Genomic DNA, 96,896 nt, shown 5'->3' on the forward strand with positions numbered 1-96,896 from the left:
CTGCCGGTGCCGGTCATCCATCAGGTGGTGCAGAAGTTCGTCATGCAGTTGGAAGCGCAGCTTTCCGAGCGTGGCGTGACCTTCGACTTGTCGCAGGATGCAATCGCATGGCTGGCCGACAAGGGCTATGACGAGCGCATGGGCGCCCGGCCGCTTGGCCGCGTCATCCAGGAGCACATCAAGAAGCCGCTGGCCGACGAGGTGCTGTTCGGCAAGCTCAAAAAGGGCGGCACGGTGCGTGTCACCGTCGAGAAGAAGGAAACCGGCGAGACCGGCCTGAAGCTCGAATCGCTCGCCGACGAGGCGCCGGTGAAGCCGAAGAAGGAAGAGCCGGACGACGTGCCGAAGGCCAAGAAGGCGGTGGCGAAGAAGCCCGCTGCAAAAAAGGCGGTGGCGCAGAAGCCGGAGCCCAAAGGTAAGGACGGCGGCAAGCGCAGTCTCGTGCCGCAACTGCCGCGTAAGAACTGACGAACCAGCCAGTAAAAAAGCCCCGGAAACGGGGCTTTTTTTGTGACACCCTCCGGTTAAGCACCCGGCGCCCGCCGGAGCAGTTTGCGCCGGTTCAGCTTGCCAGCGCCATCCTTATCTTGCCGGCGTTCTGGGCCAGGACTTCAGGCTTTTCCATCTGTCCGCTGTGCGGTTTCAGGGGAATCCCCTCGAAGCGCGGAATGACATGGACGTGAAGGTGAAAGACAGTCTGCCCCGAAGCTGGTTCGTTGAACTGCATAACCGTGACGCCATCGGCATCGAAGGCCTTCTTTACGGCCCGCGCAACTTTCTGGACGTGAGCGAAGAGCGGGCCAAGCACCGCCGGATCCGCGTCAAGCAGGTTGCGCGACGGCGCTTTCGGCACCACCAGCGTGTGACCCTGTCCTTGCGGCATCACATCCATGAAGACAATGACCGCTTCATCCTCGTAGACGCGATGCGAAGGGATTTCTCCGCGCAGGATTTTGGCGAAGATGTTGCTGCTGTCGTAGGTTGCTTCGGCCATGGCGCGCGCTCCGGTTCTTGGCTCGCTGTCTCGTGTAGCGAAGCTGTTCCGGGCGGGCAAGATGATCGATCGACATCGGCCGTGCGGGCCCGCGCGGCTGGGCGATTGGGCTCGCTACCCTACTCCGCCATGTCCTTGCGGAACGGGGTGTGCTCTTCCAGATATTCGCTCATTCGCTCGACTTCGCGCCGCTCGCGCTGGAGGTAGTCGGCCACTGCATTGCGCAGACCTGGATGGGCGATATAGTGCGCCGAATGCATCGTCACGGGCCGGTAGCCGCGCGCCAGCTTGTGCTCGCCCTGAGCACCGGCTTCAACCACCTTCAGCTTGCGCGAGATGGCGAAATCGATTGCCTGATGGTAGCAGACTTCGAAATGCAGGAATGGGTGGTCCTCGATGCAGCCCCAGTTGCGGCCGTAGAGCGCGTCTGAGCCGATGAAGTTGATGGCGCCCGCTATGTAGCGTCCGTTGCGTTTGGCCATGACCAGCAGGGTGTCGTCGGCCATGCGCTCGCCGATTAGGGAGAAGAAATCGCGGTTGAGGTAGGGCCGGCCCCACTTCCTGCTGCCGGTATCCATGTAGAACGCGAAAAAGTCGTCCCAGGCCTTTTCGGTCAGATCCTTGCCGGTCAGCCAGTCGATCGAGATGCCGTTGGCGAGCGCCTCGCGCCGCTCTTTCTTAATTGCCTTGCGCTTGCGCGAGGCTAATGTCGCGAGAAAATCGTCATAGCTCGAAAAACCTTCGTTGAAGAAGTGAAACTGCTGGTCGGTGCGATGCAGGAAACCGGCCGCCGCGAATATCTGGACATCGTCCTCCGGCGCGAAGGTGACATGGGCGGAAGACACGCCGAGCTTATCCGTCACCGCCTTCAGGCCGGCCGCAAGACCGGCCTTGACGGTGGGACTGTGCTCGCCCTTGCCGACCAGCAGGCGAGGGCCGGTGACGGGCGTGAACGGCACCGCGCATTGCAGCTTCGGGTAGTAGCGCCCGCCGGCGCGTTCGAATGCGTCCGACCAGCCATGGTCGAATACATATTCGCCCTGGCTGTGCGACTTCAGATAGCAGGGGACCGCCCCGAGCAGCTTGCCTCGGGCGGTTTCCAGCCTCAGGTGATGGCCTTGCCAGCCGGTACGCCGAACAGCGCAGCCGGAATCTTCCAGCGCGCTCAAAAAAGCTAATGAAACAAGTGGGTTGTAGCCGTTTTCGGCATCGCCGCGTGTAGTGCCGCCGAGGTTGTCCCATTCAGCGCTGGTAAAGGCCCCGATGCCCGCCGCGATGCGGATCGACAGCTCCGCGTTCGCCGTTTGTCTTTCGCAGTCGTCCCCTTGATCCATGAGGCTTACTTAAGCTCGCTGCTGACCCATACAAGCCCGCTCAAGCAAGCCGTACCAGATCTGGCTCGAATCCTTCGAACGTCATCTGGTCGGCATATTTGAAGGTCAGGTCGACGGCAGGCCGGTCGTGCACGGTCCAGGTGATCACCGGCATGCCGAGTTTTTCTCGCACGAAGGAGACGAACCGGTTCGGCAGATCGCCGGCGGCGTAGGAGGTGAAGGCGATGTCATGCGCCAGCATGGCGAAATGCGCCTCGATCAGGTGGTTGTCGTTGCCGTAGGCGGTCAACCCGCCGGGTATGCCGGGAGCATATTTCGGGAACTCTCGGATCAGCCAATGGTCGAACGACATGATCGCAGTCTTGCCCTTGTATTGCTTGAGCATCTTACCGACGCTTTCGACCAGGCCGTCGTCGTGCCCGGCAGCTCCTTTCAGTTCGACAACCATCGGCACACGGCCGTCGACCAGATCAAGCGCCTGCTGCAGCGTCGGCAAATGGTCGGCGGTGCCGCCGACCTTCAGCGCGGTGATTTCGGCAGCCGTACGCTGCCAGACGAAGCCGTTTTCGCCGGTCAGCCGCCGCAGATCGCCATCGTGGATGATGACGGGGACGCCGTCGGAAGACAGGTGCACGTCGCATTCAATCGCGTAGCCACGCTCGGCCGCCGCGGCGAAGGCGGAAAGGGTGTTCTCCCAGCGCGTCTTGTTCATGTCGTGGAGGCCGCGATGGGCGACGGGCCGGGCGGTCAGCCAGGAAAGATCGGTCATGGTTGCAGTCCCGGTCATTCGACTTCGAAGATCGCTTCGATTTCCACTGCGGCATTAAGCGGCAGGGAGGCGGTGCCGACGGCGGAGCGAGCGTGCGTGCCGCGATCGCCGAGCACCGCGGCGAGAAAATCCGAGGCACCGTTGGCAACCAGATGCTGTTCGACAAAGTCCGGTGCCGAGGCGACGAAGACGGTGATCTTCACCAAGCGACGGATTTTCTCGAGATCGCCAAGTGCTGCCTGGGCTTGCGCCAATATGTTGATCGCACAGTATTTTGCGGCTTCCTTGCCGGTCGCGGTGTCGACATCGCTGCCAAGCAGTCCGCTCGCCTGGAGCTTGCCGTCCTTGAGCGGCAACTGCCCGGCGGTGAACAGCAGATTGCCGGTCCTGCAATAGGGCACGTAATTGGCGGCGGGCGCGGCGGCGGCCGGCAGCGTCACGCCGAGATCGCTTAGCCGCTTTTCGATTGTTTCGCTCATGCTATTTCCCTATTGCTTGAAGGTGCCGCGCAGGCCGGGCCGAAATTGCTATTTTTGCCTCGCTTCCGCCACGACTTTTTTTAAGCTGGACCATCTTTCCATGCGGCCTGCCATTAGCCGCGATGATCGGAGCACCCCATGCGCGCAACGCGCCTCGCATTCAACGCCGTTCTCTTGACAGCGGCTTCCTGGGCGGCTCCCGCTTTTGCGGTGCCGGCGCTGCAGGCGCATCGCGCGGTTTACGACATTTCACTCGACAAAGCCTCCGACCGCTCCGGCATCACCGGCATCACTGGCCGCATGGTCTACGAGTTCAACGGCTCCCCTTGCGAGGGCTATACGGTAAAGTTCCGTTTGGTGACCCAGATCGTAACCAGCGACAACACCAGGCTGACAGACCAGCAGATGACCACCTTTGAGGACGCCGAGGGCAAGACCTTCTCCTTCGTGAACAAATCCTTTGTTGACCAGAACCTCGACAAGGAGGTCAAGGGTACCGCAACGAAGGAGGCCAACGGTCTCAAGGTCGATATCGACAAGCCCGAGAAGAACAGCCTGGAACTCGCGCCGACCCAGTTCCCGACCCAGCAAATGGTCGAAATGATCGGCAAGGCGGAAAAGGGCGAGCGCTTCTACGAAACCAACCTGTTCGACGGCTCTGAGGATGCCAACAAGGTGGTGACCACCACCGTCGTCGTCGGCAAGCAAGCCGATGCCGACAACGCCGATCCGGAAGCGCCGGCGCTGGCCAAGCTCGCCACCGACAAATACTGGCCGGTCGACATCGCCTATTTCGATGATGCCGACAAAGGCGGCGAGGAGGTGCCGGAATACCGGATCAGCTTCAAGCTGCACAAGAACGGCATCACGCGCGATCTCGTCATGGACTATGGCGAGTTCTCGATGACCGGCAAACTGGTCAATCTGTCGCTGTTCGATCAGCCAAAGACCTGCCCGTCGAAATAGGCTCGAACCAACGACAAGCCGCCGGCCGCTATCCGGGATAGTAGCGCTTGATCTTGCGGGCGTGTCGTATCGACTTGAGCATGCCGCAATTGCCCATCATCGCCTAACGACGGTAAGCGCCGTGGGGGAGCAGGTTGAGCAGGATCGACGTTTTTGTGGCGCCGCGGCCCAATGCGACGCTGATCAAGGCCATGACGTTCGTCAACCGAATTGTCATGCTGCACGGCATTCCAGGCTTTCGCGACCTGTTGCCGTTCAACCGTCTGGCCGGTTTGCGCGGCGTCGCCAATGTCCGCCACATCTATTTTCCAGAGGATGACCGGCAAAGGCTGAAGGCTTGTTGCGGTGCGGGCAAGGCGACGTTCATCACGCCCAACCATCCCGAATTCTTTACCGACTGGATGATCGACAAGGAGGTCGTCTCGCGGGTAAGCCCGCTGACGGCATCCTGGGCCACGCACGGCGTCGTCAACGGGCTTGGCCGGCTAATGCAGAAATTCTGGTTGGCCAACAATCTGATCGCGCAAATCCCGGGCAACAGCGCGGCCGCCAAGGAACATTCGGTGGCCTGGGCGCTGAAGGGGCACGGCGTGCTCCTGCATCCCGAAGGCGGTGTCGGCTGGCATGCCAACATCGTTGCCCCGCTGCTGCCAGGTGCGGTCGAAATGCGGTTCGAGGCGCTGAAGCGCGGCCGCCTGACGGATCCGGATTTCAAGGTTTGGATCGCGCCCGTGATCTGGAAGCTTGCTTTCACGGGGAATGTCGAGGCACCGCTGGCAAAGGAATGTGCCTATGTCGAGCACAGCCTGAAGATCGAACGCCGTGCCGCCGATTCGCTGCCGGAGCGCATCCATCATATCTATGCGACGTTGCTGTCGCGCGATGAGGCTGCATATGGCCTGCGGTCCGATGAGCGGGTTTCGTATGACGCACGTCAAAAAGACCTGCTCGCGGAACTCGGCCGTCGCCTTGCTGAACTTGTCTCGGTCGACGCCGACACGCTCGACACTGCCGAGCTTTTGCGGCGCTCGCGGCGCTGGCTGCGGGAGAACATAGACGGCGCCGAAAACCAGGCGCAGGTCCGAACGCTGGCAGATACGATCCAGCGACTGCAGCGTGTCGGGCCGTGGGCCTCAGCCAATCCGCGCATCACGCAGGAGGAGATCGCCGAACATTTGAAGCGGATCCGCAACGACTATTGCAAAGGTACGCTGCGCGATACGATCAACCGTTTCGTGCCGCAGCCGGCAGGCCCACGCCGCGCCTATGTCCGGGTACCGGAGCCGCTTGGCTTGCACGCCTATCAAGGCTCCGTAGAGGAGGCACTCGCCGAACTGCACGACCGGATGCAGGAGACCGTCACCAGGACGATGACGCAACTCGAGGCCGGCGGCGCCTTCATTTTCTGTGCCAATCCCTTCTATCATCGTTAGCGGCGTGTTGGTCGGCGCAAGATGAAGGAGTGCGGCAAACCTCATGGCGGTCTATGTCGATGCGGCGATCTGGAAATGGGTCGGCCACCGCTGGTGTCATCTGCTGGCAGACGATACCGACGAGCTGCATCGCTTCGCCGCGCAGCTCGGCGTCAAGCGCTCGTCCTATCAAGGGCCACCCAAGACATCGGCGCCGCATTATGACATAACCGGGCTGGAGCGTGACCGCGCAGTGCGGTTAGGCGCCATCGAATGCACCCGCGAGGAGATCGTCGCTGTTTTCCGGCGTGTGCGGGTGCCGAAGGGGAAGATGCGACAATGACACCGGTGCGCTGATCGCCGCACGCTGAGCCGCAAGACGCCACACCGCTTGCGTTTGTCGCGCTTCCCCTCTATATGCGCGCTCATTCCACACACGGACTTTGGTGTCTGCCCGGGAGAAATCCGGCTGAAACCTCCGGTGGCGTTTGAGGACAAAGTCCAAAAATGCCTGTGTCCGTGGAGGCTAACCGGAAAGGAAATAAGAATGGCTCTGCCTGATTTCAGCATGCGCCAGCTATTGGAAGCTGGCATTCACTTCGGCCACCAGACCCACCGCTGGAATCCGAAAATGGCGCCCTATATCTACGGCGCCCGCAACAACATCCACATCATCGACCTCTCGCAGACGGTGCCCCTGCTGCACCAGGCGCTGAAGCAGGTTTCCGACACTGTTGCCAAGGGCGGCCGCGTGCTGTTCGTCGGCACCAAGCGCCAGGCCTCCGACATTGTCGCCGATGCCGCGCAGCGCTCGGCCCAGTACTATGTCAATTCGCGCTGGCTCGGCGGCATGCTGACCAACTGGAAGACGATCTCGAATTCCATCCAGCGCCTGCGCAAGCTCGACGAGATGCTGGCCGGCGAGGCTCAGGGCCTGACCAAGAAGGAGCGCCTCAACCTCGATCGCGAGCGTGAAAAGCTCGACAAGGCGCTGGGCGGCATCAAGGATATGGGTTCGACGCCCGATTTGATGTTCGTGATCGACACCAACAAGGAAGCGATCGCCATTCTCGAGGCCAAGCGTCTCGGCATCCCGGTCGTTGCCATCATCGATTCCAACTGCGACCCGGACAAGATCGACTTCCCGATCCCCGGCAATGACGACGCGGCCCGCGCCATCCAGCTGTATTGCGATCTGATCGCCAAGGCAGCTATCGACGGCATCGCCCGTCAGCAGGGCGCGCTCGGTGTCGATATCGGCGCATCGGTCGAGGCTCCGGTCGAGCCGGCGCTCGAGCAGACCCCGGCCGCCGAGAGCCCGGCAGCCCAGACCCCGGAAGCATAGTAGCGAAGGCCGGCTGCGGCCTTCATCTTTCCAATATGTTGGCGCGGTAAGCGCTACCGGCACCAGGCGCATCATCGAAAATCGATGGTGCGTCAGTGCATTTAGACAAAGAGGCGACAATGAGCATTTCGGCTGCACAGGTCAAAGAACTCCGCGACTTGACCGGCGCGGGCATGATGGACTGCAAGGCGGCGTTGAACGAGACCAACGGCAATATGGAAGAAGCCATCGACTGGCTGCGCAAGAAGGGCATTTCCAAGGCCGACAAGAAGGCTGGCCGTACCGCTGCCGAAGGCCTGATCGGCGTCGATTCGGGCGTCCGCGAGGCAGCGATCGTCGAGGTCAATTCCGAGACGGACTTCGTTGCCCGCAATGCTGCGTTCCAAGAGATCGTCGCCAATGTCGCGAAGGTCGCGCTTGCCTATGGCGGCAAGACCGAAGCCGTTGCCGCCGCTCCCTATCCGGGCTCGGGCAAGTCGGTCGCCGAGACCATCAAGGACGCCGTCGGCACCATCGGCGAGAATCTGGGCTTCCGCCGCTCGGCCAAGCTCACCGTCGAGCACGGCGCTGTCGCAACCTACGTTCACAATGCGGTCGCCGACGGCCTTGGCAAGCTCGGCGTGCTGGTGGCCATCGAGACGACAGGCAACGCGCATGCCGCGAACGCCTTCGCCCGTCAGGTTGCCATGCATGTCGCTGCCACCAATCCGATGGCCTTGACCACTGAAGAGCTCGATCCGGCCGCGGTGGAGCGCGAGAAGGCGATCTTCGCCGACCAGGCACGCCAGTCCGGCAAGCCAGAAGCGATTATCGAGAAGATGGTCGAGGGCCGTTTGCGCAAGTTCTACGAAGAGGTCGTGCTGCTCAAGCAGGCTTTCGTGCTCAATCCCGACATCACCGTCGAGAAGGCGCTGAAGGATGCCGAAAGCGAGATCGGCGCGCCAGCCAAAATCGCTGCCTACCTGCGCTTCGCGCTCGGTGAGGGCATCGAGAAGGAAGAGACCGATTTCGCGGCGGAAGTCGCGGCAGCGGTCAAGAAGTAAACTATTCGTTTAAAAGTCTTTTTCGGCCGGGTGTCCGCGAGGATGCCCGGCCGATTCTTGCGCGGCGTAGGATCAACTCAAGGACGACCTCGGCGCGCTCGATTTCGACATTGCGCAGGACCTTCGGGCACGGCTCGATGCGGTGAGCCGGTCTTTCACACCCTTTTTCGTATTCGTTCTTCGGCTCGGAAATACAGGATGGCCTTACCGGAGGTCAGACAGTCGGTGACAAGCCGGCTGGCAACATGCCGAACCCGTTCATGCAAGGTGCTTTTGCCGTGTAAGCTGAAGCTGGAAGAGAGTTTTCGGGCTCGGGCGCCGCGTGACATCGTGGCGCCCTTCGTGTATCGGAACGCCCAGTGTTTCGGGGCGCACCGAAACGCGTCACACGCACGATGACGAGGACCAGATGACGGTGAAGCCCCTCTACCGACGTGTCTTGCTGAAAGCATCGGGCGAAGCGTTAATGGGCGAGCAGCATTTCGGCATCGACGTATCGGTGGTCGACCGCATCGCCGCCGACATCGCCGAGGCCCGCGCATTGGGCATCGAAGTCGGTGTCGTCATAGGGGGCGGCAACATCTTCCGTGGCGTCGCAGTCGCGTCAAAAGGCGGAGACCGCGTCACCGGCGACCATATGGGCATGCTTGCCACCGTCATCAATTCGCTGGCGCTGCGCACCTCGCTCAACAAGATCGGCGTCGACGCCGTGGTGCTGTCGGCGATCGCCATGCCCGAGCTTTGCGAAAGTTTTTCGCAGCGTCAGGCGACCGCCTACATGAACCAGGGCAAGGTCGTTATCTTCGCCGGCGGCACCGGCAATCCGTTCTTCACCACCGATTCGGCTGCAGCCCTTCGCGCCGCCGAGATCGGAGCCGATGCTCTGTTCAAGGGCACCCAGGTCGATGGTGTCTATTCGGCTGATCCCAAGAAGGACCCGCACGCGACACGTTTCGAGCGGATCAGCCATGACGAAGTCATCAAACGCGGGCTTTCGATCATGGATACGGCGGCGATTGCACTTGCGCGCGAAAACAACATTCCGATAATCGTCTATTCGATCCACGAGAAGGGTGGTTTCGGCGATATCCTGAGGGGTGGCGGCCGTTGCACGGTCGTCGCAGACGATTGACCGGACCATGAACCCGAAAGGGATCGGTTGCGGATGAGGCTCGAACAGGGCTTACCCTAAGCAGTGAACCCGGGTTAACGGGTCGAGGAGACGATGATGAATGGCGAATACGACGATCTCAAACGGCGCATGGACGGGGCGATCGCCGCGTTCAAGCATGATCTGGCTTCGCTGCGCACCGGCCGCGCGTCGAGCAACCTGCTCGATGCCGTCCAGGTGCAGGCCTATGGCACCACCATGCCGATCAACCAGGTGGCAACAGTGTCGGTTCCGGAACCGCGCATGATTTCGGTTTCGGTCTGGGACAAGTCGATGGTCAGCGCGGTCGACCGTGCCATCCGTGAAGCCAATCTCGGGTTCAATCCTATCGTCGACGGTACCAATCTCAGGATTCCGCTGCCCGAGCTCAACGAACAGCGCCGCAAGGAGCTGGTGAAGATCTCGCACGGTTATGCCGAGAATGCCCGTGTCGCCGCACGACACGTTCGCCGGGACGGCATGGACTTTCTGAAAAAGGCGGAAAAGGACGGCGACATCAGTGAGGACGACCATCGCAAACGGGCCGACCAGGTTCAGAAACTGACCGACGAGACAATCAGCACCATCGACCACCTGCTTTCCGACAAGGAAGCGGAAATCATGCAGGTCTAGGGTCTGGCCACGGCTGGCCCGGAAGTGAGAACATGGCAACGCCCGCGCATGTCGCGATCATCATGGACGGAAACGGACGCTGGGCCAAGGCGCGCGGCTTGCCTCGGCTGGCTGGTCACCGCGCCGGCGTTGAGGCGCTGCGCAAGACAGTGCGCGCCGCCCCCGGCCTCGGCATCTCCTTCCTGACCGTCTACGCTTTTTCGTCGGAAAACTGGTCACGACCGAAATCTGAAGTCAGCGACCTCATGGGCCTGCTGAAGCTTTTCATCCGACGTGACCTCGCCGAGCTGCACCAGAGTGGGGTGCGGATCAGGGTCATCGGTGACAGGGCAGGGCTGCAGCCCGACATAAGGGGCCTGCTTGAGGAAGCCGAAACGCTCACTCTCCGCAACGAAGCGCTGACGCTGGTCATTGCCTTCAATTACGGCGGGCGCGACGAGATCGTGCGCACCGCGCGCAAGCTCGCAGCTGCGGTGGCGCGCGGTGAGATCGACAGCGAGGCGATCACGGCCGAGTCCTTTGCCAGCTCGCTCGATACAGAGGGCATTCCGGATCCGGAACTGGTCATCCGCACCAGCGGCGAGCTTCGGTTGTCGAATTTCCTGTTATGGCAGGCTGCCTATAGTGAACTCGTTTTTCTGCCTTGCTATTGGCCCGACTTCAGTCGCGAGCACCTGTCCGATGCACTGCGCGATTTCGCCGGCCGCGAGCGCCGCTTCGGCGGACTTGCCGCCCAAGATGTCGCCTCAGGCTGAGGAATGAGCAACCTCCAACTCCGGGTCATTTCGGCCGTCGTGCTTGCCATCGTGACGCTTGGCCTGACCTGGCTCGGCGGACTGCCCTTCCGGTTGCTTTGCGCTGCCATGGCGGCGGTGATCTTCTACGAGTGGACGCGGATGAGCCGCCCCGTTGCCCCGGCAGGTGCTAGTCCTATGGCAGGTCTCGGCTTTCTGCCCGAGGCGCTGATCGTGGTCTTTATTGGTGCCCTCGTCGCCGGCCTGCCTGCGTCTTTGCTGCTGCCGCTCGTGGCGGCTCTGGTTGCTGTCACTGCCATCGCGGCGTCGATGCGAAAGGCAGGACCGTGGGAAGCATCCGGCCTTGCCTATGCGGCCGTATCGGGCTTATCGCTGGCCTTCTTGCGTGATGGCGACCATTCAGGGCTGCTGGCCATTCTGTTCCTATTCGCCGTGGTTTGGGCGACCGATATTTTTGCTTATTTCGTCGGCCGCTCCGTCGGTGGCCCAAGGCTGGCGCCGTCGATCTCGCCGGGCAAGACGCGGAGCGGGGCGCTCGGTGGGGTGGTCGGCGGCGTAGTGGCCGGTCTGCTTCTGGCCGCAGTAGCCGGAACGGGCAACCTCGCCGTGCTTGGCGTGGTCGCACTGGTGCTTTCGATCGTCGCGCAGGCCGGCGACCTGTTCGAATCATGGGTCAAGCGACGCCACGGCCGTAAAGATTCCGGCACGCTGATACCCGGCCATGGCGGCATCATGGATCGGGTCGATGGGCTTGTCGCGGCGGCTTTCGCCCTATACGTCATCGGCTGGATTTCCGCGACCGCCGACCATCCGGCACAGGGGCTGTTTCCGGTTTGAACGGCATCGTCGGTGGGCCGGCGCGGGGCTGCGTCATGGATTCGCCTGGATTGATGTCACAGTCGCGGCGTGATCTGCGCCGTGGATGAATTTGAGGGCATGAATTGAACGAGATTCTTCACGCGGTTTTCAGCACGGACGGCCTTGTCCTCGGTACGCTGGTGCCTTTCCTGTTCGTGCTGACCGTGGTCGTGTTCGTCCACGAAATGGGCCATTACCTCGTCGGCCGCTGGTGCGGTATCGGCGCAAAAGCCTTTTCGATCGGTTTCGGCCCAGAGATCATCGGCTTCAACGACAGCCGCGGCACCCGCTGGAAGCTTTGCGCCATACCGCTCGGCGGCTACGTCAAGTTCGTCGGCGATATGAACGCGACGTCGAGCCAGCCCAGCTCGGAGGAGGTCGAGGCGCTGAGCGACGACGAACGCAAGGTTGCCTTCCACACGCAGCCGATCTGGAAGCGGGCGGCGACCGTCGTGGCGGGGCCGCTGTTCAACTTCCTGCTGACGATCGCCGTCTTTGCCGTGCTGTTTTCCATATATGGTCGGCCGGTATACGAGCCGATGGTGGCTGAAGTCACCGAAGGCAGTCCGGCAGCGGCGGCCGGCATCATGCCCGGTGACCGATTCGTCAGCGTCGACGGCAGCAAGGTCGAGACCTTTGCCGACGTCCAGCGTCTGGTTTCGGGCCGCGCCGGCGACAGCATCACCTTCGTTATGTTACGCGGCGGCAAGGAAATCACCGTCACGGCGACGCCGCGTTTGATGGAACAACAAGACGCATTGGGCAACAAAGCCCAGGTGGCCGTGATCGGCGTCATCAACAACAAGGAACTCGGCCAGCCGCGGCTGATCACCTACAGCCCGGCCGGGGCAGTCGGGGCGGCCATCCAGGAAACCGGCCACGTCATCCAGCGCACCGGCCAGTTCCTGCAGCGTTTCGTTGTTGGCCGCGAGGACAAGTGCCAGCTGGGCGGGCCCATCAAGATCGCCAAGATGTCGGGCCAGGCGGCAAAGCTCGGCTTCGAATTGCTCGTCCAGCTTGTTGCATATCTGTCAGTCGGGATAGGAATTCTCAATCTTCTGCCGATTCCCCCCCTCGACGGAGGGCATCTTCTGTTCTACGGCGTGGAAGCTGTCATCCGACGGCCGGTGTCCGAACGGATGATGGAAATGGCTTATCGGAGCGGCCTCATCCTGGTGCTCGGCTTCATGGGTTTTGTTTTCTGGAACGATCTGTTTGGGTGCTGAAATCATGAAGAAATTTGGCTTCAGCGCGACCAATGTTGAGACGCCGTTTACCATGCGTGGGGATATGCGTGACGCGAAAGCCACGCCACAGGGTTAAGTAAATACAAATTAACCAGAAGCCTTGCGTGTAGGGAAAATCCGGTTAATACGGTAGGGGAAATTACCGCACGTCCGGTTTTCTCGCCGTGGGGACTTCGAGAAAAGGTACAAAAGCCCGATGAAGGCAGCATCCAAGTTTCTGAGCGCCGCGTCCGCGGTGGCTATGTCCGCTGCTCTGGTTGTACCAGGCGCGCTCGCAGTGCAGTTCGTTGCCACATCGGCCGCCGAGGCGGCTGTCGTCTCCAGAGTCGAAGTCACCGGCAATCAGCGTGTCGACGCGGACACCATCCGCAATTACGTGACAATCAAGCCCGGCAAGGCGTTTTCCAGCTCCGACATCGACGATGCGGTCAAGGCGCTGTTTGGCACCGGGCTGTTTTCGGACGTGCAGATCAACCAGGTCGGATCGACGCTGGTCATCAAGGTTTCCGAATACCAGGTCGTCAACCAGGTGCTGTTCCAGGGCAACAAGAAGCTCAAGGACAACGCGCTTGCAGCCGCGGTGCAATTGAAGCCGCGCGGCACCTTCTCGCAACAACAGCTCGACGCCGATGTCGAGGCGGTCAAGGCCGCCTACCGGCGTATCGGCCGCGACGATGCCGCCGTGACCACCCAGATCATGGATCTCGGCGACAACCGGGTAAACGTGGTCTTCAACATCAACGAAGGCGGCCGCACCCAGATTGCGGCGATCAATTTCGTCGGCAACAGCGCCTATTCGAGCCGCCGTCTGTCGGACATCATCTCCACCAAGCGCTCGTCCTTCCTGTCGTTCGTGCTGCGCGACGATGTTTATGACGAGGACAAGCTGCGCGCCGACCAGGAGCTGCTGCGCCGCTTCTATTATAATCACGGCTATGCCGACTTCCAGGTCGTCTCGGCTGTCGGCGAACTCGACGACACAACCAACAAATACACCGTTACCATCACGGTGCAGGAGGGCGAGCGGTATACGTTCGGGGACGTCAGCGTCGAAAGCACGATCCCCGAGGTCGACAGCAAGTCGCTTGAATCGGTGGTCGAGACCCACAAGGGCGATGTCTATAACGCCAAGGATGTCGAGGACACGATCATCGCGCTGACCGAAAAGGTCGCCGGTTCTGGTTATGCCTTTGCCCAGGTGACGCCGCGCGGTGACCGCAACTTCGAAAACCACACCATCTCTGTCGTTTATACGATCGACCAGGGCACCAAGGCCTATATCGAGCGCATCGAGATCCGCGGCAACGATCGGACGCGCGACTACGTCATTCGCCGCGAGTTCGATGTCAGCGAAGGCGACGCTTTCAATCAGGTTCTCATCCAGCGCGCGAAGAGGCGGCTGGAAGCACTCGATTATTTTGAGAAAGTCGAGATTTCCACCGTTCCGGGCTCTGAGCCTGATCAAGTCGTGCTGGTGGTCGACGTGGTCGAGAAATCGACCGGTGAGTTCTCGGTCGGTGCCGGTTATTCGACTGGTGGCGAGACGGCTGGTCCGTCCGTAGAAGGTTCAATCAGTGAGCGGAACTTCCTCGGCCGCGGCCAATTCATCAAGGTGGCGGCTGGCGGCGGCAAGAACTCGCGCGATTACAGCTTCTCGTTTACCGAACCGTACTTCCTTGGTCGCCGTATCGCTGCCGGATTCGACATCTACAAGCAGACTCGAAACTATGACCATTACGATAGCGACACGACGGGCGCGACAGTGCGCTTCGGCCTGCCGATTACCGACAACATCTCGACGCAGCTCGCGTATAATATCGCTCAGGAGAAGTATGAGTTCGACGAGGACTGCGACCCTGCCACCTGCGATGTCTCCCAGGCGATTATAAACGGTGTCGAAGAGAGTCCGTGGCTCAAATCGTCGGTTAGTCTCGGCCTAGTTTACAATACCATTGACGACATGAAGAATCCCCATGAAGGCATTTTTGCCAACGTCGGCACGGAAGTGGCTGGCGTGGGCGGCGACGCCAAGTTCATCAAGGTGACAGCGCGCGGCAGCATTTATCAGACGTTGTCCGAACAATTGGATCTGGTAGGCCTCATTTCTGGCGGTGCCGGCCATGTCCAGGGATATGGCAGCGGCGACCTGCGTGTCTTCGACCATTTCCAGAGCAGCGATCGAATGATCCGCGGTTTCGAATATGGCGGCATCGGTCCGGTTGCCTCGGACAACAGCAATGACCATCTCGGCGGCACCACTTACTTCAATGCCTCGGCGGAAGCGCAGTTCCCGCTGCCGGTCATCCCGGAAAGCTTCGGTTTGCGCGGCGCGGTATTCGCCGATGCGGCAACGCTCTACGGCAGCAAGATTGCCTCCAACCTCGTCAATCAGTCGACGACCGGCATGGAATGGCGCGCTTCTGTCGGCGTCGGTCTGATGTGGGCATCGCCTTTCGGCCCCATCCGCATCGACTATGCGATCCCGGTCAAGAAGGAAAAGACCGACGACGTGCAGGAATTCAACTTCGGCATATCGACCCGCTTCTAATGTGCGGGTAACGATGCTTCCGGCTCGTTTGGATCCGGATGTCAGTGATCCGACACTACAGCGCAGTGCGTCCTATCGGACGCTCAAAGAACGTTGTAGCAATTTGATTTTGCGCATGATCCTTTCCGAGGATCGATTTCCGATTTCGGGGTCATGCGCTAGCTGGATATTGCTTCTGGAATGACCGATCCGGTGTTCTTCGCGCCCTCACGCCGGTATACGGCCGGCGAAGTCGCGAATCTGACCGGCTCGATGCTTGTCGATTCCGCTCTCTCCGATGTTTCGATCGACGTTCTGGCTCCCGCCAACGAAGGCGGCGAGAACGCCCTTGTCTTCGTCGATGGCAGGCGCAATTTCGCCCTGATGCAGTCACTGCGGGCGGCAGCGGTTCTCTGCCCTGCCGAATTTGCCGCCAAGGCGCCAGCGGGCATCGCGGTTCTGGTGCATCCGCGCCCGCAGCAGGCTTTCGCAATGGTCGGGCGCCTGCTTTTCCCGGCGGCTGCGACGCCTGGACCGATGACCGGCGAAACCGGTATCTCGCCGCACGCCCATATCGATGCGACCGCCCATGTCGAGCCCGGTGCGATCATCGAAGCGGGCGCGGTCATCGGACCGCGCGCTGCCATCGGCAGCGGAACCGTCATTGCCCCTCATGCGGTTATCGGTCCTTCCTCGCAGATTGGCCGCGACGGCTATGTCGGTCCAGGTGCCAGCGTGCAATATGCATTGATCGGCAATCGCGTTATCATTCATGGCGGCGCCAGGATCGGCCAGGATGGCTTCGGCTTTGTGGCCGGCGCAAAGGGTCCTGAGCGGGTTCCGCAGATCGGCCGCGTCATCATCCAGGACGACGTCGAGATCGGGTCGAATACGACCGTCGATCGCGGCGCCATGTCCGACACGATCATCGGCCAGGGCACCAAGATCGACAATCTGGTGCAGATCGCGCACAACGTTCGCATCGGCCGCAATTGCATAATAGCCGGGCTTTCGGGTATTTCCGGTTCAGTGACGATAGGCGACAACGTCACCATGGGTGGCGGCGTCGGCCTTGCGGATCATTTGACCATCGGGTCCGGCGCCAAGCTTGCGGCAAGAAGCGGGTTTATGAGCAATGTGCCTGCCGGTGAGATTTGGGGAGGATATCCGGCGCAGCCGATGGCGGAAGCCATGCGCGAGATAGCGGCCTTGCGCAGACTTGCACGGACGCGCAGACAGGGTGAGGGGGGAAATGGCTGACATCGCAGCGGCGACGCTCGAAGCGGTTGACATAATGCGGCTGATGAAGCTCCTGCCGCACCGCTATCCGTTCTTGATGATCGACCGTATCGTCGACATAGATGGCGACGAATCCGCAATCGGCATCAAGAACGTCACCATAAACGAGCCGCATTTCCAAGGTCATTTCCCTGACCAGCCGGTCATGCCCGGCGTGCTGATCATCGAGGCGATGGCGCAGACGGCCGGCGCCATCTGCATCCGCAGCCTTGGTACGGAAAAGCCGTCGCTGGTTTATTTCCTGACCATCGACAATGCCAAGTTCCGCAAGCCGGTCGTTCCAGGCGACCAGTTGAAAATTCATGTGAAGAAAATCAAGAAACGCGGCAATCTTCTCAAATTCGCTTGCGAGGCCCTCGTCGATGGCGCCAAGGCGGCGGAAGCCGAGATCTCGGCGATGATGGTCGCAAGCGGCTGACAAACGAATGCTAATGAAAATCCAGACAGTCATCCATCCATCGTCGGTCATCGAGGCAGGCGCCCAAATCGGCGAAGGCGCCCGCATCGGGCCCTTCTGTCACGTCGGCCCCGATGCCGTGATCGGCGACCGCGTCGAGCTGGTCAGCCATGTCTCGGTGATTGGCGCGACCACCATCGGTGCATCGACCAAGGTTTATCCGATGGCGATACTGGGCGGACCACCGCAGAACACCAAGCACAAGGGCGGCCGTACCACGCTGGTGATCGGCGAGAACTGCACGATCCGCGAAGGCGTCACCATGCATGTCGGCACCGATTCCAGCCGCGGCGAGACGACGATCGGCGACAACGGCAATTTCCTTGCCTATGCCCACATTGCCCATGACTGCGTGGTCGGCAAGAACGCCACCTTCGCCAATCAAGCGACGTTAGGCGGGCATTGCGAAGTCGGTGACAATGTCTACATCGGCGGCCTGACCGCGGTTCATCAGTTTGTCCGCATCGGCGATAACGCGTTTCTCGGCGGCTGCTCGGCGATCGTCGGCGACGTCATTCCCTACGCCATCGCCGTTGGCAACCGTGCCAGCCTTCGCGGCCTCAACATCATTGGGCTGAAGCGCGCCGGCCTGCCACGTTCGGAGATCCATTTGCTGCGCAAAGCCTATAAGACGATCTTCGATCGCTCCCGGACCGTCGGCGAAAACATCGAATTCGCCAAGGCGGAGTTCGCCTCGTCGCCGACTGCCATGAAGATTGTCGATTTCATCGCCGGTCGCGGCAAGCGGCACTATGCCGTGCCGTCGCTCAAGGGTGGCGACGGCGACGATACCGATGATGAAGACTGAGAGCAGATGACGAAGATTGAGGCTGCCGGAAAGGGCCTTGATCTCGCGCCAGATGCCAAGGTCGGCATCATCGCCGGCGGCGGCAGCCTCCCGGTCGAAATTGCCCGAGCGCTCGCCCGGCAAGGCAAATTGCCCTTCATCGTGATGGCGGCGGGCGAGGTCGATCGCATAGCCGATTTCGAGCCATATGAGCAGGTGGTCTTGAGGCTGGAAGACGTCGGCTCGCTGGTGCCGATCCTCAAGCGGCATCACGTTACGCATCTGGTGACCGCGGGTCATATCACGCGCCGCCCCAGGCTGAGCGCCATGCGCCTCAATTTGGGCCTGCTCGCCTGGCTGCCCAGCCTCTTCGTCGGTGTAACCCGGGGAGACGATACGGTGCTGAAATTGTTCGTGCGCAGGATCGAGCGCAGCGGCATCAAAGTCGTCGGCGCTCACGAGATCGTGCCGGAGCTGGTCGCAGCCGAAGGCCTGCTGACCAAGGCGGCGCCACGCAAAGCCGACTGGCGCGACATCGAGGCAGCGCACGCGGCGGCAAAAGCCATCGGCGCGCTGGATATCGGCCAAGCGGCTGTTGCGGTCGGCGGCCGCGCCATTGCGCTGGAAGGCGTCGAAGGGACTGACGGGCTGCTCGAGCGGACAAGGGAATTGCGCGGGCACGGCAGGCTGGCTGGCCGGACGCGCGGTGTCCTGGTCAAATGCGCCAAGCCCGGTCAGGAACTGCGTGCCGATCTGCCCTCCATTGGCCCGCTGACCGTCGAGGCGGCGCATGCCGCCGGACTGGCGGGCATTGCCGTAGAAGCCGGCCGCTCGCTGGTGCTCGAAGGTCCCGCCACCATCGGGCGTGCCAATGCGCTCGGCCTGTTCGTGATCGGGCTGCCTGCTGCGGAGCCGGCGCATGGCGAATGAGCGGCCGTTGAAGATAGCCGTCGTCGCCGGCGAGGAGTCCGGCGACCTGCTTGGTGCCGATCTTGTGCAGGCGTTAAAACGCATGACCGGGCGCGACGTTCGGCTTGTCGGCATCGGCGGCCGCCATTTGCAGGCACTCGGCCTGGCGCCATTGTTCGACGGCAGCGAGATCGCGCTGATGGGGCTTAGCGCTATCCTGCGCGACCTGCCGCGCCTGATGCGGCGGATCGGCCAGACGGCAAACGCGCTTGCCGGTGATAAGCCCGATTGACTTATCACCATCGACAGTCCGGATTTCTCGCTGCGCGTCGCCAAAAAGGTGCGTGCCGCCGATCCGACTATCCCGATCGTTCACTATGTCTGCCCGAGCGTGTGGGCTTGGCGGCCGGGCAGGGCGGCGGCGATGAAACCGTATGTCGATCACATTCTTTGCATCCTGCCGTTCGAGGTGAAGGAACTCGCTCGCCTGGGCGGGCCGCCCGGGACCTATGTCGGGCATCGCCTTGCACACGATCCGGGCATAGTCGGTGCCGCCAGGGCGCAGGCGCAGCCACGTGACCTGTCCGCAGATCACGTCAAAACGTTGCTTGTATTGCCCGGTTCGCGTCGCGGCGAGGTGCGACGCCTGGTCGGGCCGTTCGGCGAGACGGTGTCGATCCTGCGGGCGCGCGGGCACCGCTTGCGCCTGCTGTTGCCGACGGTCCCGCACGTCGCCGATCTGGTCAGGACCTCGGTTGCGAGCTGGGACGAGAAGCCGGAGATCATCCTTGATGCCGAACGCAAATGGCAGGCCTTCGGCAAGGCGGATGCGGCGCTGATCGCGTCGGGGACGGTATCGCTGGAACTTGCACTGGCAGGTGTGCCGATGATCTCCTGCTACCGGCTCGATCCGGTCATGCGCATGGCGCAGCCGCTGATCAAAGTATGGAGCGCAGCCTTGCCCAATCTCATTGCCGACCGGCCGATTGTGCCGGAACACTACAATCAATATGTGCGGCCGCATTATCTGGCGCGGCAACTGGAAGCGCTGTTCTCCGATACCGCCTACCGCACCTGGCAGAAGCACGGTTTTGCCGACATTGCCGGGCGTATGGCAACCGCCACGCCGTCAGGCGAGATTGCTGCGGGGGTGGTGACGGGGATGGTGAGGAAGTGGTGAATGGTGAATAGCGAGTAGGAAATGGTGCTGGCGGTAACGGCCAAGCTGCTTCAGCTACTACTCGCTACTCGCTACTCGCTACCTTCACCGCTTCGCGATCGGCACGTAATCCCGTTCCGGCGCGCCGGTATAGAGCTGGCGCGGGCGACCGATCTTCTGGTGCGGATCCTCGATCATCTCCTTCCACTGCGCGATCCAGCCGACGGTGCGGGCGACCGCGAACAGTACGGTGAACATGGTGGTGGGGAAGCCCAGCGCCTTAAGGGTGATGCCGGAATAAAAATCGACGTTGGGGTAGAGCTTCTTCTCGATGAAATAGGAATCGGTCAGTGCGATCTTTTCCAGCTCCATGGCGATGTCGAGCAGCGGATCGTCCTTGATGCCGAGCTCGCCCAGGACTTCGTGCGCGGTTTTCTGCATAATCTTGGCGCGCGGATCGTAGTTCTTGTAAACGCGGTGGCCAAAGCCCATCAATCGGAACGGATCGTTCTTATCCTTGGCGCGCGCAATGAATTCCGGGATGTGATCGACATGGCCGATCTCGCCCAGCATGTTCAGGGCTGCCTCGTTGGCGCCGCCATGTGCAGGACCCCACAGGCAGGCGATGCCGGCAGCGATACAGGCAAAGGGATTGGCGCCCGACGAGCCGGCCAGGCGGACGGTCGAAGTCGAGGCGTTCTGTTCGTGATCGGCGTGCAGGATGAAGATGCGCTCCATCGCACGCGCCAGCACCGGATTGATCTTGTATTCCTCGCAAGGCACGGCGAAGCACATATGCAGGAAGTTGGCTGCGAAATTCAGCTCGTTCTTCGGATAGATGAACGGCTGGCCGATGTGGTATTTGTACGCCATCGCCGCGATTGTCGGCATCTTGGCGATCAGCCGCATTGAGGCGACCATGCGTTGATAAGGATCCGAGATGTCGGTGGAATCGTGATAGAAGGCCGACAGTGCGCCGACCACGCCGCACATCACCGCCATCGGATGCGCATCACGGCGGAAGCCGGTGAAAAAGCGCGACATCTGCTCATGCACCATGGTGTGGCGCGTCACCCGGTAGTCGAAATCGTCCTTCTGCGCCTTGGTCGGCAGTTCACCATAGAGCAAGAGATAGCAGACTTCGAGGAAGTCGCCGTGCTCGGCCAGTTGGTCGATCGGGTAGCCGCGGTGCAAAAGAATGCCGGCATCGCCATCGATGAAGGTGATTTCCGATTCGCAGCTCGCCGTCGACGTAAAGCCGGGATCGTAGGTAAAGATGCCGGCGGTGTTGTAGAGCGAACCGATGTCGATGACGTCAGGTCCTACCGAACCACTTCGTATCTTGAATTCATGGGTTTTGCCGCCGAGTTCCAGCTTGGCCGTCGATGCCTGGGTTTTGCCGCCAAATTCCATTTTTGTCGCAGGTTCGGTCATAGCAAACTCCTTTTTGTTTCCTCAGGCCGGCAAAGGCAAAATATCTGAACCCAACACGTCAAAAGCATCGGAATACGCACATTTGCGCCCGCAATTGAATCTGCGCGGCAGATTAGGCCAAGACCCAATGTTGCACTGCGAAACACACCTTTCAATGCCAATCTTCTTAGGCCAGTTTGCTAATCGATTTGATCAGCGATCCGCGCCAGGCTTTCCTCGCGGCCAAGCACGGCAAGCACATCAAAGACACCTGGCGAGGTACTTTTGCCGGTGACCGCGGCGCGCAAAGGTTGGGCCACGGCGCCGAGTTTATGGCCGGCGGCCTGCGCATAGTCGCGGATCGCGGCTTCGGCTGAGGCGGCAGACCACTCCGAAACCGTGGCTAGTGCCGCATGAGCGCCCCGCAGGATCGCGCGCGCCTCACCGCTGAGCAGCGCCGCCGCCTTCTCGTCGACCGGCAGCGGCCGCTCGACGAAAAGGAATGCAGCCCCTTCAACAAGTTCGACCAGCGTCTTGGCGCGCTCCTTCAGGCCCGGCAAAGCGGCAAGCAGTTGCGCCCTGCGTCTGTCGTCGAGGCGCGCGGCGATTGCCGGGCCGCCTTCAAGATAGGGCAGAGTGGCGATGAAGATGTCGAGCAGCGCCGCGTCGTTCATCCGGCGCATATGCACGCCGTTAAGCGCCTCGAGCTTGGCGAAGTCGAAACGGGCGGCGCCCTTGTTGACGTCGCCAATGTCGAACCATGCAATCATGTCGGCGATCGACATGATCTCATCGTCGCCGTGGCTCCAGCCAAGCCTCGCCAGATAGTTGAGCAGCGCCTCCGGCAGGTAGCCCATAGCGCGATAGGCTTCGACGCCAAGCGCACCGTGCCGCTTCGACAGCTTGGCGCCGTCGGCACCGTGGATCAGCGGGATATGCGACATCGACGGCACCTCCCAGCCCATGGCCTGATAGATTACGGTCTGGCGTGCCGCGTTGGTCAAATGATCGTCGCCGCGGATGATGTGGGTGATGCCCATGTCGTGATCGTCGACGACGACGGCATGCATGTAGGTGGGATTGCCATCCGAGCGCAGAATAATGAAATCGTCGAGATCCTTGTTGGGAAAGCGCACGTCGCCCTGGACGCGGTCATGCACCACCGTCTCGCCGTCTGTCGACGCCTTGATGCGGATCGCCCCCTTGGCGCCGGGCGGCGCCTCCGACGGGTCGCGGTCGCGCCAGCGTCCATCATAGCGGGGCGGAAGCCCCTTGGCTCGCGCTGCCTCGCGCATCGCCTCCAGCTCCGCCGGCGTCGCGTAGCAGTAATAGGCCTTGCCCACGCGCACCAGCTCCTCGGCCACCTCGCGATGGCGCGGCGCGCGCTCGAACTGCGAGACAGGCGCGCCGTCCCAGGTGAGTCCGAGCCAGGAAAGTCCGTCGAGAATGGCTGCCGTCGCCGCATCCGTCGACCGCTCACGGTCGGTATCCTCTATACGCAGCAGCATCGTGCCGCCCGTATGCTTGGCGTACAGCCAGTTGAACAGCGCCGTGCGCGCGCCGCCAATGTGCAGATAGCCGGTGGGCGAGGGGGCAAAACGGGTGACGACCTTATCGGGCATGGAACTCTCAGGCGGGCGAAGGAAGTGGGTTTGCGGACTTTCGCGCGTTGCGCGTTCATGTAGCATAGGAGGTCGAGGGCGCAAGGGGCAGACCCGATGGCTGTGCGAGGCCGTGGTGCGGGCGAGGGCGAGGACGCTGGCAGCGGCGTCAGCGAACGCTTGCTGTTTGCCGCATCGGTTCCCGTCCTGCCGTGTAGCGCGCAATCGTTTGGCACCTCCGGGCAACTTCACTTGGCAGCAGATCGGAGTTAGCTCATTATCGTCAAAGGCGGGAATTTTCGGTGTTTGAGCTCCGTTTTGGCGTACCGTCAGACCGCCGCCAGCTTCACCGCACGATAGCAGCCTCGCGCCGACTATGCGCGAGGCGGCGCGTGTCAGCGAAAGGCGGAAAACCAGGATTTCAAAGGCCAGATGAACGACAAAGCTGAAGAGAAAGCGAAAGAAGATGAGGTCTTTGGGGACCTCAATCGCCTTAATCAAATCATGGGCACGCTTGACGAGCGTGGATTGGTTCTCGCGCTCGCAGCTTTCGCAGAAGAAGCGCTCGGCGATCTTATAGCGGCATTTCTAATTGAGGGCGCGCCAGCATCGACACTCCTTGAAGGGTTCAACGCCCCTCTTGGAACGCTGTCAGCACGAATCAAAATGGCCTACTCTCTGGGATTGGTGACAAAGCCCCAGTACGACGATCTGGAGAGGCTTCGGCGGATTAGGAACGAATTTGCACACAGCTGGGAGCCAGTTTCGTTCTCTGACCAGAAGATCGCCGGGCACATCTCCGCGCTGCACTTCAATAGCCTGCATGAAGAATTTCCAGAGACGCCTCAAGAGAAAGTGCAGACGTCCTTGGGAGTGCTCTTGATGGAATTACGCTCGACGACCAACCAAATGAAAAAACACGGACGCCGTGCTTGTCTTATCGGACAGCACCTAATTTCTGGGGTGGTTGGCGACCTCGATATGCAATTGAACAAATGCCGAATGCGTTTGACGAACCTCGCGGAAGAATTGCAGTCCGCAACTGGGGATCGACGACGGTTCCTGTTGGCTATTCGGCATGGATGGCAAGGGAAACTTGAGATTGTGCGTCTCCAGGCCCCACCGGAACGAAAGCACGAGATTAGCAGCCTGCAAGCCGAATTAAAAACGTGGAATATCCCGCCCGAGGACTAAAGGCACCATCTAGCCGGCAAACCAACTGCGATTCAGTTAGCGTGCGCTGAATAGCTGCCAGAGTGTTTAGAGGCGATCATTTAACTTTAAGTTCTTGGGGTAATCCACGCACTGGGCGAGAAGGTAATCCGCAGCGGCCACAGCGGTAGCGAAGTTGGCTTCCTTGAGCTTGGCTTTCATGGTTGGCGATGAGCGGTCCATCATCTCCGCAATTTCATTGAGCGCATCTCCGAGTGGCTGAAAGTGTGGCTTAGAAAAATAAGCTACTTTGTCAGGAGATTTATTTTTGGCGCGGCGAAGTTGTGAGGCGATCACCCGGACATCTGTGGCCGCCCCGACGAAATTCAGGGGATCTGAAGATTGAACCCCTATTTGGATCATCTGCCTGTCCTCGTCGTCAGCTTCGCCAACCATTATCGTACGTCCACCCACTTTGCGATACCGGCGAATAAAGGCGGCTTGGTGCGTATCGATCAACCGATCTACCTCGGCGCCTTCCAGGAGTTGTGTCTGTTTGCCTATGAATGCGGCTTGGGCGCGGGCCTCTTCTGCCTGTTGTTTTAAAATGTCTCGATTGAGTTCGAACTCCCTCCTCGTCAGCCGCAGTTCCTGCCGTTGCAGAGCAAGCTCTTGTGACTGGACCATGGTGGCCACGAACAACCAAAGAAAGGCAAGTGGAGCGCAGATCCCTGCGACAAAATCGCCGAATGTGTTTAGCGCGAGGCTGGCCTTGTTGATTGGCAAAAGGCTATCCGGCCCGCTATTGCCTAGGATCGAGCCCAATGCCGTGAAATAAACTGCGGTTGCCGCAAACCCGAATACCACCCACCCAGATCGTGCCGATTTCTCGGTCTCTTCCTTTTCGGTCATCCGCTCCCTCTCTAATATCGACTGCCGCTTATAATCAAATCTCGCGCGGCTGTCCCCTTGCCGCCAGCCAGGCTGTAGAGCAGTTGAACCTCTTCGATGCTGTTGGCCCGGAAGGCCGCGCGGATCTCCGGCACGTCGTTGATTGACAGACAGTCTGGTCGCGATTGCCTCGAACTGGTCACCGCCGAAAAGCTCCTTGGCGTAGTCGCCGTCGCTGCCGAAATAGGGCGGGTCAAGCTAGAACAGGGTTTCGGCCGGTCGTAGCAGTCGATGAAGGCGGACCAGCCAAGCTGCTCGACTAAGACGCCAGCGAGCCGGTCACGGAGGTCAGCTAAGAGGGCTGTCGTCAGGTTGAAACCGGCCGATGAAGTCGGGCCGAGAGCCCGGCGGGCTACCCTGCCGAACGCGAGGCGCGGTGAAGATAAAGGAAGCGACCCAGGCGGGCGTAGGAAGCGAATGTTGTTGCGCGGACTTTCGCGCGTTGCGCGTTCATGTAGCATAGGAGGTCGAGGGCGCAAGGGGCAGACCCGATGGCTGTGCGAGGCCGTGGTGCGGGCGAGGGCGAGGACGTTGGCAGCGGCGTCAGCGAACGCTTGCTGTTTGCCGCTCCCCCGCCTGTCCTGCCGGCACCGGCATTGCTACCCGCTCCGCGCTTCGATGCTCCGTCGCTGCCGGCCAGCGACCCAGCAACGGTTCTCGTGCCCGCGGGCGAGCCCATCGTACGCCTGCCCAGGCGTTTCCGCCTCTCGTCACCGTCCCGTATCCGCAACAGCGTAACCTCGGCGGCCGGCCTGGAACTCGACCGTGGCATCGCCTTCCTGCTGGTGCCGGTGTTCCTCGCATGCGGGGTGGTCGTGTATTTCGCGATGGCGGTGGAGCCGGCCTTTCCACAGCCGATCGCACTCGTGCTCCTCGCGGCCCTTTGTGCCGTCGTCTCGCGCTCTTGGCCCAGAGCCCGCCTGTGCTTCATGGTGGCGTTGTTCTGCGTGCTTGGCGTGCTTGCCGCCAAGTTCGAGACCTGGCGTGTCGGGACGCATGTGCTCGGTTCTGAAATCTCGACGCGGCTGACGGGTCGCGTCGTATCGTACGAACCCATGGCTAGCGGCCGCATCCGGCTGACAATCGATGTGATCTCAACCGCCAGGCCGACGCTGCGCTACATGCCGGAACGGGTCCGCGTTTCGGCGATGAAGATACCGGATGAGCTGGCCGCCGGTTCCGAGATCACCGGCTATGTGCGGTTGCTGCCGCCGACCGGCCCGGTGCGGCCCGACAGCTATGATTTCTCCTTCGACAGCTATTTCGCCGGTATCGGCGGCAGCGGCTTCTTTCTCGGCAATCCGAAGGTCGTGGCTTCGGGCAGCATGCCGCTTGCCGCGCGGCTTTCTTCCGCGATCGAAGACGCGCGCGAATCCATCGCCGACCATATCCGCAGCCGCATCGGCGGCGCCGAGGGCGAGATTGCTGCTGCGCTGATCGTTGGCGTGCGCGCCGGCATTCCCGAGGAGATCAACGAAGCGATGCGGCGTACAGGCATCTACCACATCATCTCCATCTCGGGGCTGCATATGGCGTTGGTCGCCGGCACCATCATGGCGCTGCTACGCGGCGCCTTTGCGCTGTTTCCCGACTTCTCATCGCGACGGCCGGTCAAGAAATATGCCGCGGCCGCCGCGCTTTTTTCGATTGCGGCCTACCTCGTCTTTTCCGGCATTGTGGTAGCGGCCGAACGCAGCTTCATCATGCTGGCGGTGATGCTTATCGCCGTGCTGTTCGACCGGGCCGCGCTCACCATGCGCAACCTGGCGATCTCGGCCATCGCGGTCATTCTGGTGTCGCCACACGAGGTGGTCGGTCCGAGCTTCCAGATGTCCTTCGCCGCGACGGCGGCCCTTGTCGGCGCCTATGCCGGCTGGTCCGACTACCGCGCCGGCAGGGCCACCACGCCGCCGCCTCGGCGGTCGCCGCTACGCCTCGCCACGCGAAAGGTCCTGCTGGGCATGGGCGGCCTGGCGATGACCTCAATCATTGCAGGGAGCGCCACGGCGCTTTTCGCCATATGGCATTTCCAGCGCGTGGCGCCGCTCAGCCTGTTCGCCAATCTGGCCATCATGCCCGTCGTCTCACTGGTCGTCATGCCCTTCGCCGTCCTCAGCGCGCTGGCGATGCCGTTCGGCGCGGATGGACCTTTCCTCTACGTGATGGGCAAGGGGCTGACGGCGATGATCGCCCTGTCCGCGTGGATCTCCGAGCGCTCGCCGATCGATGCGGTGGGGTTGATTTCGCTGAGATCTGTCCTTTTGGTGACGATCGCCCTCGTCATTGCCAGCATGGCGACGACCTGGTTGCGGCTCGCGGCAATTCCTTTTGCGCTCGCCGGCTTGCTAACAACAACGCAGACGCGCGTACCCGACGTATTGATCTCGGAGGACGCACGGCTGGTCGCGCTGCCGATCGGCAGCGGTGAACTCGCGGTCAACCGGGCACGCCCGAATGAGTTCACCATCGACAACTGGAAACGCGCGCTCACATCAGAGGCTATCGTCGCGCCGGAAACACCTGGAAAGAACGATCCGCAATTCGACATTGCCGATCCGGCCGACCTGCCGCCGGGCATGCCCTTCATTTGCACGGACGGTCTCTGCCTCGCCAGGCATCCATCCGGCGCGATCATTGCGCAAGCCAAGGACCGCGATACCGCACGGCCAGCCTGTGCCTTCGCCAGCTTGATCGTCATCGACGACGCCACCGCCCATAATCCCTGCTACTACGACCGGCTGGTCCTCGTCGTCACCAAACGGCAACTGGCGCGCGCGGGAAGTGCGGCCGTCTATTTCGATCCACAAGCGGCAACACGCGCCGAAATCCGCTTCGCCGTCGAAAAATCATACCGGCCCTGGCACGTGCAGCGGAAATTTTCACGCGCGGCGCGCGGCCTGCCGCCATACCGCAGGGCCGACAATCCAAAAGCCGGCACCAAGGGCGCAACTCAGTAGCGGCGGATCAGCCCAACGAGCTTGCCCTGCACCTTGACCCTGTCTGGTCCGAAGATGCGCGTCTCGTAGGCCGGATTGGCGGCTTCCAGGGCGATCGAGGCGCCCTTGCGGCGGAACCGCTTCAGCGTTGCTTCCTCCTCGTCGACCAGGGCCACCACGATCTCACCGGGGCTCGCCGTATCGGCGTTGCGGATGATCACCGTGTCGCCGTCGAAAATGCCAGCCTCGATCATCGAATCGCCTTTGACCTCGAGCGCATAATGCTCGCCGCCCATGATCATATCCGGCGGCACCGAAATCGAATGCGTCTGGTGCTGGATAGCATCGATCGGCACGCCAGCGGCGATGCGGCCCATTACCGGGATCGAAACGGCGGCGACGACATCGTCGTCATTGCCGGCTGCAGGGACGCGCGACGATGTCGGCTTGCCCTGCCGAGGGGCACCTTGCCCAAGACTGCCCTGGATGACACTCGGCGAGAACTTGCGTGCCGCATTGAGGCCGGGGGCGATCGAGTCAGGCAGGCGTAGCACCTCCAGCGCACGGGCCCGGTTGGGCAAACGGCGAATGAAGCCGCGCTCCTCCAGCGCCGTAATCAGTCGGTGGATTCCGGATTTGGAAGCCAGGTCGAGCGCTTCCTTCATCTCGTCGAAGGAAGGTGGGATACCGCTTTCCTTCAACCTTTCGTGGATGAACATAAGCAGTTCGTGTTGTTTGCGTGTCAGCATAGCGACCCCCAACAGAATCAGAAAACAAACCCAGAACAGACACTATCTGTTCCAGTTGTGTTCCGCAACTGTTTAAAGTTTAATGAATGCGTTAAGGCTCGGGAAACAAACGACGTCCCCTGCCGGCGCACCGTATTTTCGCCGCCGCGAGCCTCATCGCCTTGATTCTGCTTTCGTTTGCGCCCTTCTGGCGTCCCGGAAGGGCGCATTGGCATCGGCCGTCCGTCGGCAAAGGGCACGGAAGTGAACCCCTATCGAATGTGCGGTTTGGTCAATGCACCGTGAACGAAACGAACTCAAAACGCCAACCTCGGGGTTAAGTCCCGGTTTCCACCGCCTGGTCAGGCTGCTTCTCGCCGGTGGAGCCTTGCTGCGCGCAACCAGGTAATGGAAGAACAGTCGATACGTGTCCGGCGTTGCGTTGGATTTTTTGGGGGAGCAGGCAAATCATGACGGGAATTCCCGATCTCGTGGCCGTAAAGGCGATGGATGCCGCGGATCCGCTGCGCGCGATACGCGACCGCTTTGTGTTGCCGCAAGGAGTGATCTATCTCGACGGCAATTCGCTAGGAGCTGCTTCACGTGCCGCCTTCGATGAATTGCGCAAGGCCGCGACCGAAGAATGGTCGCATGATCTCATCCGCGCATGGAACACGGCCCGCTGGTTCAACATGCCGCTTGAACTTGGCGACCAGTTCGGGCGCCTGATCGGTGCCGCGGTCGGCCAGACGGTGGTCTGCGACACGACGTCGGTCAACATCTACAAGCTGCTGCACGCGGCCATGGCCATGCGACCGGAGCGGCAGGCCATCGTCGCCGAGGGCGATAGTTTTCCGACAGACCTCTACATGGCTGAGGGTGTGGTTTCGACGCGAAAAGATGCGCTGCTGCGCCTCTCGGGGGTCGACGCGCCGACCATCGAGGAACTGATCGACGATCGCACCGCCGTGGTGCTGGTCAATCACGTCAACTACAATCGGGCGAACTGCGCGACATGCCGGCTCTGACGCGCAGGGCCCAGGAAGCCGGGGCGATGATCGTCTGGGATCTCTGCCACACCGCTGGCGCGATGCCAGTCGAGCTCGACAAAGCAAACGCCGATTTTGCCGTTGGCTGCACCTATAAATATCTGAATGGCGGCCCGGGCGCGCCTGCCTTCATCTATGCGGCTGAGCGGCATCTTTCCGACATCCAGCAGCCGCTCACCGGCTGGTGGGGCCATGCACGGCCCTTCGCCTTCGAGCCAGGCTATGCGGCCGGCACCGGCATCCGCCGGTTTCTGTGCGGCACCCAGCCGATCCTTTCGATGCGCACGCTGAAGGGCGCGCTCGACATCTGGGACGATGTCGACATGACTGCGGTGCGCAAGAAGAGCATCGCACTGGCCGATCTGTTCATCGAGCTTGTCGAGGCAAAGTGCGGCACTTACGGTCTCACGCTCGAAAGCACGCGCGATGGGGAAAAACGCGGCAGCCAGATTTCATTCATGCATGAGCATGGCTACCAGATCATGCGCGCGCTGATCGAACGTGGTGTGATCGGCGATTTTCGCGCGCCATCGACCATGCGCTTCGGCTTCACCCCGCTCTATGTCGGCTATGCCGATGTCTGGCAGGCCGTCGAAGTGCTTGAGGACATCCTGCGCACCGGTGCGTGGAAGGATGCGCGCTTCGCCATCAAGGCGGCTGTCACTTGAGATTGATGCGAGAGCTGGAATCGTGAGGCTGGCGATGATGCGCCGCGCGATGCTCGCGGCTAGGTTGCAAGGCCATATTGCCAGGGAGGGCGCAGGGTGTTCGAACGTCATATTGCCGATTGGGACAACGCCTATGCCAACGGCGCCAACATAGCCGGCAGCGATCGCTGGCCGGCGGCCTGGGTCGAGCCCGCGCAGGTTTTCCGCGAGGCGCTTTCGACCGAGGGCAGGGCGCGGCTCGACCTGGCCTATGGCGATAACCCACGCAACCGGTTCGATCTTTTCCTGCCGGCCACCAAGCCGAAGGGGGTCGTGGTGTTCGTCCATGGCGGCTACTGGATGGCATTCGACAAGAGTTTCTGGTCACATCTTGCCGCGGGCGCTGTTGATCGCGGCTATGCAGTTGCCATGCCGTCCTACACGCTCTGTCCGCAGATACGCATTGGCAGCATCGTCAAGGAAGTCGGCGCGGCGATAGGCAAGGCGGCGGCGATGGTCGCAGGGCCGCTGATGCTGACCGGGCACTCGGCCGGCGGCCATCTTGTTAGCCGGATGGTTACCAGGACAACGCCGCTGGCGCCCGAAGTGGTCCGGCGCGTTCGTCACGTGGTGTCGATCTCGGGGGTGCATGATTTGCGCCCGATCATGCGCACCGGCATGAACGAGACGCTGGCGATCGATGAGGCCGAGGCGCAGGCCGAAAGTCCGGTGCTGCTGCGCCCGATGGAAAAGGCCCGCCTGACCTGCTGGGCCGGCGGCGGCGAGCGCGCCGAATTCCTGCGCCAGAGCGCGTTGCTGGCCAACATCTGGATCGGCCTGGGTGCCGCGACCAGCTCCGTGGTCGAGCCCGACCGGCATCATTTCAACATCATCGACGGTTTGGCCGATCCAGACCATCCGCTGACCCGGACCTTGACCTCGGAGTGAGGCAGGTTCAGCGTAGCATCAGCACGTCGCAGGGGGAGCCCGCCGCCGCAGCAGGCGCGAACGGCGCGCGGACGATCAGCCCGTTGGCATCGGCCAGCATTTTCAGCATCGAGGAGTCCTGGATGCCGAACGGCGTCGCCACGAGCGCACCGGCGTCGTCTGTGACAACAGCCCGCACATAATCTTGCCTGAGATCGTTGGCCGGCATGGCAGCACCGAGCCGTGCCCGACGGATATCCTGCTGAAAGGCGCGGCCGCCGAGCCGCGCCAGCAGCGGCTTCAGGAAGAGCTGAGCGCAGACCAGGCTCGCCACGGGGTTGCCGGGCAGGCCGATGCAGCGAATGTCGCCCAGCCGCCCGAACATCAGCGGCTTGCCCGGTCGCATGGCGATCTTCCAGAAATCGAGCGTCATGCCTTGCCCGGTCAGCACGTCATGGACGAAGTCGTGGTCGCCGACCGAGGCACCGCCCAGCGTGACGATGACGTTCGCGCCAGCCTTCACGGCCTTTTCAACCAATGCCGCGATCGCCTCCCTGCGGTCCGGCGCGATACCGAGGTCGAGCGCCCGCGCACCGACCGACTGTGCGGCGGCAGCGACACCATAGGCGTTAGAGGAGATGATCTGGTCGGGGCCAAGCTCGCTGCCCGGCGGCAGCAATTCGTCGCCGGTGGCGATGATGGCGACCAGCGGCCGTTTGACCACGCCGACCTCGGGGTGATTGGCCGATGCCGCCAGCGACAAGGCGGCCGAATCGAGCAGGCGGCCTTTGGGCAGCAGGACATCGCCCTTGGCGAAATCGAGCCCAAGGCGGCGGATGTTGCGCCCCTGCACCGTCGGCTCTGTCACTTCGACGCTGCCGCCGCCGAGGTCGCGGACGTTCTCCTGGATGACGATAGTGTCGGTGCCTTCGGGAAGCGGCGCGCCGGTAAAGATGCGCACGGCCTGCCGCTGCTGCACCGTTCCGGCAAAGCCGCGTCCGGCCGGCGCTATGCCGATCACCGAAAGCCTTGCGGGTAGGGACGCGATGTCAGCCGCCCGCACGGCATAGCCGTCCATGGCGGAGGCGTTGAACGGCGGCTGGGTGCGGAGCGCCACAACCGGCTCCGCCAGCACGCGGTCGGCGGCATCCAGCAGCGCGACACGTTCGCCCGGCAGTGCAACTGCTCCGTCCAGCAGGCGCTCGAGCGCCTCGGCAACTGGGACCAGCGCCATTAGCGGCCTGCCTCGGTGGCCCCGGTGATCTTGTAGTCGCCGGATTTACCGCCGGTCTTTTCAACCAGCCTGATGCCGGAGATGACCATGGCGCGGTCGATCGCCTTGGCCATGTCGTAGATGGTCAGGCAAGCGACCGAGACGGCACTCAAGGCCTCCATTTCAACGCCGGTCTTGCCAGTGACGCGGGTCAAAGCCGTCACCTTCAGGCCGGGCAGTGCGGCGTCCGGCTCGATATCGACAGATATCCTGGTTAGCAGCAGCGGATGGCAAAGCGGGATCAGTTCATGCGTCTTCTTGGCCGCCATGATGCCGGCAATGCGGGCGGTGCCCAGCACATCGCCTTTCTTGGCATCGCCGGCGAGGATCATGCCCAATGTCTCGGGCCGCATCGCGACAAAACCTTCCGCGACTGCCGTGCGCACCGTCTCAGCCTTGCCGCCGACATCGACCATGTTGGCTTCGCCCTGCGCGCCAAGATGGGTGAGGGCGGCCGCCATCTCAGATCGCCTCTGCCGGCGCCTTGCCCGTCAACAGCAGGCGCGTTGCCGCAGCCACGTCCTGTTGACGCATCAGGCTCTCGCCGACCAGGAAAGTAGCGATGCCGCTCCGCTCCAGCCGGCGGCAATCGTCATGCGAAAAGATTCCGCTCTCACTGACTAGAAGGCGGCCGCCCGGCACCATCGGTACCAGCCGTTCCGAGGTCTCGAGGCTGGTTTCGAAAGTCCGGAGATTGCGATTGTTGATGCCGATCAGCCGCGACGACAGCCGCAGCGCACGTTCCATTTCCGCCTCATCATGCACTTCGACCAGCGCGTCCATGCCGAGCCCGAAAGCTGTCGCTTCGAGTTCTCTTGCCAACGCGTCGTCGACGCTGGCCATAATGATCAGGATGGCATCGGCGCCCCATGCCCTGGCCTCGTAGACCTGATAGGGGTCGAACAGGAAATCCTTGCGTAAGGTAGGCAACTCGACGGCAGCGCGCGCAGCGGTGAGGAATTCGGGCGCGCCTTGGAAAGAGGGTGTGTCGGTCAGCACCGAAAGGCAGGCGGCACCGGCTTTCGCATAGGCCCTGGCCAGCGCCGGCGGATCGAAATCGGCGCGGATCAGGCCTTTGGATGGGCTAGCTTTCTTGATTTCGGCAATCAGCGCAAACCCGCCGGATTTGCGCGTTGCTTCAAGGGCGGAAAGAAATCCGCGCGGCGCGTCGGCATCCGTCGCCCGTGCCTTGATCTCGGCCAATGGCACGCGTGCCTTGGCCGCCGCGATCTCGTCGCGCTTGTAAGCCTCGATCTTGCGCAGGATGTCGGACATGGTTTTAACCGTTCGAAATCTCGACCAGCCTGTCGAGCACTTTCAGCGCGCGGCCGCTGTCGATGGCCTGCGCCGCCGTTACCATGCCGTCGGCAAGCGTCGTCGCCTTGCCGGCTACCACCAGCCCGGCGCCGGCATTCATCAGCACCGTATCGCGAAAGGCGCCAGCGGCGCCGCCCAGCATGTCGCGCAGTGCCTGGGCGTTGTGGGCGGCGTCGCCGCCGCGCAACTCGTCCTTGGTGTGACGCGTCAGCCCGACTGCTTCCGGGGTCAGCACAAAGCTGCGTATCTCGCCGCCGGCCAATTCGGCGACCTGCGTTTCGCCGGTGGTGGTGATCTCGTCATAGCCGTCGCCATGGACGACCCAGGCGTGGTCGGCGCCAAGCTCCTTCAACGTTTCTGCCACCGGCATGATCCATTCGGGCAGGAACACGCCGACCATCTGCCGTCTGACACTGGCCGGATTGGAAAGCGGGCCCAGCAGATTGAAGATGGTGCGGGTGCCGAGCTCGACCCGGGTCGGGCCGACATGCTTCATCGCCGGGTGATGCGCCGGCGCGAACATGAAGCCAACGCCGGCCTCGTGAATGCAGCGGCCGATCGTCTCCGGAGGGATGTCGATCTTGACGCCCAATGCGATCAGCACATCGGCGGCGCCGGTCAGCGAGGACAGTCCGCGATTGCCGTGCTTGGCGACGGGCACGCCGCTGCCGGCGATGACGAAGGCGGATGCGGTCGAAATGTTGACGCTGTGCGAATTGTCGCCGCCGGTGCCGACAATGTCGATGGCGCCCTCGGGGGCTTCGACGCGCAGCATCTTGGCGCGCATGGTGGCGACAGCGCCGACGATCTCGCTGACGGTCTCGCCGCGCACGCGCAATGCCATCAGGAAGCCGCCTATCTGGCCCGGAGTAGCATCGCCCGACATGATAATGTCGAAGGCCTCGCGCGCCTCCTCGAAAGAAAGAGCGCTGCCGGCGGCGACCTTGGCGATGTGGATCTTCAGTGCGCTCATCTGGCCAGGGCTTGGGTTACGGCCGTCTGATCGATGCGGACGTCATATTGCGTCTGCAACTGCGCTACCAACTGGTCGAGCAGGTCGTCGGACATGCCGGATGTGAAGGATTTCTGTGCGTCCTGGGGTACTGAGCTGGCGTCGGCCCCGGCGGGCTCGAATACCTCGGCAACCTTGAACAAGATCTGTCCGTCGCCGGTGGGCGAGGGGATCAGCCCGGTGCCGCCTTCGCCGACGCCGAACATCGCGGCGGCCCCTTCCTTGCCGAAATCGACGTCGTCAGCATCGCGCTTGACGCCGCGCTTGGTCTGTTTTTCGAGCTTGAGCTCACCGGCGATCACCTCCAGCGTGGCGCCGGCCTTGAGACGCTTCTCGAGCTCTTGTGCTTTTGCGGTGAGCCGTTTGGTGGTCTCCGCCGCGGTCCAGTCGGCCACGACCTTCTGGCGGACTTCGTCCAACGTGCGGTCACGGGCCGGCGTGATCGCGCTCACGTCGTAGAAGACGAAGCCGTTATCGGCGGTGGTGAGACCTTCATTGTCGGTTCCGGGTTCGGATTCGAACACCGCCTTGATGAGCGCCGGCGATTCTGGCAGGTCTTTGACGATACTTCCATCCGGCCGTTGGCCGGTGCGGTCGATGGCGTCGATGGTGACGACCTTCAGCTTCAATTTGGCGGCTGCCTCGGCGAGCGAACTGCCCGAGGCGCGCGTATCCTCGTAATTGTCGTGCACGTCCAGCAAGATGCGGCTTGCCTCGCCCAGTGCCAGGTCCTTGCGGATCTGCTCGGATACTTCGGCCAGCGGCTTCACCACTTCCGGCTTGATCTCGGTGACGCGCAGCAGAACGGGACCAAATGCGCCTTGTACGACCGGGCTGACCTCATTGACGTTGAGCTTGAAGGCAGCGTCGGCGACCGCCTTGTCGGCGATCTTGTCCTTGGCCAGCGTGCCGAGCAGCGTGTCGGCCGGGGTCTTGCCCTCGGCGGCGACGATCTTGTCGAAGGTCGCGCCGGTCCTGAGCGAACCGAGCGCCGCCTTTGCGGCATCAGGCGTCTTGAATACAAGCTGCTCGATGGTGCGCATCTCCGGCGTGGTGTAGCGCGCCTTGTTCTTGTTGTAGTCGTCGCTGACCTGTTGGTCGGTCACCGCGCTCAAATCCATGATGTCTTCCGGCTCGAGCCTGACATAGGAGAACTTGCGGTATTCGGGAGCGGCGTAGGTTTTCTTGTTTTCCTCGAAATAGGCCGAAAGCACGCTGTCGGACGGCGCTTCTATCGGCTCGACAAGCGATTTCGGCAAGGTCAGGTAGTCGATGGTGCGATCTTCGCCGCGATAGAGCGCGACCGCCTTGAAGAATGTATCAGGGGCCTTGAGGCCGTCCGAAACCGCCTCGACGATCTGCTGGCGGACCGCGACTTGGGCGCGGTTCTTCAAATAGTCTTCCGGCCGCATGCCGATCTGCCGAAGCAGGTACTCGAACGTTCTCCTGTCGAAGGTTCCGGCGGGCCCTTTGAACGCCGGGTCTTCACGCGTCAGTTCGGCGAGCCGGTCCTTGGACAGGCCGAGGCCGAGCTTGCGGGCCTGCTCGTCGAGGACGGCACCCGATACGAGTTGCGCCAGCACCTGGTTGTCGATGCCGAGCGCCGTCGCCTGCTCACGGCTGATGCGCTGGCCAAATTGCTGCGACATGACGCTGAGCTGGCGATCGTAGGCGAGGCGGTATTCGTTGATAGAGACCTTGGTGCCTCCGGCCGTGATCACGGCGTCATGGCCGGCAAGACCGCCCATCAGCCGTCCCGAGATACCCCAGACGGCGAAGCTCAACACCAACAATGACAGCAGCAGTTTCGCGACCCAGGTCCCCGCCGCACTTCTCAACATACCAAGCATGAGTACTTCCGATTTTTTGCGCATTTCGCATGCGCCGAGTCTGAAACAAGCGCAATAGCGCCCTTCCTGCTCACTGTCGATTGCTTTGTGGCCTGATTTTGATAGTGAGGGCCAGCTGGAAATTGCCCGGAGAAACAATCCCATGACGCCTGGAATCCGCCCGCTCGTCGCCGGCAACTGGAAAATGAACGGTACCAGCGCCTCGCTCAACGAGCTCAGGATGATTGGCAACGGCTTCATGAGCGGGCTCGACGCCGAGACCGAAGCGGTGCTCTGCGTGCCGGCGACCTTACTTGCGCACGCCGCCGAGATTCTGTCGCGCACACCGGTGCGGGCCGGCGGAGAGGATTGCCACACCGAGGAAAGCGGCGCCTATACCGGCTGCATTTCGGCCGAGATGCTGAAGGATGCAGGAGCCAGCCATGTCATTGTCGGCCATTCCGAATGCCGCGCCGATCGCAAGGAGGACGATGCCTTAGTGCAGGCCAAGGCCTCTGCCGCATGGCGTGCCGGGCTGGTGGCCATCGTCTGCATTGGTGAGACAAGAGCCGAACGCGAAGCAGGAGCCACGCTCGACGTGCTGTCGCGCCAGGTCGCTGGCTCGGTCCCGCCAAACGCCACGGCCTCCAACACCGTCATTGCCTATGAGCCAATATGGGCGATTGGGACCGGCTTGACCCCGACCGCCGCCGACGTCGCCGAGGCACATGCGCATATCCGCGAAGAACTGGCCCGGAAGCTCGGCAATACGGCGGCCAAGATGCGCATTCTCTACGGCGGCTCGGTCAAGCCGTCCAACGCCGTCGAGTTGCTCGGCGTCAGGAATGTCGATGGCGCGCTGGTCGGCGGCGCCAGCCTAAAGGCGGCGGACTTCCTCGGCATCGCGGAAGCCTATCGAAACATCGCTTGATACAAGGGCTGCTTGCTGCATTTGAGCGGACGGCCGGCGCCGAAATCGTTGCAAAGGACGCATTGCTTCCCATATTCCGGCCACGGGCTTGGAAATGCCGTCAAAGCATTGTATTGAGCCGCCTCCAAATCAGCGGCCGCACAAGGCCTTGCCAGGGTAAATTATGGAAACCGTACTGATCGTCGTCCACCTCATGGTCGTGCTCGCGCTTGTCGGCGTGGTGCTGCTGCAGCGCTCCGAAGGCGGCGGCCTCGGCATCGGCGGCGGATCGGGCTTCATGACCGCGCGTGGCGCCGCCAATGCGCTGACGCGGGCGACGGCGATCCTGGCCGCAGCTTTCTTCGTCACTTCGCTGACACTGTCGATCGTAGCGCGCTATGGCGAGAAGCCGATCGACATTCTCGATCGCGTGCCGGCGACCTCGGACGGGGCAGGCAAGGGCGTACTCAACCAATTGCCCGGAACCACGACGCCGACGCCGCCTTCGGGCACCACGGCGCCGACCCCGCCGTCCGGCAATGGCGCGGCAACGACGCCGCCGGCAACCGCTCCGGCGACGCCGCCAGCGACAAACGGCGCCACCGCGCCGGCCACGCCGCAGGTCCCCAACCAGTAATCGGGCATCTTATGCCGCGATCTGTTGTCGTTTGAACACAGTCGGGGCAAATGCCGCACGATCACGAAGATTCGACCGCACCGCGCGCTTGAGGCGCTTCCGGCTAATCGATTATAGGTTGCACGCGGCATTCTCGGCGTCCTTGGGGGGCGCCGGGCGACGCCGTGGGCAACAAGCATTGAACGATCGGATCTTCCCCATGCAGCTTCGCAGCTTCATTTTTGCCGGCCTTTGTGCCGTGCTCAGCCTAGGTGCGCCCGCTTACGCGGCCATGCCGACGGCAAACTCGGCCCATAAAGCCGCAGCAACAACCGACGTCGTCAACGTCGCTGCCAAAAGCGATGCGGCGCAATTGAAGCTTCTCAAGAAGAAGAAAGATCCGACGCCGGACGACCTTGCGCAGATCCGCAAGATCGAAGCCAAGATCGCAGCCGACAAGGAAGCCGCTCGCGCCAAAGCACTCGAAGCCAGGAAGCTGGCGATGCGGGAGGCGGCGAAAGCCAAAGCCGATGCGGAACGGCAGGCATTCCTTGCCAAGAAGAGCCAGCCGCTCGCGGCGGCGAAGGTGGCTGACGCTACGCCAGCCAAGAAGAAGAAGACCCTCAACATCATCGAACCGATTGCGCCGATCCAGTCGGCCGAGCCGATCCCGGCCGAGGCCATGAACGTTGCCCTGACCGGCAACAATGGCGAGTTGCGCAGCGAACCGGTGGGGCAGAAGCCGCAGAGCGTCGGGCTGTTCGCGGGACTGTTCGGCGGCACATCTTCGTCGTCAATGTCGCTGCTTCCGGAAACACGCGCGCTCGACGCCGCGCTCGAAAGGAAGCAGGCCAAGCGGCAGTTCAAGGTCAAGCCGGAATTCGTGCCGCAGGAGGTCGAATTCACCGGCTACAACCCGGGCACCATCGTCATCGATACCAGCGCTCGCCGTCTCTACCTCGTCGAATCATCGTCAACCGCCCGCCGTTATGCCATCGCGGTCGGCCGGGAAGGCCTGCAGTTCAAGGGTACGGTTGCCGTCGGCGACAAGCAGGAATGGCCGCGCTGGATTCCGACGCTGGATATGCAAAAGCGCGAACCCAAGCACTATGGCCAGTACAAGGACGGTATGCCCGGCGGCGGCGACAATCCGCTCGGTGCGCGCGCCATCTATCTTTACGACGGCAAGAAGGATACCCACCTGCGCATTCACGGCACCATCGCGCCGCAGTCGATCGGAACCAGCGCCTCCAATGGCTGCTTCCGCATGATCAACGAGCACGTCATGGACCTTTACCGCCGGGTGAAAGTAGGCACCAAAGTCGTCATCATCTGACGCTTTGACAGATCGTGCCAAAAGGGCCGGCCTCGCCGGCCCTTTTGTTTGATACGCCAACGACCAGAGCGCCTTCTTGGGAAAAAGCCTTCGCGGCGGTTTTTTCTCTGGCGGAATCAATTCGGCCGCGTTAAGCGATGACTCCCATGGCGCGATATGTATTCATCACAGGCGGCGTGGTTTCCTCACTTGGAAAAGGCATTGCTGCGGCGGCCCTTGGGGCTCTCTTGCAGGCGCGGGGCTATCGCGCACGTATCAAAAAGCTCGATCCCTATCTCAATGTCGATCCCGGCACGATGTCGCCCTATCAGCACGGCGAAGTCTTCGTGACCGATGACGGGGCCGAGACCGATCTCGATCTTGGCCATTATGAGCGCTTCACCGGCCGCTCGGCCAACCAGCAAGACAACATCACCACCGGCCGGATCTATAAGAACATCATCGAGCGCGAGCGGCGCGGCGACTATCTCGGCGCCACCGTGCAGGTCATTCCGCACGTCACCGACGAGATCAAGAACTTTGTCCTCAACGGCAATGACGATTACGATTTCGTGCTGTGCGAGATCGGCGGCACCGTCGGCGACATCGAAGCGATGCCGTTCCTGGAGGCGATCCGCCAGCTCGGCAACGACCTGCCGCGCAACAATGCCGTTTACGTCCACCTGACCTTAATGCCTTACATTCCGACGGCGGGCGAACTGAAGACCAAGCCGACGCAGCATTCGGTCAAGGAGTTGCGCGGCATCGGCATTGCACCCGACATACTGCTGGTCCGCGCCGACCGGCCGATCCCCAAGGAAGAGCGCAGAAAGCTGTCGCTGTTCTGCAATGTCCGCGAAAGCGCCGTCATCCAGGCGCTCGACGTCCCGCACATCTACGACGTGCCGATGGCCTATCACAATGAAGGGCTCGACTCGGAAGTGCTGGCCGCCTTCGGCATCGATCCGGCGCCGAAGCCGCGCATGGAACGGTGGCAAGCGGTGTCCAACCGCATCCACAATCCGGAAGGCGAAGTGACCATTGCCGTCGTCGGCAAATATACCGGCCTCAAGGACGCCTACAAATCGCTGATCGAGGCGCTGTCGCATGGCGGCCTCGCCAACCGGGTGAAGGTCAAGCTCGACTGGATCGAAAGCGAGATATTCGAGAAGGAAGACCCGGCGCCGTGGCTGGAGAAGGTCCATGGCATTCTCGTCCCCGGCGGTTTTGGCGAGCGCGGCTCGGAGGGCAAGATCCTGGCGGCGAAGTTCGCGCGCGAGCGCAAGGTGCCGTATTTCGGCATCTGCTTCGGCATGCAGATGGCCTGCATCGAGGCGGCGCGCTCGCTGGCCGGCGTCGAGCACGCATCATCGACCGAGTTCGGCCCGACCGAGGAGCCGGTCGTCGGCTTGATGACCGAATGGCTGAAGGGCAACATGCTGGAAAAGCGCAGGGAAACCGGCGACCTTGGCGGTACCATGCGGCTTGGTGCCTACCAGGCCGACCTCGCCAAGGGATCGAAGATCGCTGCGATCTATGGCGATACCCAGATTTCCGAACGCCATCGTCACCGCTACGAGGTCAATGTCGACTACAAGGAGCGGCTCGAGAATTGCGGCCTGGTGTTTGCCGGCATGTCGCCGGACGGCGTGCTGCCGGAAACGGTCGAATATCCAGACCACCCCTGGTTCATCGGCGTGCAGTACCATCCCGAGCTGAAAAGCCGGCCGCTCGATCCACACCCGCTGTTTGCCAGCTTCATCGAGGCGGCGGTAGAGCAGTCGCGGCTGGTCTAGACTAGCCGCCCATGCAAACTTACGTCGCGCTGCTCTACAGCATTGTCCTGGGCGAGGGGCGGCGGGTCGTCATGTCCGATCTGAAGGCGATGGCCGAAGGCCTGGGCCTGAATAACCCGCGCACGCTGGTGGCGACCGGCAATCTTGTTTTCGAGGCGCAAGAAACAGAACTTGCGGCGTTGGAGCAGCGGCTGGAGGCGGCGTTCGCAAAGACTTTCGGCCGCCACGTCGACATCATCGTGTGCCGCGCCGACGGCTGGCTGAGGCTGGCGGCCGGCAATCCGTTCCCAGCCGAATCGGCTGAGGCCGCGGACCAGGTGGCGGTGCGCGTGATGCGGGCGCCCGTTCGCGACGAGGCCGCCGCGGCGCTTGAGGCATATGCCGGCAAGGGCGAGAAGCTGCGGATTGTCGGCGGCGACATCTGGATCGTCTTTTCCCGCGAGACGCCGAGTTCGCGGCTGCTTGCAGCGGTCAGTCACAAACGCCTGGGCATCGGCACCTCGCGCAACTGGAACACTGTACGCCGCCTAGCCGAGATGGTCGCAGAATGAACGGGGCGGCTTGCGCCGCCCCGAATCGCTCAAGCCTTGGCTATCCTGGCTCCGGCACCGAGTGCCATCGTGCGCAGCACGTAATAGATGACGCCGGCAATTGCCACGCCGAAGAACCAGCCATAGACGCCCCACCATGACGGCAGCAGGCTGGTGAAGTTTGGCAGGATCGAGGAGAAGACCGCGCCGATACCGGCGGCGATGAAGGCATTGACATGCCAGCCGCCCTGGAAGCGGAATTCGCCATTCTCCCTGTAGAGCGCCTCGACATCGACCTCGCCCTTCCGGATCAGGTAATAGTCGACCATCATCACGCCGAAGATCGGCCCCATCGTCGCGCCGATGATGTTGACGAAGGAGGCAGCACTGCCTTCCCAGGGCGCGAAAGGATAAAGCACAAGCGCTATCAACGCCGCGATGTAACCGCCCTTCTTGAAGTCGATCTGGCGTGGAAAAACGTTGGAGAAGTCAAAGGCCGGCGACACGAAGTTCGCCACCACATTGATGCCGAGCGTCGCCACCGCAAAAGTCAGCGCTGCGAGCGCCGCCAGGAACCAGCTGTCGAACTTCGCCGAGATCTGGTCGGGATGCAGCAGCACTTCGCCATAAACGTCGAAGGCGGCGATCGTGGTGACGCCGGCGACAAGCGAGAACAGGATGAGATTGACCGGCAGGCCCCAGATGTTGCCCTTGCGCAGCGATGCCTTGTCCGGCGCATAGCGGGCGAAATCGCAGAAGTTGAGATAGAGGGCGGAGAAATAGGTCACCCAGATAGCCGCCACCGCAAACAGCGAGGTCCAGGAGCCCGGCGTGCCCGGCACGCCCGCGTCCTTCGTCTTTTCCAGCAGCACATCCATCGGGATGTCGCTGGTGAAGGCGAAGGTGCCTGCCTTGAAGCAAAGATAGATGGCCAGGATCAGCATCATCACCCACACCGCCGGTCCGGCCCAATCCTGGAAGCGGCGCACCGTTTCCATGCCCTTCTGGATGATCAGGAGCTGCAGCGCCCAGATGACGGCGAAGCAGATCACCTCGAGCCCGGAGTGGCCGAGGAAATGTGTGCTCTGGTTGAAGTCGGCGAACCACTGCGAGCGGATCAGCAGAGCTACGATCGCGCCTGAGGCAGCCGCCGTCTGCGCGCCGTACCAAAAGCAGGCGACTATGGCGCGCACCAGCGCCGGTATGTTGGCGCCCCAGATGCCGAAGGAGGCACGCGCCAGGACAGGGTAGGGCACCCCGGTCTTCACGCCGGCATAGCCGACCATGTTCATCAATGCATAGATGATCAGCGAACCGATACCGATGGCGATGATGAAGTTGACGAAGCCGCCGCAAAACAGGAACAGGCTGGCCGCCAGATAGTAGCCCCACAGGCTGTGGACATCCGACGTCCAGACGTTGAAGATCGAGAACGGTCCCCAGTTTCGAACCTTCGCCGGGGCGAGATCGTCATTGTACAGGTCCGGTGATGCGCCTTGTATGGTCATTGCTATGTCCTCCCCTCGTTATGGCACGCGCCTCCACGCATGGGAGCAGGTTAAGCCTGACGCAGGGGAACCGGCAAGCAGACGATTTGCCGGCTTTGGCCTTAAAGACATTCAATGAGAACCGCGCTTATCGGCCGGACGATGCCGTGGCTGCGATGTTGATCTTCGCCCTTGATTCGGTCTCTGCCTGCTTGTCGGCCGGTAGAGCACCGGAGACCGCCGATGTCTCGAAACTGGCCTTGAGCCAGGCTATTGCGCCGGTCACGTCGTCGAGGGCATAGTTTGCGGCCGTCGGCCCGTTCGGCTTCACGCGGATGGAGATGCCGCCAATTTCATTGATCGCCTCGAAACCGTGTTCGTCCGATGTATCGTCTCCGAGGAATATCGGCCGCCGGCCGACAAAGGGCGGAATGTCCATAAAACGCCGGATGGCTGCACCTTTGACGGCTTCCAGGGGCATGAGCTCGACGCCGGCGTTTCCCGGAAGCACCCGATAACCCTTCGGAAGCCGGGCCAATGCCTGTTCGACGAGCTGGATTGCGGGCGCAAGCAGTTGCGGTGCTGCTCTTGTATGAACGGCAAGGACCGGCCCCTTGCGCTCGACATAGACCTTGCCGCTGCCCAGTTCGGCCTCGATCTCGTCGGCAAGGGCGGCGATGTCGGCCGGCGCGTCGGCGGCATCGATGGGACCCGTCGGCGTCAGCCGGTGCTCCAGCCCATATAGTCCGGCGATCCGCAGCTTCAGCGGATGGAACAGCTTGTCCACGGCGGGGATCGATCGGCCGGTGATGAAAGCGACCGCACCATCCAGCCGCCGCTCGATGCGTCCAAGCAGATTGCGCAATTCCTCGCCGACGAACACCGCGTCGGGATGGGCAGCGTGTTCCAGCAAGGTTCCGTCGATGTCGAGGAAGAGCGCCCATTGCCCTTCCGACAGGTTCAACGCCGGCGGTTGTTCAAAGCTTTTCACGATGCTGCCTTCCGTGCCCGCTCGAACATCGAGATGACGTTGTTGGTGTTCGATGGCGGGCGCTCGCCGGTTCCGGTCACCCTGTCGAGATCGCCGCGTTTGCGCAGGCGCGCGGCGTCCAGCAGCATGCTGCCGGCCCAGCGGTAGACGTTGTTGTCGCGGACCATCTCACGCATCGGCCGCAAACGTTCGCGCTGCTCTTCCGGCGTCATCGTCAGCGCCTGCAACAGCGCCTCGCTCATCATGGCCGCATCGTAGGGGTTAACGATCAGTGCTTCCAGCAGTTCGCGCGACGCACCGGCGAAGGTGCTGAGCAAAAGCACGCCCTGTTCGTCGTCGCGCGCTGCGACGAATTCCTTGGCGACAAGGTTCATGCCGTCATGCAGGCTGGTGACCATGCAGATGTCGGCGGCGCGATAGACCTCGTAGACCTGCTCCTGCCGATGATGTTCGGCGACCATCAGGATAGGACTGTATGTCTCGCTGCCATAGCGCCGGTTGAGCTCGTCGGCATAGCGGCGGCATTCGTCGTGGAGTTGCTGGTAGGCGGGCAATGTCCCCCGGCTCGGCGCCGCGATCTGCAGGAAAACCACCTTGCCTATCCATTCGGGATATTTCGTGAACAATTCGTCCAAGGCATGGAAGCGATCGAGAATGCCTTTCGTGTAGTCGAGGCGCTCGACTCCGATGCACAGTTTGGTATCCGCTGACAGGCCGAATCTGTCGCGGACACGGGCGCGGCACTCCTCGACAGACGGCAGTTTTGCCAGCAATTGGGCCGGCCATTCTATGGAAATGGGATAGGCGTGGACCAATGTGGTCTGCCCACCATAGGAGATTGCCGCGTCTGCCCGTTCGATCCGGCTCTCCAGAAAGCGGTCGACACTTTCGGTGAAGTTGTTGGCATGGAATTGGGTATGAAAGCCGATGATCGAACTGCCGAGCAGTCCCTCCAGGATCCGCTCACGCCACGGACAGATGCTGAACACTTCCGAATTGGGCCAGGGGATATGCCAGAAGGTGATGACTATCGCGTCCGGCAGGCGCTGGCGAATCATGCGCGGCAGCAGCGCAAAATGGTAGTCCTGCACTAGCACGATCGGCCGTTCGTTGCGGGCTTCGGCAACCACCGTATCGGCGAATTTGCGGTTGACGGCCTCGTAGGCGTCCCAGTCCGAGGCGCGAAACACGGGGCGGGTGAAGGCGATATGGCAAAGCGGCCATAGCCCCTCATTGGCGAAACCCAGATAATAGCCTTGATATTCCTCCTCCGTCAGCCAGACCCTGCGCAGCGTGTAGGACGGATTGCCTGGCGGCACCTGCACCCGGTCGTCCTTGTCGACTGTGAGGCGGTCTGCCGTGCCGCCGCCATAGGCGATCCAGGTGCCGGCACAGGCGCGGGTGATGGGCTCGAGTGCCGAAACCAGCCCGCTGGCCGGCACTAAAAGTTGCACGCCGTCATCCTTGATGTTGTGGATGTAGGGTTCGCGGTTGGACACGACGATGACCTGTGCGTCCGGCAGGTCATCGGCCAGGATCTTGCGCAAGGTGTCGGGCGACCACGTGACGAGTGCCGCATCGGCCGATTGGCCGTTCTTTTCGAACTCGCGCAGCACCTTGCGTGCCGCTTCCGACGCGACATCCTCGCTCGGCGTGTATGCGGCCGCCGTTGCGCGGCCGCGGCGCTGGCGGGATATCGATAGGAGAATGGCAAAAGCGGAAAAGCCAAAACTTGCAATCAGCAAAACCCAGAGCAGGTTTACAGTATAATCTGACATCGAATGTGATCTCGCCTCCGGCCGGCCGATAGCCGTTTCTGTTTGTTTTTCTGGTTCGCTGCCGTGTGACGACGACAGCATCCCCCGCTGCCCATTTTGCAACGCACAAAGAGGCTATCGGTTCCGGACGATTGCAATGCCGGGCATCATTTCGATGCGTCGCAGCGCGGCGGCATCAAGTGCGCACGATGAGCGGCACCATCCCCTCATACCGATCGGCGAGAAAGGCGACGACCCGGTCGCCGACACGCTGGAATGTGAGGTCGACCACCGTCGAGCCGACACCCAGATGCCGCAATGTCAGCGTGTCGATGCCGATCGGCAGCCTTGGGCGGGTGACCCGGATTTCGCTCTTCCAGCCGTCGATTTCGAGGCCAAGGCAGGCCTGCATCAGCATGAAGGCCGATCCCGCCGACCAGGCCTGCGGCAGGCACGCGACGGGATAGGCGATCGGCGCTTCGCCCGGCGACCGGGTAAAGCCGCAGAACAGTTCCGGCAGCCGCATGTTGAAATGGACAGCCGATTCGAACGTGCCGCTCATCAGCCGGACCACGCTGTCGCGCACGCCGTAACGTGCCAGGCCGGCACCGCACATGGCGGTGTCGTGCGGCCAGATCGAGCCATTGTGGTAGGACATCGGATTGAAGAATATCGCATCGTCGGCCAGCGTCCTCACTCCCCAACCAGAGTGGAACGACGCGGAGAGCAGCTGATCGGCGACCATCTGCGCCCGTTCCGGCTCGGGCAGCCCGACATAGAGAAGATGGCCGGCATTCGACGTCCGTACCTTGCAGAGCTCGCCTGCACCATCGATCGCCAGTGCATAGAAATTGAGATCGTCCATCCAGAAATGGCGTTCCACCGCGGCGCGCATGGTTTCGGCGCGTTCCTCCCAATGATCGGCCTTGTCGTCCTCGCCGCGGCGGCGGGCGAGCGCCGCCAGCCCACGGAACGCAGCAAAGACGTAGCCTTGCACCTCGACCAGGGCGATCGGCCCCTTGGGCATGCGGCCATCGGCATGGAAGACGGAATCGAAACTGTCCTTCCAGCCCTGGTTGGCGAGGCCGGTCTCGGCGCCGCGCTGGTAGGTAACGAAGCCGGTCGCGCGGCTTGTCTCTTCCGTCCATTCGGCCGCTGCACAGAGCGATGGCCACAGGCTGTCGACGAACGCCATGTCGCCGGTACGATCCGCATAGGCGCAAGCGAGATGAATGTAGAGCGGCGTGGTATCGACACCGCCGTAATAGCGGCCGAACGGGAGCTCCCGCAGCGCCGCCATCTCGCCCTTGCGGGTCTCGTGCATGATCTTGCCCGGCTGCGAATCGCTGAACGGCGACGTTTCGGTTGCCTGATGCTGGGCGAGAAAGGCAAGTACGCCGCGCGCCAGCCCAGGATTCAACCACAGCATCTGCAGTGCGGAAATCACCCCGTCACGGCCAAACGCCGTCGAGAACCAGGGTATGCCGGCATAGGGGTAAGGTCCGGTTGCAAGCTCGGTGGTCAGCAACGCCACGTCTGCGCGCGCGCGTTCGATCCAGTCGTTGAAGACGCGGCCGGAGCTGTGCACCGTCGCGCCGTGGCGGCGTTTGGCGCGCATGCCGAAGCGAGCGCGGGCGGCGGCAGCCCGAAAACGGTCGCGGTCGGGTGTCTCCGCCACCTCCGGGCCGACCTCGATATAGAGGACCTCGCTACTGCGCTTCGTCACCGCAACCAGGAAATCCGCACGGCTGGCGGTCAAATTGTCCGGCGCCTGCGAGAACGAGATCGCCGACAGGCGTACGAGCTGGTCCAGCCCGTCATATCGAAGCACCACGGATGTCGGACTGGTCTCGGCGGCGTGGGCTATTCCGCGCTTGAGCCGGGTCGAACCGCGCACCTCGAACATGTCGCGGAAATCTGCTGCGAAATGCAAGGAAACCCGAATGGCCGACGATTCCTGGCTGTAGTTCGAAAGGGTGATGCGCTCGAACAGCCGGTCCTGCCAAAGCAGCCTGACGCGTTCTATGTGGATCGCGCCCTGCGGAATGTCGCGGCCACCGACACTCTGGATCGGCAGATTGGTCAGGTTCGAGGTGAAAAGCACATTGTCCTGGCTGAGCGATGCGCCCAGCAGCGACATTTGCCGGCCACCGATCGTCAGCCGGAATTCCGAAAGCACACGCGTGTCGTCTCGGAAAAAGCCGTCGCCGGCGCCGCGGATGTCGCCATAAGCGTCGGCCACCGCGAAGCAGTCGCCTTGCTTGAGGGCGAACAGTCGGTGCGGCTCCCGGGGCGCAACCTCGTCGAGCGAGGCAAGGGCTACAGCGGGATCAAGCTTACGCTCGTCGAGTTGATTCATACGTCACAAGCTCTGTCGTTTCGTTTCCAACGTCCACAATGACGCCGATCAGGACGCTCTCGCTTCACCGGGAGTGCCGATCAGGCGCGCATAGGCAGTCACATAGTCGTGGGCCATTCTCGTGGCAGAAAAACGGTTTTCGAATACGGCTCTCACCTGTCGCCTGTCGAGGCGCAGCAATTCCGGTATCGAGGCGACAGCAGCATCGACTGAATCGACAAGGAAACCGGTCACGCCGTGGTCGATGATCTCCGGCAGGGCACCGCATTTCCAGGCGATCACCGGCGTGCCGCAGGCCATAGCCTCTATCGCGGCAAGACCGAACGGCTCCGGCCAATCGATCGGAAACAGCAGGCCGGCCGCCTTGCCGAGGAATTCCGCTTTTCTGTCCTCTTCGATCTCGCCGATGTAGTCGACACGGTCGCCGTCGATCAGCGGCTCGACCGTGTCGTGAAAAAAAGCGCGGTCGTCGTCGCCGATCTTTGCCGCAACCTTCAGTTTCAGCCCGGAGCGCAAGGCGATCTCAATGGCACGGTCCGGCCGCTTGTCGCGCGACAGCCGGCCCAGAAAGGCCAGATACGGCTCGTCCGCATCCGTCTCGAAAGTCGGCTCGTAGATATTGATCGGCAGCCCGTGATGGATGGTCGCCAGCCAATTGGCCGTGGGTAGCCCGGTTCTCTGGCTGCGCGAAATCGAGATCATCGGAAAGCGCGGAAAACGTTCGTAGGCCGGGGCCAGGTCGACATAGTCGAGCCTGCCATGCGGTGTCGTCACCGTGCGGTCAGGTATGTGTTCGAAGAAAGGAAAATGCAGGAAGTGGCTGAGATGGAAATGGATGATGTCGAACTGTTGCGCCCGGTTCCTCACCTCGGCGAGCATCGCGAGATGCGCCGCGGTTTCGGATTTGTGCGGGCGCGGATCGAGACGGAGCGCGCGCTCGCGACACGCCACCAATTTCGCCGATGTCTTGGTATCGCCGCTGGCGAACAGGGTCACGTCATGGCCAAGCTCGACCAATCCCTCGGTCAGATAGGAGACGATGCGCTCCGTCCCTCCATAGAACCGGGGTGGCACGGATTCATGGAGCGGCGCCACATGGGCTATTCTCATGTTTTGGCATTTCCCTCAAACAAGACTGTTCGTGGCATCGAAATGCATCAGCCGCGCTAACGTTCCCGTACCATAGCAAGATGTCATCCAATTGGGGCAAGATGTCATCCGATAGGGGCTGCCGGGCGTTTCCACCGCTGCTCGTCTGGTCCGGCCAACATTTTCCAAGCCAAGCCCTCTTTGCCGGGAACCAAAGCCCGGTTCGCGAGTTTAGTGGGGTTCGATCGCACGCAACCGGTCGACGGGGAGGAACGATGGACCGTTTGCAATTCTTTTCACCTGTGCGGATTTTGCGCGGACAGGGACAGCCCGTGGAGGAGATCGACAGCGTTGCCGAAGCAATGGCATTCTTGCGAAAATGGCCGGCCGGGCGGCGCGGGCCGGTTTACCAGTGCGCCGTGAATTGCTGCGCTGCTGCCATGGCCGGCCGGATGTCGGCCGAGGAAGCGCGAAAGGCTTTTACCGGCTTCGCACGGATCACCCGCCTGCTCGAGGGCGATCGGCCGTTGCCGATGAGCGGCGAGGAGCGGCATCGCGATCACGCGCTGAGGCGATAGGCGCGCCAACTGCCGCAGACCGTCAGATCACGGGTGGCATTCAGCCGGAGCGCCCGATCGGCGACCGACGCGCTTTTGCGAACAGACGCGTTCATGGCCTGCAAATGCACAGGCCAGCTTCTGTCGACGAGCATCGCGACAGCCAGCGCAAGACCAAGCAATCCTGCGGGGCCGGTGAGGGGCGCGGTCGCCGATTTCGGTTGGAGCGTCAAGCTACTACTCCCGTTGTTATGAGGATTGATTGCCGTTGGCGGCCGCCAGGTCGCCGGCATGGGTCAAGTAGAGTGGCCACCGCCGCTGGTACCGCCTGTTCCGCTGGTCGATCCGCCGCCGTCGATCCGCTGCTGCCGCCGCTCGAACCGCTGGAGCCGCTTGCGGCGCTGCTGCTTGTCCCATCGTTGCCGCTGCTGGACCCGCTACTGCCGTCATTGCCGCCGCTCGAAGCACCGCTGCCGCTTGATCCGCTGCTGCCGCTCGAGCCGCTGCGGCCACTCGAACTGCTTGTCCGCTCGAACCGCTGCTGCTTGAGCTGCCGATGGGCCCCTTGTTGACATTGTGCGGGGAGGGACGGTTGTTAGCGCCCTCGCTTACATTTTCGCAGGTGGATTTACGCTGATTTTTGGTGCCGAAGGCACTGGGTTCATTGCTCGCCTTCTGGCAGACCAACCTATGGCAAATCAAAGTCGCTTCGGTTGTCTTAGGCGTAAGGCCCGTGATGACTATTGCGGTTGTCGTGGCCGCCATGGCCATGATCGAGAACCGGAGTAAATTCCGAAAATTTTGCATAGATACCTCGCTTTCTGACGCCTCGCTTCTCGGGCTCGCGCCCAAAGCTTCCTCGCTGTCGAGTGGGTGTTTGCAACAGGGCCGCATACGGATCGCTTACGCCTCAGCGGTCGGGCTCAGGGGCGGGCATAGAAAGTTGGACGAAGCGCAGACAATGGTGCCGCATTGCGGTATTTCGACCGGAAGGGCCAAAGATGCATTTTTTGGGGGAATGGATAATGTCGAAACGGCTTAGACTGGTCCTGGGAACTGCCGGCGCAATCGCCGTCGCCATCGTCTGGGGGATCGTCGCGACGTTGATGGGGGTGCCATCGATTCTGATCACCGTAGGAGCGGTCGCGATCGGCGCAGGCATCTACAGCTATCAAAGCCGGAGCTGATCCGGTATCCGGCGACTGCAGCTTGGCCGAAAAATCGCACAGTCGCCGACTGCCTGCGGCAATGTTCAGTGTACGAATATTACCAACGACAGCGTTCTGTGGAACGAGTGGCCTCTCGAAGCTATTGTGTGACGGTCCGAGACCCCCGCCTCGGGCCATTGGGTCACCCAGCCGAGTGGTCCGCTGCTACCCAATGGCAGCGGACCTTTCACCCGGAAGACGGACATTGTGCCGAATCGAGGGAGAACGATGGTCGTTGACGAGATTGCAGCGCGGCGCCTGAAAATTCTGATCGAGCAATATATCGAGACCAGGAAGAGGCGCCACGATGAGGTTTCCACCGCAGCGGCTGAGATGGCGATCACGGCTGTCATGCCGAATTGCCCGGTCTCCGGAAAAGCCCTGGACGAAATGATTGCGGCATGTGCGTTCGAGCATGGGCTGGGGGTGCTGTTCGATCGACCTGACGCATGAAGGCCTGAATGCCATGAATCCCGATGTCAAAATCGTACAGTGCTGTCCTGTACGAATCCAACGCTGTTCCTGAGACCGCTCGCGACGACATAAACCAACCAGCCGGAGCAGGCATGCCGAGATATTTTTTCATTTCTGAAACAATGAGGTAGTGTCTCAGTTTGAATTCATTTTTTATCGGGCGGAAGATTGCCCGGCTTCATCTCGAAGGCATCACTGGCTGGCAGCCGCTCCGGCGGCTCCCGCGCCGCCTTGGATACCCAAACTTCGCTTGGGGTAGAATGACCGATCCATTTGCGCCAATGCGAGGCAAGCCAAATTGGCGATATTGCCATTGCGCCCTTTGCCCTCGCTTCCTTCGGCAAATAGACGAGACGTGGCCCGCGCCATAGCCGCTGCACCGGACAAGCCCTAGACCGGATGCTTCGAAGGTTTCAAACAGCATATATTCTCGGATCTCTTCGATTGGTGTTACTGCACGGAAGCGAAACACCGCGCCACGGTAGAGGAGATCGTTTTCATTTAATGAGCTCAGCGTGGTCCAAGTGAGCATCTTTTCTTTGCCTTCGCCGTTGTTCTTCTTGGAGGGGCCGAAGCCGGGCAAGCGTGGGCCGTACAAAAACGCGGCATCTAGCCGTCATCTTCGATAGTGCCGCCGACTTCATTTCGGAGCAATCGCAGCAGGCGCAATACGACTTGATCCTTCGGGTGGTGCCGACCGCTAACATCGACTTGGACATCCCCGTTGGCTTCCAAACTGACGTAGGCGATAGCATCGCCTCCACCGAGTCTGGGTAGCACCCAAGGGTGCCGTTGGCCGGGGAGTTGTCGGTCCAACTCCGCTTCAGTTTGGGCCTTCCCTATTGTCCCAACCAAGAAATATGACTTCATGCATTCTGATAGGCTGACCGGTCTCAAATTTCAAACTGAGACACTACCAACAATGACGGCCGCTTGACGGAAGATTTCGAGGGGCAGGACCTGGATGGCCTGTCTGCCGCCCAGGACAACGCCATGGCTTCGGCCAAGGAAATCCTGGCCGAGGGTCTGCTCAGCGGCAGCCCAGTCCTGACAGACCTTTCCTTCGAAATCTGCGACGAGAACCGGAAGCTGCTTTTCCGATTTCCCTTCTCGGAAGCTGCCGAAAAGGCCGGCGCTCGACCTTGTTGGCCAAAAAGCCCGGCAATGCGGGCGAGCTTTGATCGAGCCTGGCTGAAAAACCGCATCTCGCGGCAAGACGGTCGTTGGTGCAAATCAGCACCATAGGCAAATTAGTAGCATAGCTGCCGGCACAAAGCAAGAACAAACATGGCTTGCCTTGCCGAAAGGGCGTACGTTTCAGGAACTCGAGGGCAGGCCCGGGTAGGGGGCGCCAAGCGACATTGCGGTTTCCAACCGATGTGTCGATCTGTTGGGCTGATGTTCGTCAGCTTCCCGAAACGTCTTCGCAGGATGCTGTGATCAGGAGTTCCTTTCTCCCGCGGTTACGTTTACAGGACATTCTGGACAGTGTCGTTTGCGCGCCAGCAACTGGTCCGGGGCCAAGGCCCAGCGCACAGTCGTCCTCCGTCAAGGAAACCAGTCCGGCGCCGCTTTTGGAGAACAATGATTTGTGGTGGTCAAATAAGCAAAAGAGATTCAAGGGAACGTGGGACGACCGACTGGACGGCCTATTCTCAGCAGAGGTCGACTACGCCGGGAAGTCCATTCTCGATGTTGGCTGCAACATGGGTGTTGTCGCCTATGAGATATCCAAGCTAGGACCGAGTTCGATCCATGGGATCGACATTCTCAAGCCGCATATCGAGACGGCCAGGATGATCTTCCTGGGTTGTCCGGTTCAAAGCCGGTTCGATTGTCTCGATCTTGGCAGCCGGAAGCTGCAAAATGTTCTCCAACCGCAGTATGACATCGTCATGCTGCTGGCGGTCTACCATCACATGCAGTGGAGCCTCGGCGCGGACAAGGCGCGACGCGTGCTGTGCGATATCGCCAGGCGTGCTCAAACGATCGTTGCCCGCGTTCCTCCTGGCAAGGATAGAGAGATGATCGCGGTGCTTTCGGATGTGGGCTTTTCAATCAAAAGCAATCACACCTCGCCTCTTGGAAGCCATCTCATGGTCCTCGCGAAACACTGACCGGGCATAGCGCGGCCGACAGCGAATGGCGCAAGAGCCGCGTGGCTGGGTCCGCTATGCTCGTATGCGAGGAACCGACGGTCGTAAGCCGATGACGTGCAAGGGTCCGGTTCGGCATTGACTGCGGTCGGGAACGAAGCCACAGACAGGTGATCGAAACCGTTTCGCGCTTCAAGACAACACAAAGACCGGACGGGATCGCAACGGGCGGCGACGAGATGATTGCAAAGAAACGAGTGTCAACGGCCCCAGCATATCCGCTGATCAAGCGTCTGATTGGCGAAAATCTGCCGCCGCACAAGATGCTGTATGTGACAGGTTTGCTGTGCTCGATCGCTGCTGCTGCGGCGACCGGGGCAGCGGCCTGGATCATGAAAGTCATGATCAACACCATCTATGTCGAGCGAGACGCTGCCGCTGTATCGGGTATCAGCGTCGTCATTATCGGCATTTTCCTGGTCAAGGGCATAGCTGCCTACTGCCAGACCATCACCACGGGGAAGATTCGCCGGGCTATCGTTTCAGACCTTCAAAACCGTCAATTTTCCCGAATGGTGTATTTCGACATCAGCCGTTTCGCGAACCAGCATCCGGCAAAATTTATCTCCAAGATCATGTTCAACGCGCGCGCCGGGGCGACCGTTATTCTCACCCTCACGAGCAGCGCCGTCTCTGATCTGCTGACCCTGATTGCCTTGGCCAGCGTCATGGTCAAGCAGGACCCGGTAATGTCGCTAATATCCGTGGCGGTTCTGCCGATGCTGTTCCTGTCAGTCGGCGCGATAACCAGGAAGCTCAAGGCGCTGGCGAGGGGCGAGACGGAATTGGCCGCACAGGTCCAGTCGATCGGCACGGAAGCCGTCGAAGGCATCCGCACCATCAAGTCCTTCCAGCTCGAGGACAAGGCGGTTGCCAGCTTTGCAAAGGCCGTCCGCAAGATGGAAAGACGTGGCATCCAGATCAACCGGACGTCAGCATTGATGAGCCCATTGATGGAGACCGGCGGCGGCGTGATCATCGGGCTTTTCGTTATGTACGCCAGCTGGCAGACCCTCGGCAACGGCAAGACGCCCGGCGAATTCATGGCCTTCATTACCGCGTTCCTGCTTGCCTATGAGCCTGCCAAGCGGTTGGCCCGGGTCAATGTCGACATCCAGAAGCAAATGGTCGCCGTCGAACAGATGTATGATTTGATCGACACGCCCGAGCAGCGGCGACTTGCAATCGCGGGCGAGCGCCTGGCCGACGTCGATGGTGGTATCCGCTTTGAAGATGTGGCCTTTTCCTATGACGGCAACAGCCCGGCGCTCGAGGGTGTTTCCTTCGACGTGCGACCTCGTGAGAAGCTGGCGATCGTCGGCCGCTCCGGCGCCGGCAAGACCACCATCGTCAATCTGATCCTGCGCCTGATGGAGCCGGACAAGGGCAGGATCCTGATCGACGGAAAGGACATTTCGAAGATCAGCCTGGCCGACGTTCGCGATAATATCGCACTGGTGTCACAGGACGTCTTCCTGTTCGAAGGCTCGATCCGCGACAACATTCGCGACGGCCGCCCGAACGCCACGGATCAGGAAATCGAGTCCGCTGCGAACCTCGCCCGGGTCACCAGCTTCGCTTCGGCGCTCGAAAACGGGCTCGACACGCTTGTCGGGCCGAGCGGCACCAATCTGTCGGGCGGGCAGAAACAACGCGTCGCCATCGCACGCGCCCTGCTCAAGAATGCTGCGGTAATCGTCTATGATGAAGCGACATCGGCGCTTGACGGTGAAAACGAACGGGCAGTCATGGAGGCAGCCTTCGACAACACATTTCAGCGCACAGTGATCTGCATTGCGCACAGGCTGTCTACAATCAAGGCGGCCGATCGTATTCTCGTATTTGACGCCGGACAGCTTGTCGATGCTGGAACGCATGACCAGCTTGCCAAGCACAGCGAGATATATCGTTCGATATTCCACCTGGAGACGCCCGATCCGATGGTCGAAAGCGGCAAAAAGCTGCGGCAGAGCGTATTGCGCTGAAGGCCGATGACCAGCTTTTATCACGGTTCCTATGTTCGGTATGTGATTGGTGGACTGGGCCTTCAGGTGCGCCGGTACAAAAAGGCGGTGCGCAGGTTGTTTTCCGGCCCCAAGCAGCCGCGGTCCATTCTTGAGCTGCAAGCCAGGGTTGAGGCCCTGATCGTTCGCAGGGACTGGAAAGGCCTTGAAGCCGGTACCAATGAGATAGCTGTCGCGGCCGATCATAATCGCGACCCGGAGCTGATGCAGAAGGCGGGCCAGGCATTCGAACGGCTTGGCAACTTTGCGCGGGCAGCTGAGCTTCGGCTTTCCGCTCGCCGGCTGCGGAAAGGGAAAAGCGCGAACGAGTGGACCGGCGAGAATCTCGGATCGGATACACTGCTGATCGACCTTGTGGAGGATGACCCGCGCAGCCTTGGCCGGGTTATCCGCCACGCGCGACTGGCCGGCGCTGCCGCTGCCTATGCGCAAAGCGCAACAATCCGGGTCGAGCCGCGCCTGGTACCAATTCTGCAGCGAACGTTCCCGAAGGCGACCGTGGTCCCGGCGCAGCGGAATGTGGTCGCCAACAAACGTGCGACTTTCGAAGATCTCGCCTGGGTGTTCGGACGCGATGCCGAAAAGCTTGCTGCCGACTTCGTGCCGCTGCGGGCAGATCCTGAACACGTCGAGACATTCCGCAAGCGCTATCGGGCGATGACGGATCTGCCGCTGGTCGGCCTCTCCTGGGGCAGCAAATCCCACACCAAGGACGTGCCTGATTTTCCTGAATGGGCACGGTTCATCGCCCAGACACAAGCGACCTTCGTTTCGCTCCAGTACGGACAGATCAAGCCGGCGTTGCGGCGCCTTCGCAACGGCAATGAAGCGCGTCTGATCTTTGACGACGGCGTCGACCAGATGGTCGACATGGACGGTTTCGCGGCACAGGTCGCCGCACTCGATGCTGTCGTGACGATCAGCAATACGGCGGCCCATCTTGCCGGAGCCCTTGGCGTGCCGACTGTTTTCCTCATCGACGATAATTTTCAGACGGCATGGCCGGTGACCGGCGACCGGACACCCTGGTATCCGAAGGGCATTGTCATTCGCAAGGAGGGGCGCACTTGGTCGCTGGTGCTCGACGAGGCCGGCCGGCGGCTCTCATCGATCCTGACGGCGCTTTCCGACGCTCCCCGAGGACGATAGAACATCGCCGTGCAGAACAGACGAACCATCCTTCAGAAAGCAAAAACCGCCGATCTGCGCCCGCAAGGCGCCGCCGGCAAGCGGCTGCAGAAGGTTCTCGAGCGGGCAAAGGAACTTCTTAGACGTCCCTCGCGCCACGCCGACGAAAGTGCCGAAAGGCATATGAGGCTGATGGAGGAAAGCGTGCAGCGTGGTGACTGGCAAACTGCTCGCGACCATGCACTGGCGCTTGGCGCGCTTGGTGAGCAGCTTGGCGATCTCGGCCTGATCAAGAAAGCGGGGCGCGGACTGAGGCGTCTCGACGGCGGAAATCGCATCTGGCAGTTGATGGCGGCGAGCAAGCAGCGCGGCAGACCCGATTGGGATGGCAGTGATCTTGCGGGTCGCACGCTTCTCGTCGATCGTCGCGAAGGCGACCTGGCGATCTTTTTCCAGTTCGCGTCGCTGCTTGGTCCAGTCGTCGCGGCTGCCGGTCGATGCATCGTCTTCGTCGAGCCGCGACTGGCACCGCTTTATCGCAGAACATATCCTGCGCTCGATGTTAGGATTGAAGGGGAAGAGGACATGGCGGCAGTGGACGCCGATGTCGTTGCCGGTTTCGAGACACTCGCAAAGCATTTCTGGCCGGACGACCCGGCGGCACGCGCGCCCTTCGTTCCGCTGGAGCCGGACCGCCGACTGGTTGCCGAGCTGCGCGGCACCTATCTCGATGGCGGCCCAGGTCCGCTGATCGGATTTGCCTGGGGAAGCCTGAACAAGAGCAAGGATCTGCCGGCTCTGGACGATTGGCGGACGCTGTTCGGCAGCCTGCCGGGGCGCCTCGTCAGCTTGCAATATGGCGATGTCGGGCCGGCTCTCTCCGAGTTCGAGCGCCACGCGCCGGGCCGCATCATCCATGACGCTTCCGTCGACCAGTTGACGGACATGGACCGCTTTGCCGCCCAAATCGCGGCGCTCGACGCAGTGGTGACGGTCAGCAATACCGGCGCCAACCTGGCCGGAGCGCTCGGCGTGCCGACGGTTGTCATGCTCGACGACGGGTTTCGACTGTCCTGGCCTGCCTTCGGCGAGACCGTCGCCGCATATCCGAGCGTTCGACTGGTCCGAAAAGGCGGCCGAACCTGGGCGTCGGCAGTGCAGGAAGCAGGCGGACGGGTCATGCAAATCATCGGCGGAGCTGGCGATGGAAGGTAGCCTACTTCTCGGCCGGTTGCGCCGCGCTGTCGCGCTTGCAGGCTACAAATACAAGGTCTGGTTCCGACGTCACCGGCGGCAGCTCTTCCTTCGCTGGCGTGACGGCGACATTGCCGATCAGATGGCGGATTATCGGCGAAGCGTCGAGTCCCGCGATTGGCCGGCGGCACTGCCGAAAGCCCTGGCTCTTGGATCCATTGCGAAATCGAGGGGCGAGGTCCACCTGATCGACGAGCTCAGCAAGGCGCTGATGCGGATGGGCGCCTATGGCGCAGCCGCCGAACTCAGGATTGCACGACGCCACATCGTCAACGGCCGCGTCGATGGCGAGTGGCTGGGCCAGGATATTTCTGGCCAGACACTGCTGATCGATCTGATGGAAACCGAAAAGCAGGGTCTGGCCACCGCGATCCATCATGCCAGCTCCGTCGGCTGTGCCCTGGCGCGCGCCGCCCGTTCGATCGTCCTCGTCGAGCGCCGCCTGGTACCGCTCTTTCAGCGCACTTTTCCAACTGCCGATGTGCGGCCGGTCGGTGCTGGCGGCAAGGCCGTCTATGCCGAGGCGCAGGCCTTCGCCGGCGTCCAGCATCTGACTGCCGTTTTCGAGACCGACGAGGCGACGATCCGCGAGCATTTCGTGCCCCTTAAGCCGGATCCGGCCCGGGTCGCTGAACTTCGCGCCCGCTACCGGAAGGAAGGGCGGCCGTTGGTCGGTGTCGCATGGGGCAGCTCCAATCCCGGCAAAGACCTGCCGCCGCTTGCCGCCTGGCGAAACCTGATCGGCCGCCGGGACCTCCGGTTCGTCTCGCTGCAGTACGGCCAGATCGAGACCGATCTGAAGATCCTGACCGACGGTGAGCCGGAGCGCATTCTTTATGACAGATCGGTCGATCAGCTCGTCGACATGGACCTTTTCGCCGCGCAGGTTGCCGCGATGGACGCCGTGGTGACCATCAGCAATACCGGAGCGCATCTGGCGGGCGCGCTCGGCATCCCCTCGGTTTTCATTCTGGGCGACGGCTTCAAGCGCTCCTGGCCGGTCGAGGGCGACCGCACGCCCTACTATCCATCGGCCGTGCTGGTCTCGAAACGGGAACGCCCCTGGTCCGTGGTGATGAGCGAGGCCGAGGCCATCCTGGCGCCATGGATCACAAAAGTGAGTGGCTAATGCATGTCGTCCGAAAGCGCGTCACTGAATACGCATCGACGCGATCCGCATTAAGCGTTCGGCCGACGGATCGCGGAATGGAGCGCCCGTGTCGAACACTCGTCGCAACAGGCCAAAAAACATAAGGCATTCCGAACCGGGATATAGTAAAGGCCAATTCGCCCCGCAGAGGATCGCAATTCTTGCCGGCATTTCTGCCTTGTGTTCGAATCAGCCGTAGGCTTAGGCGCCCAGTAATGGGGTTGGTCTGGCCTGCAGCGGTTCGGGCGCCAGCTCTGATAATCTAAAGGAGGTCTCTCCCATGTCCTTTCTAAAATTTTTCCAGGCCAAAGCGCCGCCTCTTCCTCTTATCGTATCCTTTCCAAAATCAGGGCGCACGTGGCTGCGTGTCATGCTGGACGATCTCGGAGTTGAAGTTCAATACATTCACGACGGAACCGACCACAAGTTACTTCGACCAAAATCGAGCCTCAAGGAGAATAAATCTCGATACAAGAAGAGAAGAACAATAATGCTTGTTCGCGATCCAAGAGATACGGTGGTCTCAGGGTACTTTCAGGTTCAGAAGCGCCACATGCTTCCAGCCGGATCGTTCAGTGATTTTATCAGAAGCGACAATCATGGGATTGAAAAGATCATCAGATTCAATCTGCATTGGTTCGCGGCCATGCCCCGGATGCGCGAAATCCGGTATCTTCAATATGAAGATATGCATCGGGATACGGCTGGTGTCCTTCGCGCGATCCTTGGATTCCTGAACCAGCAGGCTGACGATCAGACGCTTGTCGACGTGGCGAACAACCGAACCTTCGACAAGATGAAAGTGAGTGAATCGACCGGTGATCTGTCCGATCGATACGGCAAGATATTACAGCCGCGCGATGCGAATGATCCCGAAAGCTTCAAGGTGCGCAAGGGTAAGATAGGCGGTTACGGCGAATATCTTTCCGAGAACGACGTGGCCTATTGTGACGAGCAGTTAGCCAAGTTCGAATATTGGGAGAAGCTGGACAAGGTCTTTAGCACGAACGGCTTGTGCTACGCTCGCGTCGATAACCGCGCCCGGGTCGCCTTGGGTTAGGGGGCATTGCCGACATGGTGATGCGGACCGGATTCATTTGCGGCTGCGGCCATAGCGGGACGACGTTGATTGCGACGATCCTTGCGTCGCATCCTGACGTCTACCTGCCGCTTCAGGAAACCAACATTTTCTTCAAGTGGACGCCACTGGCCATGTTCCGCTTCTGGAAACTGAAGCGGGCGGCGCGCGAGGCTGGAAAGAAAGTGCTGCTTGAAAAGACACCGCGGCATATCCGCCGTGTGGCCCGCATTCGCCGGCTCGTACCCGGCGCGCGTTTCATCATGCCGGTGCGAGATGGGCGCGACGTCGTGGCGTCGCTGACCAAACGACTTGACGACCCACAGGAGGCTCTCGACCGCTGGATCAACGACAATGCGCTGGTTCTCGCGGAACGGGGAAAGCCGGATGTGCTGATCTATCGCTATGAGGATCTGGTCGAGAATCCGGCCAAAGTCGTCGAGCAGATATGCGGCTTTCTTGATGTGACCTTCAGCCCGGATCTCCTCGACTACCACAAGAACCCGCAGCAATGGTTCAAGCCGACCGACGCCAGCGTCGAGACGCCACACGAGGTGCTCCGAAACCAACAGGTCAATCAGCCGATCTATGACGGGAGCGGGAGATGGCGCTCCGAACTTGGAAACGCCGAGTTACAGGACCTGGTACAAGGACGAGGTGCCCAGCTGATGAAAGCGTTCGGTTATGCATGATGTTGGTTCGGCATCTGCTGGAGTGCCGTCTACCAATCAATTTTGTCGATCAAACCCGTTTTGAACAGGCTGTGAGCGCCTTCGTACAGCATTGACTGTTCGCTCATCGCGCTGAGAGCGGCTTTACCGCTCGAGACCTCATGATACTGGCGATATTTGGAAGCGCCGTTCCAATACTGACCTTCCGCCACCGCGACCTGCGCCTTGTCGTTGAAATCGGCGAAGAACTTGAAATGAAGCAGGCCGGCCAATCCCTTTATATAGTTTCGCCAGTAGGGCAGCGGTGCGTGAATCGACGTAAAAATCGTCTGGCGATCAACATATATCAGAGGAAACTTGGTCAACTTGTGCTGCCTGGCGAAAAGCCGGGTCCTCGGGCCGCCTGTGATCTTGAGATGCCGGGGGCTCCTCGTCACCTCATAGCCGCTGCCGTCGAAATGGTCCGCAACCTGCCATGGCGGCACGATGGGATCGAAGGGTACGTCCCAGATGTTTCCGCTCGGATACATGTCGATCATCGGCGCCAGCAGGCGTGTCATTCCGCGCCGCTTGAGCCAGGCGGCCATCGCGCCGAGCGGATTCTGATCCATGCCGTCATAAACAAGATATTCGTCCGCATCGACGGTCAGATACCAGCGAGGCTGACCATAAATCTGCACAAGACGCTGCCGCCAAAGGTTTCCCAGGTCCGACTGAGAATAGGTGAGCGGCGAGCTGAATAGATCGACATCTGGCTGCTCGGCCAGAAGCTCAGCTGTTCCGTCGGTCGAGCGATCATCAAGGACGGCGAATCTGGTGACGCCGAGCTCGCGATAGTGCTTCAGGAACGGGCGTAGCCTGTCCGCCTCGTTGCGGATGACGAGGATCAAAGGCAGGTCATTCACTTTGAGGGGCGTTATCGGCCGCAGCGATGACACTTCTGCCCGCCTTCCGAAGGTGTGTCTCAGCCGATATATGGCGGTGTCGGTAATCGTCCGGCGGACAATGGCGGGCCAGGTTGCTTTGCTCAAGCCGTCGATTCCCCCTCATAGCGGTCACTACCCGGCTGGAGCTGGCGCTGATCCGCTGTTTGCTGTTAATTTCTACATGCAGCACCGTCAGGCAAATCGCAAGCAGTCGCGGACAATGGACACAGGCCTGTTCTGAGTTCCGCGACTGAGCTTTCCAACTGTTGCCGATGCGCGCTGGCCTCTATAGACATCGTTAGATGGCAACAAGGCCGGAGCCCAGACCCCATGCACGCCGGCATTCGTGGCATCGAAAATCAATTCGACAGGCCGATCCTGTTCGTGCGCCAGCGTTATGCGCCCTTTGGCGGCGGCGAGATCATGCTGGAAAACATCATGGCTGCATTTGCCGCGCGTCAGCGGCCGGTGGCCGTGCTCTCCGGCGACTGGCCGCGCTATGAAGGCATAGAATTCATCCATTGCGCCGGCCGCCGCTTTCCGCGTTCGCTGCGGGCGGCGTCCTTTGCTCAAGCCGCCTGCCGCAAGATCGCCGAGATGCCACCGGCGCTGGTGCAGAGCAACGATCGCCTCCCGTGCTGCGATGTTTTCCGGGCCGGGGAGGGCGTTCATGCCGCCTATCTTGCCGAACGGCGGCGTTTCGAGACGCGGCTCGGCAGGGCGGCAATGGCGCTGAGCCCCTTTCACCGCCAGACGCTGCGCCTCGAGCGCGCAACCTATGCCAGCCCACGGCTCAAAGCTGTCATAGCGATTTCGAAGATGGTCGCCGAGGACATTGTCCGTCACTATGATTATCCGGCCGAAAATGTGCACCATATTCCCAACGGGGTGGACCTCGACCGCTTCAATCCGCAACTGCGCCAACAGCATCGGGCCGGGGTCCGCGCGCGGCTCGACGTCGACGAAAACAGGCCGGTCGTCCTGTTTGTCGGCTCGGGCTTTGCGCGAAAAGGACTGCTTGCACTGATGAAGGCTGTCGCCAGGCTCTATGGCGAGCCGGAATTGTGGGTCATCGGCCATGATTCGCGCGCCAACGCCTTCAGGCAGGCCGGTAACAGGCTCGGTCTCGGCGCACGGCTCAAGATGCTGGGGCCACAGAAAGACATGCTGCCGTGGTACGGCGCGGCCGATATTGCCGTGCTGCCTTCCATCTATGATCCTTTCGGCACAGTGGTCATCGAAGCGATGGCCAGCGGCTTGCCCGTCGTGGTAAGCACCGGCTGTGGAGCGCGCGAGCTTGTCGAGCGGTTCGAGCCGACGCTCGTTTGCGATGCGGCCAGCGAAAGTGACCTCGCAGCAGCGCTCGCCCACGCGCTGCAGTTGGCGTCACGACCTGAAACCGGAACCCGGGTGAGAGCGGCGGCCGAACACTATGATTTCAATGTCATGATCAAGCGAATGATGGCGCTGTATGAAAGCCTTGATCTGAAATGATTTTCGACTTTGTTGAATTAGTACCCTCAATGTGCTAACGGGCCGGGAGCCGATGCTGCAGATGCATTCGAATGACAGTGGCAGCTTTGATGCCGGAACCTTCTGACCGTGCCGGCGCTCTCGGTCATTATCATCACCCGCAACGAGGAGGCGTCCATCGCGCGCTGCCTTCGCTCGGTGGATTTTGCAGACGAAATCATCGTTCTTGACAATGACAGCAGCGACAGCACCAGGGAGATTGCCGGTGACTTGGGGGCCAAGGTTTTGATGACCCTTGATTGGCCCGGTTTCGGCGCGCAAAAAAACCGTGCGCTGGCCGCGGCAACGGGGGATTGGATCCTCTCGCTGGATGCCGATGAGTGGGTGGAGGCGCCGCTCGGCACGGAAATCAGGGCCGCAATCGCCGACCCAAAAGCCTATGACGGCTTCGAAATACCGAGAAGATCGCGCTTTTGCGGGCACATTGTCCGCCATAGTGGCTGGTCGCCCGATCTGGTGCTCAGGCTCTTCCGTCGCCGCTCCGGGCGCTTCAGCGACGACACCGTGCACGAGAAAGTAGTGCTGAACGGAAAGGTCGGGCGATTGTCCCAGCCGATCGAGCACGACTCGATCACCGACCTGGCAGATGCCCACGACAAGATCGGCCGGTACGCAGAAGCATCCGCCGCGCAGCTGCTTGCCGAGGGCAAAAAAAGCTCGATAGGCAAGGCAGTTTTGCGTTCCGTCTGGGCCTATGTGCGCAGCTATATTTTCCGGCTGGGATTTCTGGACGGTTCCATTGGTGCGATGGTGGCCGCGTATTCGGCCAGCTACACCTATCAGAAATGGGCGCGTGTCGCATTGGGAATGCGAGGCCAGGTCCACCCAGAAAAGCAAGGCTGAGGCCAGGACAAATCTGTGAGAAACCGGCTCGGTTGACCGCAATTGTTGCCGAGCCATCGCCAACTAGTTAGTGTACGACCGTTAAAATCGAAAGCCAGGGTAGTGAATATGACTGATGCGTTTAGGGTATTTATCGGATGGGACAGCCGTGAGCCGATCGCGTGCGACGTCGCGCGACACTCGCTGCTCAAACATGCGTCGGCGCCTGTCTCCGTCATTCCGATCAAACAAGACGAGATGCGTGCCCGTAGGCTGTATTGGCGGGAAAAAGATCCACTCGCCTCGACGGAGTTCACCTACACGCGCTTCCTCACGCCTTTTCTCGCCGACTACACGGGTTGGGCCCTGTTTTGTGATTGCGATTTCCTGTGGCTTGGTGACGTCGCAGGCCTGCTGAAATATACGGACTCGGACAAGGCGGTCTATTGCGTCCAGCATGACTATACGCCGAAGGCCACAACCAAGATGGATGGCGTGGTCCAGACATCCTATCCTCGGAAAAACTGGTCGTCGCTGATGCTGTTCAATTGCGCGCATCCTTCGGTCAAATCGCTCACGCCAGAGGTCGTGAATCAGGAAAGTGGCGCCTATCTTCACCGAATGCAGTGGGTTGCCGACAAAGATTTGGGTTTGTTGCCAGTAGAGTGGAATTGGCTCGAAGGCTGGAACGAAAAGCCTGCTGTCGGCACACCTAAGGCGGTCCACTATACGAGCGGCGGCCCGTGGTTTGCCGAGTGGCAGAATGTCGACTATGCCGACTTGTGGATAGCAGAACGCGACGAGTTCCTGGCTTCCGATCAGGCAGAATCTTCTCAGAGCGCAGTTCGATAAGAGCATTGTGTTTGGCAGGTGACCTGGGCGCTTCCGAAGTGGCATCGGCGTCGGCAACAACGCGTGGTGCCGCCTCGGGGCGGGACCGGGGCAGATTGCGCCTAGGAATCTGGCGGTTCCGGCTGGGGAAGCATGACGCGCTGAGATAAGGATCAGCTCGCGGCAATATGATCGGTTTGGGGTCCGTCAGCTCTTTCGTCGGCCTAGCCGGCACGCGAAAGTCGACCATGTCGTCACTGCGAAGACGCCTAGATCGTTTCCTGGAAAACCGCGGGCCTAAAATACCGCGGCTGCGGCTGAACCATGTCGAGCGCCTGGCGCTGGTCCGTCGCCATGGTGATTTTTCCCTTGCCTATTCGACCGCCGTGCAGAAGGGGCTTCACTACTTCGGCGATGCCCAGGGCTACATCGCTTACGGAACCAAAGCGCGACATCACTTCGCGCTCGGCGATCCAATGGCTGCCCCGGCCGATCGGCGCGACTATATCGAACGTTTCATCGAGGTTGCCGGCAGCCCGTGGTTCGTGCAGATCGGCGAACAGACGGCGCGCGTGCTTGCCGGACTTGGCTATCAGGTCAACCGCCTCGGCGTCGACACCAGGCTTGTCCTGCCCGGCCACGACTTTTCCGGAAAGCGCAATGAGACAGTGCGTTATTCCGAACGCTGGCTCTTGAGGAAGGGGTTTTCCTTCGCGGAGGACAACGGGACCGTCTTCCTCGACGAGATTGCCAGGCTCTCCCAGAATTGGCGGGCCGACCGCATCGTCAAGCGCTGGGAGATGAGGTTTCTCAACAGGCCTTTTGCCGATCACCTTGGCGTCGATATGCGCCGTTTCGTCCTGCACGGTCCGGATGGAGAACTGGTGGCCTTGCTGGATTTCGATCCGCTGTTCAGCGACGGCAAGGTCATCGGCTACACCACCTCGTTCAAGCGCAAGCACATCGATGCCTCGGCGCATGCCGAGATCGGCCTGACCAAATTCGCGGTCGACCGCTTTCGCGACGAAGGTGTTTCCGTGGTCACCCTCGGCCTGTCGCCGCTTGTCGAAATCGGACCTAGCGGGTTTGCCGAAAGCGATTTCTGGCGGCGCGCCTTCCAGCGTGCCTATGAATCGCCGTGGGTCAATCGCACCCGCTTCAACCTGCAGGGGCAGGCGGCCTTGAAGCGCCGGTTCCATGGTGTCGAAGAACCGACCTATCTCGCCTTTCGCAAAGGGACCTTTTTCGAAGCGCTTTCTTTGCTCCGGCTGATCAGGGCCGTCTAGTGCCTGGTGGATGAGGGCTCGTCATCTCCCAGCATGGTCGACACCACGCCGGCCAGCCTTGGTTGTTTAGGTGGGAAAGGAATGCCGCGGCGGGAGCAAAAAGACCGGCTGCGACGCGCCGGACCATTCTGCTGTGTCCCCCAGTCCCGCCGGCTACTTTTGGCAGCCCGAGAACGGCTCCGCATCAGCGCGCGCCAAGGGGCGGATTCACGGTTGCTGCTGCGTACCGCCAGGAATAACGAGAGTACCCTGGCCCGGCCTTGAGTATCTGAAGCCTATGAAGAACAAAGCAACGATGATCAAACAAATGACGATGACCGCGACGATGCTGCCAGGATGGTGTCCGGTATCTGGCGGTTGGACCATTGCCTTCCCGTATGGCTATCGCCGCTGACCTTCTTCATCTTCCAACCGAGCATGACGACTGTCAATGGATACAGGAGCTACCCCCGCCATCCAATCAGCAGCCGGTAGTGTCGAACACGTTACGCGCTTGCCGACCGAAGCTGATGATGGACCGAACCACAACTTATCCTAAGCACGCCTCCATCGCTGCGAAGCGTTGAAGGGCGGCGATCCACCGCGGCTTAGTCAGGCCGGAAACAGGAATGCAGCAGCCGGATCGAAAAAGACCTGCCGGGTGCAGGGCGACACATCCTGCGATTGCATGGCGGCGGAGGTCGGCCTGATGTCAACCTCCTGCCCAGCGGCGATGCGCGCGACGATCCGCCGGCGCTCGCCGTAAAATGCGATGTCGACGATCTCGACATTCAGTTCCGCGCGCCGGGCTCCGCTCCATGCTAAAGGCTTCGGGCCGGATCATCAGGCCTGGTCTTCTGGCCTTTGCCGAATGTGCCGTTGGCGCTGACTCCGGATATGACCGAACCGTCTGTCATGCGGATCGTTGTCGTGCCGTTGGTGGTGCCGAGATGTTCGGCAGCAAGGAAATTCGAATTGCCGATGAAGCCGGCAACGAAATCGGTCGCCGGCCTGAGATAGAGATCCTCGCCGGTGCCGGTCTGCTCGATGCGGCCATCCTTGAACAGGGCGATTCGGTCCGACAGATGCAGCGCCTCTTCCTGATCGTGGGTGACGTAGAGAATAGTGACGCCGGTCTGGCGATGGATGCGGCGGATTTCGCCCTGGATTTCCTCGCAGCTTCTTGTCGAGCGCCGACAATGGCTCGTCCATCAAAAGGATCGGACGATCGTAGGCCAGCGCCCGGGCCAGCGCGACGCGTTGCTGCTGGCCGCCCGACAGCGCACCGGGTAAGCGCCCGGCAAAGCTTTCGAGCCGCACCAGGGCCAGCATGTCGGCGACCTTTTTCTTCACCTCGGTGTCCGGCCGGCGGCGAACCCGCAGCGGAAAAGCGACGGTTTCGGCCACCGTCAGATGCGGAACAGCGTGTAGCGTTGGAAGACCATGCCGATGTTGTGCTTGTGCGAAGGCACTGCAAGCAGTGATTTTCCTTCCAGCAAGACATCGCCGGAAGTCGGGTCCTGAAAGCCGGCGATCACCGAAATGACCGAAATCATGGATGCAATCCGGTCGCGCAAGCCGGACGAGGCGGCGGCGGCGCGGCGGCATGTCGAATCCGCGTGGCAGATCGCCCGCAACACGCTTCGCCTTGGCTGACTGGTATGCCGCCGGCGGTGCATCGTTCCACGGCAGGCATCTAACTGGTGCGTACAGTGACATTGTGACATGCCAATTTGCTTTCAGTTGCGGCGGCAAAATCGTATATCGGGTTAGTTAGGTGTTGTATCTCTTGCTAAATTGCTCTGTCATTCGAACGGAGTATCGGACGGACTGAGACAGAGAAACTAGTAAAATGAATATGTTACGCCACAAAGTTGCCGTGGCACCTATGATGGATTGGACGGACGTCGCGAAAAGCGACGTCTATTCAGCAACTTAAGGGGCGTCACCTCCTCGAAGTTGTACTGCTGTCGTACTCGTCAGCAGCGCTTGGGCACAAAATGGATCGCGTTTCAGAGTTGCGTGACTAGTGCAGGATTTGAACCCGTGAACTTCAGGTGAGTTTTCGAGCCGGAATGTGGCGCCTAAGTATCTTCCGTTTCCGCTGACGCCCACAGGGTCTTCCTTGCCTACGTGCGCGGAGAACCTGGGGGACGGGTTGATCGCCGTCTTCGAGCTCACCAATCATCCCGACATCAACTCTGTCGAGACCATAGAGGCGGGCCTGACGGCCTAGACGCGCTGATTGCTGGCCAGCCACGACGAGACGTTCCTTGCGAATGTCGGCGCCAACCGGCGGAGTGATCTCGGAAACTTTGCCTATTGACGCCTCCCGAGAACCGTATCGTGAGGAAGGCCGGATGGCTCAGGGCATGAGCAGAAGCTTTCCCGTCGTGCCACGGCTTTCCATATCGGCATGTGCGCATGCTGCTTCGGCGAGCGGGTAAACGCGGCCGATCCGGATCTTCAAGTCTCCCTTCAGGATCCAGTCGAAGAGTTGGCTGGTGCGGGCGCGAAGCAGTGCCGGCGTGTGGATATGATCGAAGAACCTTGCGTAGCCGATCTTGATGCTTTTTGGCAGGCTCATGATGTCGAGCGGTCCGGGACCGCCCAGCACCGGGCCGTACCAGCAGAAGGTGCCGGAGCGGCGCAGCGAATCGAGCGAGCCCTGAAAGGTCTTCGGGCCGGAACCGTCATAGACGACATGGACCCCTTCACCGCCGGACAGGCGAACGACTTCCTCGGCGAATCGCCCCTCGATGTGCAGTAACTGCAAACGAAAATTCTCCTTCTCTTCCATCTCCGTTCTTGCGATGGGGTGGCCGACTGTCCGGCACAACGCTAAAGAATATCTGCACAGCAGCGCGGTCGAGCCTGACCTCGCCGCTGTGGCAGAGCCGCCGGAGCGATCAGAAGAAGCCGAGTTTTTTCGGGCTGTAGCTGACCAGCATATTCTTGGTCTGCTGATAGTGGTCGAGCATCATCTTGTGGGTCTCGCGGCCGATGCCGGACTGCTTGTAACCGCCGAACGCGGCGTGCGCCGGATAGGCGTGGTAGCAGTTGGTCCAGACGCGGCCCGCCTGGATGGCGCGACCGAAGCGGTAGCAGCGATTTGCATCACGGCTCCAGATGCCGGCGCCGAGGCCGTAGAGGGTGTCGTTGGCGATCGACAGCGCCTCTTCGTCATCCTTGAAGGTGGTGACCGAGACCACCGGTCCAAAGATTTCCTCCTGGAAAACGCGCATCTTGTTGTGACCCTTGAACACGGTCGGCTGGACGTAATAGCCGCCGGCAAGGTCGCCCGGCAGTTCAGCGCGCCGGCCGCCGGTCAGCACCTCGGCGCCTTCCTGGCGCCCGATGTCGAAGTAGCTCAAGATCTTTTCGAGCTGCTCCGAGGACGCCTGCGCGCCGAGCATGGTGGCCGGGTCGAGCGGATCGCCCTGTACGATCGCCTCGACACGCTTCAGCGCGCGTTCCATGAACCTATCGTAGATCGATTCATGAATGAGCGCGCGGCTCGGGCAGGTGCAGACTTCGCCCTGATTCAGCGCGAACATGACGAAGCCTTCGATCGCCTTGTCGAAGAAATCGTCGTCTTCGGCGAGCACATCCTGGAAGAAGATGTTGGGTGACTTGCCGCCGAGTTCGAGCGTTACCGGAATGAGATTCTGGCCGGCATATTGCATGATCAGCCGGCCGGTGCTCGTCTCACCGGTGAAGGCAATCTTGGCGATGCGCGGCGACGACGCCAGCGGTTTGCCGGCTTCAACGCCGAAGCCGTTGACGATGTTCAGGACCCCTGGCGGCAGAAGATCGCCGATCAGATCGGCCCAGAGAAGGATCGAAGCCGGCGTCTGCTCGGCTGGCTTCAGCACGACGCAGTTGCCGGCGGCAATCGCGGGCGCCAGCTTCCAGCACGCCATCAGCAGCGGGAAGTTCCAGGGAATGATCTGGCCAACCACGCCGAGAGGCTCGTGAAAGTGATAGGCGACGGTGTCGTCGTCGATCTGGGAGAGGCTGCCCTCCTGGCTACGCAGTGCGCCGGCGAAATAGCGGAAATGATCGACGGCGAGTGGCACGTCGGCTGCGGTCGTTTCGCGGATCGGCTTGCCATTGTCCCAAGTCTCGGCGAGCGCGAGGAGGTCCAGATTGTCCTCCATGCGGTCGGCGATGCGGTTGAGGGTCAGCGCACGTTCGGCAACGCTGGTGCGGCCCCAGGCGTCCTTGGCGGCATGCGCGGCATCGAGCGCGGCTTCGATATCGGCCGCGTCGGAACGAGCGACCTCGCACAACAGCTGGCCGTTCACCGGCGAATGATTGTCAAAATACCGGCCGGCGCGAGGCTCGGCCCATTTGCCGCCGATGAAGTTGCCATAGCGTTTGGCAAAGGGGACCTTGACCGCGCGCGAAAATTCTACCTTGTTCATGTCTTCCTCCCGAAAGCGACGCCGCGGGATGCGGACGTTCCGGTTGAAAGCGTTGCAGGATGGATGCCGCAATGTCAGCCCCGTTCGGGCGCCGGACCAGGCCGACCTGTCGCAAAACTGCGACAGGTCGGGGCGCGAACATCAATGTGGGCGGCGGATGCCGAACCGGGCGAGTTTGCGATGCAGTGTGGCGCGAGAGATGCCGAGGTTCTGCGCGGCTGCGGAAACGTTGCCTTCTGACCGGGCAAGCGCGCGCTGGACGGCGGAACGCCCGGCTTCCGTCAAGTCTTCCGACGCCGCCGGCGCGTCGCCAAGGAGGTCGGCGGCGGGCAATGGCTTGGCCAGGCAATCCTGCGTGATGCCAAGCGCCAGCCGCGCGGCACGGGTAGCCCCGACCACAAGGTCGTCGGCATCGACCGCCACCAGCGCGCCTGTACTCCTATCGGCGACTGGTGCCAGCAGGATGCGCGCTTTCGGAAACGCCATGCGGAAATTGTCGGCTTCGATGCGGCGGGCGGCTTCATTGACAGCCATGGCGATGAGATTGACGAAGCCCTCCGTCAGGTCGGCCCGGCAGGACGACACGTCGAGCGCGGCGACGAGGTTGCCCAGATGATCGTAGACCGGTGCCGTGGTGCAACTGAGCAGCGTGTTGCGGGTGAAGAAGTGCTGATCACGGTGGATGGTGAGCGCGCGCTGCTCCACCAGGCAGGTTCCGATGCCGTTGGTGCCCTCGCTGTGTTCACTCCAGACCGAGCCGGTCCACAGGCCCCAGGAATGAAAGGTCTCGTCGTCGACCGGGGCGCCACGGCGATCGACCGGCACACCATCGCGATCGGCCAGCAACACGCAGCAGCCGACACCGCCGACGGCAAGATAGAGCCTGTCGAGACTGGATTGGGCGGCAGCGAGCAGAGGCTCGACCTTCTGCCGGGCGACGATCAATTCGATGTCCGTCAACCGCCGGGGTGACTTCTGGCCCGCAGGATCAAGGCTGTGCAGCGAGGCCGAACGCCGCCACGAAGCGACCAGCGCCGATTTTGCAGCGGCATCCGATGCGATCGATGCTTGAATACGGTCCGCATGCAATGTGGCCATGTGCCGGTCCATGCCTTCCTCCCGAAGCCTGAACGCCGATAGACTTGCCTGCTGTTTTCTCAGTCATCCAGCGGCAAAAAATAGATGTCCTCCGTGCTGCTATCTTGCTCTTGGTGCCCTGCTGTCAATTGGTCTGAAGTGCTAGAACCATCCAGGAGTCGGAGCGCAGCTCATTCGCTCATCGCATGAAGCGCGTCGTGCCTGACGATTTCGATGCTGCGCAGGCTGAGCAGGCGGATGACGCCCTTGTCCTTCAGCCGGGTGAAGATCCGCGATACCGTCTCGATGGTGAGGCCGAGATAATCGCCGATGTCCATGCGCGACATCGGAAGTTCGACCTGCCGCAATCCGCCCTGGCGCTCCGCCAGGTCGACCAGGAACGCGGCGACGCGTTCGATGGCGCTCTGGCGACCGAGGACCAGCAGGTGTTCCTGGGCTCTGGTCAACCCCTTGAACGCCAGGGGCAGCAACTGATGGGACATGTCTGCTCCAGCAGTGAGGCGGAAGACGCGGACACCGGTGGAATTGATCGCTTCAGCAAAGAAATGGTGCGTCGTGTCGGCTTCGAAGCCGAATGTCTCTCCGGCGAGGTGAAAGGCACTGATCTGCCGGCGGCCGTCAGCAAGCAGGCGGTAGACGCGGACGGCGCCGAACTCCACCTGGTAGAAGGCTCCGGCCTTCTCGCCCTGGGCGTAGATTTCCGCAGCTGCGGGATAGAAGCTGAGTGGTTGCAGCGGTGCGGGCTCGAAAGCCTCCGGCAGGTTGGGCAGGGTAGACCGTGACGGCAGCGAAATTCTGGAGGCGGTGTAGGCGTGCATGGCTGTTTTCCCGGTTGATCCGTGACACAGCAATCGCGCGAATCGGCCGGCGCCGAAATTCGGTTATGTCCCTACGGGAAACAATCAAGGCGCGGCTCGCCGCTTCCTCCGATCATAGGGAGATGTGGAAGCCGATCCCAAGCGCTCCGTTCGGTCGCGAACTCGAACTCGCCGTCTTCGACGAGGACGGCGAAACTGCGCTCGTATTTCCCTGCATAAAGGAGCCGCAGGGTTGGAAGAGCGCCGAGACCGGCGTTCGCGTCGACATCCGCCCGACCCATTGGCGCTACTGGGAATCGAAGACAGTGCCGACAGACGACGGCACGTCCGTCGCTGGGGCTTCCTAGGGTCTCGATTCCACGATCAACGCCATGCGCACGAGATGCGACAGGCTGCTTGCGCCCATCTTGCTCATGACATTGGCCCGGTGGATTTCGATGGTGCGCGGGCTGATCCCCAGATCATAGGCGATCGTCTTGTTTGGCAGACCCGAGACAAGCCCATCCAGCACCTGCCGTTCCCGTTCTGACAAAGTCGACAGACGCCCGCGGATTTCCGCGGACTGCGGATGCGCTGCATGGGCCTGGTTGCGGTTGGCCAGCGCGGAGCGGATCGCTTCGATGAGCATCTCGTCATCGAACGGCTTTTCAATGAAATCGGCTGCCCCCTCCTTCATCGCCTGAACAGCGAGCGCGACATCGGCATGGCCCGTCATGACAATGACGGGAAGCGTGTGTCCGCCTGTTCTGAGCTGCCGCAGGAACTCGATGCCGTCTATGCCGGGCATGCGCACGTCGGTGACGATGCAGCCGTCGAGATTGTTCGTTGCCGTTGATAGAAAAGCTGTGGCTGATTCGTGCAGGCGTACAGCGAAGTCAGCTGTGGCCAGCAGAAAACCGAGCGACTTGCGAACGTCCACGTCGTCATCGACCACGTGCACCAGATCACTGCCGGCCATTGGCGACCTCTTCTTTCTCCACGGTGCGTAAGGTGAACCGAAAAGCGGTACCCCCGGTCGGGATTGCCTCGGCCCATATGTGACCGCCGTGCGATTCGACGATCGTGCGGCAAATGGAAAGGCCAACCCCCATGCCCTGCTTCTTGGTGGTGACAAATGGCTGGAAAAGTTGTGCCGACACCTCCGGCGCAAGGCCGGGGCCGGTATCGATCACACTCACCTCGGCCATCCCATCGTCCCGGGCAACAGTTGTGACTTTCAATTCGCGGCGCGGCGCGCCCTGCATTGCCTCTACCGCGTTGCGCATCAGATTCAGCAGAACCTGCTGAATCTGGATGCGGTCGGTCAAGACCAGTTCGGCGGCAGGGTCAAGCTTGTAGCTGACGAGGACATTTATGTCCCTCGCACCAACCAGGGCGAGCGACGAGGCTTCCTCGATCAGCGCTGGCAGTCGTTCGACCTGACGTTCGCTTTCGCCACGTGCAACAAAATCCCTCAGATGACGAATGACGTCTCCGGCCCGCAGGGCCTGCTCGGCCGCCTTTTCCACGGCATCGCGCAGCATAGGGGCATTTTCTTCCTTGCTGTTCTCGAGAAGCCGGCGGCTGCCTTTCAGATAGTTGGTAATGGCGGTGAGCGGCTGGTTGATCTCATGTGCCAATGTCGATGCCATCTCGCCAAGCGCGGTGAACCGCGCCATGTGCAGGAGCTCCTGCTGCTGTTCCTGTATTCTTGCTTCCGCCCGGTGGCGTTCGGTGAGGTCACGACAGAAGCCGGTAAAGAAGCGCCCGGTTCCCGGGTTCATCTCGCCGACGGAAAGCTCCATCGGAAAGGTCGAGCCATCCTTGCGCATTCCCGTGACGGTGCGGCCCAGTCCGATGATCCGGCGCTCGCCGGTGGTCAGGTAGCGAAGCAGATAGGCGTCATGCTCATTGCAATAGGGAGAGGGCATCAGCATATTGACGTTCTGACCAATAACTTCGCCCGACTGGTAGGCAAACAGTGTTTCGGCAGCGGTGCTGAAGGATTGGATCAAGCCCTGTTCATTGATGACGACCATCGCATCGGGCACTGTCGCCAGAATCGAACGCAAATGATCTTCGCGCAAAAGAAGAGCTGCGTTTGCGAAGGAAAGCTCGCTAACATCGGTGCCTTCGACGAAGATAGCCGTAATGCGGCCATCGTCGGCCTTGATGGGCTGATAGACGAAATCGAGAATGCGCTCTTCGGCAGGTTCGTCATCCTTGCGAAGCGCGACTTTCACCGCCCGTCCCCTGTACGGCTCACCCGTTTCATACACCTGGTCCAGTAGTTCGTAGAAGCCTTGGCCTTCGAGCTCGGGAAGGGCCTCCCGCACGGATTTGCCAATCACTTGCCTGTGGCCGATCAGCCGTTGGTAGGCAGTATTGGTCAGTTCGAAGACATGATTTGGCTCACTCATGAGAGCCATGAAGCTCGGAGCTTGTTCGAACATTTGCGACAAGACTGATTTAAGCGTCGTCGCGCCAACCGACAAAATAAGCGCTTCGTCTTGGCTCACCTGGGATTCCTAGGTTCGATACGCCTGCAAGAAGGCTACCTATCACTTCTCTCCGTACAGGCAAAACGGATCGAGGCAGACATTTTTCGCACAGATGCTATTGGCGGGTTCTTTGACGCGCATCAAGGCGTCGAGCGCCGATGGATGCATTTCATCATCGTATTCCACCGGTCCAGCGAAAGGCATCCATCATGTACTACAAGTCAATCATCGTGAATCTTGCCGTGGATGCACCTCCGGCGGCCATGGTGAAATTGGGGATCGAGCTTGCGGAGCGATTTGGAGCCCGTCTTATCGGTCTGGCAGCAGCGGATGTCCCGCCCCTGGTCGCGACAGGCGACGGCATGGTCTACGAAGGGGAGATCATGCAGATCCAGCGCACGGATATCGAAAAACGGCTTGCCGAACTGCGAGCCGAATTCGAGAGACTGGTTCCGGCTTCAATCTTCAGCGAATGGGGGCAAGCCGTTTGCAGCCCAACCCGCTTCCTGAGCGTTTCGGCCCGAGCCGCCGATCTTATCGTTACCGGCAGCGAGAAAGGGGAAAATGTCTTCCGCGCAGTGGATGTCGGCAGCTTGGTACTCGGTTCTGGTCGACCGGTCCTGGTCGCCGCGAGCAATGTCGAACATGTCATGGCGAAAACCGTGCTGGTTGCCTGGAAGGACACCAGGGAAGCGCGACGGGCGATAACAGATGCATTACCATTCCTGGCCAAGGCCACCGAGGTTGTCATCGCCACAATCGATACCGACCGCGACGAGAGCATTCGCGACAGCCTCGCCGATGTCGCGGTTTTTCTCGAACATCACGGCATCATGGCGCGAACCGAACTGATCGCCGGCGACGCTGACGGCGACCGGTTGCTGACATTCGCACGCTCGATCCATGCAGACCTGATCGTCTCTGGCGCCTATGGCCACAGCCGTCTGAGGGAATGGGCATTCGGCGGCGTCACCCGCACGGTGATCGAAGAGAGCAGCATCAACCGCTTCATGTCGTATTGATGGTTCGACGTCCCAGCCGCCGGGCGCGCTTCAAGAATCCACCCCTTTCGCCGCTTTTGGCCTGGCCACGGCTCAGTCTATCGACCGAGATCAAGTCGTTGACCGGCTGCATGGCTATGATTCTCAAAAGGCAGGAGTGACCAACATGAGCTTTCTTGATTACCTGATTTCAGTCGACGCCAGGGCCGCTTTGATGGGTCGCATGATGCAGAAGCTGGGTGTCGACAGACAGTTGAAAGTCGTGGCGGACCATGCAGCAGTAACCGATCGGGCGGTGAACCGCTGCCGATCCTGCGGCCATCAGGACGAATGCTCGACGTGGCTCGATCAACATGAGCAAGCCAATGATCCGCCAGACTATTGCCGCAACCGGGACCTGATCGCACGGCTGCAGAGTGTGGCTGGCCAACGCTAGGACGTCGAGCGCTCAGGCTCAGCCGAAGGCTTCACTCCACCTTTGGAACGGACCGCACGCCTTATCGAGGGCGGCCAAGGCGCAACGGGATTCGCCGGTTGGGCTCACCGCTACGAAACCAGGATGACGGACAGCAGTTCGGCGCAGAAGAGATCATCCCTGACGGCTTTGACGCCGGCAACATTTTCGGCGGCGACGATGGCTGCCTGGCGCTCGCGTTCGTCAAAGATGGCGCCGCTCAGTTTCACCACGCCCTTGTTCACTAATACGCCAATCAAGTCGTTGCCGGCCCATTTCTGAGCCGCAAGCTTGGCAAGGATATTCCGACGGATCTGTTCGTCGTCAATGACTACGGGAGCTGCTTTCGGAAGGACGCTGAGCAATGCCCGCAGAAGATCAGAGCGGGTGATGATGCCAACGACTTTCCGACCGTCGACGACCGGAATGCGTTTGACGTGGTGGCGCGTCATGAGCTCGACGACCGCCGAGAGCGATGCGGCAGGGGATGCCGTGATGACATCCTTCGACATCACCTCCTCAATCCGTTGCCCATTGGCGTGGACATATTCTTCGGCAACTCGTCCCGGGCTGACAAGAAATTCCAGCCAGCGTTGACGCTTGCGCTGAGTGCTCAGCTCTCCGCGGCGCAGGAAATCACCCTCGCTGATAATGCCCACCAGCGCCGTCACTGAGAATGACGGGGAGTCCGCTGATCTTGCTGGAGAGCATCAATCCAGCCGCATCGGCGATCGATGCGGACGGATCTATTGCGACGACCGGCGTGGTCATTATGGCTTCGGCTTGCATGCATGCCTCCTCAGATACTTTATCCCTTTGCTTATCGAGGTCACGCGCGCCGTGTCTTGATCTGAATCATTTTTCGGATTGCGAAAGCGCAACGAAGGCGGCCAGAGCGGGATTTATGAAGAGGCCTCGCAAATCGCGGAGACTTCATCGTGAAGCAGCGCAGTTCGATCAGTCCGGACACGGTCGTCGACGAAATCATGAGGAAATGGCCGGCAACGGTGGCAGTGGTGGTGAGATACAAGATGCTCTGCGTCGGCTGTCCGATCGGTACATTCCATACCGTGGCCGAAGCATGCCGGGAACATCAGATCGATGAGGCCGACTTTCTTTTGGACTTGGAATCGGTTGTTCGAGGAGAACGGTGACGGTCAGCCCTTGTCCCGGTTCTCAGCCAGAACCACCAGGCGATGCGCATCCTTGACCGTGACTTTCTGGCGCCCGCTGACGATGATTCCCTTCTCTTCCCACTTGCTGAGCAGCCGGCTGACGGTGTGAAGTGTCGTCCCCGTCATCTCGGCGATGTCCTGCCTCGAAATCGGGAAGTCGATTTCGATGCCGCTGTCAGTCTTTCGGCCGGTCTGGTTCGCCAGTCGCAGCAGTGCATGCGCAACCCGCTGCTCCACCTGTTCCGTCGACATCTCCACCACCCGCGTCTGCGTCTCCTGCAACCTGTTTCCGACCGTCCTGTAGGTGGTGGCGCCAAAAACCGGAAACCGTCGCGCAAGGTCAGGCCAAAGAGCGTTCGGCCACGCCAGCACCACGCAGTCCACCGCTGCCACGGCGGTGGCGGGGTAGGTCGTTCGGCCAAGTGCCGCGGCAACGCCAAAAATCTCGCCTTCACTGATGTACCTGGCGATCACCTGCTGTCCGTCCGGCGTCGTGCGGACGACGCGTATGTGCCCGGCCAGTAGAATGAAGAACGAGTGGGCCTGGGCTTCCTGCGCGAAGATCGCCGTCTCCTTGGCATAGCGGGACGACCGGGCGCCTTGCAGAATCTCGCTCTGCTCGTCGGGCGTCAAGCCCTGGAAAAGGGGCAACTGCGATATCAGCGATCGGTCCAGCGCACCCAAGCGGATCATCCCCTCACAGCCCTACGGTTCCGCATCAGTCGTGCGGGAGACCTTTCTTATCCCGAGTTTGCGCCAGCGCAAATTATCTCCGGCCGCATCAAGCTAAATGGCATGGAACGGCGCAATGCCGCGACGACGAAACAAAAGGACAAACCGATGAAATTCTCCATCCTCGCTGCAGCAATCTCCATCCTGGCTCTCTCCAGCGGCGCAAGCGCGGAAGAGCATGTGGTGCAAATGCTCAACAAGGGCGAAAAAGGCGCCATGGTTTTCCAGCCGGCCTTCATCAAGGCAGCACCCGGCGACACCGTCAAGTTCGTGCCGACCGACAAGAGCCATGACGCGGAGTCGATCAAGGGCATGCTTCCGAACGGCGCTGCAGCCTTCAAGGGAAAGCCCAACGAGGAGATCACCGTCACACTGACCCAGGAAGGTGTGTACGGCGTCAAATGCGCGCCTCACTACGGCATGGGCATGGTCGCCCTGATCGTTGTCGGCAAGCCGGTCAACCTCGACGCAGCCAAGACGGTCAAACATGCGGGGAAGGCAAAGACGGTATTTGCCGATCTGTTCAGCCAGATCGAGGCCAACTGACCGGCAATCGATACAGCCATGCCTGCCGCACAAAGGGCGGGCGCGGGCCGGACGAACCGAGGGCGGCGGTTCATCCGGCCCTGTTCATTTGGAGACGCAAATCATGGGAATACCACGCCTGCGGGCCTACACCGGGCCCGCATTTCTTTCCTACGGGTTCAGGCCTTTCTTCTTCCTAGGGTCGCTGTATGCCGTGCTCTCCATTCTGCTTTGGCTGCCGATGTACGCCGGCGAACTCGATGCCCACAGTGCGTTCGTTCCCGTCGACTGGCACATTCACGAAATGCTGTTCGGCTATCTGCCGGCGATCGTTACCGGGTTCTTGCTGACCGCCATCCCGAACTGGACCGGCCGGCTGCCCGTGCAAGGCCTGCCGCTGCTTGCGCTGGTAGTCTTGTGGCTTGCTGGACGCGCGGCTGTTTTCTTCTCGGCGGATACTGGCTGGGAAGCAGCGGCCGTGATCGATGGCTCCTTTCTGCTTGCTGTCGCTGCCGCGGCGGCCCGCGAGATCGTTGCGGGACGGAACTGGCGCAATCTCAAGGTGCTGCTGCCGCTTGCCGTTCTGGCGTGCGCCAACGGCGTGTTCCATATCGAGGCGCACCTTCAAGGTACATCCGACATCAGCCGCAGGCTCGGCATCGCCGCAGCGATCATGCTCATCTCGCTGATCGGCGGGCGCATCATTCCGAGCTTCACCCGTAACTGGCTCGTCCGCGAAAATCCTGGCCGGCTTCCCGCGCCTTTCGACCGTTTCGACATCGCATCAATTGCCATCTCAGCCATCGCGCTGGGAGTATGGACGTTCGCCCCGGACAACAGCGTCTCAGGAATGCTTATGGCCGTCGCCGCAATCTGCCAGGCGTGGCGTCTGTCGCGCTGGACTGGCGAGCGCACACTACGAGATCCACTGGTGCTCATCCTCCATCTCGCCTACGCTTTTGTCCCGATCGGACTTGCCCTGGTCTCGGCATCGATCTTCTTCCCCGATTCCGTACCGGCGGCGGCAGGACTTCACGCGCTCGGAACCGGTGGGGTCGGCGCCATGACGCTTGCCGTGATGACCCGCGCAACGCTCGGGCACACCGGGCGAGAACTGAAGGCTGGAAGGGGCACCTCGTTCATCTTCGTCTCTATCCTGCTCGCGGGATTATTGAGGATTCTCGCCGCCTTCGTTCCCTTTAGCGTGGTGGTCGACATGGCCGGCGCCGCATGGGTGGCGGCATTTGCCGGCTTTCTCCTGACCTACGGAACCGCGTTGACGACACCCAAGGCGCGGTGAGGGAGGGAAGGGCGACGGGCGGGCTCGCGACGGTCGGGAGATGTGGCCCGCTATTCCTGCTTTTCAGACGATGCCAAGCCAGCCAAGGATCCGGCCTGCCCATCCCCGATGATCCCGGACCAGCCTGAATCCCAGATTGTCGGGAGGCGTGCCAACGGCACAGCCTCCGCTTTTCCCGTCACTGACGAAGTTCGACATGTAGGCTCGGTGAAGCCCTTCAAGGACGTGGACGCCGCAATTGTCGACCGAGCTCGCAACACCGCTGCCATCAGCAGCCAACGTCGTGCGGACATAGCAAGTCGAAGTCCACTCCCAGACGTTGCCGGAAAAGTCGGCGAGGCCCAGGGAATTCACACCAAACGAGCCACGGCTCTTGGGCAGCGGGTCCGGTTTGCGATTGAGGTCCACCTCGGCCTTGTAGCTGGTGAGCCAACGCCTGGCAGGGTTGTTGGCGTCGTTTTCGACACCCTCGAATTCACCTGCGAACCGTTCCGCCGCGGCAAACGCCCATTCCTCGTCTGATGGCAGCCGCCATTGATCGCCTGTAACCCCCGAATACCATCGGGCGTAGGCGTGGGCGTCGAGATAACTTACTCCGGTCACGGGAGCGCTGCCTGGGATCGCGCGCGTCTCCTGCGCCGGCTGGCAACTGCCAGCTGTTACACAGTCAGCATAGTCCTCAGCGCTGACCTGATAGGTCATGATTTCGAGAGGCTTGTTGAGCTGGCGCTTGAGGCGGGGATTACCTTGCGGATGGCCGTCCTTCAGGAACTCGCCAGGCGTCGGATAGATTATGGACCCGGACTGCAAGGTCGTCGTGGCAGCGGCGGAGTGAGGCTGTTGGTCCCAACTGGCCGCCTTTATCGACAGACCCGCCGGCACGGAAGTGGCCGCGATGGCCACCGCGACAAATTTTAGGATGAAAGGAGACATGGCTTTTGTCCAGGCCCGGACAGCGTTGCTGTCCGGGCAGATTGGAGGGCCGTCAGTTGATGGCGATGGGTTTGGGCGCCTCGACCTGTGTCATCAGGTCATCATTCCACTCGCCCTCGACCATGAAGTGAGCGGTCGCTCCGAGTTCCACGGCCTCGATGAGATTGTGATTGACGTAGGCGTAGATGCCCGGCTGCAGGAACGTGTAGAGAGCCGCGCCCGCCGATCCGCCACGGATGAACCAGGTTTCCAGATCCTTCGCCGGCGGGTTGGCGAATTTGCCCTGTTCCCAAACATAGTCGCCGTGACCACCGATCAGATGCGGCCGCGTATCGCGATTGGCCTGCGAATGGACGATCAACACGGTCTCGCCGACCTTCGCCTTCATGGCGTTGTCGCCGGTCAGCGAACCGGCCTTGCCGTTGAACACCACATGCGTCGGGATCAGCCCGCGCATCACCTTGACGATGTCGTCGTAGCCGACGCCTGCGGATTCGTAGTTCTTGAAGTTGCCCTTCTCGTCGCGCGGAATGTAGAAGTCATTCTCGCCGATGTAGAAGATCTTGTCGTATTTGACCGGTTCGCCCTTATCGTTCCTGAGGCCGTCACGCGGCAGGATCATGATGGCGCCGCTCATGCCGGAGACGACGTGCCAGGGGATCATCGGACCGCCGGGGGCGCAGTGGTAGACGAACGTCCCCGTACGGGTCGCCTTGAAGCGCAATGTAACCTGTTCGCCTGGATTGATGAGCGTGAGGCCGCCGCCACCCAGCGCCCCGGTTGCTGCGTGGAAGTCGATGTTGTGGGCAAGGGAGTTGGTATCGGGATTGATGAGCGTCAGTTCGACATAGTCGTCCTGGTGCACGACCATCAGCGGGCCGGGAATCGAGCCGTTATAGGTCATCGCGTTGAGCGTCGTTCCGTCGGCATCGATGACAACAGGCTTTTCTTCGATCGTCATGGTGAACTCGACGATTTTTGGTCCGCTCTTGGCCACCTGATCGTGCGAATGCACAAAAGGCGGGGCCACGAGCTTGATCTTTTCGCGGGCGAGCCCTCGAATATCTGCCTTTGTCACCGGTGCCGAAAGTGCTGGCAGTGCCGCCACCGCGGCAGCGCCAATTGCCGCTCCGAACAGAGCCTCGCGTCGCGTGATCATCTCAATCTCCTATCTCTCAGCCATTGCAGATGAGTAGAAGCTATCTGACCTGACGCAGCGTTTCTTTGCGCTGGCGCAAATTTGTGGCGTTCATTGGGGGAGGCAACAGCTTCGGACACGCAATCTTCGTGCGTCACAGTCGAGGCGGAGAAGGGTCGTGGCGCAGGTTTGCGGCGCCGACGTCAACGCCTTGCGCTGGATCAGCGGTTGTCTTCGCGATCGATGAGGATCCGTTCGGCGGCTCCGTCAAGATCTTCGTACTGGCCACTTTTCAAAGCCCACAGGAAGCCCCCCAGGCCAAGCGCACCAAGAAAGAGGGCCACCGGTATGAGATAGGCGAGGGTTGTCATGACGAACGGACCAGTTCGTTGAAGTTGGACAGACTGTCGCGCCCAACATCTTTCGCCTGCGAATTTGGCTTGGAACCCTGCAGTCGCAGCGCATTTCCGATCACGAGCAGGGAGGAAACGGACATCGCTATCGCCGCTATCAATGGCGTGACGTACCCCAGGACGGCGATCGGGACGGCGACAGCATTGTAGACGATTGCGATCACGATGTTCTGGCGGATCAGGCTTCCCGCCTTGCGCGAGACGTCGATCGCGAGGGGCACAGCAAGAAGGCTTTCGCGCAGGAATACGAAGTCGGCTGCGTTGCGGCCGATGTCGGCGGCGGTGGCCGGTGCGATCGAAACATGCGCTGCGCCCAGTGCAGGCGTGTCGTTGAGACCGTCGCCGACCATTAGAACCTTGTGTCCGTCTTTTGCCAGGGTTTCGATGCGTTCGACCTTGCCGGATGGCAGCAGGCACGCAACGAAGTGGTCGATACCCAACATTTTCGAGGCTTCGCCACAGGCACCTGCGGTATCCCCTGACAGCATTTCCACCGATACCCCGGCATCGTTCAATTGCTCGATGGCCGCCTTGGCGTCGGCACGCAGCGCATCCTCGAAATCGAAGGTGGCGACAATGGTCCCGTCTTTCGTCAGGACCGTTCCGCCATAGCCATGTTTGCCTTCGCCGCCGGTCCGGGCCTTCCATCCAGCCCATCCCCGCCGACCCAGCCGCCAGGTGATGCCTGCGGCGGTGGCTTCGATTCCGAATCCCGGATGCTCGCTGACGATATCGAATCTGCTCTGCCCACCAAGACCGGCGAAGCCGGCTATGGCCTTTGAGAATGGATGGCGGGAGTGCACGGCCATGTCGGCTGCGACCGCCAGCATGGCCGGATCGATGGAAGTTGCGTTGACCAGCCGGGGCAAGCCGAGGGTAAGCGTGCCGGTCTTGTCGAACACCGCCGTGTCGATCGTTGCCAAGCGCTCCATCGCCGAACCATCCTTGACCATGACGCCGTTTTCGAACAGACGCCGTGCCGCGACCACCTGCACAATCGGCACGGCGAGGCCAAGCGCGCAGGGGCATGTAATGATCAGAACGGCGATGGCGATGGTTATCGCCCGGTGCCAATCGCCCGTCGCCGCCATCCAGCCAAGAAATGTCGCGAAGGCAGTGAGATGAACCACCGGAGCATAGAGCGCTGAAACGCGGTCGGCGATCCGGCGATAATGCGTGCGGCCACCCTCGGCCGCTTCCATCAGCCGAACCATTTCCGCCAGGAAGGAATCCTTCGCGGCGGCCGTCGCCTCGATCGTCAGCGGGCCGGTAAGATTGAGCACACCGGCCTGCACGCTGTCGTCCGGCGCGGCGTTTCTGGGGGTGCTCTCGCCGGAAACCAGGGAACAGTCGAGATCCGACGACCCCCGAATGATCTTGCCGTCGACGGGAATCCTTTCGCCGGCCGCGATCAGCAGCTGCATGCCTGGTTCGATCTCGCCAACCGGCAGGTAGTCGCGCGTGCCATCGCCTCGCAGCACCATGGCGCCACGCGCCGCCAGCCGTGCCAGGCCGCTCACGGCGGTCCGGGCACGCTCCCGCATCACATGGTCGAGCGTGCGGCCAATCAGCAGGAAGAACAGCAGCGATACCGACGCGTCGAAATAGGCATGGTCGCCATGGTTGATGGTCTCGTAGAGGCTCATCGCGTAGGCCAGCGAGACCCCGACCGCGATCGGTACGTCCATGTTCATGCGGCCGTGGCGCAATGCATTCCAGGCCGAGCGGAAGAAGATGCCGCCGGCGAAGGCGAGCGCCGGGATGGCGATCAGCGCCGAGAGCCAATGGAACAGGTCGCGGGTCGCGCCTTCGGCGCCGGACCAGACCGAGACCGAAAGCAGCATGATGTTGCCCGCCGCAAAGCCCGCGACCGCGACGGCGCGGATCAGTTCAGAAAGCGTCCTGTCCTTCTCGCCAACCTCAGAGTCGAACAGATGCGCGTCGTAGCCGAGTCGTCCAAGCGCGGCAACGACCGGCGGAATTTCGGTCCCGCGCCACTGGATCGAGACCCGTTTCGTCGACAGGTTGACGCGAACGCGCTCGACGTGATCGAGCCTGCCAAGTGCCGTCTCGATCGCCTGGATACAGGCTGCGCAATGAACCGTCGGCACTGAAAGGTTGGTCTGGCGAAGATCATGGCCAAGCGACCGGCTCGCCAGTCTGATTTCCTGGCTTGAGGGCAGGCCGGATGTGACCCTGTCCAGATCCAACGCCATTTCCGCGCCCGGCGCACAACAGCTCATCGCAGTGCTCCCTGGGAAATCATGATCCTGCGGACGTCGCGATAGGGTTCCGCGAGACCGGCGTCGGCGTCGACTTCGACGATCCAGACGCCGTCCCTCGGTGTGTGCCGAGCGGCGAATTCCTGGCCGGAGGCAAGGGCGAGCATGACGGACTTGTCCTCTTTCTCGTATGCGGGATGGCGAAACAGCACCTTGACGCCATGCAGGAGAACCGGCTTGCCGGCGGCGTCCGTGAGGCTGTAGCGAACTTCGCCCCATGCGATGGTCAGCTTGCCGGTCCAGCCGAGCGCTGCCTGCGCGCGACCCTCCTCGGCCTTCTTGTTGAATTGCTGGCTCGCCACGTAGGTGTTTTCGACGACAAGGCCGGTCCAGCTTGTGTTGGCGAGCGTCGCCATGGTCAGATTGACCGCGATGACCACGCCGAAAAAGGCAAGCATGATGGCCAGCATGTGCTTGCCGGTGAATTCGCGGGTTTTTTTCACCTTGGCGTTCATCTGGCGATCTCCGGCGTATTGAAGGTGGCGGTGTATTCGTCCGACTCGGAGCTCGCCTTGTCCTCGACCCGGAATTTGAAAGTTTGCGCCGTGCCGTGGATTTGATCCGCCGGTTGGCGCACGAAGACCTTCAGCATTTTCAAGCGGTCGGGTTCGACCGGAATGGCGAAAGAACGGCTTGCCGGGACGTCGTCGCCGACTATGCTCATGTCAGCTCCCTGCAAGTCTTGAATCGTGACGATGATCGTCCTTGGCTCGGGGATCATGTTGAGCAGTTTGACGGTGTAGCCGTTGCGGATCGAACCGTCGGACAGCGTCACGAATTGCGGATTGCGGTCATGCAGCACGTTGACTTCGAGCCTGTCGCGCGTCAGCAGCGAATAGAGCAGGCCCAGGCCGATCAGCGACCACAAACCTATGTAGACATAAGTGCGCGGCCGGAAGATCTTGCGGATATGGAAGTGGGCCACCTTGTCTGAGAACAGGCCATCAGCCGTCCTGACCAGTGACGGATTGACCGAACTGGCGCCGCCCGCGGTCGCCAGCAGCATGTTGGCGTTGTAGTCGGAGAGTGTCGCATAGGAGATCAGCCCGCGCTCCTTGCCGAGCTTGTCCATGACACCGTCGCAGGCGTCGATGCAGAGCGCGCAGGTGATGCATTCGAGCTGCTGGCCGTCGCGAATGACGATCCCCATCGGACAGACCGCGACACAGGCATTGCAGTCGACGCAATCGCCGACGGGCTGCCCTGCGGCAAGGACCTTCTTGGCGTGACGCGAGCGCGGTTCGCCGCGCCAGTCATTGTAGGTGACGGTGAGCGAACTCTCGTCGAGCATGGCCGCCTGGATACGCGGCCATGGGCACATATAGGTGCAGACCTGCTCACGCATCAGCCCGCCGAACGTATAGGTCGTCGCCGTTAGCACGGCGACGGTGATGTAGGCGACGGGGGCCGCGGTGATGGTGAAGAGTTCGCCGAGCAGCGTCGGCGCATCGGCGAAATAGAAGATCCAGGCGCCACCGGTCAGCACCCCTATGACCAGCCAGAGGGTATGTTTCGCAGCGCGCAGCACTAGCTTGCGCGTGGTCCAGGGACCTGCGTCGAGCTTCATGCGCGCGTTGCGGTCGCCCTCTATCGCGCGCTCGACGACCAGAAACAGATCGACCCACACGGTCTGCGGGCACGTATAGCCGCACCAGGCACGACCGACAGTCGACGTGATCAGGAAAAGACCGACGCCGGCCATGACCAGAAGGCCTGCCACATAGTAGAATTCCTGCGGCCATATCTCGATGAAGAAGAAATAGAAGCGCCGGTTGGCGAGATCGAGCAGCACCGCCTGGTCCGGGGCAAACTGGCCCCGATCCCATCGCAGCCATGGCGTCAGATAGTAGATGCCGAGCGTGATCGCCATTACGACCCATTTGAACCGGCGAAAACTGCCCGAGGCGCGCTTTGGAAAGATCTTCTTGCGTGCGGCATACATTGGCTGGCGGATTCTGACAGAATTGACCGCCTCGGCCTCGAGCCGTTCTACCTGCGTATTGTCCCGCACCTGCATCTCCACTCGCGCCGGCGGCAATCCGCCCATGCCTGGGCTGCCAGCGTAAGGAGTCTTGCCGCAGGTCGGGGCAAGGCGCGTTGATGCAGGTCAAACCAGTTGCCGGATGCAAGTCGAGGCCCGGCAATGCCGGGCCTCGTCGCTTGGCGGTGAAGGGCAGAGAATAGGCCCCCGTTCCTATTCCCCACCGCCAAGCGAATGGATGTAGACGGCGAGTTCCTTGACCTTGGTCTCACCCAGTCGTCCGCCCCAGGCCGGCATCACGCCTTGCTTCGGCGCGCGGATCTGTGCGGCAATAGCTGCTTCGTCAGATCTGTAGAGCCAGATCGCATCCGTCAGGTCGGGTGCGCCGAGTTCTTTGTTGCCTTTCGCACTGTCACCGTGACAGGCCACGCAATTTTCCGCGAAGACCTTGGCGCCGGGCTCGATCAGACTTGCGGTCTGGACCTTTCCCGAGAGGCTGGCGATATAGGCGGTGACCTGAGCGATCTGGTCAGGCGTTATGATGTCGCCAAAGGCAGGCATTTCCGACAGACGCGTATCCGGATCGGACGCGAAGCGGATGCCGTGCGTGATTGTCTGCTGGATCTGCTCCGCCGTGCCGCCCCACAGCCAGTCGTCGTCGTTGAGATTGGGAAATCCGTTGGACCCTTGGGTGTCGGAGCCATGGCACTGCACGCAATTGATCTTGAACGCGGCGCCGCCGGCAGCGACGGCGAATTCGCGCAACGCATCGTCGCCGACAACCTCCGAGACGGTTTTCGACTCTATTGCCGTGACATATTTGCCCTTGGCAACCTCGGCCGCCGCCAGCTCGTTCTTGACCTCGTTACGGCTCGAATAGCCGAGTACGCCCTTGGTTGCCGAGGTCAGCATCGGCCATGCCGGATACGCAATCGTGTAGCCGATGGCCCAAACAATGGTGATGTAGAACGTTACGACCCACCAGCGCGGAAGCGGGTTGTTCAGCTCTCTGATTCCATCCCATTCGTGGCCGGTGGTCGAGACTCCAGAGATTTTGTCGATGTGCTCGTCGCTCATGATCACTCGTCCTCAAGGGGAATCCGGGCAGCTTCGTCGGCTAGCTTGCGGCTCCCGGGGCGGAGAGCGAAGGCAATTGTGCCAACAAAGAAAAGCGCCATGGCGAGCAGGCCCCAACTGTCGGCAAACTCCCGCATCAAATTGTAATCCATCGATAAAACTCCTCAGCGGTAGCCGGCGGCTTCGTCGTAGTTCTTGAAATCGACCAGCGTGCCGAGCATCTGGAGATAGGCAACCAACGCGTCCATTTCGGTGACTTGCTGCGGATTGCCGTCGAAGTCGCCGAGCTTGACCTTCGGATAGCGTGCTTCAACGCCGGTGGTGTCGACGTTGGGGTCCGCCTGCCCCATGAGATCGGCATTGGCGTTGGCGATCATGTCATCGGAGTAGGGGACGCCGACACGCCTGTTGGCGATAAGATGGGTCGAGAAATTCTTCACCTCGATCGGCGTGTCCTTCAGAAACGCGTAGCTCGGCATGATCGATTCCGGCACCACGGAGCGCGGATCGGCAAGGTGCTGTACGTGCCATCCGTTCGAGTAACGGTCGCCGACCCGGGCCAGGTCCGGTCCGGTGCGCTTTGATCCCCACTGGAAAGGATGATCGTACATGGACTCGGCGGCCAGGCTGTAGTGCCCGTAGCGCTCGACCTCGTCGCGGAACGGCCTGATCATCTGGCTGTGGCAGAGGTAGCAGCCCTCGCGCACATAGATGTTGCGCCCGACAAGTTCGAGGGGTGAATAGGGGCGCATGCCTTCGACCTTCTCGATCGTGTTGTCGAGATAGAAGAGTGGTGCAATCTCGACGATGCCGCCGACCGTCACCACAAGGAGGGACCCAACGAGAAGAAGCGTAGCGTTCTTCTCGATGATTGCGTGTCTGTCCATCAAGCCCATTTTCTGGCTCCTTATTCGGCGGGCTGAAGGGCGGGAACAGAGCCCGGCACTGGCTGCTCCTCGCGCTGATATCCGAGGATGGTCATGGTGATGTTCCAGGCCATGATCAGGGCGCCGGAGAGGTACATGGCCCCGCCGATGGCGCGCATGACATAGTAGGGGTGCATGGCGGCGACGGTTTCGGCGAAGGAGTAGACCAGAAAACCCTGCTCGTCGTATTCGCGCCACATGAGCCCTTGCATGACACCGGAGACCCACATCACCGCCGCGTAAACGACGATCCCGAGCGTCGCCAGCCAGAAGTGCCAGTTTACGAGCCGCAGCGAATAGAGACGCTCGCGGTTCCACAGCTTGGGCACCATGAAATAGATCGCGCCGAACGAGATCATGCCGACCCAGCCGAGCGCACCGGAATGTACGTGACCGATGGTCCAGTCGGTGTAATGCGACAGCGAGTTGACCGCTTTGATCGACATTACCGGACCCTCGAAGGTCGACATGCCGTAGAAGGCGATGGCCATCACCATCATGCGGATGATCGGATCGGTGCGAAGTTTGTCCCAGGCGCCTGACAGCGTCATCAGGCCGTTGATCATGCCGCCCCATGACGGCATCCACAGCATGATCGAGAATACCATGCCGAGCGTCTGCGCCCAATCGGGCAGGGCGGTGTAGTGCAGGTGATGCGGCCCGGCCCAGATGTAGAGAAAGATGATTGCCCAGAAATGGACGATCGACAGGCGGTAGGAATAAACCGGCCGGTTTGCCTGCTTGGGCACGAAATAATACATCATGCCCAGGAAGCCGGCGGTGAGGAAGAAGCCGACGGCATTGTGGCCGTACCACCACTGCGTCAGTGCGTCCTGAACGCCGGAAAAGGCGGAGTAACTCTTCGAACCTAGGAAAGAGGCGGGCATCGACAGGTTGTTGATCAAATGCAGCATCGCGATGGTCACGATGAAGGATAGGTAGAACCAGTTCGCGACGTAGATGTGGGGTTCCTTGCGCTTCAGGATCGTGCCGAGGAACAGGATGAGATAGGCGATCCAGACGATGGTCAGCCAGATGTCCACATACCATTCAGGTTCGGCGTATTCGCGGCTCTCGGTGATGCCGAGCAGATAACCGGTCGCAGCCATGACGATGAAAAGCTGATAGCCCCAGAACACGAACCAGGCGAGATCGCCGCCGAACAGCCGGGCGCGGCAAGTGCGCTGGACGACATACAAGGACGTGCACAGCAGCGCGTTGCCGCCGAAGGCGAAGACGACGCCCGACGTATGCAGCGGCCGCAAGCGGCCGAAATTGAACCAGGGCTGGATGTTGAGATCGGGGTAGGCGAGCTGCAGTGCGATGACCACGCCGACCAGCATGCCGACGACACCCCAGAACATGGTGGCGATGGCGCCATAGCGGATTGGGCCATCCATGAAAGCGGATGGGTCGATCGGAGCGGCCACTTCGAAATTCGTCTTGCGGATCAGGATGGCGACAAAACCGAGCAACACAAAAAACAGCACCCACATGTGCTGCCGGAAAGGCTCGTCGACACCGAACCCGGCGGCCACTAGGGCTGCAAATGTAAAAAGGGCCAAAGCGAAGATTTGCGTGCCGAACTTCATGACTTGTCCCCGACGTCGGATTCCCTTGCGCAGACGCCAATCCGCCGGGACAGCAATTCAGCAGTCGCCTCATCGCCGCATTGATCCATGTCAAAGCCAACAGCTTTTGGATTGGGCAGCGTCGATCCGGCAAACGGTCAGGAGGCAGTCATCAACGGGGAGAAGGAGCGGAAATCGTCGCTGTTTGAAGCCCGCCGCGAGATTTCCAGGCCGATCGGACGGTTCGATAGAAAGATCCTTCCTGGCGCTGTGATGAAACGTGCCCATTGGGAAAAGCTGCGGCTCTGTGACGCCTTGGAAAAGATCGCCGATACGTTACCGGCCGCAGATCGCCTGAACTGTATCGGCGTGGCCAACGCGATGGTTCCGCTGTTGCGAAGCATTCATCAATACGAAGAGACAGTCATCTTTCCGGCCTACGAGGCTGCTTTGACCAGCAGCGATGCCAACCTTGCTTCAACCCGGCGGTTGCGGGCCGAGCACGTCGAGGACGAATGCTTTGCCGGCGAGGTGACTGAAATCCTGCTGGCGATCGGCCATGGCGAGAAAGTCGACAATGCCGAGGCTGTCGGCTTCATGCTGCGCGGCTTCTTCGAAAGCTTACGCCGGCATATTGCCTTTGAACGCGAGCATATTTTGCCGATGATCGGGGTCGTCGACGACCGTTAGGCGCCGGAGCGGCGTTCTAGCCGGCTCATATTGTCCACCGTCACGTGCCGATTGTTGTCGATCCGGATTACGCTGTCTGTTCGCAGCCTGGTCAGTTGGCGGCTGACCGTCTCGATCGTCAGGCCGAGAAAATCGGCGATGTCGGCGCGCGTCAATGGCAGATCAAAAGTTGTCGACTGGGCCGCCGGGTCAAGCGTGGGGTCGATATTTCTGGCGATCATCAGGAGAAAGCTCGCCACCTTTTCCGAAGCACTCTTGCGCCCCAGCGTCACCATCCAGTCTCGTGCTTGGTCGAGTTCGTCGAGCGTCTGCTTGAAGAGACGATGCTCGAGCTGTGGCGATTCCTTCAGCATGCGCTCGATGGCGGCCTTTGGAAACGAACACAGGGAAACGGTGGTTGCAGCTTCGGCGTTGATCGCGCTTTCCACCTTGAAGGGCCTGCCCAGGAAATCGGGGGCGAACTGCAGGCCGACAATCTGCTGGCGTCCATCCGAAAGGCCCTTGGTGAGCTTCACCACGCCGGAAAGCACATTGGAATAACTGTCGACGGTCTCGGCGTCGCCGATCAGTTCCATGCCCGGTTCAACGTTGTGCTTGGATGAGGTCTTGGCGAGGCCTACCAATTGCTCGGGCTCGAGCGCGCCGCAAACGCCGCGGTGTCGTGCCTCGCAAGACCGGCAAAGCACTGGGATGCCGGAACTATGAACGTCCTGGCGCATCGTCATCTTGATCTTCCAAAGGATTCCATGTGCCGGCAACGTACCATCGCCGGACAAAAAAGCCTTGCGGCAGTTTGTCTGCGGGGGCCTTGACCGAAATCAAGGCCGCGGGCGCCCACTGTGACCAGTGTCGCGCAATGCAAAGGGGATCGGATAGCGACATGCGGCCAGAATTAGTTGCCAGGCTCGGTGAGAACGTTCCACGCTACACCAGCTACCCGACCGCGCCGCATTTCCATCCAAGCGTTGATGCTGCCGTTTGTCGTGGCTGGCTGCAGGCGCTCGGCGGTCGTGACGATATCTCGCTCTATCTGCACATCCCCTACTGCGACAAGCTTTGTTGGTTCTGTGCCTGCCATACCAAGCAGACACGCCATTACGAACCGGTGACGATCTATCTCCGCTCACTACATGCTGAGATCGCCACCGTCGCCAGTCTTGTCGCAGGCAAGGGTCGTGTGCGTGCCGTCCATTTCGGCGGTGGTTCGCCGACGATGCTGAAGCCCGAGGATATGGTGGCCCTGGCAACCGTCCTGCGAAACAGTTTCGAATTTCTTCCCGACGCCAAAATCAGTGTCGAAATCGAACCCAACGATATGGACGATGCCCGCCTCGATGCACTCGCCGAGATCGGCATGACAAGGGCGAGCCTCGGCGTCCAGGATTTCGATCCGAAGGTTCAGAAGGCGATCAACCGCGAGCAGAGTTTTTTGCAGACCAAAGCGGTTGTCGACGGCGTTCGTTCACGAGGTGTCGAATCGGTCAATCTCGACCTGCTCTACGGCCTGCCACACCAGACCAGGGAGAGCGTCGCCTCCACCGTGGCGCAGGCACTGACCCTGGAACCGGACAGGATAGCGCTTTTTGGCTACGCCCATGTGCCGTGGTTCAAGAAGCATCAGACGATGATCGACGAGGCATGGCTGCCCGGACCCGCGCAGCGGTTTGCTCAATCGCAACTGGCGGCGCGGGCGATCGTGGACCAGGGATACGAAGCAATCGGCCTCGACCATTTCGCTAAACCGGGCGATGCCCTGGCGCTTTGCGGCCCGCGCCGGAACTCTGCACGGGAACTTTCAGGGTTACACGGAGGATCGCTGCGAAACATTGATCGGCCTCGGCCCATCATCCATCAGTCAATTTCGCCAAGGCTATGCGCAGAACATGCCGTCGACCGCGGAGTATGGACGCATGGTCTCAGACGGTGGGCTGGCGGCTGTCCGCGGTATCGCGCTTTCCGACGACGACCGCGTTCGCGGCTGGATCATCGAGAGGCTGATGTGTGATTTCGCCTTCTCAGCGATCGAGCTGGTGGAGCGCTTTGGCGAAGCCGGCCAGAGGCTTCTGCTCAAGGCAAGTTCCACTGCCCTTCGTGACCCTGAGGGGTTGCTTGAACTTGATGGCGACAGCTTCGTCGTGCCGGCGGAAGGCCGCCCCTTTGTCAGAAGCATCGCGGCGAAGTTCGACAAATATCTTGAAACCGGCAAAGCTAGGCACTCGGTGGCGGTCTGAGCCGGCTCAGAAATGCTCCCCCGCCTTGAACGGGCCGATGCGCGTTCCGGCAGCGATGAGATAGGCGGTAGACCAGCCGATCAGCAGAAACCCATTCACACCTTCGAGCGCAGCCAGGACACGCCATGCATGAGCGGGCACGATGTCGCCGTAGCCGACCGTCGAAAAAGTAATGGTCGAAAAGTACAAGGCGGTTTCGAAGTCGGCGAAGATATCGAGAAGCCGGTAAAGTCCGGCCCATAGCCAGACCTCCGCTGTCATCACGGCGAAGAGGCCCATAACCACGCTGATCATCGCAACAGTCCGGCTGCGGCGCCCATGCATACGAAACCGGGAGACAAGGTATCTCATCGCATGTGTGACGGCGATCAGACCAAATGTATGGACCAGGACCGTCAGACTTATGATCATGGTGCCGATGAGTAGATTGAGGATCATGCGCGAAAGGTAGATGACGCATGGTTCTGGTCCTTGTGCGAGATCAAATCCCCCGCGGCATGCTCTAACCCGCTACCGTTGATTGGGCGTGCATATGCACGCAGAAAAGCCAGGGACTGCGTTCGCACGAACGCATTGGTTGCCGTTTCTGAAGACAATGTCATCGCAAGCTTTGTGTGCACCATGTGTGCAGTGAGTGGCGTGTTTATGAAAAGTGGCTTTCAGCTGCGGCGGCAAAATCGGTACGCATCCGGTGAAGACCGCAGACGTGCGCATCCGGCAGTCAGGAGAACCTGAGCACCGGAGTGCTGGGGTCAAGCTTTCTTTGGGGAGACGCGATGATATTCTTCGAGGAGGAGTTTGACCTCCTCGATGCCTTCATCGGTGAAGGCCAAGATCCCGTCGTCATCGTTGGCGCCGTAGACCCAGATGACGCCGTCCTCGGGCTCGAGACCGAGGGTCAGGTCCTGGATGAGCGCTTCGCTGACGCCGAGGTCCCTGGCGACACGATCGACGGTGTAGACGTGATGCACCTTATTGCGCTGCATGATCAGGCCGCCGCTGGTTGGGTCCGCAATTTTGCGGATCTCCAATTCCACGGCAGCAAATCATCGATCCGATGGGCCGGATAGGCGGGCAGTCGGGCGAGGACGTCGGCGAGCCAGGCCTGCGGGTCGACGTCATTCAACTTGGCGCTGACGATCAGGCTGTAGAGAACGGCCGCGCGCTGTCCGCCGCGATCGGAACCGCAGAACAGCCAGGACTTTCTGCCGAGAGCGATGCCGCGCAGGGCTCGCTCGGCTGCATTGTTGGATAGGCAGATCCGCCCATCGTCGAGGAACCGGGTGAAGGATGACCAGCGGCGCAGCATGTAGTTGAAGGCCTTGGTCAGGTCGTGCCCGCGCGAGAGCTTGTCGCGCGTCTTGATCATCCAGCGCTCGAGCTCGGTGACCAGCGGCGCGCTCCGCTCTTGGCGCACGGCGTGGCGTTGGGCCGGCGACAGGCCGTTGATCGCGCGCTCGATATCGAACAGGGCATCGATGCGCTTCACGGCTTCGACCGCCAGCGGATAGACCAGGTTGGGCTTCTCGCCGTGCGCCTTCTTGCGCGCCGCCGCTTCGGCATCGGCCAGCTCAAACACTTTGCGCCGGCTGTGGGCCCAGCAGCTGGCCTCCAGAACAGGCGCCGGCTGACGACCCGTCGCATAGAGATCGCCATAACCACCAAAGGCATCGGCCTGCAGAATGCCGCTCCAGCCGGCGAGATGCGTCGCGGGATGTTCGCCTCGGCGATCGCGGGAATAGTAGAACACTGCCGCCGGCGGATCGGCGCCGCCGAACGGTCGGTCATCGCGCACATAGGTCCATAATCGGCCGGTATCGGTCTTGCCCTTGGCCAGGACCGGCACCGTCGTGTCGTCGCCGTGCAGACGCGAAGCGGCCAGCACATGGGCTTCGAGCTGCTTGAACAGCGGCATCAGCGCCGCGGCGCCGGCGCCGACCTGGTCGGCGAGCGTCGACAGGCTGAGCGGCACGCCTTCGCGGGCATAGCGTTCGGCCTGGCGGTTAAGCGGCTGATGCTGGCCGAACTTCTCGAACAGGATCATCGCCAGCAGGCCGGGACCGGCCCAGCCGCGCGGGGTGGCGTGGAAGGGCGCCGGAGCCTGGCTGATCGTCTCGCAGTCGCGGCAGGTGAACTTCTCCCGCACGTGCTGGATCACCTTCCATTGCCGCGGCACCACCTCCAGCGTCTCGGTGATATCCTCACCCAGCTTGCGCAGCCGATGACCGCCGCAGCAATGGCAAGCGGCCGGCGCCGGCTCGACCACGCGTTCGCGCGGCAGATGCTCGGGAAATGGCTGGCGCGCCGGTCGCTTGCGCATGTAAGGCGCCACCTCGGTGGTCCGGGCCGCGGCCTGTTCGGCGGCGATCTCGTCTTCCGTCGCGGTGCTCTCGAGTTCCTCGAAGGTGAGTTCCATCTGGTCGTGCAGGCGGGCTGAGCGTTCAGAACTCTGACCATGCAGCGCCCGCTGCAGCTTCCGGATCGTCAGATGCTGATGCGCGATCAGCGCCGCATCATCCGATGCCTTGGCCCTGGCGACCGCCAGTTCGGCCTCGACCAGCGCAGCGCGCGCGGCCTCGTCTTCGGCTCTGGCCAGCGCCGCGGTCAGCGCTGCTCTCAGCGCGCCAATATCGTCCGGAACAGCATCCTGGGCGGTGGCAACCATGCCCTGGAGTGAATCATAAAACGCGTCCGCTGACTCGCGGAAAATGGCGCAAACTCAAAGAAAAACTCAGCCCGCGCGCTGCGGGCGGAACGTG

89 protein-coding genes and 5 pseudogenes (1 of these 94 running past the window's edge) are annotated in these 96,896 nt (G+C 61.3%); 50 read left to right on the plus strand and 44 right to left on the minus strand.

Annotated features, from left to right (window positions below):
- On the plus strand, positions 1-468 hold the 3' end of the coding sequence (clpA, locus tag NKJ17_RS11055) for an ATP-dependent Clp protease ATP-binding subunit ClpA (RefSeq protein WP_023674922.1). It extends 2,001 nt beyond the left edge of the window; 468 of the gene's 2,469 nt are visible here — the last part of the coding sequence; the start codon falls outside the window, past its left edge; the stop codon is at positions 466-468.
- Between the two features lie 94 nt (positions 469-562).
- Here the strand turns inward: clpA and NKJ17_RS11060 are convergent, their stop codons facing one another.
- The 4 genes from NKJ17_RS11060 to NKJ17_RS11075 all read right to left on the minus strand — a co-directional run bounded on the left by NKJ17_RS11060 (position 563) and on the right by NKJ17_RS11075 (position 3,576).
- On the minus strand, positions 563-994 hold the full coding sequence (locus NKJ17_RS11060; protein WP_352508479.1) for an HIT family protein: 432 nt from the start codon (positions 992-994) through the stop codon (positions 563-565).
- Between the two features lie 119 nt (positions 995-1,113).
- A complete protein-coding gene (locus NKJ17_RS11065; protein ID WP_352508480.1) occupies positions 1,114-2,328 on the minus strand; it encodes a GNAT family N-acetyltransferase in 1,215 nt (404 codons plus the stop codon).
- Positions 2,329-2,368: 40 nt separating this feature from the next.
- A complete protein-coding gene (locus NKJ17_RS11070; RefSeq protein ID WP_352508481.1) occupies positions 2,369-3,097 on the minus strand; it encodes a glycerophosphodiester phosphodiesterase in 729 nt (242 codons plus the stop codon).
- 14 nt (positions 3,098-3,111) lie between these two features.
- Entirely contained in the window at positions 3,112-3,576 is a 465-nt protein-coding gene (locus NKJ17_RS11075) for a RidA family protein (protein WP_352508482.1), read from the minus strand.
- A gap of 138 nt (positions 3,577-3,714) precedes the next feature.
- Between NKJ17_RS11075 and NKJ17_RS11080 the strand changes: the two genes are divergently transcribed.
- The 16 genes and pseudogenes from NKJ17_RS11080 to lpxB all read left to right on the plus strand — a co-directional run bounded on the left by NKJ17_RS11080 (position 3,715) and on the right by lpxB (position 20,144).
- Positions 3,715-4,542, plus strand: a complete 828-nt coding sequence (locus NKJ17_RS11080) for a cell envelope integrity EipB family protein (protein WP_023674927.1) — start codon at positions 3,715-3,717, stop codon at positions 4,540-4,542.
- 134 nt (positions 4,543-4,676) lie between these two features.
- A complete protein-coding gene (locus NKJ17_RS11085) occupies positions 4,677-5,975 on the plus strand; it encodes a lysophospholipid acyltransferase family protein (RefSeq protein WP_352688317.1) in 1,299 nt (432 codons plus the stop codon).
- A gap of 43 nt (positions 5,976-6,018) precedes the next feature.
- Positions 6,019-6,297 carry a DUF4031 domain-containing protein gene (locus tag NKJ17_RS11090; RefSeq protein ID WP_352508484.1) on the plus strand — a complete coding sequence of 93 codons (279 nt, stop codon included), beginning with the start codon at positions 6,019-6,021 and terminating at the stop codon, positions 6,295-6,297.
- Positions 6,298-6,501: 204 nt separating this feature from the next.
- A complete protein-coding gene (rpsB, locus tag NKJ17_RS11095) occupies positions 6,502-7,299 on the plus strand; it encodes a 30S ribosomal protein S2 (RefSeq protein WP_254817316.1) in 798 nt (265 codons plus the stop codon).
- A gap of 119 nt (positions 7,300-7,418) precedes the next feature.
- Positions 7,419-8,342: a translation elongation factor Ts gene (gene tsf / locus NKJ17_RS11100; RefSeq protein WP_352471655.1), complete on the plus strand. Its 924-nt coding sequence runs from the start codon at positions 7,419-7,421 to the stop codon at positions 8,340-8,342.
- 409 nt (positions 8,343-8,751) lie between these two features.
- Entirely contained in the window at positions 8,752-9,474 is a 723-nt protein-coding gene (pyrH, locus tag NKJ17_RS11105) for a UMP kinase (RefSeq protein ID WP_023674934.1), read from the plus strand.
- Positions 9,475-9,570: 96 nt separating this feature from the next.
- Complete coding sequence (gene frr, locus NKJ17_RS11110) at positions 9,571-10,125, plus strand: ribosome recycling factor (protein WP_352508485.1); 555 nt, start codon at positions 9,571-9,573, stop codon at positions 10,123-10,125.
- Positions 10,126-10,157: 32 nt separating this feature from the next.
- Positions 10,158-10,880 carry an isoprenyl transferase gene (locus tag NKJ17_RS11115; RefSeq protein WP_352508486.1) on the plus strand — a complete coding sequence of 241 codons (723 nt, stop codon included), beginning with the start codon at positions 10,158-10,160 and terminating at the stop codon, positions 10,878-10,880.
- Positions 10,881-10,883: 3 nt separating this feature from the next.
- Entirely contained in the window at positions 10,884-11,717 is an 834-nt protein-coding gene (locus NKJ17_RS11120) for a phosphatidate cytidylyltransferase (protein ID WP_352508488.1), read from the plus strand.
- Between the two features lie 104 nt (positions 11,718-11,821).
- A complete protein-coding gene (gene rseP, locus NKJ17_RS11125; protein WP_352508489.1) occupies positions 11,822-12,964 on the plus strand; it encodes an RIP metalloprotease RseP in 1,143 nt (380 codons plus the stop codon).
- A 217-nt stretch (positions 12,965-13,181) separates the two neighbouring features.
- A complete protein-coding gene (gene bamA, locus NKJ17_RS11130) occupies positions 13,182-15,533 on the plus strand; it encodes an outer membrane protein assembly factor BamA (RefSeq protein ID WP_352508490.1) in 2,352 nt (783 codons plus the stop codon).
- 180 nt (positions 15,534-15,713) lie between these two features.
- Positions 15,714-16,772 carry a UDP-3-O-(3-hydroxymyristoyl)glucosamine N-acyltransferase gene (gene lpxD, locus NKJ17_RS11135; RefSeq protein WP_352688320.1) on the plus strand — a complete coding sequence of 353 codons (1,059 nt, stop codon included), beginning with the start codon at positions 15,714-15,716 and terminating at the stop codon, positions 16,770-16,772.
- Positions 16,765-17,229, plus strand: a complete 465-nt coding sequence (gene fabZ, locus NKJ17_RS11140; protein ID WP_023674942.1) for a 3-hydroxyacyl-ACP dehydratase FabZ — start codon at positions 16,765-16,767, stop codon at positions 17,227-17,229. The genes lpxD and fabZ overlap by 8 nt, the downstream gene beginning before the upstream one ends.
- Before the next feature lie 13 nt (positions 17,230-17,242).
- Positions 17,243-18,076 carry an acyl-ACP--UDP-N-acetylglucosamine O-acyltransferase gene (lpxA, locus tag NKJ17_RS11145; RefSeq protein ID WP_352478915.1) on the plus strand — a complete coding sequence of 278 codons (834 nt, stop codon included), beginning with the start codon at positions 17,243-17,245 and terminating at the stop codon, positions 18,074-18,076.
- A 6-nt stretch (positions 18,077-18,082) separates the two neighbouring features.
- The gene (locus NKJ17_RS11150; protein WP_502896085.1) at positions 18,083-18,985 is read left to right on the plus strand and encodes an LpxI family protein; all 903 of its coding nucleotides are present in this window, start codon (positions 18,083-18,085) and stop codon (positions 18,983-18,985) included.
- A pseudogene (lpxB, locus tag NKJ17_RS11155) lies at positions 18,975-20,144 on the plus strand (lipid-A-disaccharide synthase). The gene NKJ17_RS11150 and the pseudogene lpxB overlap by 11 nt, the downstream one beginning before the upstream one ends.
- An 84-nt stretch (positions 20,145-20,228) precedes the next feature.
- On the opposite strand, the gene gltA reads toward lpxB, so the two are convergent.
- Complete coding sequence (gene gltA / locus NKJ17_RS11160) at positions 20,229-21,557, minus strand: citrate synthase (RefSeq protein ID WP_352688322.1); 1,329 nt, start codon at positions 21,555-21,557, stop codon at positions 20,229-20,231.
- 179 nt (positions 21,558-21,736) lie between these two features.
- Positions 21,737-23,158 carry a glutamate--tRNA ligase gene (gene gltX / locus NKJ17_RS11165; RefSeq protein WP_352688324.1) on the minus strand — a complete coding sequence of 474 codons (1,422 nt, stop codon included), beginning with the start codon at positions 23,156-23,158 and terminating at the stop codon, positions 21,737-21,739.
- A gap of 411 nt (positions 23,159-23,569) precedes the next feature.
- Between gltX and NKJ17_RS11170 the strand changes: the two genes are divergently transcribed.
- The gene (locus tag NKJ17_RS11170; RefSeq protein WP_352688326.1) at positions 23,570-24,331 is read left to right on the plus strand and encodes an MltR family transcriptional regulator; all 762 of its coding nucleotides are present in this window, start codon (positions 23,570-23,572) and stop codon (positions 24,329-24,331) included.
- A 66-nt stretch (positions 24,332-24,397) separates the two neighbouring features.
- Here the strand turns inward: NKJ17_RS11170 and NKJ17_RS11175 are convergent, their stop codons facing one another.
- Entirely contained in the window at positions 24,398-25,201 is an 804-nt protein-coding gene (locus NKJ17_RS11175) for a hypothetical protein (protein ID WP_352688328.1), read from the minus strand.
- A gap of 530 nt (positions 25,202-25,731) precedes the next feature.
- Here NKJ17_RS11175 and NKJ17_RS11180 point away from each other — a divergent pair.
- Positions 25,732-28,197, plus strand: a complete 2,466-nt coding sequence (locus NKJ17_RS11180) for a ComEC/Rec2 family competence protein (RefSeq protein WP_352688330.1) — start codon at positions 25,732-25,734, stop codon at positions 28,195-28,197.
- Here NKJ17_RS11180 and lexA read toward each other — a convergent pair.
- Positions 28,191-28,925, minus strand: a complete 735-nt coding sequence (gene lexA / locus NKJ17_RS11185; RefSeq protein ID WP_023674949.1) for a transcriptional repressor LexA — start codon at positions 28,923-28,925, stop codon at positions 28,191-28,193. The two genes, NKJ17_RS11180 and lexA, sit on opposite strands and share 7 nt — an antisense overlap.
- Before the next feature lie 449 nt (positions 28,926-29,374).
- On the opposite strand from lexA, the pseudogene kynU reads away from it, so the two are divergent.
- Positions 29,375-30,621 (plus strand): annotated as a pseudogene (gene kynU / locus NKJ17_RS11190) (kynureninase).
- A 96-nt stretch (positions 30,622-30,717) separates the two neighbouring features.
- Complete coding sequence (locus tag NKJ17_RS11195) at positions 30,718-31,548, plus strand: hormone-sensitive lipase (protein WP_352688332.1); 831 nt, start codon at positions 30,718-30,720, stop codon at positions 31,546-31,548.
- Positions 31,549-31,555: 7 nt separating this feature from the next.
- Here NKJ17_RS11195 and NKJ17_RS11200 read toward each other — a convergent pair whose 3' ends face one another.
- The 5 genes from NKJ17_RS11200 to NKJ17_RS11220 are packed head-to-tail and all read right to left on the minus strand — an operon-like array spanning position 31,556 to position 36,979.
- Positions 31,556-32,761 carry a molybdopterin molybdotransferase MoeA gene (locus tag NKJ17_RS11200; protein WP_352688334.1) on the minus strand — a complete coding sequence of 402 codons (1,206 nt, stop codon included), beginning with the start codon at positions 32,759-32,761 and terminating at the stop codon, positions 31,556-31,558.
- Entirely contained in the window at positions 32,761-33,261 is a 501-nt protein-coding gene (gene moaC, locus NKJ17_RS11205) for a cyclic pyranopterin monophosphate synthase MoaC (protein WP_352688336.1), read from the minus strand. The genes NKJ17_RS11200 and moaC overlap by 1 nt, the downstream gene beginning before the upstream one ends.
- A 1-nt stretch (position 33,262) precedes the next feature.
- Positions 33,263-34,075 carry an indole-3-glycerol phosphate synthase TrpC gene (trpC, locus tag NKJ17_RS11210; RefSeq protein WP_352688338.1) on the minus strand — a complete coding sequence of 271 codons (813 nt, stop codon included), beginning with the start codon at positions 34,073-34,075 and terminating at the stop codon, positions 33,263-33,265.
- Positions 34,076-34,079: 4 nt separating this feature from the next.
- A complete protein-coding gene (gene trpD / locus NKJ17_RS11215) occupies positions 34,080-35,090 on the minus strand; it encodes an anthranilate phosphoribosyltransferase (protein WP_352688340.1) in 1,011 nt (336 codons plus the stop codon).
- Positions 35,087-36,979, minus strand: a complete 1,893-nt coding sequence (locus NKJ17_RS11220; RefSeq protein ID WP_352688342.1) for a SurA N-terminal domain-containing protein — start codon at positions 36,977-36,979, stop codon at positions 35,087-35,089. Before NKJ17_RS11220 ends, trpD begins: the two co-directional genes overlap by 4 nt.
- A 142-nt stretch (positions 36,980-37,121) precedes the next feature.
- On the opposite strand from NKJ17_RS11220, the gene tpiA reads away from it, so the two are divergent.
- The 5 genes from tpiA (at position 37,122) to NKJ17_RS11245 (ending at position 42,146) form a co-directional block, all read left to right on the plus strand.
- Positions 37,122-37,889 (plus strand): triose-phosphate isomerase, encoded by a 768-nt coding sequence (gene tpiA / locus NKJ17_RS11225; protein ID WP_352688344.1) that lies wholly within the window; start codon positions 37,122-37,124, stop codon positions 37,887-37,889.
- A gap of 163 nt (positions 37,890-38,052) precedes the next feature.
- Positions 38,053-38,505 carry a preprotein translocase subunit SecG gene (secG, locus tag NKJ17_RS11230; RefSeq protein WP_254817294.1) on the plus strand — a complete coding sequence of 151 codons (453 nt, stop codon included), beginning with the start codon at positions 38,053-38,055 and terminating at the stop codon, positions 38,503-38,505.
- 199 nt (positions 38,506-38,704) lie between these two features.
- The gene (locus NKJ17_RS11235) at positions 38,705-39,820 is read left to right on the plus strand and encodes a L,D-transpeptidase (RefSeq protein WP_352688346.1); all 1,116 of its coding nucleotides are present in this window, start codon (positions 38,705-38,707) and stop codon (positions 39,818-39,820) included.
- 146 nt (positions 39,821-39,966) lie between these two features.
- A complete protein-coding gene (gene pyrG / locus NKJ17_RS11240) occupies positions 39,967-41,595 on the plus strand; it encodes a CTP synthase (protein WP_352478901.1) in 1,629 nt (542 codons plus the stop codon).
- A gap of 11 nt (positions 41,596-41,606) precedes the next feature.
- Positions 41,607-42,146, plus strand: coding sequence for a DUF1697 domain-containing protein (locus NKJ17_RS11245; RefSeq protein ID WP_352688347.1), 540 nt, complete (start codon positions 41,607-41,609; stop codon positions 42,144-42,146).
- 29 nt (positions 42,147-42,175) lie between these two features.
- On the opposite strand, the gene NKJ17_RS11250 is transcribed toward NKJ17_RS11245, so the two are convergent.
- The 5 genes from NKJ17_RS11250 to NKJ17_RS11270 form a co-directional block, all read right to left on the minus strand.
- Positions 42,176-43,633 carry an NCS1 family nucleobase:cation symporter-1 gene (locus NKJ17_RS11250; RefSeq protein WP_352688349.1) on the minus strand — a complete coding sequence of 486 codons (1,458 nt, stop codon included), beginning with the start codon at positions 43,631-43,633 and terminating at the stop codon, positions 42,176-42,178.
- A gap of 127 nt (positions 43,634-43,760) precedes the next feature.
- Positions 43,761-44,603, minus strand: coding sequence for a trehalose-phosphatase (gene otsB / locus NKJ17_RS11255; protein WP_352507304.1), 843 nt, complete (start codon positions 44,601-44,603; stop codon positions 43,761-43,763).
- Entirely contained in the window at positions 44,600-46,381 is a 1,782-nt protein-coding gene (locus tag NKJ17_RS11260) for an alpha,alpha-trehalose-phosphate synthase (UDP-forming) (RefSeq protein ID WP_254817288.1), read from the minus strand. The genes otsB and NKJ17_RS11260 overlap by 4 nt, the downstream gene beginning before the upstream one ends.
- A 175-nt stretch (positions 46,382-46,556) precedes the next feature.
- Positions 46,557-48,719, minus strand: a complete 2,163-nt coding sequence (locus NKJ17_RS11265) for an amylo-alpha-1,6-glucosidase (protein ID WP_352478897.1) — start codon at positions 48,717-48,719, stop codon at positions 46,557-46,559.
- Between the two features lie 48 nt (positions 48,720-48,767).
- Positions 48,768-49,829 carry a glycosyltransferase family 4 protein gene (locus NKJ17_RS11270; protein ID WP_352507303.1) on the minus strand — a complete coding sequence of 354 codons (1,062 nt, stop codon included), beginning with the start codon at positions 49,827-49,829 and terminating at the stop codon, positions 48,768-48,770.
- 254 nt (positions 49,830-50,083) lie between these two features.
- Between NKJ17_RS11270 and NKJ17_RS11275 the strand changes: the two genes are divergently transcribed.
- On the plus strand, positions 50,084-50,386 hold the full coding sequence (locus NKJ17_RS11275) for a DUF982 domain-containing protein (protein WP_352507302.1): 303 nt from the start codon (positions 50,084-50,086) through the stop codon (positions 50,384-50,386).
- Here NKJ17_RS11275 and NKJ17_RS11280 read toward each other — a convergent pair.
- Positions 50,368-50,598, minus strand: a complete 231-nt coding sequence (locus tag NKJ17_RS11280) for a hypothetical protein (protein ID WP_352507301.1) — start codon at positions 50,596-50,598, stop codon at positions 50,368-50,370. The genes NKJ17_RS11275 and NKJ17_RS11280 overlap by 19 nt on opposite strands.
- 72 nt (positions 50,599-50,670) lie before the next feature.
- Between NKJ17_RS11280 and NKJ17_RS11285 the strand changes: the two genes are divergently transcribed.
- The 11 genes from NKJ17_RS11285 (at position 50,671) to NKJ17_RS11330 (ending at position 61,529) form a co-directional block, all read left to right on the plus strand.
- Positions 50,671-50,937: a hypothetical protein gene (locus tag NKJ17_RS11285; protein ID WP_352507300.1), complete on the plus strand. Its 267-nt coding sequence runs from the start codon at positions 50,671-50,673 to the stop codon at positions 50,935-50,937.
- A 453-nt stretch (positions 50,938-51,390) separates the two neighbouring features.
- Positions 51,391-51,552 carry a hypothetical protein gene (locus NKJ17_RS11290; protein ID WP_352507299.1) on the plus strand — a complete coding sequence of 54 codons (162 nt, stop codon included), beginning with the start codon at positions 51,391-51,393 and terminating at the stop codon, positions 51,550-51,552.
- A gap of 249 nt (positions 51,553-51,801) precedes the next feature.
- On the plus strand, positions 51,802-52,026 hold the full coding sequence (locus NKJ17_RS11295) for a hypothetical protein (RefSeq protein ID WP_352507298.1): 225 nt from the start codon (positions 51,802-51,804) through the stop codon (positions 52,024-52,026).
- Positions 52,027-52,980: 954 nt separating this feature from the next.
- A complete protein-coding gene (locus tag NKJ17_RS34030) occupies positions 52,981-53,292 on the plus strand; it encodes a DUF6894 family protein (RefSeq protein WP_502896086.1) in 312 nt (103 codons plus the stop codon).
- A 329-nt stretch (positions 53,293-53,621) separates the two neighbouring features.
- A complete protein-coding gene (locus NKJ17_RS11300) occupies positions 53,622-54,164 on the plus strand; it encodes a class I SAM-dependent methyltransferase (protein ID WP_254817280.1) in 543 nt (180 codons plus the stop codon).
- A gap of 236 nt (positions 54,165-54,400) precedes the next feature.
- Positions 54,401-56,188 carry an ABC transporter ATP-binding protein gene (locus NKJ17_RS11305; RefSeq protein ID WP_352688353.1) on the plus strand — a complete coding sequence of 596 codons (1,788 nt, stop codon included), beginning with the start codon at positions 54,401-54,403 and terminating at the stop codon, positions 56,186-56,188.
- Positions 56,189-56,194: 6 nt separating this feature from the next.
- Positions 56,195-57,376, plus strand: coding sequence for a glycosyltransferase family 9 protein (locus tag NKJ17_RS11310; RefSeq protein WP_352507296.1), 1,182 nt, complete (start codon positions 56,195-56,197; stop codon positions 57,374-57,376).
- A 9-nt stretch (positions 57,377-57,385) separates the two neighbouring features.
- Positions 57,386-58,570, plus strand: a complete 1,185-nt coding sequence (locus NKJ17_RS11315) for a glycosyltransferase family 9 protein (RefSeq protein WP_352507294.1) — start codon at positions 57,386-57,388, stop codon at positions 58,568-58,570.
- Positions 58,560-59,738, plus strand: coding sequence for a glycosyltransferase family 9 protein (locus NKJ17_RS11320; protein WP_352507293.1), 1,179 nt, complete (start codon positions 58,560-58,562; stop codon positions 59,736-59,738). Before NKJ17_RS11315 ends, NKJ17_RS11320 begins: the two co-directional genes overlap by 11 nt.
- A gap of 301 nt (positions 59,739-60,039) precedes the next feature.
- Positions 60,040-60,819, plus strand: a complete 780-nt coding sequence (locus tag NKJ17_RS11325; RefSeq protein ID WP_352688356.1) for a sulfotransferase domain-containing protein — start codon at positions 60,040-60,042, stop codon at positions 60,817-60,819.
- A gap of 20 nt (positions 60,820-60,839) precedes the next feature.
- On the plus strand, positions 60,840-61,529 hold the full coding sequence (locus NKJ17_RS11330) for a sulfotransferase family protein (protein WP_352688358.1): 690 nt from the start codon (positions 60,840-60,842) through the stop codon (positions 61,527-61,529).
- 29 nt (positions 61,530-61,558) lie between these two features.
- On the opposite strand, the gene NKJ17_RS11335 is transcribed toward NKJ17_RS11330, so the two are convergent.
- On the minus strand, positions 61,559-62,539 hold the full coding sequence (locus tag NKJ17_RS11335; protein WP_352688360.1) for a glycosyltransferase family 2 protein: 981 nt from the start codon (positions 62,537-62,539) through the stop codon (positions 61,559-61,561).
- A 225-nt stretch (positions 62,540-62,764) separates the two neighbouring features.
- Here NKJ17_RS11335 and NKJ17_RS11340 point away from each other — a divergent pair, with 225 nt between their 5' ends.
- The 4 genes from NKJ17_RS11340 (at position 62,765) to NKJ17_RS11355 (ending at position 66,906) form a co-directional block, all read left to right on the plus strand.
- Positions 62,765-63,928, plus strand: a complete 1,164-nt coding sequence (locus NKJ17_RS11340; protein ID WP_352688362.1) for a glycosyltransferase family 4 protein — start codon at positions 62,765-62,767, stop codon at positions 63,926-63,928.
- A gap of 108 nt (positions 63,929-64,036) precedes the next feature.
- Positions 64,037-64,810 (plus strand): glycosyltransferase family 2 protein, encoded by a 774-nt coding sequence (locus NKJ17_RS11345; RefSeq protein ID WP_352688364.1) that lies wholly within the window; start codon positions 64,037-64,039, stop codon positions 64,808-64,810.
- A 108-nt stretch (positions 64,811-64,918) separates the two neighbouring features.
- Positions 64,919-65,641 (plus strand): glycosyltransferase, encoded by a 723-nt coding sequence (locus tag NKJ17_RS11350; protein WP_352688366.1) that lies wholly within the window; start codon positions 64,919-64,921, stop codon positions 65,639-65,641.
- A 227-nt stretch (positions 65,642-65,868) separates the two neighbouring features.
- A complete protein-coding gene (locus NKJ17_RS11355; protein ID WP_352688368.1) occupies positions 65,869-66,906 on the plus strand; it encodes a phosphatidylglycerol lysyltransferase domain-containing protein in 1,038 nt (345 codons plus the stop codon).
- Between the two features lie 591 nt (positions 66,907-67,497).
- Here the strand turns inward: NKJ17_RS11355 and NKJ17_RS11360 are convergent.
- The 5 genes and pseudogenes from NKJ17_RS11360 to NKJ17_RS11385 form a co-directional block, all read right to left on the minus strand.
- Positions 67,498-68,423 (minus strand): annotated as a pseudogene (locus NKJ17_RS11360) (ABC transporter ATP-binding protein); the annotation flags it as partial.
- An 827-nt stretch (positions 68,424-69,250) separates the two neighbouring features.
- Positions 69,251-69,646: pseudogene (locus NKJ17_RS11370) on the minus strand (zinc-binding dehydrogenase); the annotation flags it as partial.
- A gap of 148 nt (positions 69,647-69,794) precedes the next feature.
- Positions 69,795-71,312, minus strand: a complete 1,518-nt coding sequence (gene adh, locus NKJ17_RS11375; RefSeq protein WP_352688370.1) for an aldehyde dehydrogenase — start codon at positions 71,310-71,312, stop codon at positions 69,795-69,797.
- 141 nt (positions 71,313-71,453) lie between these two features.
- On the minus strand, positions 71,454-72,422 hold the full coding sequence (locus tag NKJ17_RS11380; RefSeq protein WP_352688372.1) for a GAF domain-containing protein: 969 nt from the start codon (positions 72,420-72,422) through the stop codon (positions 71,454-71,456).
- Positions 72,423-72,580: 158 nt separating this feature from the next.
- Positions 72,581-73,228, minus strand: coding sequence for a helix-turn-helix domain-containing protein (locus NKJ17_RS11385; protein ID WP_352688374.1), 648 nt, complete (start codon positions 73,226-73,228; stop codon positions 72,581-72,583).
- A 65-nt stretch (positions 73,229-73,293) separates the two neighbouring features.
- On the opposite strand from NKJ17_RS11385, the gene NKJ17_RS11390 reads away from it, so the two are divergent.
- On the plus strand, positions 73,294-73,575 hold the full coding sequence (locus NKJ17_RS11390; RefSeq protein ID WP_352688376.1) for a hypothetical protein: 282 nt from the start codon (positions 73,294-73,296) through the stop codon (positions 73,573-73,575).
- On the opposite strand, the gene fixJ is transcribed toward NKJ17_RS11390, so the two are convergent.
- Together fixJ and NKJ17_RS11400 are read right to left on the minus strand one after the other, a co-directional pair.
- Positions 73,572-74,186 (minus strand): response regulator FixJ, encoded by a 615-nt coding sequence (fixJ, locus tag NKJ17_RS11395; RefSeq protein WP_352688378.1) that lies wholly within the window; start codon positions 74,184-74,186, stop codon positions 73,572-73,574. The two genes, NKJ17_RS11390 and fixJ, sit on opposite strands and share 4 nt — an antisense overlap.
- Positions 74,173-75,726, minus strand: coding sequence for a PAS domain S-box protein (locus NKJ17_RS11400; protein ID WP_352688380.1), 1,554 nt, complete (start codon positions 75,724-75,726; stop codon positions 74,173-74,175). Before NKJ17_RS11400 ends, fixJ begins: the two co-directional genes overlap by 14 nt.
- 191 nt (positions 75,727-75,917) lie before the next feature.
- Between NKJ17_RS11400 and NKJ17_RS11405 the strand changes: the two genes are divergently transcribed.
- Both NKJ17_RS11405 and NKJ17_RS11410 read left to right on the plus strand, forming a co-directional pair.
- Positions 75,918-76,730, plus strand: coding sequence for a universal stress protein (locus NKJ17_RS11405; RefSeq protein WP_352688382.1), 813 nt, complete (start codon positions 75,918-75,920; stop codon positions 76,728-76,730).
- A gap of 145 nt (positions 76,731-76,875) precedes the next feature.
- Positions 76,876-77,145, plus strand: a complete 270-nt coding sequence (locus tag NKJ17_RS11410; RefSeq protein ID WP_352688383.1) for a DUF6455 family protein — start codon at positions 76,876-76,878, stop codon at positions 77,143-77,145.
- Between the two features lie 110 nt (positions 77,146-77,255).
- Here NKJ17_RS11410 and NKJ17_RS11415 read toward each other — a convergent pair whose 3' ends face one another.
- A complete protein-coding gene (locus NKJ17_RS11415; protein WP_352688384.1) occupies positions 77,256-77,822 on the minus strand; it encodes a CBS domain-containing protein in 567 nt (188 codons plus the stop codon).
- Positions 77,800-77,952, minus strand: coding sequence for a CBS domain-containing protein (locus NKJ17_RS11420; protein WP_352688386.1), 153 nt, complete (start codon positions 77,950-77,952; stop codon positions 77,800-77,802). Before NKJ17_RS11420 ends, NKJ17_RS11415 begins: the two co-directional genes overlap by 23 nt.
- A 149-nt stretch (positions 77,953-78,101) precedes the next feature.
- Here NKJ17_RS11420 and NKJ17_RS11425 point away from each other — a divergent pair, with 149 nt between their 5' ends.
- On the plus strand, positions 78,102-78,317 hold the full coding sequence (locus NKJ17_RS11425) for a DUF1858 domain-containing protein (protein ID WP_352688388.1): 216 nt from the start codon (positions 78,102-78,104) through the stop codon (positions 78,315-78,317).
- Positions 78,318-78,320: 3 nt separating this feature from the next.
- Here NKJ17_RS11425 and NKJ17_RS11430 read toward each other — a convergent pair whose 3' ends face one another.
- Positions 78,321-79,022 carry a Crp/Fnr family transcriptional regulator gene (locus tag NKJ17_RS11430; RefSeq protein WP_352688390.1) on the minus strand — a complete coding sequence of 234 codons (702 nt, stop codon included), beginning with the start codon at positions 79,020-79,022 and terminating at the stop codon, positions 78,321-78,323.
- 156 nt (positions 79,023-79,178) lie between these two features.
- On the opposite strand from NKJ17_RS11430, the gene NKJ17_RS11435 reads away from it, so the two are divergent.
- The gene (locus tag NKJ17_RS11435; RefSeq protein ID WP_352688392.1) at positions 79,179-79,616 is read left to right on the plus strand and encodes a pseudoazurin; all 438 of its coding nucleotides are present in this window, start codon (positions 79,179-79,181) and stop codon (positions 79,614-79,616) included.
- 103 nt (positions 79,617-79,719) lie between these two features.
- The gene (locus tag NKJ17_RS11440) at positions 79,720-80,895 is read left to right on the plus strand and encodes an NnrS family protein (protein ID WP_352688394.1); all 1,176 of its coding nucleotides are present in this window, start codon (positions 79,720-79,722) and stop codon (positions 80,893-80,895) included.
- Between the two features lie 63 nt (positions 80,896-80,958).
- Here the strand turns inward: NKJ17_RS11440 and NKJ17_RS11445 are convergent, their stop codons facing one another.
- From NKJ17_RS11445 to ccoN, 10 genes are all read right to left on the minus strand, one after another.
- A complete protein-coding gene (locus tag NKJ17_RS11445) occupies positions 80,959-81,828 on the minus strand; it encodes an SUMF1/EgtB/PvdO family nonheme iron enzyme (RefSeq protein ID WP_352688396.1) in 870 nt (289 codons plus the stop codon).
- Positions 81,829-81,880: 52 nt separating this feature from the next.
- Positions 81,881-82,987 carry a copper-containing nitrite reductase gene (gene nirK / locus NKJ17_RS11450; protein WP_352688398.1) on the minus strand — a complete coding sequence of 369 codons (1,107 nt, stop codon included), beginning with the start codon at positions 82,985-82,987 and terminating at the stop codon, positions 81,881-81,883.
- 200 nt (positions 82,988-83,187) lie between these two features.
- Positions 83,188-83,337, minus strand: coding sequence for a cbb3-type cytochrome oxidase assembly protein CcoS (gene ccoS, locus NKJ17_RS11455; RefSeq protein ID WP_352688400.1), 150 nt, complete (start codon positions 83,335-83,337; stop codon positions 83,188-83,190).
- The gene (locus tag NKJ17_RS11460; RefSeq protein WP_352688402.1) at positions 83,334-85,622 is read right to left on the minus strand and encodes a cation-translocating P-type ATPase; all 2,289 of its coding nucleotides are present in this window, start codon (positions 85,620-85,622) and stop codon (positions 83,334-83,336) included. The genes ccoS and NKJ17_RS11460 overlap by 4 nt, the downstream gene beginning before the upstream one ends.
- A complete protein-coding gene (locus tag NKJ17_RS11465; RefSeq protein ID WP_352688404.1) occupies positions 85,619-86,116 on the minus strand; it encodes a FixH family protein in 498 nt (165 codons plus the stop codon). Before NKJ17_RS11465 ends, NKJ17_RS11460 begins: the two co-directional genes overlap by 4 nt.
- Positions 86,113-87,678, minus strand: a complete 1,566-nt coding sequence (ccoG, locus tag NKJ17_RS11470; RefSeq protein ID WP_502906545.1) for a cytochrome c oxidase accessory protein CcoG — start codon at positions 87,676-87,678, stop codon at positions 86,113-86,115. Before ccoG ends, NKJ17_RS11465 begins: the two co-directional genes overlap by 4 nt.
- 177 nt (positions 87,679-87,855) lie before the next feature.
- Positions 87,856-88,719, minus strand: coding sequence for a cytochrome-c oxidase, cbb3-type subunit III (gene ccoP, locus NKJ17_RS11475; RefSeq protein WP_352688408.1), 864 nt, complete (start codon positions 88,717-88,719; stop codon positions 87,856-87,858).
- Between the two features lie 2 nt (positions 88,720-88,721).
- Positions 88,722-88,871 (minus strand): cbb3-type cytochrome c oxidase subunit 3, encoded by a 150-nt coding sequence (locus NKJ17_RS11480; protein ID WP_352688410.1) that lies wholly within the window; start codon positions 88,869-88,871, stop codon positions 88,722-88,724.
- Between the two features lie 12 nt (positions 88,872-88,883).
- The gene (gene ccoO, locus NKJ17_RS11485; protein ID WP_352688412.1) at positions 88,884-89,615 is read right to left on the minus strand and encodes a cytochrome-c oxidase, cbb3-type subunit II; all 732 of its coding nucleotides are present in this window, start codon (positions 89,613-89,615) and stop codon (positions 88,884-88,886) included.
- Positions 89,616-89,626: 11 nt separating this feature from the next.
- Positions 89,627-91,237 (minus strand): cytochrome-c oxidase, cbb3-type subunit I, encoded by a 1,611-nt coding sequence (gene ccoN, locus NKJ17_RS11490; RefSeq protein WP_352688414.1) that lies wholly within the window; start codon positions 91,235-91,237, stop codon positions 89,627-89,629.
- 252 nt (positions 91,238-91,489) lie between these two features.
- Here ccoN and NKJ17_RS11495 point away from each other — a divergent pair, with 252 nt between their 5' ends.
- The gene (locus NKJ17_RS11495; protein ID WP_352688424.1) at positions 91,490-91,906 is read left to right on the plus strand and encodes a hemerythrin domain-containing protein; all 417 of its coding nucleotides are present in this window, start codon (positions 91,490-91,492) and stop codon (positions 91,904-91,906) included.
- Here NKJ17_RS11495 and NKJ17_RS11500 read toward each other — a convergent pair.
- Entirely contained in the window at positions 91,903-92,631 is a 729-nt protein-coding gene (locus NKJ17_RS11500) for a Crp/Fnr family transcriptional regulator (protein ID WP_352688416.1), read from the minus strand. The two genes, NKJ17_RS11495 and NKJ17_RS11500, sit on opposite strands and share 4 nt — an antisense overlap.
- Before the next feature lie 155 nt (positions 92,632-92,786).
- On the opposite strand from NKJ17_RS11500, the pseudogene hemN reads away from it, so the two are divergent.
- Positions 92,787-94,137, plus strand: a pseudogene (gene hemN, locus NKJ17_RS11505) (oxygen-independent coproporphyrinogen III oxidase).
- 6 nt (positions 94,138-94,143) lie between these two features.
- Here the strand turns inward: hemN and NKJ17_RS11510 are convergent.
- The 3 genes from NKJ17_RS11510 to tnpC all read right to left on the minus strand — a co-directional run bounded on the left by NKJ17_RS11510 (position 94,144) and on the right by tnpC (position 96,802).
- Positions 94,144-94,575, minus strand: coding sequence for a potassium channel family protein (locus tag NKJ17_RS11510; protein WP_352688418.1), 432 nt, complete (start codon positions 94,573-94,575; stop codon positions 94,144-94,146).
- A 314-nt stretch (positions 94,576-94,889) separates the two neighbouring features.
- A complete protein-coding gene (locus NKJ17_RS11515) occupies positions 94,890-95,123 on the minus strand; it encodes a hypothetical protein (protein WP_023731894.1) in 234 nt (77 codons plus the stop codon).
- Between the two features lie 2 nt (positions 95,124-95,125).
- A complete protein-coding gene (gene tnpC, locus NKJ17_RS11520; protein ID WP_352688420.1) occupies positions 95,126-96,802 on the minus strand; it encodes an IS66 family transposase in 1,677 nt (558 codons plus the stop codon).
- Positions 96,803-96,896: the final 94 nt, after the last annotated feature.

Source organism: Mesorhizobium sp. M0208 (genome assembly GCF_040322015.1).
Taxonomy (GTDB): domain Bacteria; phylum Pseudomonadota; class Alphaproteobacteria; order Rhizobiales; family Rhizobiaceae; genus Mesorhizobium.

Coding starts and splice junctions, on each gene's coding strand:
- NKJ17_RS11060 (WP_352508479.1), bottom strand. CDS start 994: ATGGCCGAAGCAACCTACGACAGCAGCAACATCTTCGCCAAAATCCTG.
- NKJ17_RS11065 (WP_352508480.1), bottom strand. CDS start 2,328: ATGGATCAAGGGGACGACTGCGAAAGACAAACGGCGAACGCGGAGCTG.
- NKJ17_RS11070 (WP_352508481.1), bottom strand. CDS start 3,097: ATGACCGATCTTTCCTGGCTGACCGCCCGGCCCGTCGCCCATCGCGGC.
- NKJ17_RS11075 (WP_352508482.1), bottom strand. CDS start 3,576: ATGAGCGAAACAATCGAAAAGCGGCTAAGCGATCTCGGCGTGACGCTG.
- NKJ17_RS11080 (WP_023674927.1), top strand. CDS start 3,715: ATGCGCGCAACGCGCCTCGCATTCAACGCCGTTCTCTTGACAGCGGCT.
- NKJ17_RS11090 (WP_352508484.1), top strand. CDS start 6,019: ATGGCGGTCTATGTCGATGCGGCGATCTGGAAATGGGTCGGCCACCGC.
- rpsB (WP_254817316.1), top strand. CDS start 6,502: ATGGCTCTGCCTGATTTCAGCATGCGCCAGCTATTGGAAGCTGGCATT.
- tsf (WP_352471655.1), top strand. CDS start 7,419: ATGAGCATTTCGGCTGCACAGGTCAAAGAACTCCGCGACTTGACCGGC.
- pyrH (WP_023674934.1), top strand. CDS start 8,752: ATGACGGTGAAGCCCCTCTACCGACGTGTCTTGCTGAAAGCATCGGGC.
- frr (WP_352508485.1), top strand. CDS start 9,571: ATGAATGGCGAATACGACGATCTCAAACGGCGCATGGACGGGGCGATC.
- NKJ17_RS11115 (WP_352508486.1), top strand. CDS start 10,158: ATGGCAACGCCCGCGCATGTCGCGATCATCATGGACGGAAACGGACGC.
- NKJ17_RS11120 (WP_352508488.1), top strand. CDS start 10,884: ATGAGCAACCTCCAACTCCGGGTCATTTCGGCCGTCGTGCTTGCCATC.
- bamA (WP_352508490.1), top strand. CDS start 13,182: ATGAAGGCAGCATCCAAGTTTCTGAGCGCCGCGTCCGCGGTGGCTATG.
- lpxD (WP_352688320.1), top strand. CDS start 15,714: ATGACCGATCCGGTGTTCTTCGCGCCCTCACGCCGGTATACGGCCGGC.
- fabZ (WP_023674942.1), top strand. CDS start 16,765: ATGGCTGACATCGCAGCGGCGACGCTCGAAGCGGTTGACATAATGCGG.
- lpxA (WP_352478915.1), top strand. CDS start 17,243: ATGAAAATCCAGACAGTCATCCATCCATCGTCGGTCATCGAGGCAGGC.
- NKJ17_RS11150 (WP_502896085.1), top strand. CDS start 18,083: ATGACGAAGATTGAGGCTGCCGGAAAGGGCCTTGATCTCGCGCCAGAT.
- gltA (WP_352688322.1), bottom strand. CDS start 21,557: ATGACCGAACCTGCGACAAAAATGGAATTTGGCGGCAAAACCCAGGCA.
- gltX (WP_352688324.1), bottom strand. CDS start 23,158: ATGCCCGATAAGGTCGTCACCCGTTTTGCCCCCTCGCCCACCGGCTAT.
- NKJ17_RS11170 (WP_352688326.1), top strand. CDS start 23,570: ATGAACGACAAAGCTGAAGAGAAAGCGAAAGAAGATGAGGTCTTTGGG.
- NKJ17_RS11175 (WP_352688328.1), bottom strand. CDS start 25,201: ATGACCGAAAAGGAAGAGACCGAGAAATCGGCACGATCTGGGTGGGTG.
- NKJ17_RS11180 (WP_352688330.1), top strand. CDS start 25,732: ATGGCTGTGCGAGGCCGTGGTGCGGGCGAGGGCGAGGACGTTGGCAGC.
- lexA (WP_023674949.1), bottom strand. CDS start 28,925: ATGCTGACACGCAAACAACACGAACTGCTTATGTTCATCCACGAAAGG.
- NKJ17_RS11200 (WP_352688334.1), bottom strand. CDS start 32,761: ATGGCGCTGGTCCCAGTTGCCGAGGCGCTCGAGCGCCTGCTGGACGGA.
- moaC (WP_352688336.1), bottom strand. CDS start 33,261: ATGGCGGCCGCCCTCACCCATCTTGGCGCGCAGGGCGAAGCCAACATG.
- trpC (WP_352688338.1), bottom strand. CDS start 34,075: ATGTCCGACATCCTGCGCAAGATCGAGGCTTACAAGCGCGACGAGATC.
- trpD (WP_352688340.1), bottom strand. CDS start 35,090: ATGAGCGCACTGAAGATCCACATCGCCAAGGTCGCCGCCGGCAGCGCT.
- NKJ17_RS11220 (WP_352688342.1), bottom strand. CDS start 36,979: ATGCTTGGTATGTTGAGAAGTGCGGCGGGGACCTGGGTCGCGAAACTG.
- tpiA (WP_352688344.1), top strand. CDS start 37,122: ATGACGCCTGGAATCCGCCCGCTCGTCGCCGGCAACTGGAAAATGAAC.
- secG (WP_254817294.1), top strand. CDS start 38,053: ATGGAAACCGTACTGATCGTCGTCCACCTCATGGTCGTGCTCGCGCTT.
- NKJ17_RS11235 (WP_352688346.1), top strand. CDS start 38,705: ATGCAGCTTCGCAGCTTCATTTTTGCCGGCCTTTGTGCCGTGCTCAGC.
- pyrG (WP_352478901.1), top strand. CDS start 39,967: ATGGCGCGATATGTATTCATCACAGGCGGCGTGGTTTCCTCACTTGGA.
- NKJ17_RS11245 (WP_352688347.1), top strand. CDS start 41,607: ATGCAAACTTACGTCGCGCTGCTCTACAGCATTGTCCTGGGCGAGGGG.
- NKJ17_RS11250 (WP_352688349.1), bottom strand. CDS start 43,633: ATGACCATACAAGGCGCATCACCGGACCTGTACAATGACGATCTCGCC.
- NKJ17_RS11260 (WP_254817288.1), bottom strand. CDS start 46,381: ATGTCAGATTATACTGTAAACCTGCTCTGGGTTTTGCTGATTGCAAGT.
- NKJ17_RS11265 (WP_352478897.1), bottom strand. CDS start 48,719: ATGAATCAACTCGACGAGCGTAAGCTTGATCCCGCTGTAGCCCTTGCC.
- NKJ17_RS11270 (WP_352507303.1), bottom strand. CDS start 49,829: ATGAGAATAGCCCATGTGGCGCCGCTCCATGAATCCGTGCCACCCCGG.
- NKJ17_RS11275 (WP_352507302.1), top strand. CDS start 50,084: ATGGACCGTTTGCAATTCTTTTCACCTGTGCGGATTTTGCGCGGACAG.
- NKJ17_RS11290 (WP_352507299.1), top strand. CDS start 51,391: ATGTCGAAACGGCTTAGACTGGTCCTGGGAACTGCCGGCGCAATCGCC.
- NKJ17_RS11295 (WP_352507298.1), top strand. CDS start 51,802: ATGGTCGTTGACGAGATTGCAGCGCGGCGCCTGAAAATTCTGATCGAG.
- NKJ17_RS11310 (WP_352507296.1), top strand. CDS start 56,195: ATGACCAGCTTTTATCACGGTTCCTATGTTCGGTATGTGATTGGTGGA.
- NKJ17_RS11320 (WP_352507293.1), top strand. CDS start 58,560: ATGGAAGGTAGCCTACTTCTCGGCCGGTTGCGCCGCGCTGTCGCGCTT.
- NKJ17_RS11325 (WP_352688356.1), top strand. CDS start 60,040: ATGTCCTTTCTAAAATTTTTCCAGGCCAAAGCGCCGCCTCTTCCTCTT.
- NKJ17_RS11330 (WP_352688358.1), top strand. CDS start 60,840: ATGCGGACCGGATTCATTTGCGGCTGCGGCCATAGCGGGACGACGTTG.
- NKJ17_RS11340 (WP_352688362.1), top strand. CDS start 62,765: ATGCACGCCGGCATTCGTGGCATCGAAAATCAATTCGACAGGCCGATC.
- NKJ17_RS11350 (WP_352688366.1), top strand. CDS start 64,919: ATGACTGATGCGTTTAGGGTATTTATCGGATGGGACAGCCGTGAGCCG.
- NKJ17_RS11355 (WP_352688368.1), top strand. CDS start 65,869: ATGTCGTCACTGCGAAGACGCCTAGATCGTTTCCTGGAAAACCGCGGG.
- adh (WP_352688370.1), bottom strand. CDS start 71,312: ATGAACAAGGTAGAATTTTCGCGCGCGGTCAAGGTCCCCTTTGCCAAA.
- NKJ17_RS11380 (WP_352688372.1), bottom strand. CDS start 72,422: ATGGACCGGCACATGGCCACATTGCATGCGGACCGTATTCAAGCATCG.
- NKJ17_RS11385 (WP_352688374.1), bottom strand. CDS start 73,228: ATGCACGCCTACACCGCCTCCAGAATTTCGCTGCCGTCACGGTCTACC.
- NKJ17_RS11390 (WP_352688376.1), top strand. CDS start 73,294: ATGTCCCTACGGGAAACAATCAAGGCGCGGCTCGCCGCTTCCTCCGAT.
- fixJ (WP_352688378.1), bottom strand. CDS start 74,186: ATGGCCGGCAGTGATCTGGTGCACGTGGTCGATGACGACGTGGACGTT.
- NKJ17_RS11405 (WP_352688382.1), top strand. CDS start 75,918: ATGTACTACAAGTCAATCATCGTGAATCTTGCCGTGGATGCACCTCCG.
- NKJ17_RS11410 (WP_352688383.1), top strand. CDS start 76,876: ATGAGCTTTCTTGATTACCTGATTTCAGTCGACGCCAGGGCCGCTTTG.
- NKJ17_RS11420 (WP_352688386.1), bottom strand. CDS start 77,952: ATGCAAGCCGAAGCCATAATGACCACGCCGGTCGTCGCAATAGATCCG.
- NKJ17_RS11435 (WP_352688392.1), top strand. CDS start 79,179: ATGAAATTCTCCATCCTCGCTGCAGCAATCTCCATCCTGGCTCTCTCC.
- NKJ17_RS11440 (WP_352688394.1), top strand. CDS start 79,720: ATGGGAATACCACGCCTGCGGGCCTACACCGGGCCCGCATTTCTTTCC.
- NKJ17_RS11445 (WP_352688396.1), bottom strand. CDS start 81,828: ATGTCTCCTTTCATCCTAAAATTTGTCGCGGTGGCCATCGCGGCCACT.
- nirK (WP_352688398.1), bottom strand. CDS start 82,987: ATGATCACGCGACGCGAGGCTCTGTTCGGAGCGGCAATTGGCGCTGCC.
- ccoS (WP_352688400.1), bottom strand. CDS start 83,337: ATGACAACCCTCGCCTATCTCATACCGGTGGCCCTCTTTCTTGGTGCG.
- NKJ17_RS11460 (WP_352688402.1), bottom strand. CDS start 85,622: ATGAGCTGTTGTGCGCCGGGCGCGGAAATGGCGTTGGATCTGGACAGG.
- NKJ17_RS11465 (WP_352688404.1), bottom strand. CDS start 86,116: ATGAACGCCAAGGTGAAAAAAACCCGCGAATTCACCGGCAAGCACATG.
- ccoG (WP_502906545.1), bottom strand. CDS start 87,678: ATGCAGGTGCGGGACAATACGCAGGTAGAACGGCTCGAGGCCGAGGCG.
- ccoP (WP_352688408.1), bottom strand. CDS start 88,719: ATGAGCGACGAGCACATCGACAAAATCTCTGGAGTCTCGACCACCGGC.
- NKJ17_RS11480 (WP_352688410.1), bottom strand. CDS start 88,871: ATGGATTACAATTTGATGCGGGAGTTTGCCGACAGTTGGGGCCTGCTC.
- ccoO (WP_352688412.1), bottom strand. CDS start 89,615: ATGGGCTTGATGGACAGACACGCAATCATCGAGAAGAACGCTACGCTT.
- ccoN (WP_352688414.1), bottom strand. CDS start 91,237: ATGAAGTTCGGCACGCAAATCTTCGCTTTGGCCCTTTTTACATTTGCA.
- NKJ17_RS11495 (WP_352688424.1), top strand. CDS start 91,490: ATGAAACGTGCCCATTGGGAAAAGCTGCGGCTCTGTGACGCCTTGGAA.
- NKJ17_RS11500 (WP_352688416.1), bottom strand. CDS start 92,631: ATGACGATGCGCCAGGACGTTCATAGTTCCGGCATCCCAGTGCTTTGC.
- NKJ17_RS11510 (WP_352688418.1), bottom strand. CDS start 94,575: ATGATCCTCAATCTACTCATCGGCACCATGATCATAAGTCTGACGGTC.
- NKJ17_RS11515 (WP_023731894.1), bottom strand. CDS start 95,123: ATGCAGCGCAATAAGGTGCATCACGTCTACACCGTCGATCGTGTCGCC.
- tnpC (WP_352688420.1), bottom strand. CDS start 96,802: ATGGTTGCCACCGCCCAGGATGCTGTTCCGGACGATATTGGCGCGCTG.